The organism is Marinobacter sp. V032 (genome assembly GCF_052645435.1).
In genome coordinates this window covers 230,687-346,029 of record NZ_JBQXYE010000003.1, presented here as the reverse complement: position 1 = coordinate 346,029, position 115,343 = coordinate 230,687, and the positions used below count along the sequence as shown (strand labels likewise).

At 56.1% G+C, this 115,343-nt stretch carries 104 protein-coding genes (2 of these 104 running past the window's edge); 40 read left to right on the top strand and 64 right to left on the bottom strand.

The window, feature by feature from the left end; all coding sequences use genetic code 11:
* Both ACUN9X_RS15375 and ACUN9X_RS15370 read left to right on the top strand, forming a co-directional pair.
* A protein-coding gene (locus tag ACUN9X_RS15375) for an amino acid ABC transporter permease (RefSeq protein ID WP_260034558.1) crosses the window boundary here: on the top strand, positions 1-36 show its end. The gene continues 639 nt to the left of window position 1, outside the view; 36 of the gene's 675 nt are visible here — the last part of the coding sequence; its start codon lies off the left edge, out of view; the stop codon is at positions 34-36.
* On the top strand, positions 33-782 hold the full coding sequence (locus tag ACUN9X_RS15370; protein WP_445473664.1) for an amino acid ABC transporter ATP-binding protein: 750 nt from the start codon (positions 33-35) through the stop codon (positions 780-782). Before ACUN9X_RS15375 ends, ACUN9X_RS15370 begins: the two co-directional genes overlap by 4 nt.
* Before the next feature lie 56 nt (positions 783-838).
* Here the strand turns inward: ACUN9X_RS15370 and ACUN9X_RS15365 are convergent, their stop codons facing one another.
* Positions 839-1,603, bottom strand: a complete 765-nt coding sequence (locus tag ACUN9X_RS15365) for a pseudouridine synthase (RefSeq protein ID WP_445473663.1) — start codon at positions 1,601-1,603, stop codon at positions 839-841.
* 101 nt (positions 1,604-1,704) lie between these two features.
* Here ACUN9X_RS15365 and ACUN9X_RS15360 point away from each other — a divergent pair, with 101 nt between their 5' ends.
* Positions 1,705-3,645, top strand: a complete 1,941-nt coding sequence (locus ACUN9X_RS15360) for a DUF294 nucleotidyltransferase-like domain-containing protein (protein WP_445473662.1) — start codon at positions 1,705-1,707, stop codon at positions 3,643-3,645.
* Positions 3,646-3,653: 8 nt separating this feature from the next.
* Positions 3,654-4,382 (top strand): 3'-5' exonuclease, encoded by a 729-nt coding sequence (locus tag ACUN9X_RS15355; protein WP_445473661.1) that lies wholly within the window; start codon positions 3,654-3,656, stop codon positions 4,380-4,382.
* An 18-nt stretch (positions 4,383-4,400) separates the two neighbouring features.
* On the opposite strand, the gene ACUN9X_RS15350 is transcribed toward ACUN9X_RS15355, so the two are convergent.
* Positions 4,401-4,826 (bottom strand): thiol-disulfide oxidoreductase DCC family protein, encoded by a 426-nt coding sequence (locus ACUN9X_RS15350; protein ID WP_445473660.1) that lies wholly within the window; start codon positions 4,824-4,826, stop codon positions 4,401-4,403.
* Positions 4,827-4,955: 129 nt separating this feature from the next.
* Here ACUN9X_RS15350 and ACUN9X_RS15345 point away from each other — a divergent pair, with 129 nt between their 5' ends.
* From ACUN9X_RS15345 to ACUN9X_RS15320, 6 genes are all read left to right on the top strand, one after another.
* On the top strand, positions 4,956-5,897 hold the full coding sequence (locus tag ACUN9X_RS15345; RefSeq protein ID WP_445473659.1) for an alpha/beta fold hydrolase: 942 nt from the start codon (positions 4,956-4,958) through the stop codon (positions 5,895-5,897).
* Between the two features lie 200 nt (positions 5,898-6,097).
* Complete coding sequence (locus tag ACUN9X_RS15340; RefSeq protein ID WP_445473658.1) at positions 6,098-7,723, top strand: methyl-accepting chemotaxis protein; 1,626 nt, start codon at positions 6,098-6,100, stop codon at positions 7,721-7,723.
* A 276-nt stretch (positions 7,724-7,999) separates the two neighbouring features.
* On the top strand, positions 8,000-9,196 hold the full coding sequence (locus ACUN9X_RS15335) for a thiamine pyrophosphate-dependent dehydrogenase E1 component subunit alpha (protein ID WP_445473657.1): 1,197 nt from the start codon (positions 8,000-8,002) through the stop codon (positions 9,194-9,196).
* A 1-nt stretch (position 9,197) separates the two neighbouring features.
* Positions 9,198-10,175: an alpha-ketoacid dehydrogenase subunit beta gene (locus ACUN9X_RS15330; protein ID WP_445473656.1), complete on the top strand. Its 978-nt coding sequence runs from the start codon at positions 9,198-9,200 to the stop codon at positions 10,173-10,175.
* 26 nt (positions 10,176-10,201) lie between these two features.
* Positions 10,202-11,818 carry a dihydrolipoyllysine-residue acetyltransferase gene (locus ACUN9X_RS15325; protein ID WP_445473655.1) on the top strand — a complete coding sequence of 539 codons (1,617 nt, stop codon included), beginning with the start codon at positions 10,202-10,204 and terminating at the stop codon, positions 11,816-11,818.
* A 4-nt stretch (positions 11,819-11,822) separates the two neighbouring features.
* Positions 11,823-13,670, top strand: coding sequence for a protein kinase domain-containing protein (locus ACUN9X_RS15320; protein WP_445473654.1), 1,848 nt, complete (start codon positions 11,823-11,825; stop codon positions 13,668-13,670).
* Between the two features lie 2 nt (positions 13,671-13,672).
* Here the strand turns inward: ACUN9X_RS15320 and ACUN9X_RS15315 are convergent, their stop codons facing one another.
* Positions 13,673-14,563, bottom strand: a complete 891-nt coding sequence (locus tag ACUN9X_RS15315) for a LysR family transcriptional regulator (RefSeq protein WP_260034536.1) — start codon at positions 14,561-14,563, stop codon at positions 13,673-13,675.
* Between the two features lie 193 nt (positions 14,564-14,756).
* Here ACUN9X_RS15315 and ACUN9X_RS15310 point away from each other — a divergent pair, with 193 nt between their 5' ends.
* The 4 genes from ACUN9X_RS15310 to ACUN9X_RS15295 all read left to right on the top strand — a co-directional run bounded on the left by ACUN9X_RS15310 (position 14,757) and on the right by ACUN9X_RS15295 (position 20,040).
* The gene (locus ACUN9X_RS15310; RefSeq protein ID WP_260034534.1) at positions 14,757-15,944 is read left to right on the top strand and encodes an acyl-CoA dehydrogenase; all 1,188 of its coding nucleotides are present in this window, start codon (positions 14,757-14,759) and stop codon (positions 15,942-15,944) included.
* Between the two features lie 96 nt (positions 15,945-16,040).
* A complete protein-coding gene (locus ACUN9X_RS15305; RefSeq protein ID WP_445473653.1) occupies positions 16,041-17,300 on the top strand; it encodes a CaiB/BaiF CoA transferase family protein in 1,260 nt (419 codons plus the stop codon).
* A 104-nt stretch (positions 17,301-17,404) separates the two neighbouring features.
* Positions 17,405-19,444, top strand: coding sequence for a T6SS phospholipase effector Tle1-like catalytic domain-containing protein (locus ACUN9X_RS15300; protein ID WP_445473652.1), 2,040 nt, complete (start codon positions 17,405-17,407; stop codon positions 19,442-19,444).
* Positions 19,441-20,040 carry a DUF2931 family protein gene (locus ACUN9X_RS15295; RefSeq protein ID WP_445473651.1) on the top strand — a complete coding sequence of 200 codons (600 nt, stop codon included), beginning with the start codon at positions 19,441-19,443 and terminating at the stop codon, positions 20,038-20,040. The genes ACUN9X_RS15300 and ACUN9X_RS15295 overlap by 4 nt, the downstream gene beginning before the upstream one ends.
* Before the next feature lie 27 nt (positions 20,041-20,067).
* Here the strand turns inward: ACUN9X_RS15295 and ACUN9X_RS15290 are convergent, their stop codons facing one another.
* The 10 genes from ACUN9X_RS15290 to ACUN9X_RS15245 all read right to left on the bottom strand — a co-directional run bounded on the left by ACUN9X_RS15290 (position 20,068) and on the right by ACUN9X_RS15245 (position 30,332).
* On the bottom strand, positions 20,068-20,217 hold the full coding sequence (locus ACUN9X_RS15290) for a hypothetical protein (protein ID WP_260034529.1): 150 nt from the start codon (positions 20,215-20,217) through the stop codon (positions 20,068-20,070).
* A gap of 210 nt (positions 20,218-20,427) precedes the next feature.
* Entirely contained in the window at positions 20,428-20,868 is a 441-nt protein-coding gene (cynS, locus tag ACUN9X_RS15285; RefSeq protein WP_445473650.1) for a cyanase, read from the bottom strand.
* 238 nt (positions 20,869-21,106) lie between these two features.
* A complete protein-coding gene (locus ACUN9X_RS15280) occupies positions 21,107-22,159 on the bottom strand; it encodes a proline racemase family protein (protein ID WP_445473649.1) in 1,053 nt (350 codons plus the stop codon).
* Positions 22,149-23,255 carry an alcohol dehydrogenase family protein gene (locus ACUN9X_RS15275; RefSeq protein WP_260034525.1) on the bottom strand — a complete coding sequence of 369 codons (1,107 nt, stop codon included), beginning with the start codon at positions 23,253-23,255 and terminating at the stop codon, positions 22,149-22,151. The genes ACUN9X_RS15280 and ACUN9X_RS15275 overlap by 11 nt, the downstream gene beginning before the upstream one ends.
* Positions 23,256-23,573: 318 nt before the next feature.
* Positions 23,574-24,704 carry an AI-2E family transporter gene (locus tag ACUN9X_RS15270; RefSeq protein ID WP_445473648.1) on the bottom strand — a complete coding sequence of 377 codons (1,131 nt, stop codon included), beginning with the start codon at positions 24,702-24,704 and terminating at the stop codon, positions 23,574-23,576.
* Between the two features lie 92 nt (positions 24,705-24,796).
* Positions 24,797-25,693 (bottom strand): 3-hydroxyisobutyrate dehydrogenase, encoded by an 897-nt coding sequence (gene mmsB / locus ACUN9X_RS15265; protein WP_260034523.1) that lies wholly within the window; start codon positions 25,691-25,693, stop codon positions 24,797-24,799.
* 67 nt (positions 25,694-25,760) lie between these two features.
* On the bottom strand, positions 25,761-26,846 hold the full coding sequence (locus ACUN9X_RS15260; protein WP_445473647.1) for an enoyl-CoA hydratase/isomerase family protein: 1,086 nt from the start codon (positions 26,844-26,846) through the stop codon (positions 25,761-25,763).
* A 21-nt stretch (positions 26,847-26,867) separates the two neighbouring features.
* On the bottom strand, positions 26,868-27,647 hold the full coding sequence (locus tag ACUN9X_RS15255; RefSeq protein WP_445473646.1) for an enoyl-CoA hydratase: 780 nt from the start codon (positions 27,645-27,647) through the stop codon (positions 26,868-26,870).
* Positions 27,648-27,659: 12 nt separating this feature from the next.
* Entirely contained in the window at positions 27,660-28,826 is a 1,167-nt protein-coding gene (locus tag ACUN9X_RS15250; RefSeq protein ID WP_260034519.1) for an acyl-CoA dehydrogenase family protein, read from the bottom strand.
* A gap of 15 nt (positions 28,827-28,841) precedes the next feature.
* Positions 28,842-30,332 (bottom strand): CoA-acylating methylmalonate-semialdehyde dehydrogenase, encoded by a 1,491-nt coding sequence (locus ACUN9X_RS15245; RefSeq protein ID WP_260034517.1) that lies wholly within the window; start codon positions 30,330-30,332, stop codon positions 28,842-28,844.
* Between ACUN9X_RS15245 and ACUN9X_RS15240 the strand changes: the two genes are divergently transcribed.
* The 3 genes from ACUN9X_RS15240 to ACUN9X_RS15230 all read left to right on the top strand — a co-directional run bounded on the left by ACUN9X_RS15240 (position 30,331) and on the right by ACUN9X_RS15230 (position 31,920).
* On the top strand, positions 30,331-30,456 hold the full coding sequence (locus ACUN9X_RS15240) for a hypothetical protein (protein WP_445473645.1): 126 nt from the start codon (positions 30,331-30,333) through the stop codon (positions 30,454-30,456). The genes ACUN9X_RS15245 and ACUN9X_RS15240 overlap by 2 nt on opposite strands.
* 54 nt (positions 30,457-30,510) lie before the next feature.
* Positions 30,511-31,386: an AraC family transcriptional regulator gene (locus ACUN9X_RS15235; RefSeq protein WP_260034513.1), complete on the top strand. Its 876-nt coding sequence runs from the start codon at positions 30,511-30,513 to the stop codon at positions 31,384-31,386.
* Between the two features lie 108 nt (positions 31,387-31,494).
* A complete protein-coding gene (locus tag ACUN9X_RS15230) occupies positions 31,495-31,920 on the top strand; it encodes an SRPBCC family protein (protein WP_260034511.1) in 426 nt (141 codons plus the stop codon).
* Here the strand turns inward: ACUN9X_RS15230 and ACUN9X_RS15225 are convergent, their stop codons facing one another.
* Positions 31,921-32,595: a class I SAM-dependent methyltransferase gene (locus ACUN9X_RS15225; RefSeq protein ID WP_445473644.1), complete on the bottom strand. Its 675-nt coding sequence runs from the start codon at positions 32,593-32,595 to the stop codon at positions 31,921-31,923.
* A 211-nt stretch (positions 32,596-32,806) separates the two neighbouring features.
* On the opposite strand from ACUN9X_RS15225, the gene ACUN9X_RS15220 reads away from it, so the two are divergent.
* Positions 32,807-33,268: a YaiI/YqxD family protein gene (locus tag ACUN9X_RS15220; protein ID WP_445473643.1), complete on the top strand. Its 462-nt coding sequence runs from the start codon at positions 32,807-32,809 to the stop codon at positions 33,266-33,268.
* A 126-nt stretch (positions 33,269-33,394) separates the two neighbouring features.
* On the top strand, positions 33,395-35,197 hold the full coding sequence (locus tag ACUN9X_RS15215) for an ABC transporter ATP-binding protein (protein ID WP_445473642.1): 1,803 nt from the start codon (positions 33,395-33,397) through the stop codon (positions 35,195-35,197).
* A gap of 57 nt (positions 35,198-35,254) precedes the next feature.
* On the opposite strand, the gene ACUN9X_RS15210 is transcribed toward ACUN9X_RS15215, so the two are convergent.
* Positions 35,255-35,470: a dodecin gene (locus tag ACUN9X_RS15210; RefSeq protein WP_260034504.1), complete on the bottom strand. Its 216-nt coding sequence runs from the start codon at positions 35,468-35,470 to the stop codon at positions 35,255-35,257.
* A 182-nt stretch (positions 35,471-35,652) separates the two neighbouring features.
* Here ACUN9X_RS15210 and ACUN9X_RS15205 point away from each other — a divergent pair, with 182 nt between their 5' ends.
* Positions 35,653-36,795, top strand: a complete 1,143-nt coding sequence (locus ACUN9X_RS15205) for a PQQ-dependent sugar dehydrogenase (RefSeq protein ID WP_445473641.1) — start codon at positions 35,653-35,655, stop codon at positions 36,793-36,795.
* Here the strand turns inward: ACUN9X_RS15205 and ACUN9X_RS15200 are convergent.
* The 3 genes from ACUN9X_RS15200 to ACUN9X_RS15190 form a co-directional block, all read right to left on the bottom strand.
* Positions 36,782-37,921 (bottom strand): glycerate kinase, encoded by a 1,140-nt coding sequence (locus ACUN9X_RS15200; protein ID WP_445473640.1) that lies wholly within the window; start codon positions 37,919-37,921, stop codon positions 36,782-36,784. The two genes, ACUN9X_RS15205 and ACUN9X_RS15200, sit on opposite strands and share 14 nt — an antisense overlap.
* Before the next feature lie 87 nt (positions 37,922-38,008).
* On the bottom strand, positions 38,009-38,422 hold the full coding sequence (locus tag ACUN9X_RS15195; RefSeq protein WP_260034498.1) for a GFA family protein: 414 nt from the start codon (positions 38,420-38,422) through the stop codon (positions 38,009-38,011).
* 59 nt (positions 38,423-38,481) lie between these two features.
* Entirely contained in the window at positions 38,482-39,465 is a 984-nt protein-coding gene (locus ACUN9X_RS15190; protein ID WP_445473639.1) for a zinc-dependent alcohol dehydrogenase family protein, read from the bottom strand.
* 277 nt (positions 39,466-39,742) lie between these two features.
* Here ACUN9X_RS15190 and dkgB point away from each other — a divergent pair, with 277 nt between their 5' ends.
* Positions 39,743-40,552, top strand: a complete 810-nt coding sequence (gene dkgB / locus ACUN9X_RS15185) for a 2,5-didehydrogluconate reductase DkgB (RefSeq protein WP_260034495.1) — start codon at positions 39,743-39,745, stop codon at positions 40,550-40,552.
* A 148-nt stretch (positions 40,553-40,700) separates the two neighbouring features.
* Here dkgB and ACUN9X_RS15180 read toward each other — a convergent pair whose 3' ends face one another.
* Positions 40,701-41,471, bottom strand: a complete 771-nt coding sequence (locus ACUN9X_RS15180) for a glutathione S-transferase N-terminal domain-containing protein (protein WP_445473638.1) — start codon at positions 41,469-41,471, stop codon at positions 40,701-40,703.
* Between the two features lie 340 nt (positions 41,472-41,811).
* Between ACUN9X_RS15180 and dacB the strand changes: the two genes are divergently transcribed.
* Positions 41,812-43,359 (top strand): D-alanyl-D-alanine carboxypeptidase/D-alanyl-D-alanine endopeptidase, encoded by a 1,548-nt coding sequence (gene dacB / locus ACUN9X_RS15175; RefSeq protein ID WP_445473637.1) that lies wholly within the window; start codon positions 41,812-41,814, stop codon positions 43,357-43,359.
* Positions 43,360-43,418: 59 nt separating this feature from the next.
* On the opposite strand, the gene ACUN9X_RS15170 is transcribed toward dacB, so the two are convergent.
* The 5 genes from ACUN9X_RS15170 to ACUN9X_RS15150 all read right to left on the bottom strand — a co-directional run bounded on the left by ACUN9X_RS15170 (position 43,419) and on the right by ACUN9X_RS15150 (position 48,145).
* Positions 43,419-44,189 carry an SDR family oxidoreductase gene (locus tag ACUN9X_RS15170; RefSeq protein WP_445473636.1) on the bottom strand — a complete coding sequence of 257 codons (771 nt, stop codon included), beginning with the start codon at positions 44,187-44,189 and terminating at the stop codon, positions 43,419-43,421.
* 92 nt (positions 44,190-44,281) lie between these two features.
* Complete coding sequence (locus ACUN9X_RS15165) at positions 44,282-44,971, bottom strand: histidine phosphatase family protein (protein WP_445473635.1); 690 nt, start codon at positions 44,969-44,971, stop codon at positions 44,282-44,284.
* Positions 44,971-46,035, bottom strand: a complete 1,065-nt coding sequence (locus ACUN9X_RS15160) for a phosphotransferase family protein (protein WP_260034486.1) — start codon at positions 46,033-46,035, stop codon at positions 44,971-44,973. The genes ACUN9X_RS15165 and ACUN9X_RS15160 overlap by 1 nt, the downstream gene beginning before the upstream one ends.
* A 45-nt stretch (positions 46,036-46,080) precedes the next feature.
* Positions 46,081-46,896: an SDR family oxidoreductase gene (locus tag ACUN9X_RS15155; protein ID WP_445473634.1), complete on the bottom strand. Its 816-nt coding sequence runs from the start codon at positions 46,894-46,896 to the stop codon at positions 46,081-46,083.
* Between the two features lie 34 nt (positions 46,897-46,930).
* Positions 46,931-48,145: an acyl-CoA dehydrogenase family protein gene (locus ACUN9X_RS15150; protein WP_445473633.1), complete on the bottom strand. Its 1,215-nt coding sequence runs from the start codon at positions 48,143-48,145 to the stop codon at positions 46,931-46,933.
* A 177-nt stretch (positions 48,146-48,322) separates the two neighbouring features.
* On the opposite strand from ACUN9X_RS15150, the gene ACUN9X_RS15145 reads away from it, so the two are divergent.
* Positions 48,323-49,222 carry a LysR family transcriptional regulator gene (locus tag ACUN9X_RS15145; RefSeq protein ID WP_260034480.1) on the top strand — a complete coding sequence of 300 codons (900 nt, stop codon included), beginning with the start codon at positions 48,323-48,325 and terminating at the stop codon, positions 49,220-49,222.
* A gap of 8 nt (positions 49,223-49,230) precedes the next feature.
* Here ACUN9X_RS15145 and ACUN9X_RS15140 read toward each other — a convergent pair whose 3' ends face one another.
* Positions 49,231-49,587, bottom strand: a complete 357-nt coding sequence (locus tag ACUN9X_RS15140) for a hypothetical protein (protein WP_445473632.1) — start codon at positions 49,585-49,587, stop codon at positions 49,231-49,233.
* A 30-nt stretch (positions 49,588-49,617) separates the two neighbouring features.
* Entirely contained in the window at positions 49,618-50,382 is a 765-nt protein-coding gene (locus ACUN9X_RS15135; protein ID WP_445473631.1) for an EAL domain-containing protein, read from the bottom strand.
* Positions 50,383-50,537: 155 nt separating this feature from the next.
* Here ACUN9X_RS15135 and ACUN9X_RS15130 point away from each other — a divergent pair, with 155 nt between their 5' ends.
* Entirely contained in the window at positions 50,538-51,686 is a 1,149-nt protein-coding gene (locus ACUN9X_RS15130) for an isocitrate/isopropylmalate dehydrogenase family protein (protein WP_260034474.1), read from the top strand.
* Between the two features lie 84 nt (positions 51,687-51,770).
* Here ACUN9X_RS15130 and ACUN9X_RS15125 read toward each other — a convergent pair whose 3' ends face one another.
* Positions 51,771-52,754, bottom strand: coding sequence for a D-2-hydroxyacid dehydrogenase (locus ACUN9X_RS15125; RefSeq protein WP_445473630.1), 984 nt, complete (start codon positions 52,752-52,754; stop codon positions 51,771-51,773).
* A 290-nt stretch (positions 52,755-53,044) separates the two neighbouring features.
* Between ACUN9X_RS15125 and ACUN9X_RS15120 the strand changes: the two genes are divergently transcribed.
* Positions 53,045-54,274, top strand: coding sequence for a pyridoxal phosphate-dependent aminotransferase (locus ACUN9X_RS15120; RefSeq protein ID WP_260034471.1), 1,230 nt, complete (start codon positions 53,045-53,047; stop codon positions 54,272-54,274).
* 107 nt (positions 54,275-54,381) lie between these two features.
* The gene (locus ACUN9X_RS15115; protein ID WP_260034470.1) at positions 54,382-54,567 is read left to right on the top strand and encodes a CPXCG motif-containing cysteine-rich protein; all 186 of its coding nucleotides are present in this window, start codon (positions 54,382-54,384) and stop codon (positions 54,565-54,567) included.
* A 45-nt stretch (positions 54,568-54,612) separates the two neighbouring features.
* Here ACUN9X_RS15115 and ACUN9X_RS15110 read toward each other — a convergent pair whose 3' ends face one another.
* Entirely contained in the window at positions 54,613-55,215 is a 603-nt protein-coding gene (locus ACUN9X_RS15110) for an HAD family hydrolase (RefSeq protein ID WP_445473629.1), read from the bottom strand.
* Between the two features lie 240 nt (positions 55,216-55,455).
* On the opposite strand from ACUN9X_RS15110, the gene ACUN9X_RS15105 reads away from it, so the two are divergent.
* Together ACUN9X_RS15105 and ACUN9X_RS15100 are read left to right on the top strand one after the other, a co-directional pair.
* Complete coding sequence (locus ACUN9X_RS15105; RefSeq protein ID WP_260034466.1) at positions 55,456-56,031, top strand: DUF1439 domain-containing protein; 576 nt, start codon at positions 55,456-55,458, stop codon at positions 56,029-56,031.
* A gap of 2 nt (positions 56,032-56,033) precedes the next feature.
* Entirely contained in the window at positions 56,034-56,762 is a 729-nt protein-coding gene (locus ACUN9X_RS15100; protein ID WP_260034464.1) for a sulfite exporter TauE/SafE family protein, read from the top strand.
* On the opposite strand, the gene ACUN9X_RS15095 is transcribed toward ACUN9X_RS15100, so the two are convergent.
* From ACUN9X_RS15095 to ACUN9X_RS15075, 5 genes are all read right to left on the bottom strand, one after another.
* Entirely contained in the window at positions 56,759-57,865 is a 1,107-nt protein-coding gene (locus tag ACUN9X_RS15095) for a fatty acid desaturase family protein (protein WP_445473628.1), read from the bottom strand. The two genes, ACUN9X_RS15100 and ACUN9X_RS15095, sit on opposite strands and share 4 nt — an antisense overlap.
* Positions 57,866-58,168: 303 nt before the next feature.
* Entirely contained in the window at positions 58,169-58,834 is a 666-nt protein-coding gene (locus ACUN9X_RS15090; RefSeq protein ID WP_260034460.1) for a LuxR C-terminal-related transcriptional regulator, read from the bottom strand.
* A 218-nt stretch (positions 58,835-59,052) separates the two neighbouring features.
* Positions 59,053-60,999, bottom strand: coding sequence for an acetate--CoA ligase (gene acs / locus ACUN9X_RS15085; protein WP_260034459.1), 1,947 nt, complete (start codon positions 60,997-60,999; stop codon positions 59,053-59,055).
* Between the two features lie 419 nt (positions 61,000-61,418).
* Entirely contained in the window at positions 61,419-62,945 is a 1,527-nt protein-coding gene (locus ACUN9X_RS15080) for a fatty acyl-CoA reductase (RefSeq protein ID WP_445473627.1), read from the bottom strand.
* A gap of 376 nt (positions 62,946-63,321) precedes the next feature.
* Positions 63,322-64,620, bottom strand: coding sequence for an AAA family ATPase (locus ACUN9X_RS15075; protein WP_445473626.1), 1,299 nt, complete (start codon positions 64,618-64,620; stop codon positions 63,322-63,324).
* Between the two features lie 232 nt (positions 64,621-64,852).
* Here ACUN9X_RS15075 and ACUN9X_RS15070 point away from each other — a divergent pair, with 232 nt between their 5' ends.
* Entirely contained in the window at positions 64,853-66,904 is a 2,052-nt protein-coding gene (locus ACUN9X_RS15070; RefSeq protein WP_445473625.1) for an HDOD domain-containing protein, read from the top strand.
* A 41-nt stretch (positions 66,905-66,945) separates the two neighbouring features.
* The gene (locus tag ACUN9X_RS15065) at positions 66,946-69,114 is read left to right on the top strand and encodes an EAL domain-containing protein (RefSeq protein ID WP_445473624.1); all 2,169 of its coding nucleotides are present in this window, start codon (positions 66,946-66,948) and stop codon (positions 69,112-69,114) included.
* Here the strand turns inward: ACUN9X_RS15065 and ACUN9X_RS15060 are convergent.
* The gene (locus ACUN9X_RS15060) at positions 69,076-70,011 is read right to left on the bottom strand and encodes a hypothetical protein (RefSeq protein ID WP_445473623.1); all 936 of its coding nucleotides are present in this window, start codon (positions 70,009-70,011) and stop codon (positions 69,076-69,078) included. The genes ACUN9X_RS15065 and ACUN9X_RS15060 overlap by 39 nt on opposite strands.
* Before the next feature lie 332 nt (positions 70,012-70,343).
* Here ACUN9X_RS15060 and ACUN9X_RS15055 point away from each other — a divergent pair, with 332 nt between their 5' ends.
* A complete protein-coding gene (locus ACUN9X_RS15055; RefSeq protein WP_260034452.1) occupies positions 70,344-70,997 on the top strand; it encodes a class I SAM-dependent methyltransferase in 654 nt (217 codons plus the stop codon).
* A gap of 42 nt (positions 70,998-71,039) precedes the next feature.
* Positions 71,040-72,047, top strand: a complete 1,008-nt coding sequence (locus tag ACUN9X_RS15050) for a DUF2156 domain-containing protein (RefSeq protein ID WP_260034451.1) — start codon at positions 71,040-71,042, stop codon at positions 72,045-72,047.
* 75 nt (positions 72,048-72,122) lie between these two features.
* On the opposite strand, the gene murI is transcribed toward ACUN9X_RS15050, so the two are convergent.
* The gene (gene murI / locus ACUN9X_RS15045) at positions 72,123-72,929 is read right to left on the bottom strand and encodes a glutamate racemase (protein ID WP_445473622.1); all 807 of its coding nucleotides are present in this window, start codon (positions 72,927-72,929) and stop codon (positions 72,123-72,125) included.
* Positions 72,926-73,774: an NAD(+) diphosphatase gene (nudC, locus tag ACUN9X_RS15040; RefSeq protein ID WP_445473621.1), complete on the bottom strand. Its 849-nt coding sequence runs from the start codon at positions 73,772-73,774 to the stop codon at positions 72,926-72,928. The genes murI and nudC overlap by 4 nt, the downstream gene beginning before the upstream one ends.
* Positions 73,775-73,952: 178 nt before the next feature.
* Between nudC and plsB the strand changes: the two genes are divergently transcribed.
* Complete coding sequence (plsB, locus tag ACUN9X_RS15035; protein ID WP_445473620.1) at positions 73,953-76,418, top strand: glycerol-3-phosphate 1-O-acyltransferase PlsB; 2,466 nt, start codon at positions 73,953-73,955, stop codon at positions 76,416-76,418.
* Between the two features lie 22 nt (positions 76,419-76,440).
* Here plsB and ACUN9X_RS15030 read toward each other — a convergent pair whose 3' ends face one another.
* The 7 genes from ACUN9X_RS15030 to ppc all read right to left on the bottom strand — a co-directional run bounded on the left by ACUN9X_RS15030 (position 76,441) and on the right by ppc (position 84,328).
* Positions 76,441-77,220 carry a class I SAM-dependent methyltransferase gene (locus tag ACUN9X_RS15030; RefSeq protein ID WP_445473619.1) on the bottom strand — a complete coding sequence of 260 codons (780 nt, stop codon included), beginning with the start codon at positions 77,218-77,220 and terminating at the stop codon, positions 76,441-76,443.
* 50 nt (positions 77,221-77,270) lie between these two features.
* Entirely contained in the window at positions 77,271-77,597 is a 327-nt protein-coding gene (locus ACUN9X_RS15025; RefSeq protein ID WP_445473618.1) for a hypothetical protein, read from the bottom strand.
* 68 nt (positions 77,598-77,665) lie between these two features.
* Positions 77,666-78,463, bottom strand: a complete 798-nt coding sequence (locus ACUN9X_RS15020; protein ID WP_445473617.1) for an undecaprenyl-diphosphate phosphatase — start codon at positions 78,461-78,463, stop codon at positions 77,666-77,668.
* Positions 78,464-78,510: 47 nt separating this feature from the next.
* Complete coding sequence (tsaB, locus tag ACUN9X_RS15015; protein WP_445473616.1) at positions 78,511-79,212, bottom strand: tRNA (adenosine(37)-N6)-threonylcarbamoyltransferase complex dimerization subunit type 1 TsaB; 702 nt, start codon at positions 79,210-79,212, stop codon at positions 78,511-78,513.
* Between the two features lie 41 nt (positions 79,213-79,253).
* A complete protein-coding gene (adk, locus tag ACUN9X_RS15010) occupies positions 79,254-79,907 on the bottom strand; it encodes an adenylate kinase (RefSeq protein WP_445473615.1) in 654 nt (217 codons plus the stop codon).
* Positions 79,908-80,237: 330 nt separating this feature from the next.
* A complete protein-coding gene (locus ACUN9X_RS15005) occupies positions 80,238-81,614 on the bottom strand; it encodes an HDOD domain-containing protein (RefSeq protein ID WP_445473614.1) in 1,377 nt (458 codons plus the stop codon).
* A gap of 71 nt (positions 81,615-81,685) precedes the next feature.
* The gene (gene ppc / locus ACUN9X_RS15000; protein ID WP_445473613.1) at positions 81,686-84,328 is read right to left on the bottom strand and encodes a phosphoenolpyruvate carboxylase; all 2,643 of its coding nucleotides are present in this window, start codon (positions 84,326-84,328) and stop codon (positions 81,686-81,688) included.
* Positions 84,329-84,589: 261 nt separating this feature from the next.
* On the opposite strand from ppc, the gene ACUN9X_RS14995 reads away from it, so the two are divergent.
* Entirely contained in the window at positions 84,590-84,823 is a 234-nt protein-coding gene (locus tag ACUN9X_RS14995) for a hypothetical protein (RefSeq protein ID WP_260034440.1), read from the top strand.
* 264 nt (positions 84,824-85,087) lie between these two features.
* On the opposite strand, the gene ACUN9X_RS14990 is transcribed toward ACUN9X_RS14995, so the two are convergent.
* The 5 genes from ACUN9X_RS14990 to cysM form a co-directional block, all read right to left on the bottom strand.
* Positions 85,088-85,432, bottom strand: coding sequence for a pilin assembly protein (locus ACUN9X_RS14990; protein ID WP_260034439.1), 345 nt, complete (start codon positions 85,430-85,432; stop codon positions 85,088-85,090).
* A 258-nt stretch (positions 85,433-85,690) separates the two neighbouring features.
* Entirely contained in the window at positions 85,691-86,554 is an 864-nt protein-coding gene (gene mazG / locus ACUN9X_RS14985; RefSeq protein ID WP_445473612.1) for a nucleoside triphosphate pyrophosphohydrolase, read from the bottom strand.
* A gap of 32 nt (positions 86,555-86,586) precedes the next feature.
* Positions 86,587-88,827, bottom strand: coding sequence for a GTP diphosphokinase (relA, locus tag ACUN9X_RS14980; RefSeq protein ID WP_445473611.1), 2,241 nt, complete (start codon positions 88,825-88,827; stop codon positions 86,587-86,589).
* Between the two features lie 75 nt (positions 88,828-88,902).
* A complete protein-coding gene (gene rlmD / locus ACUN9X_RS14975; RefSeq protein ID WP_260034436.1) occupies positions 88,903-90,237 on the bottom strand; it encodes a 23S rRNA (uracil(1939)-C(5))-methyltransferase RlmD in 1,335 nt (444 codons plus the stop codon).
* A gap of 40 nt (positions 90,238-90,277) precedes the next feature.
* Positions 90,278-91,168 carry a cysteine synthase CysM gene (cysM, locus tag ACUN9X_RS14970; protein ID WP_445473610.1) on the bottom strand — a complete coding sequence of 297 codons (891 nt, stop codon included), beginning with the start codon at positions 91,166-91,168 and terminating at the stop codon, positions 90,278-90,280.
* Positions 91,169-91,554: 386 nt separating this feature from the next.
* On the opposite strand from cysM, the gene ACUN9X_RS14965 reads away from it, so the two are divergent.
* Positions 91,555-94,419, top strand: coding sequence for a response regulator (locus ACUN9X_RS14965; RefSeq protein ID WP_445473609.1), 2,865 nt, complete (start codon positions 91,555-91,557; stop codon positions 94,417-94,419).
* Between the two features lie 28 nt (positions 94,420-94,447).
* Here ACUN9X_RS14965 and pdxJ read toward each other — a convergent pair whose 3' ends face one another.
* From pdxJ to rpoE, 13 genes are all read right to left on the bottom strand, one after another.
* Positions 94,448-95,191 carry a pyridoxine 5'-phosphate synthase gene (gene pdxJ / locus ACUN9X_RS14960; RefSeq protein WP_260034981.1) on the bottom strand — a complete coding sequence of 248 codons (744 nt, stop codon included), beginning with the start codon at positions 95,189-95,191 and terminating at the stop codon, positions 94,448-94,450.
* Positions 95,192-95,210: 19 nt separating this feature from the next.
* Complete coding sequence (gene recO / locus ACUN9X_RS14955; RefSeq protein WP_445473608.1) at positions 95,211-95,939, bottom strand: DNA repair protein RecO; 729 nt, start codon at positions 95,937-95,939, stop codon at positions 95,211-95,213.
* Between the two features lie 70 nt (positions 95,940-96,009).
* Positions 96,010-96,927: a GTPase Era gene (era, locus tag ACUN9X_RS14950; protein ID WP_445473607.1), complete on the bottom strand. Its 918-nt coding sequence runs from the start codon at positions 96,925-96,927 to the stop codon at positions 96,010-96,012.
* Positions 96,927-97,619 (bottom strand): ribonuclease III, encoded by a 693-nt coding sequence (gene rnc, locus ACUN9X_RS14945; protein ID WP_260034428.1) that lies wholly within the window; start codon positions 97,617-97,619, stop codon positions 96,927-96,929. The genes era and rnc overlap by 1 nt, the downstream gene beginning before the upstream one ends.
* Positions 97,616-97,981 (bottom strand): DUF4845 domain-containing protein, encoded by a 366-nt coding sequence (locus ACUN9X_RS14940; RefSeq protein ID WP_260034427.1) that lies wholly within the window; start codon positions 97,979-97,981, stop codon positions 97,616-97,618. Before ACUN9X_RS14940 ends, rnc begins: the two co-directional genes overlap by 4 nt.
* Before the next feature lie 62 nt (positions 97,982-98,043).
* On the bottom strand, positions 98,044-98,850 hold the full coding sequence (gene lepB, locus ACUN9X_RS14935; protein WP_445473606.1) for a signal peptidase I: 807 nt from the start codon (positions 98,848-98,850) through the stop codon (positions 98,044-98,046).
* 11 nt (positions 98,851-98,861) lie between these two features.
* On the bottom strand, positions 98,862-100,661 hold the full coding sequence (gene lepA, locus ACUN9X_RS14930; protein ID WP_260034423.1) for a translation elongation factor 4: 1,800 nt from the start codon (positions 100,659-100,661) through the stop codon (positions 98,862-98,864).
* 124 nt (positions 100,662-100,785) lie between these two features.
* A complete protein-coding gene (locus tag ACUN9X_RS14925; RefSeq protein WP_445473605.1) occupies positions 100,786-103,500 on the bottom strand; it encodes a bifunctional diguanylate cyclase/phosphodiesterase in 2,715 nt (904 codons plus the stop codon).
* A 148-nt stretch (positions 103,501-103,648) separates the two neighbouring features.
* Positions 103,649-105,070 (bottom strand): DegQ family serine endoprotease, encoded by a 1,422-nt coding sequence (locus tag ACUN9X_RS14920; RefSeq protein ID WP_445473604.1) that lies wholly within the window; start codon positions 105,068-105,070, stop codon positions 103,649-103,651.
* Between the two features lie 73 nt (positions 105,071-105,143).
* The gene (locus tag ACUN9X_RS14915) at positions 105,144-105,620 is read right to left on the bottom strand and encodes a SoxR reducing system RseC family protein (RefSeq protein WP_445473603.1); all 477 of its coding nucleotides are present in this window, start codon (positions 105,618-105,620) and stop codon (positions 105,144-105,146) included.
* The gene (locus ACUN9X_RS14910; RefSeq protein ID WP_445473602.1) at positions 105,617-106,675 is read right to left on the bottom strand and encodes a MucB/RseB C-terminal domain-containing protein; all 1,059 of its coding nucleotides are present in this window, start codon (positions 106,673-106,675) and stop codon (positions 105,617-105,619) included. Before ACUN9X_RS14910 ends, ACUN9X_RS14915 begins: the two co-directional genes overlap by 4 nt.
* A gap of 22 nt (positions 106,676-106,697) precedes the next feature.
* Positions 106,698-107,306 (bottom strand): sigma-E factor negative regulatory protein, encoded by a 609-nt coding sequence (locus tag ACUN9X_RS14905; protein ID WP_445473601.1) that lies wholly within the window; start codon positions 107,304-107,306, stop codon positions 106,698-106,700.
* A 72-nt stretch (positions 107,307-107,378) separates the two neighbouring features.
* Entirely contained in the window at positions 107,379-107,990 is a 612-nt protein-coding gene (gene rpoE / locus ACUN9X_RS14900; RefSeq protein WP_260034979.1) for an RNA polymerase sigma factor RpoE, read from the bottom strand.
* Positions 107,991-108,220: 230 nt separating this feature from the next.
* On the opposite strand from rpoE, the gene nadB reads away from it, so the two are divergent.
* From nadB to ACUN9X_RS14875, 5 genes are all read left to right on the top strand, one after another.
* A complete protein-coding gene (gene nadB / locus ACUN9X_RS14895; protein WP_445473600.1) occupies positions 108,221-109,828 on the top strand; it encodes an L-aspartate oxidase in 1,608 nt (535 codons plus the stop codon).
* 18 nt (positions 109,829-109,846) lie between these two features.
* Positions 109,847-110,101, top strand: coding sequence for an FAD assembly factor SdhE (locus tag ACUN9X_RS14890; protein WP_260034411.1), 255 nt, complete (start codon positions 109,847-109,849; stop codon positions 110,099-110,101).
* On the top strand, positions 110,085-110,558 hold the full coding sequence (locus ACUN9X_RS14885) for a hypothetical protein (protein ID WP_445473599.1): 474 nt from the start codon (positions 110,085-110,087) through the stop codon (positions 110,556-110,558). The genes ACUN9X_RS14890 and ACUN9X_RS14885 overlap by 17 nt, the downstream gene beginning before the upstream one ends.
* Positions 110,559-110,571: 13 nt before the next feature.
* The gene (gene ygfZ / locus ACUN9X_RS14880) at positions 110,572-111,579 is read left to right on the top strand and encodes a CAF17-like 4Fe-4S cluster assembly/insertion protein YgfZ (RefSeq protein ID WP_445473598.1); all 1,008 of its coding nucleotides are present in this window, start codon (positions 110,572-110,574) and stop codon (positions 111,577-111,579) included.
* Between the two features lie 134 nt (positions 111,580-111,713).
* The gene (locus ACUN9X_RS14875) at positions 111,714-112,547 is read left to right on the top strand and encodes an HDOD domain-containing protein (RefSeq protein WP_260034406.1); all 834 of its coding nucleotides are present in this window, start codon (positions 111,714-111,716) and stop codon (positions 112,545-112,547) included.
* Between the two features lie 37 nt (positions 112,548-112,584).
* On the opposite strand, the gene ung is transcribed toward ACUN9X_RS14875, so the two are convergent.
* The 3 genes from ung to prfB all read right to left on the bottom strand — a co-directional run.
* A complete protein-coding gene (gene ung / locus ACUN9X_RS14870; protein WP_445473597.1) occupies positions 112,585-113,343 on the bottom strand; it encodes a uracil-DNA glycosylase in 759 nt (252 codons plus the stop codon).
* Positions 113,344-113,350: 7 nt separating this feature from the next.
* Positions 113,351-114,862: a lysine--tRNA ligase gene (lysS, locus tag ACUN9X_RS14865; protein ID WP_260034403.1), complete on the bottom strand. Its 1,512-nt coding sequence runs from the start codon at positions 114,860-114,862 to the stop codon at positions 113,351-113,353.
* Between the two features lie 84 nt (positions 114,863-114,946).
* Positions 114,947-115,343, bottom strand: a protein-coding gene (gene prfB, locus ACUN9X_RS14860; RefSeq protein WP_260034402.1) for a peptide chain release factor 2; it runs 699 nt beyond the window's last position. Within the gene, positions 114,947-115,343 belong to an annotated coding region that runs on past the window's edge; the region does not span the whole gene.

Here is a 115,343-nt window from a genome sequence, read left to right as displayed (position 1 = left end):
CTTGAACACCGTTTAAACAAGGCCTACAGCCGATGATTAAATTAGAAGGGCTGAGCAAGAAGTTCGGCAATACGTCTGTTCTGAACGGTATCGACATGACGATTGCGCAAGGCGAGATTGTAGTCATCATTGGTCCGTCCGGCACCGGCAAGTCAACACTGCTGCGTTGCATCAACTTTCTGGAGCAACCGTCGGGCGGCGAGATCACCGTCGGTAATCTGAAGGTTGATGTCTGCAAGGCAACCCGCAAGGACATTCTCGCACTGCGTCGCGCCACCGCTTTCGTTTTTCAGAACTACGCACTATTTGCCAACAAAACGGCACTCGACAACATTGCCGAGCGGCTGATTGTGGTCGATCGCTGGCCCAAAGAAAAAGCCAAAAAGCGGGCGATGGAGATTCTCCAACGTATCGGTATGGAAACGAAAGCTGACGCCTACCCCGCCTCACTCTCCGGCGGACAGCAACAACGGGTGGGCATTGGCCGTGCAATGGCAACCGGCGCAGAGGTCATTCTATTCGACGAACCCACTTCGTCACTGGATCCAGAGTGGGTCGACGAAGTGCTGTCACTGATGAAGCAACTGGCTCAGGAACGCCAGACCATGCTGGTCGTCACCCATGAAATGGCGTTTGCCCGCGACGTGGCCGACCGGGTGGTCTTTATTGACGAAGGCCGCATTGTTGAACAGGGACCGCCATCGGAACTGTTCTCCAATCCGCAAGACCCGCGTACACGGGACTTTCTGAAGAAAATCCTGGCTGACCAGCCGCCATCCTGACCGATCGGCTGCGGTGTGGGACAAGTGTAAAGTCCACCCATTTTACAGCGCTCGGGTCAGAACCGGCTGCGCAGTATAGCCCCCCAGCCCAGGTGATCGGCCACTGCGACAAAACCGGCCTCAGGCATCACCGATAACATCAGGCGCTCGCCGGTCACCGGATGATCCAGCGCCATATCGGTTGCAGCCAGCAACAACCGGGCCTCGCCAAAATGATGGGCAAAGAAACGATTATGCCGACCACGGCCGTGATTGGCGTCGCCGATGATGGGGTGACTGATGTGTTTCATGTGACGGCGCAGTTGATGTTTACGCCCGGTCTGCGGTGACAACGCCATCAGCGCATAGCGGCTGGTGGGATAACCTTCAATCTCAAACGGCAACTCGCCCGTGCCCAGGCACTGAAAATCAGTGACCGCATCCCGCGACACCTGAGGCTGATGTTTCTGCCGCCGGTCCTCCGGCTCATCCCGCAACGCGTAATCAATGCGCCCTTCGTCGGCCGGCCAGCCTCGCACGATGGCCAGATACGTCTTTTTGACCTGCCGTCCCATCATCTGTTCGCCCAGTTGGCGTGCGATATCCGGACTGCGGGCAAACAGCAACAGCCCAGAGGTTGGCCGATCAAGCCGATGCACGGGGTACACGTGGTCACCACCATTGAGTGCCCGGGCATATTGCAGTGCAAATTCGGTTTCATGGCGATCAATCGGACTGCGGTGCACCAGCAGGCCGGCCGGCTTATGCACCGCAAGCAAGGCATCGTCCTGATAGAGCAGTGTCAGGGGATTGGATGGCACTGCCGGTTCAGTTACGGTCACAAGTCGTTCCTGTTGTCATACGCTAAAGACCCCGGATTGAGCATAATCATCAAACTCTGCCAGAATGACATCACAACCCTGCGCAAGGACACCGAAGCACAATGGCCGTGAAAACTCCGGGTAATCCGACCGACAACCTGCAAGTTGAGCAAATGGAAGTGCGCGAGCATCTGTCGCGGTTTGCGCCGTTCGATCACCTTCCGGAAGAGACCCTCAGCCAACTCGCAATGAATGTTGAAGTCGCCTACTTCAGGGCAGGGTCGACCATTCTGACCTATGGCCAGGGGATCAAAGACCTTCACTTCATTCGCAGCGGCGCGGTGGAAGTCTACCTGCGCAACGGCGATCTCTACAATCGCCTGGCAGAGGGGGACATTTTCGGTCAGCTGGGCATGATGCACAAAAAGAAAGTGCGTTTCCCCGCCACAGCCATCGAAGACACCCTGATTTACCTGATTCCCGATGCCCTGTTTACCGAACTTTGGGCCAATGACGAAGACTTCGCCGACTTTGTAGAAACCGAAGACCAGTCCCGCCTGCGAGCGGCGGTATCAAAGCAGGAAGCAGACAACCCCCTGATGACCTCCCGGGTTGCCCGGCTCATACCGAGAGCGCCGGTCACCGCTTCCTCCTCCGTTTCAATCCGCGAGGCCGCCTCGCTGATGACTGAAGAGCATGTGTCTGCACTCGTGCTATTGCATCCCGGCGCTGATATCGAACAGAACTGGCAGCCGGGTGATCCGCCGTTGGTCGCCGGCATCATTACCGATCGCGACCTGCGCACCCGTGCACTGGCACCGGGGTTGCCTTACGACACCCCGGTGAGCGAGATCATGTCGTCGGATATCGTGTATATCCCGTCTGACGCTTTCGTGTTCGAGGCCATGCTCACCATGCTCCGACACAATGTCCACCACTTGCCGGTGCTGCAGAAACACAAGCCGGTCGGCGTTATCGGGCTATCTGACATTGTCCAGTATGAGTCCCAGAGCGGGCTGTATCTGGTCAGCAACATTCATCAGCAAACCAGCGTTTCAGGTTTGAAGAGCCTGTCCAAAGATGTGCGGGCAACTTTCGTTCGCATGGTCAACGAAGGGGCAAATTCACACATGGTGGGCAGCGCCATGGCGGGCATTGGTCGTGCCATCTCCCAGCGTTTGCTCGAACTGGGCGAAGAGAAGCTCGGGCCGCCACCTGTGCCCTACTGTTTTATGGCACTGGGGTCGATGGCCCGGGACGAACAACTGATCGTCACCGATCAGGACAATGCCCTGATTCTCGACGACAGTTTTGATCCCAATCAGCACGACGCCTATTTTCTCGAGCTGGCCACATTCGTCAGCGATGGTCTGGCCGCCTGCGGCTACACCTATTGCACCGGCGATATCATGGCGACCAACCCGAAATGGCGCCAGCCACTGAAAGTGTGGAAAGAATACTTCACTGAGTGGATCAGAAACCCCAGCGCCCAGGCGCTGCTGCACAGTGCCATCTTTTTTGATCTGGATGGTATTGCCGGCGAAATCGAGTTTGCTGAAACGCTGAAAACACTCGTGGCCGAGCGGGCGAAGCGCGACGCCGTCTTTCTCGCGTATCTTTCACGTGCGGCACTCAACCGCACGCCGCCACTCGGCTTCTTCCGCGATTTTGTAATGGAGAAAGACGGCAAGCACAATAACTCGATCAACCTGAAACGCCGGGGCACTGCACCGCTTTCAGACCTGATTCGAGTGCACGCGCTGGCCTGTGGATCCAGGGCCCAGAATACCTTCGATCGCCTGAATGCCATCGCTGAAACCAAACTGCTCGGGGATGGTGTTGCCAATAACCTGCGGGATGCGCTGGAGTTTCTAGCCATTGTGCGGATCCGTCACCAGGCGATGGACGTTGAAGCAGGCCGCGATCCTGATAACAACATTGAACCCGAGAATCTCAGTCCGTTTGAGCGACGCAACCTCAAGGATGCATTCCTGGTGCTGAGCAACGCCCAGAAATTCCTTCGCCATCGCTACCACGCCAGTAGCGGCGGCATTATCAACTGAACCCGTCTATGTCCCAGAACACGCCTGACAACGCCGCTTCGGGAACGCCTGAATGGCCAACCCGGTTTGCCGAACTGGCCCAGTCAGCCCAGGATACCCGGCTTATCCGTTACTACAGCGCAGGCTGTGTATCCGGCGATACGCCTATTGGGGACACCCCGATGGTGTCACTCGATTTCGAGACAACCGGCCTGGACCCGTCCTTCCACTCGATTGTCAGTATCGGCCTGGTGCCGTTTGATGCCCAAAGGATTCGCTGCCGGGAATCCCGGCACTGGATTGTGCGTCCTGTGTTGCCATTGCATCGTGAGTCCGTCACCTTTCACGGCATCACTCACTCGGAAATCAGCGCGGCACCCGATCTGCGAGAGATCCTGGATGAAGTGCTGGAAGCTTTAGCCGGCAAGATTGTGGTGGTGCACTATCGCAGTATTGAGCGTCAGTTTCTGGACCAGGCTCTGCGCTGGCGACTGAACGAAGGCATAGAGTTCCCAGTGATCGATACCATGGCACTTGAAGCCCGGTTGCATCGTAACAAACGGCCAGGCCTGCTGGACTGGGTGCGCAAACGCAAGCCTGTATCGATCAGGCTTGCTGACAGCCGAACCCGCTACGGCCTGCCCTACTACGCGCCTCACCATGCGCTCACTGATGCGCTGGCAACGGCCGAGTTACTCCAGGCCCAGCTGCAATATCACTACTCGCCGGAGACGCCACTGCGGGAGTTGTGGTACTGAGACCCGGGCTTTTAAGCGCTAGTCCAGAAACCGGCCCCGATCCTCTGCACGGGGAATCGAGCATTGGTCATACCGGCCAAACCATTGATACCGGCGCTTGCCAATCGCATCATAAACGGCGTCCCGCAGCCGGCGGGGTATCCATTTCAGTACGCCAAGCCAGCACCAGGGCGCAGGCAGCGCCGCCAGAATCCCCAATACAGCGTCACTGCGCCGGTAAGCGTGATCACCAGCGACCAGCACGACGCTGTCCAGTTCATCGGTGGACAAGCCAAAGTGCCGGAATATGCGCTCGCCCGTCGCCGACTGGATATGACACAGCACAAACCGATGCTGCCGGTCGTGACGCATGACAAAACGGCTCCAGAAATTGCAGAAGGCACAGACGCCGTCAAACAGAATCACCTGTTTGTCCGCCGGTATATCAGCTGATTTCGGGTTCATTCCCACTCCTGGCCTATCGCTATTGAGCTTTCAGGTAACCACAACGGTTCATCGCTGACCTTAACACGCCAAAGAAAGGCCCATCCTGCCCACGCTCAAAATCTCGAGGCACGGTAAGGTACAGGCTAAATGCGAGTAAAAGAGGCACCGAAAATGGCAAGGCAGCAGCAATGGGTAAACAGCGACGGCACACGACTTAACGTTGTCACCGAAGGTCATCCGGCGTCGCCTGTCATTGTGCTGGTGCACGGGTATCCCGATAACCTGACCGTATGGGACAAGGTCGCCGAGACGCTCTCAGCCCAGTGGTATGTTATCCGCTACGACGTGCGCGGCGCGGGCCGCTCCGATCGCCCGGCCCGCTCATCCGCATACCGGCTACCACAGCTTTCCCGGGATCTGGAAGCGGTTGTAGATGCGGTAATCCCCGATCAGACGTTTCACCTTGCCGGCCACGACTGGGGCTCCATTCAAAGCTGGGAATCTGTGACCTCGGGTCCACTACAAGAACGAATCCAGTCCTACACCACCATCTCCGGCCCCTGCCTGGACCATGTCGGTTACTGGATGCGCAAACGCTTCAGGCAACCATCGGTCAAACGTGCACGGCAACTAGCGAAACAAATGGCCAGCTCCTGGTATATCGCCGCATTCCATGTTCCGCTGCTGGCCCCGTTACTCTGGACAGGGTTTGTAGGCAAACGCTGGGATCAATATCTTGCCCGAACAGAACAGGTCACTGAGATATCCGACAACCCCTGGCAAACTGCCGATGGACGCGATGGTGTTCGCCTGTATCGCGCCAACATGCTGCCGCGCCTGACTCGCCCCAACCTGCGCTACGCCCGCTGTCCGGTGCAACTGATCGTGCCCGAAAACGATCGTTATGTCGGCACCCAGCTCGCTGAAGACCTCAACAAATGGGTACCTGAACTCTACCGCCGCGATATAGAAGCGGGTCATTGGGTGCTGCTGACACAGCCAGCCCGGATTGCCGGTTTCATTGACCAGTTTGCGCGGCGTTATGAGGGCGCTGTTGTTCAAACAGGGCTGGAAGAGATTCGGGTTTAACAGGACGGGACCGCTAAACATATTGAGAGCGCTCAAATGGGGCGCTCAACAACTTCCACCGATGCAAATCCCCCATTAACAGTTTCTACACCAAAAAAAACACGCAGTTGGCCGGCAATCGACCTAAACTGTCATCGAGCTTTATAAGCTCCTGCACCGCAGACATTACCTCTTCCCGCCCTAACTCTGGAGCACACTCGATGCAGTGGTATTCCCGTAGCATCCTCAACCGGATTCTTTCCGTTGTTCTCGCCATCAATTTACTGATTGCAGCCGTCGCCGGTTACTATTTTGTGTATACCATCGAGGTAAAGGATAGCTACTCTTCGTTAGCATCTGATGATCTTGGGCAGGCAATCACCTCGCTGGACGTGCTCACTGATTTCAAGACGCAGGTTCAGGAATGGAAGAACGTGCTGATCAGGGGCGGGGACACCAGCCAGCGAGAGAAATACTGGGCGCGTTTCAAAGATACTGAAGCCAACATCCAAGATGAGCTCAAGAGCTTGATTCCTGAGGTCACCAATGCCGAGGCGAAATCGCTTCTGCAACGTTTTCAGTCCGCGCACAAAAAAATGGGCGACAGCTACCGCGACGGATATCAATCGTTTATCAACTCCGGCTTTGACGCCTCTGCCGGCGATACGGCTGTGCAAGGCATCGATCGGGAGCCAGCCGAGCTGATTGAAAAGGCCACCGAATCGATTCGTAAAGCTGCCGATGCGCATCTCGAAAAGCTAAACGAAGAGGTCACTGACAGAACATTCTTCACCGGTTCACTACTCATGCTGGCGATTGTGACTGGAACCATCGTCTGCGTGCTCGTGTTGCTGCGCTCGATTATTACGCCTACGCGCACTCTGATCGCGAACATCCAGAAACTCGGTAATGGCGATACCACTGAGGCTGTGACGATCAAGCGATCTGACGAACTGGGGCGTCTGGCCGATGCAGCGCGCCAGCTGCATGAGTTTCTGGTCACCACCAGCGTTTTGCTATCGGACAATGCCGGCAAATTGAACACCACCCGCGAGACCATCAGAGACAGTGCCAGCCAGGTATCCGACCAATCGCAGGATGCCCATGAACGCATTGACCAGATCGCCACGGCGATGAATGAGATGTCAGCGACTGCGCAGGATGTTGCGCAACACGCCGCCACTGTGGCCAGCCAGGTACAGGAAACGTCCGCCCAGACTGACGACGCCGATCAACAGATACACAAAGCCGTCAACAGCATGGAAAGACTGATCGCGCAGATCAAATCATCCAGTGAAACCGTTGCGCGCCTTGCCGACAGCAGCCAGAAAGTCGGCAAGGTTATGGAAGTCATTCGCGAAATAGCGGATCAGACCAACCTGCTCGCACTGAACGCGGCCATTGAAGCCGCCCGGGCTGGCGAAGCCGGACGCGGCTTTGCGGTAGTCGCAGATGAAGTGCGAACACTGGCTTCCAAAACACAGGACGCCACAGTCGAAATCGACAAAATCATCGAATCGATCAGCTCCGGTTCGCGGGATGCGGTCGAGTTCATGCAGGCCAGTGAAATCGTCGGCCAGGAGAGCAGCGAAGCTGTGATCGCCGTTCGGCAAACGCTTGGCGGAATACACGAACGCATGACGCGAATCAACGAAGCGACGGTTCAGGTCGCGACTGCAGCCGAAGAACAAACCAGCGTGTGCGAAGAAATTAACCGTAACGTTTCAGATGTCGCGGAAATTTCGGTGACCATGAGTGAAGTGGCACAGAGCAATCTGGCAACAGTGCCTGAGCTTGAGCATATGGCGCAGGAAGCGAATCAGTTGGCGGCTCGTATCAAGCGCTAGTATCCATAGAAACATGGCCTCTCGCACACGGACCATCACCCGCGAGAGGCCTTTTAGCTCCGGCCACCGGAGTGTCACACTGATATAATTGCGCCTCTAAAAAAAATACAATACGTCGCCTTTTTGAGCCTACCCTTCTCTTCCACTTTACGTTAAGGTCAACCTTTACCATTTCTGCACAGGTTCACCCAACCGCCGCAGATTGGCTAAGATATAGACAATGGCGCCCCCACAAAGGGTGCTCGTTCCTCAAGCCATCACCCCAGGAAGAGGATTATGACAACAACAAAATCCAAAGTTGTTTACTCCCCGACATTCACTGACGGTGCGGAGTTTCAGATTCCCACCTTCAAGTTATTGAAGCAGGACGGTTCGCTCTATAAAGGCGGCAAAGCCCCTGCCCTCAAAAAAGACAAAGCCCTGCGCATCTACAAGGCCATGGTGACCACCCGGGTGCTGGATGAGCGTATGCTCGCCGCGCAGCGTCAGGGGCGCCTCAGCTTTTACATGCAGTGCACCGGTGAGGAAGCCTCTGTTGTAGGCAGCACCGCAGCGCTGGATGATGCTGACATGATCATGGCGCAGTACCGTGAGCAAGGGTCGCTGGCCTATCGTGGTTTCACCATCGACGAGTTCATGAACCAGCTGTTCGGCAACGAGATGGATTACGGCAAGGGCCGCCAGATGCCGGTGCATTACGGCTCAAGCAAGCTCAATTACATGACCATCTCGTCGCCCCTGGCCACCCAGATTCCCCAGGCGACCGGTTATGCCTATGGCCAGAAGCTGGCAGGCAAAGGTCACTGCACCATTACCTATTTCGGCGAAGGCGCCGCCTCGGAAGGCGATTTCCACGCCGCGCTGAACATGGCGACGGTGCACCGCGTGCCGGTTATTTTCCTGTGTCGTAACAATGGGTATGCGATCTCCACCCCGTCGGTTGAGCAGTTTGCCGCTGACGGTGTCGCTCCGCGTGCCTACGGCTACAAGATGGATGTGATCCGGGTTGACGGTAACGACATTCTGGCCGTTTACGAAGCCACCCAGGCAGCCCGTAAAATGGCGGTGGAAGAAAATCGCCCGGTGCTGATTGAAGCCATGACCTACCGGCTCGCGGCGCACTCGTCATCAGATGATCCATCCGGTTATCGCAGTAAAGATGAAGAAGCCGTGTGGCGTGAGAAGGACCCCATCCTGAGGATGCAGCGCTGGCTGCAAAAGAAGAAGTGGTGGAGCGAAGACGAAGAGAAGCAACTCCAGGAAGGCCTGCGCAAGGAAGTGCTGGAAACCATGAAGCGCGCCCAGAAGCGATCACCACCGCCTCTGGAGTCCCTCATCACTGACGTGTATGACCAGGTGCCTCCCGCTCTGAACGCACAGTTCGAGAAGCTGAAGACACATATCCGCAAGTATCCGGAGGCGTATCCGAAGAGCGCCAACGACGCGGCGATCACGTCGAAAGGAGGGGCATAACATGGCGAAGATGAACATGCTGCAGGCCATCAATGATGCGCTTGATATCGCGATGGCCGCGAATGACAAAGTTTTGTGTTTCGGTGAAGACGTGGGGGTTTTTGGCGGTGTTTTTCGCGCCACCAGTAACCTGCAACAGAAGTACGGTAAAGACCGCTGCTTCAATACACCGCTGGTTGAGCAAGGCATCATCGGTTTTGCTAATGGCCTGGCCGCTCAGGGCTCCGTGCCAGTCGCCGAGATCCAGTTTGCGGATTATATCTTTCCGGCGTTTGACCAGATCGTTAACGAATCGGCCAAGTTCCGCTATCGCTCCGGCGATCTGTTCAACGTGGGCGGGCTGACCATTCGTGCGCCCTACGGCGGCGGCATTGCCGGTGGTCTGTATCACTCCCAGTCACCGGAAGCCTATTTTGCCCACACGCCGGGTCTGAAAATCGTGGTGCCGCGTAATCCGCATCAGGCCAAAGGCCTGCTTTTAGGCTCGATTCATGACCCCAACCCTACCCTGTTTTTCGAGCCCAAGCGGCTGTATCGCGCCTCTGTCGGCGAAGTGCCGGAAGGCGAGTACCAGCTGCCAATAGGTGAAGCGGAAGTCCTCAAGGAAGGCTCTGACATCACGGTTCTGGGCTGGGGCGCACAGATGGAAGTCATCGAACAGGCTGTCGAGATGGCTGAAAAAGAAGGCATCTCCTGCGAAGTCATCGACCTGCGCACGATTCTGCCCTGGGATGTGGAAACGGTTGCCGAATCGGTACTCAAGACCGGGCGACTGGTCGTCACTCACGAAGCCCCGCTGACCGGCGGCTTTGCCGGTGAAATCGCGGCTACGATTCAGGAACGCTGCTTCCTCTATCTGGAATCTCCGATCGCACGGGTTACGGGGATGGATACTCCCTTCCCGCTGGTGCTGGAAAAAGAGCACTTCCCCAACCACCTGAAGGTCTATGAGGCCATCAGGGAAAGCGTCGAATTCTAGATTGATATCAGGACAGGAGAGTAACCATGAGTGATTTTATTCTGCCCGATATCGGCGAAGGTATCGTGGAGTGCGAGCTGGTCAAATGGCTGGTGAGCGAAGGTGACATGATCGAAGAAGATCAGCCTGTTGCCGAAGTGATGACCGACAAGGCGCTGGTCGAAATCCCCGCCCCCTACAAAGGCCGCGTGACGCGTCTTTATCATAAGGAAGGCGACATTGCGAAAGTCCACGCTCCTTTATTCGAGTTGGTGGAAGAAGGCGGCGAACAGAACAGTGCCAGCGAGACAAAACCTGAGGCCGCACCTGCAAAACAGGATGCCACGGCGGCTGACGACAAGCAGCCAGAAGCCGAACACCAGGGCGAGACAGTCGCACACGACGATGGCGAAACCGAAGATTTTATCCTGCCGGATATCGGCGAAGGTATCGTCGAGTGCGAAGTGGTGGAATGGCGTATTGCCGAAGGCGATGAAATCGAGGAAGACCAGCCGGTTGTGGATGTGATGACCGACAAGGCCATGGTCGAGATCACCGCGCCCAAAGCCGGCCGCGTGACCCAGCTCTATTACCAGAAAGAGACGCTGGCCAAGGTGCACTCGCCGCTGTTTGCGTTTATTCCCCGTGAACGGGACGATGCTCCCGCTCCCGCAGCAAAACAGACTGCACCTTCAAAAAGCGCAGAAACTGCTCCCGCGACGGCTTCAAAATCAACATCATCCAACGACCGACAGCGCATTCCGGCAAGCCCGGCAGTTCGTCGGCTGGTGCGGGAGCATGAACTGACGCTGGCCAATATCGACGGTTCAGGCAAAGACGGGCGGGTACTGAAAGCAGACGTACTGGCCCACCTCGAAAAGCCCGCCGATACCGCTAAAGCAGGCCAGAGCAGCGATGCCACAACCACGCGTTCTCGCCGCGCCCCACAGCAGGATCACGAAGTTCGGGTTGAACCGATCCGTGGCATGCAGGCGGCGATGGCCAAACGTATGGTGCAATCCGCTTCGACCATTCCTCACTTCAATTTCAGTGAAGATATCGATGTCACGGACCTGCTGGCACTGCGTCAGCAACTCAAGCCCGAAGCAGAAGCCCGTAATACGCGACTAACGCTGATGCCGTTCATCATGAAGGCGATGGCGCTGGCTGTTCAGGAATTCCCGATTCTCAACAGCCGCATCAATGATGACGTCACCGAGATTCACTACCAGCCCCAATGCAATATCGGCATGGCGGTGGACAGCAAGATCGGCCTGATCGTGCCCAATGTAAAAGGCGTTGAGCAGCTCACCCTGCTGGAAGTGGCCGATGAGGTCGCCCGCCTGACCGAAGCGGCCCGTGAAGGCCGTGTCAGCCAGGAAGATCTGAAAGGCGGCACCATCACCATATCCAACATCGGCGCGTTGGGTGGCACATATGCGGCGCCCATTATCAATCCGCCGGAGGTGGCGATCGTGGCGCTGGGCCGCACCCAGAAACTGCCGCGTTTCGATGCCAACGGACAGGTGGTTGAGCGTGCGATCATGTCAATCAGTTGGGCGGGCGACCATCGCATTATTGATGGCGGCACCATTGCCCGGTTCAACAATCTGTGGAAAAGCTATCTTGAGTCGCCACAGTCCATGCTGCTGCACTTGAGCTGATTGCATGGCGCCACCTTCTCAGCCTTCACAGCTACAGCAGTTCTACATCCCGGAAGAGCAGTCGATTTATCTGCTCAGCCACGACGATGCGAGAAAGCTGAAGGATTGGGTGGCGCTCTGCACGGACCAGCTCCGGCAACTGGGTTACCACGATATCGAAATGATCGGCAAAGGCGCCTACGGTTTTGTGTTTTCAGGCCGGCCGGCACTGGAGCGTGCAGGTGAGACCGAACACGTGTTCAAGTTCACCCGCATCAACCTGCCCCAACACCTGCAAGACCGGCTCGAAGACGAGGCCTATATTCTGGAACAGGTGGAGCATCCACGGGTGCCCCGCCTGATCGCCTTTCAGCGGGCCCGCAATCAGCCAATACTGGTAATGGAGCGCGCGGCCGGGCTTAACCTTGAAGAAGTCTCGCTGCTAGAAGGCCGCTTGAAGCCCAGGCTGGTCATTCGTATTGCAGACCAGATCGCCGATATCCTGCGCAACCTGCGCCGCGAAAACGGCCCTTCCGGGCGCCCGATCGTGCACGGCGATATCAAACCGTCCAACCTTGTATTTGATGCGGCGACTGAAAACGTCGCCCTGATCGATTGGGGCTCATCAGTATTTGCTCAACTGGACGCCAATCAGCAGTTCCTCTCCCCCAATGTAATGGAACTGATGTCCGACAACCTCCAGCAAACCAATGCCCGGTTGGGGGATGTCTACTTTATCGGTGACGAGCAGCTCTACGGCGGACTGTCTTCGCCTCGCTTTGACGAACAGGGCGCAGCCGGCACGCTTTACGCCCTCGCATCCGGGCAATCCTGCCGCTTTGGCCACCGGGCAATTCCCGCTTCCGCACTGGGTCTGCCAATGGAGTTTGCCCGCATGCTCGACGGCATGCTCGACCCGGACCCGGAAAAGCGGCGTGAAGCCGGCGATTACTATCTGCGGGAGATGCCCCGACTGGCGCGCACCGTCATGATCGATCTGCCAGAGCCCGCGCCGACACCGCTGGTACCGGTGTGGACCCGGCAATCGGATCGGGAGATCGATACTGTAGTCTACAGTTCGCGCAAATCATTCCTGCGACAGGAAGGCGCCCCAGAGACCCTTAACGACGTCAACGATGTCCAGCTTGATCGCTACTACAAGAACTTCATGCAGGGCATGGGCGAGACCGAGAAAGCGTTTCTCGCGGCGGTGAGCCGACTGGGGCGCTATCCCGTGGAGGGCGGACTTGCGGTGCGCTGGGAGGCCGATGGCATATACGTCGACACGTCGCTGAATCTTCATGACCCGTCACTGAAAACAGCCTTCACCACCGCTGTTAACAACATGGTGAATCTGGCGCAGGCGATCTACCGTCAGGGGATTTTCAAAAGCTGCCTGTTCAACGCCCGCGATACCCTCCACATCGACCGTGATGAGCCAGACCAGCCCTTTGTAGTAACCCCCGACATGCAACTGCCCTATCAGGTCAGCGCGGCGCCGGAAGTGGAAGACCGCTCCCGGGTGCATTCCTACTTCGAAGACGGGCCAGACCCGGAAGAATTCCTGGTCCTGCCCTACACCATTATCAAATCCCTCGAAGCCCTCAACAGCATCCATCACACCGGGATGATTATTTTCGAAGCACTCCCCCGCCACCTGAAAATCCACAGCCACTACCGATTGCTGGACCCGGATAAAGAAGCGGAATTCAGCCAGCGGTTGGACGAAATCCTGTCAGCGGTGAATCAGATTACCGGGCTTGGCGTTTCCGGCTTCATGAAAATGCCCTACAAAGACACCCGGTTCTTCCCGCATATTGAGCGACTGCCCGAGCGGTATTATCCAAGGAATCCAAGAGCCGAAGAGGCGTAGGATCACGCAAACTCCCCTTCACTCAATACCCACTCCCTGAAGCAATTCACTGTCTCGTCATCTTTCCGATGGTCGGGTAGTGCAAAGTAATAGCCGCCACGATTCTGAAAGCTGTGGGAAACCGGCACAATCAATTGCCCGGACTCGAGTTCCCGCTCGATCAGGAACGGTGGTATCAGCGCAATCCCCATCCCGTGAGTCGCCGCTTCTGCAAGCATTGTGAACAACTCATAACGCTGGCCGGACATGTCTCGTTCAACCCGCATATCCAGCGAACGAAACCATTCCCGCCAGGCATACGGACGCGTTGTTTGCTGCAATAGCGGGTAGTTCACGATCTCATCATAGGAAAGCGTGGCTCTGCCTTCGATCAGATCGGGACTGCAGACCGGTACCGGCCGCTCGTGCATGAATAATGTCGTTTCAGTACCCGACCAGGCGCCATCACCAAAATAGATCGCAGCATCAAACGGCGTATCCGAGAACAGGAACGGCCGCGTCTTGTTGGTCATATTAACGGTAATGTGCGGATGCAACGCCTTGAACCGGCGCAAACGGGGAATCAGCCAGCGCGTGCCGAACGTCGGCACAACGGCTAGCTCAAGTGCGTTTTCTGTACCATGATTTCCCATGACGGACAGCGTGTCGCGCTCTATCTCATTCAGCCGCTGAGCCACCTGGCGATGATAGTTGTAACCGGCATCCGTCAGACGCACGCCCTGGCGGCCACGCCGGAACAACTTGACGCCAAGGAACTCCTCCAGCGAAGCAATCTGACGACAGATCGCACTCTGGGTCAGGGACAGCTCCTGGGCAGCCTCGGTAAAGCTGACGTGTCGTGCAGCGGCCTCAAACCCCATCAACACGGTTGTGCTGGGCACCTTGCGACGCATGCCATTTCTCCCGTTATTAATCGATAGCGTTATTATGAAGTGAGTTTTATGCACAATGAAATGAAATATTATCGTTTGAGCCAACACGGGGTAATTCATTAGCATGTTCCAATGCTTAATTTACCAACGATCTCGCGCATTTAATCACCCAGCGAGACACCGCCAACAACATTAAATGTGAGGTTACCGAACAATGAGCCGCCATGAAGCCGAGTTTGACTGGTTAAGCCCCCTTCGCCTGGATGACCAACTGGAAGAAGATGAGCGCATGGTGCGGGATACCGCCCACAACTACGCTCAGGACAAGCTGGCCACCCGCGTACTGGAAGCCTTCCGCCACGAAAAAACCGACCCGGCCATCTTCCGCGAAATGGGCGAACTCGGCCTGCTGGGCGCCACTATTCCTGAAGAATACGGCGGAGCGGGCCTGAACTACGTGTCATATGGTCTGATCGCCCGGGAAGTCGAGCGGGTCGATTCCGGCTACCGCTCCATGATGAGCGTTCAGTCATCACTGGTTATGGTGCCAATTAACGAATTCGGCTCCGAAGAGCAGAAACAGAAGTACCTGCCAAAACTGGCCAGCGGTGAGTGGATCGGCTGTTTCGGCCTGACTGAGCCAAACCACGGCTCTGACCCCGGCAGCATGGAAACCCGCGCCAAGAAAGTCGACGGCGGTTACAAGCTGAGCGGCGCCAAGATCTGGATTACCAACAGCCCTATCGCTGATGTTTTTGTTGTCTGGGGCAAAACCGAAGACGGCAAGATCCGCGGCTTTATCCTCGACAAGGGCATGAAAGGTCTGAGCGCACCCGCGATTCACGGCAAAGTCAGCCTGCGCGCATCGATTACCGGCGAGATCGTGATGGATGAGGTTTTTGTACCTGAAGAAAACCTGCTGCCGGGCGTCACCGGTCTGCGCGGACCTTTCACCTGTCTGAACTCAGCCCGCTACGGTATCGCCTGGGGTGCCCTGGGCTCAGCGGAATTCTGCTGGACCGCGGCGCGCCAGTACGTTCTGGATCGCAAACAGTTCGGGCGCCCTCTTGCTGCTAACCAGCTGATCCAGAAGAAGCTGGCCGATATGCAGACCGAAATCACTCTGGGGCTTCAGGGTTGCCTGCGCCTGGGCCGCATGAAAGATGAACACGCAGCTGCAGTGGAAATCACCTCACTGATGAAGCGCAACTCGTGTGGTAAAGCACTGGATATCGCCCGTACCGCCCGCGACATGCTGGGTGGCAACGGTGTTTCTGACGAATACGGTGTTATTCGCCACATGGTCAACCTGGAAGCCGTCAACACCTACGAGGGCACACACGACGTGCACGCACTGATTCTCGGGCGGGCACAGACCGGTATTCAAGCCTTCACCGGCTGAATCCAGGTTAAGTGATACACCGACAGGCCCCGACCACAGCGCACCATGCTGGTCGGGGCCCGTTTGTGCACCCTCCCATTCGACAGAGGCAGCCCTATGCCCGACCACGCCCCCTCCGGAACCGACACCTCCCGAACCGGCCCTTTAAGCCACCTGACCGTTCTTGATCTCAGCCGCATACTGGCCGGCCCCTGGACCACCCAGATCCTTGCCGACCTCGGCGCCCGCGTTATCAAAATTGAAAGTATTTCCGGCGACGACACACGACGCTGGGGCCCGCCATTTCTCCACAATGAAGCAGAACAGCCTTCAGATGCCGCCTACTTCACCTGCTGCAACCGCAACAAGGAGTCTGTCTGCGTCGATTTTTCCAATCCGGAAGGCGCCGAGCTGATACGTACACTCGCCAAGTCAGCGGATATCCTGGTCGAGAACTTCAAAGTTGACGGCCTGAAAAAGTACGGGCTGGACTACGCCAGCTTGCACAAGATGAATCCGAGACTGGTGTACTGCTCAATTACCGGCTTTGGCCAGACCGGCCCCTACTCTGCCCGTGCAGGCTACGATTTCCTGATTCAGGGCATGGGTGGGTTGATGAGCATTACCGGACAGCCTGAAACTGCAGCGCAACCAGCCGAACCTCTGAAAACCGGCGTTGCGATCGCAGATGAGTTCACCGGCATGTACGCCGCCACTTCGATATTGGCCGCTATTGCCCACCGGGATCGCACCGGCGAAGGTCAGCATATCGACTGCGCCCTGTTCGACTGCCAGGTCGCCATGCTTGCCAATCAGGGTTCTAACTGGCTCGTGGGCAAACGCACCCCTCGTCCTATGGGAAACAACCATCCCAATCTGGTGCCGTATCGCGCATACCCAGTGCAAGACGGCCACGTGATTATCGCCTGCGGCAACGATCGTCAGTTTCAGTCGCTCTGCAATGTTCTGGAACTCAGCACGATTGGCACAGATCCGCAGTTCCAGACAAACGCCAATCGTGTAGCCAACCGCGATCAACTGGAATCCATACTGGAAGATCGCCTCTCTCACTACTCCCGAGAACAGATCATCAAAGCTCTGGAAGCCGCCAGCGTGCCCTGCGGCCCCATTAACACAATTCCGGACGTCTTCGATGATCCACAAGTGGCAGCCCGCGAGATGGTCGTCCCCATGACCCGGAGCGATGGTTCTGACATTCCGACCGTCGCCTACCCCGCCAAGTTCAGCGCGACACCTGCAACCTATCGCTCAGCGCCGCCCAAGCTCGGCGATCATACAAGGGCGTTGCTGGAGCATGACCTGAACCTGGACGCCCGCTCGATCGAGGCATTAGTGCAGGCAGGCGTCGTCGCGTAGCAGGTTGCTCTACCCTCGACAGTTTGCATCCCCAGGCCGGTATCGCTACATTCCCATAGCGCCAAGGATTGGCGTGACGATAACGACGCAAAGGAAATGCGCCCATGCAGATCAAAAAGCCCCGCGACTTGTCGCTTGGGGACCTCCCTCATATTGAGTCCCCTTTCAGCGCTGGCGCGATTGTCAGCCAGCAAACCAACGAACTTACCTCCTCTCTTCGATGGCAACCGACCGACGTGCCCGGCTATGAGCCCAATAGACCGTTGCCGAGGCACCTCGCGCTTCCGATTCTGGTCTCAGAGCTCAGAGCCGGCGAACTGTTCCTGGTGCTCGGCACCGCCGACGGCAAGCCATTCGATCCGGTTATCATCTGGCAAGAAGGCAACGCGCTTCCAGGCCGCTGGGCCCTCACCCGCAAAGTATTCGGCCAGAACCTGGAGCAGTTAGTCGCCCGACTCAATGACTGGCAAATCACACCAGAACAGATCCACACCCTCGGCCCTGGCGGCGTCGGCAGTCTGAGCGCCTCGTCATTCGACTCAGACCTCCGCGCCCGCCAGAATCGTGAACGGGAAAACGCAAAGCAGGCCAACGGCAACAACCTGAAACTCCCTCTTGGCGCAGCCGCAGCAATCGCACCTCTGGCAGCCCAAGCGACCGCCGCGTCCACCAAAGAGGAAAAGCCCAGGAAAGCACTTCACCTCGAAGTAGGCCTGTTTCTGGACGGTACCCTGAACAACGCCGGCAACATTGAGATGTTCAACCAAGAAGTTGAAAAAACCTGCCTTGCCCCGCGCCGTCGAGGCGAAATTGATGATGCTGAGTGTGAGAAACGGCTGGCGTTGATGATGGGTGGGAGTTATGGGAATGCCGAGACAAATATCGTCAAACTTTTTAGTCTTTATAAAGAGGAGAATAGTGGTAATGATCGAGTGCTCGTAAGACGTGCGAGCATTTATAGCCCTGGGGTCGGCACAACTACCGGGCAAAGCGACTCCCTGATTAGTTCCGCTACGGGCTTATGGGGTGCTGGCATACTGAAGCAAGTTCAAAATGCATTTAAAGAAACAACCAGACGCGCTCGATTGATCAACAATGGTGAACGGATACATAGGTTAACCATTGATTTGTTTGGTTTCAGTCGTGGAGCAGCAGCGGCCCGCCACGCTGCATCAGAAATTGGTTTAGGGGAAACTGGATTGCTTGCTCGAGAGTTCCGCGATGCAGGTATTTCATGGCCGAAAGAGGTCGTAATCCGCTTCGTTGGACTGTTCGATACCGTCGCCGGTATCGTCAATATCCTGGAGGGTGATTTTTCGGCATCTAATAACAAAACCACACCCATTGCTCTCTACCTGAATCCCCGCAAAGTGCAGACTGCCATACACCTCACAGCGTCCGACGAGTGCAGAGAAACGTTTTCTCTTAGTAGTTTGCGTAGCGCGGATGGCAGTTTACCGGACAATTTCCGTGAAATTGCCCTACCCGGAGCTCACTCAGATATTGGTGGAGGCTACCCAGAAGTTGATCTGGAACATGTTCAGCTCGCTCGGAAACTTTCTATCTCAGATGGGCGAACGGAGCACCCAAGAAGTACCCTCGAATGGGACAATTTAAAAATGCAGTTGGATAAAGTTATTTCAGAAGGCTGGGTAGGCGAACACTCGATTGAATCAGCAACTGGCGGAACGCCATACATCGGAATCAAAGAAGCCATCAGACACCATCCATCTCCCTATGGAAGGGTCGACCTGAGTCTCGAAATGCGCCGTCAGCTGCGCGGTGAGTACTCTCGTATTGGGTTGAGATTAATGCAGGCTTTAGCTATTCAATCAAAAGTACCGCTCGATGACCCAAGTGAGCTCGAACACCAATCTGCTCTTCCCGATGAACTCAGAGACATTCATCGGATCTTGTCAGAACAAATTGTTGACGAAGGCCTATCAAGCCCAAGTTTAGATACCACGCATATTGCGTTGCTCAAGCAGCGCTATATTCATCACTCAGACAACTTCAATTCAATTGAATTTCTTGCAGGAAAATCTGTATCAGGAATCGAGATGCCTTTCGAACCGCTCATGCCTTTTACTCCATCAGAAAACCGGGCGCGCATAGTGCACCCAAACACACCGGAGGCTTCGTGAAGCGAATTCTATCATTTGGTTGTATTGTTCTTTCAACGTTACTGCTATCTGGGTGCGCCGCCTCCAAGAGCCAAGAAGAAAGTTGGTCTTTTTCTATAGCCGCACCAAAACATTACGAGGTATGGGTTCAACACTTGGAGTTTGAGAAATCCGATGAGCGACACTGGCGAATGCCAATAGGCGGAGTCAGTTGCTGCTGGAAAGGCTCGGAAGGACCCAGAGGTCCTGGAGGGTTGATGACGCCTTGGCCAGACTACATTGGGGTCCAGTGGTACTCTTACGCAGAGCAAAAAATCTACCAGAGGATCTTCTCTGTTCCCAAAGAAATCCGAAAAAAAATGAAGCAACCCGTTGAATACAGAACAAGTAACGGAGCCTTTGAAGCACCAAGAGACATGTTGGTCATTGGCCTAGCTCCGGGGGGCACAATCGTTCTCTGGATCATGAATCAGATTGGGAACGAAGTAGAGGTCGCTCGCCTAAAAGCCAACGAAATCAATCGCGACAAAAGCGGGTTTGAAATTGGAACTGAAAGGTACTTGGAAGAAAACAGCGCCTACCTCGAAAAACACGGCATCCCAACTGAGGGCTGGTAGCAAACTTATCAATGCAGCCGCTGCTCGTTAAATCGATCCGGCTGCTGAAACCAGACCTATCACCAATGCGATCGCAAGGGCCATGCCGGCCAGCTTGGCGCCTTCCAGAATTTCGGCGTCTCGAGGCTCGACTTCCCTGTCTTCTTTAACTGAGGCATAACGGGCGGGCTGCGACATGGGTATCTCCTGATATAAAGCGCTAGCAAATCCTTCAATTGATAATAGTTATCATTTGCATAAACTGCAAGCTATGGAGATGCCGTTTTTAGGGCGAAAGACTTAACGTCGGAAGATGTGAGCAACCAGGTTGCTGAGCACCCTCTCACACAGCGAGAGAGGGGCGACAGGAAGGGTTCTTGCGCTGAAGCAGGGTATTTGCGCTCTCGTTTACCACTGCTTGTAGGGGAGGAATTTACCGTTCATGGTGACCACTACCCGGTCGCCTGCGGGATTCTCTTCCTTGTCGACGGACATAGTGAAGTCAATTGCACTCATGATACCGTCACCAAATTTTTCGTGGATCAGGGTTTTGAGGGTATCGCCATAGACGCCGGTCACTTCGTAGAACCGGTAGAGCAATGGATCCTGCGGCACGGCCCAGTCCCAGCTTTTGTAAGGGCATTCCTGCAGCATGTCCGACACATCCTGATCCAGCCCCAGGAACTCGCAAACGGCATTCGCTTTGTCTTCAGGCATGCCGTTGGCGCCGAGACAACAGGATGTTGTCCATACCGGTGATCTGCCTATTGCCTCTGCAATCGCCTCCCAGGAGGTTCCTTTAAGCGCTTTGGCTTCCAGTATGCGGGCAGTCATCAGTTCTTTATTCATCTCGCTCTCCCTCAATAAGAATAAGTTGTCCAGGGGCAGCACGACGCCATACCCCGGTGCAGTCAAAACCCGCACACGCACTCAATTGGTGCCAGTCCAATCTGCCAGTAGCAGATTGAAAGACGTGCGGAAAGGTTCTGAAGAGGTTGAGCAGGACTCATGCCAGCTTTCAGGCGGGTTTGAGGTTGAGCGAACGTTTCGGAGAGTACGGTCATGCTGACCGCACTCTCCGTTAGATTTAAGGCGACTTGTCGAGCACGCCTTCGAGATCGGTACTGTCAATCAACGGATCATCAAGGTCGACCACTACTTCAGAACGGGCCAGAGTCCAGGCTTTGCCGGTAATATTACTGTGCATCGCCCGATGCCCCGCCACATTGGCCTCTCCCAACACTGTGCCGATGAAGCTGCTGCCGCGGGGAGAAATGGTTTCAATCCACTGACCATCCTTGATCTCGCCACCGTCGTACATCAGCGCAAGGCGAGCGGAGGTGCCGGTGCCGGTCGGACTTCGACAGATGACACCCGGATGAACGTAGGTCGCGGAGCGCGAGCGATAGCCCTCATTGCCAACGGATTCCAGTGGCCCCATCAAGTGGGCGAACGGCAAAGGGCCCACTTCCCCCAATTCAGGATGCTCATGCGTCACGATGGGGCGCGCTGCCGTCACCAGCGCATGACCGAAAGCCGCCAGCGCCGGCATCTCGTCTGCTATCAGTTTGAAACCATGACGCCCCGCATCGACCATCGCAAAGTAGGCGCCACTCCACACCAGATCAAACGTCACCTTGCCGTAGTGCGGCACCTCCACCACTTGATCGCGGGCCGCCACATAGGCGGGTTCGCCCTGTGTGGTGATTGACTCGACCCGCCCGTTCCGGTTCGTAGCCTTGATGTGGGCAAGCCCGGCCGGTGATTCAAGAATCAACGACTGCTCGCCTTCCTCCATCGGCACGATGCCGGTCTGCAATACGGCCGTTGCGGTGCAGATGGTATTGGAGCCGGAGTAAAGCGGGTACCCCATGGCTTCCATGATGATATAGCCCGCCTGGGCCTTGGGGTTGTCCGGCGGCACGATCAGGTCCAGTGACATAAACGGATCGCCGTAGGGCTCCGACAACAGCAACCGGCGGAAACCATCACCGTGTTTCTGGATATAGCGCATTTGCTCCAGCACCGTTCCACCGGGCAAGTGCCCGACACCGCTGGTAATAATGCGGCTTACATCACCCCCGGATTGCATATCGACAAGGCCGATTGAGCGCATGCGCCCATGCTGGCTACTGGGCATAAGGCGCACCTACTTCATCCCACTTGTGATCAGGGACGACTACCAGCTTGCCAATATAGGCTTTCGACATGAACGCGGTCTGAGCGGCATGGAAATCCGACAGTTTGAAGGTGCGATCCAGCAACGGGCGAATCTTGCCGTCCTCGATATATTTCAGCAGCCGGCGAAAAGCCACACGAGTGCCCTGCGACGAACCGTGCAGCTCCAACTGTTTGAGATACATGGTGCGCAGATCCAGCTGGACAACCGGCCCGCCTATGGCGCCTGCCGTGGTGTACCGGCCTTCGGGTTTGAGGATGCGAAGCAGGTCGTTAAACATGGGGCCAGCTACCAGATCGGCCACGACATCAATCGGGTAGCCACCCGCAACGTCTTCCGCCTGCTCTACCAGATCGCCCTCGCCCCGCAAGATAACGCCTTCGGCGCCGATTTCTTTCATCGCGGCTGCTTTTTCCCGCGTGGTTACGGCATAGGGAATGGCCCCACGGGCGCGGGCCAGCTGGATGATGGCAGAGCCGACACCGCCTGAAGCACCGGTAACCAGAACACGCTCCCCGGCATCCAGCCGGGCACGATCGATCATCTGTTCACCGGTCAGGTAAGCGCAGCAGAAAGTTGCAAGCTCGGCGTCGCTCAAATCAGAGGTCGTGGCATAGGCGCTTTCAGAAGGCACAACCGTGTATTCTGCGTAACCACCGTCGCGGCCGTGGCCGATGTAATCAATGTCCGCCAGACTGTTGTCGCCTTCCGGGCGGTTATAGATACTGAAATCTACAATGACACGCTCGCCGATACGGCTGTCCGGTACACTTTCGCCCACCGCGACAATATGACCGACCGTGTCCGTGCCCTGAATGCGGGGAAACTCCAGCGTTGAGCGGCCGCGACGCCAGGTGGATACCGAGTCTGGATCTGTATCACTGCCATAGGCGCCCTCGCGCACCCACACGTCGGTGTTGTTCATGCCACAGGCGCTTACCTCAATCAGCACTTCTCCCTTGCCGGGTTGAGGAACAAACACATCTTCGCTGTACACCAGTTTATCAAGACCGCCATGCCCTACCAGCTGCACGGCCTTCATGGTTTGCGGAATCATTGCGCCCTCCTGTCCGGAACGGATCCGGGTTGCAGTGTGTAAATAACAATGCGTGTCCGAACAGGTTAGGTTATTTTTTGAGCAGAGTCAGTGCAGCCGGCCTGTCAATTAGTACAAGGCACGACACTTTTTGGATGAGGCCCGCAGAGGGCGAAAGTCACTCTACTGTCGCGAAGGCTTCAGCTTTCGCGCAGCACGCAAGGCTGCCGGTGCCGGACACCGGCATTGGCGGGAAATTCAGGCGCCTTTCGGCTCCACCAGAACTGAAGCTTCGGCTGCAGGAGCAGCCGAAGAACCGAGCAGGAATACATCGTCAGGCTATCGCGCGATGACTTTGTATATCGGCTTGAGGCGAGGAATCTGGCGCAGTACCACCTGAATCACTGTCATCAGGGGAACAGCCATCACAACGCCAACCGGGCCCCACAGCCACCCCCAGAAGAAGATCGAAATAAAGATAACGATCGGGTTGATCTGCATGCGGAAGCCATGAATATAGGGCTCCACGAAGAAACCCACCAGCGATGTCAGCGCGAGGTAGCCGATAGGCGCAATCGCCATCATCCATAAGGTATCCAGCGATGTGAGCGACACAACGCCCAGCATCAGCACCGTAAGGATGACGCCCAGGTAGGGAATAAACCGCGCCAGACCTGCAATCAGCCCCCATACAGCAGGCGAAGGCAATCCAAGCGCCCAACACCCGAGCCCTGTAATCAACCCGACCAGCGAGTTGCTGGCGGTGATCACGGCCAGGTACTGGGCAATCTGGTGCTGCGAATCGCCAACCACACTGAGCGCCATGCGCCGATGATGGCGTGGCAACTGACGCACAAAATTCTTGATCAACCGGTCACCACTGACCAGCAGGAAGTAGCTGAGTGCCAATGCCAGCGCCAGCCCACTCACGCCATTACGGGCCTTGGTAAACAGGGTTTGCTGCCAGGAGTTCGATTCCACCACAACCTGCGTCGGCTCATCTTCGGAGAATTCCATCATCTTCTCCTCAACTTTCTTGGCCGACTCCGTCACCTTTTCGATATTGGCGGTAATCTCACTACTACCGGACATCAGGCGTGTCATGCCGTCGGGTATTTTTTCAACCCAGTCCAACATCGGTGTCGCTACAGCCCAACCGACGCCGACCATCCCTGCCAGCATGGCCAAAATAAGCACGAGTGCCGAAACCGCTGGAGGAATACGCCAGTGACTGCGGGCATAGAAAACCGCAGGTGCAAGCAGCAGACTGGCCAGAATCGCTAGTACGATGGGTAATACAATCTGGTGTGCAAGGTAGAAGGTGTACAGAATGCCCAACGCAAACAAGCCGTAAACCGGTGTCTTGAGATTGGCGTAAGCAGAGGGTGCAGTCGATTCGGGGCGATCAGCTTCGGGTTGCTGTTCAGGGGCGGACGGCAATGTCATGTTGTGGTCTCGATTATCAGGCATCCGCACAGTCTATCGAAGCAAACCGCCACTCACCATGACACATGATAATAAATGGCTCCACCAGTCTCGCGATTGGTAGAGCCGGTTCACTTTTACTGGCTTTCGTCGCCCCGGTAAAACCGCTGGATACTTGAAAAATCCAAGCGACCATTGCCTTGCTGGCCATGGAGTGCGTACATGTTTCGGGCGAGCGACCCCATTGGAATCGGTGCGTGATTGCGCACAGCGTTATCAAACGCCAGCCCCAGATCCTTGCTCATCAGGTCAACGAGGAAGCCGCCCTGATAGTCATTCGATGCGGGCACGTTTTCCATAACCCCGGGCCAGGGGTTGTAGACGTTCAGCGCCCAGTTGCCGCCGGAACTCTGGCGCATGATTTCAGACAACACCGAAGGATCCAGGCCATTTTTCGCGCCCAGCGCCAGCGCTTCACATGTGCCGTTCATCAGGATCGCCAGCAGCATGTTATTGCATAGCTTGGCAACCTGCCCCGCACCGCTGGGACCCGCCAGGAAGATGTTTTTCCCCATGCATTCCAGCACCGGTTTGGCTTGCTCAAACACTGCGTCTTCGCCGCCGCAGATAAAGGTCAGGGTGCCGGCTTTTGCCCCGCCGACGCCGCCTGATACAGGCGCATCCATGAACCGGATACCCTTCTGTGCAGCAACTTCAGCCACACCTCGCGCAGTTTCTGGCGCGATAGTGGACGAATCGATCACCAGCGTATTTTCAGGCAGACGGGCCAGCAGCCCTTCGTCGCCAAGGTAAACCGCTTCCACATGCTTCCCGGCAGGCAGCATGGTGATGACGCACTCCGCGCCTTCGACTGCTTCGGCTGCCGAGCCGGCTGCACTGGCGCCGGCATCTGTTGCCACTTTGATCGCGGCTTCCGACAGATCAAATACGGTCACATCATGGCCGGACTTGATCAGGTTGAGTACCATCGGCCCGCCCATATTGCCGAGCCCGATAAAAGTAATTGCTGACATTTGGCTGTTCCTTTTGTTGTTGTGTATCGGCCGTTTTATATCGGCTACTGTCTATCGATGGATGCGTTCAGGCGTGATCGAAAAAACCGTCGATCCAGTTCTGATCCATGCCTTCCAGCGAGGAATAACGCCAACGTGGCTGTTTGTCTTTATCAATCAGCAGCGCACGTACACCTTCCGCAAATTCGCCTTTCTCGAGGCAGCGGATTGACAACTTCAGCTCCTTTTCAAATACCTGAGCCAAACTGTCATGACGGGTTTCCTGTAGCTGTCGCTCGAAAATCGCCATGGACGTCGGGGAGCCTGCACTCACGACCTTGGCCGCCTTCTGGAAGAGCGGTTCGTCGCCATCGTAAGCAGCAATCCGGGCCGCAATTTCGCTTAGTGTATTGGCATCCGTCAGTCGGTTGATGTCATCCAGCAGACGCCGCAGTTCAGATTCAGGTCGAACGCGCGCAGACTCCTGCTCAAATTCGCGCAACACATCACTGACGGCGAGATGGGCGCGATCAGCCAGCATCTCTGAGCGCTGCAAGCTATCCAGCACCTGTGCCTTGTGATCATGGGCAATCACCCGATCCGCAAACCCGGCAAAACAGGCGTCAGCCGCATTCATATGGGCACCGGTCAGGCCAAGGAACAAACCGGAACGCCCCGGCATCCGGTTCAGAAACCAGCTGGCGCCAACATCCGGATACAAGCCGATGGTAACTTCGGGCATCGCGACCCTGGAGTTTTCAGTTACGACGCGATAGGACGCGCCCGCCAGCAAACCGACACCGCCGCCCATCACAATACCGTTGCCCCAGACAATGATCGGCTTGGTATAGGTATGGATCTGGTAATCCAGTTCGTATTCCTCGGTGAAAAAAGCCACGCCCTCATCGGACTGGCGATGATCACTGTGTTCGGTCATGGAGCGGTAGAGCGCAACGATATCTCCACCGGCACAGAAAGCCTTCTCTCCCGCGCCTTCAAGCCAAACCGCAGCGATATCCGGGCGGTTTTCCCACTGGTTCAGCTTTTCATGCAGCGCCCGGATCATGGCCAGCGAGATGGAATTCAATGCTTTCGGCTGGTTCAGTCGTGCCAGACCGATGACCTTGCCACCGCTGGCCTGCAACTCTTCAAATTCAATCGACTGATCGTTCATGGTGTCTCCTGCCTGCGGCATTTATCGGTTCTTCCATTCCGGTGTGCGTTTGTCCAGAAACGCATTGACGCCTTCGCGCTGGTCTTCGGTGGAGAACAGCTCGATGAACAACTCGCGCTCCATGCGCCAACCGTCGGACTGGGACCGGCCTTCACGAGCGCTCATAATCAGTGTTTTGCTGCGCGCGATCGACGACGGACTCTGCTTACAAGCGCCTTCTGCCAGTTTCAGCGCACTCTCGAGCGACTGTCCGGTCGGCACGACTTCTTCCACCAGCCCGATTGCCAGGGCTTTGTTAGCCTTCACGCGCTCGCCGCACAGAATCATCCGTTTGGCCCAGCCTTCGCCAACCAGCAGGGGCAGGTTCTGGGTGCCGCCGGCACATGGCAGCAGGCCAACGCCGGCTTCCGGCAGCGCCATCTGCGCCTGCTCTTCAGCAATCCGGAGATCACAGGCCAGTGCGCACTCAAGCCCGCCGCCCATGGCATAGCCGTTGATAGCCGCAATTGAAACACCACGGAACCGGGTCAGGGTCGCGAACGCCTTGCCAAAGGCCTGCGCCATGCGGTTGGCCCGGTCAATGTCGCCATCGGCAAAGGATTTGAGATCGGCACCGGCCGAGAAGAATTTCTCCCCCTGCCCGGTGACGACCAGCGCGAACACATCGCGATCCGTGTTCAGGGATTCGATGGTTTCGGTCAGTGCCGCCAACGACTCCTCAGTCCAGGTGTTGGCCGGCGGATTGTTAATGGTCAGCACGGCGATGTGGCCGCGTTTTTCCAGCTGAATCATGTCACTCATTCAATGACTCCCTTATCGGATAGCTTCAACCACGCCCGTGTCCAATGCTCGACGGGCAATGATCAAACGCATAATTTCGTTGGTGCCTTCCAGAATCTGATGAACACGCAAATCCCGAACATAACGTTCAAGTGGGTATTCGCGGATATAGCCATAGCCCCCGTGCAACTGCAGGGCTTCGTTGCAGACATCAAAACAGGCATCGGTCGCGAAACGCTTGGCCATGGCGCAATGAAGCGTCGCTTCCGGATCGGCTTGATCCAGCTTCCAGGCCCCCAAACGGACCATCTGCCGCGCCGCAACGAGATGCGTCACCATATCCGCCAGCCGGAACTGCAACGCCTGGAAGGTGGCCAGCGGCGCCCCGAACTGGGAGCGCTCCTGCAGATAATCCCGGGACCGCTGCAATGCAGCCTGAGCGCCACCGAGCGAGCAGGTCGCGATATTCAGACGACCGCCGTCCAGGCCTTTCATGGCAATACGGAAGCCTTCGCCTTCGTCACCAAGACGATTCATCGCGGGCACTTCAACATTGTCGAAACTGATCTGGCGGGTGGGCTGGCTGTGCCATCCCATCTTGTCTTCTGATTTACCGTAGTGAATGCCATCGGAATCCGCAGGCACAACAAAGGCCGAGATACCTTTGGCTCCGCTGCCCTGCTCGCCCGTGCGTGCCATAACCACCAGCATCTGGGTGGCGCCACCGCCGGATATGAACACCTTGGAGCCGGTCAACCGGTAGACATCACCATCGCGAACCGCTTTGGTTTGCAGGTTGGCCGCGTCCGATCCCGCGCCGGGCTCCGTCAGGCAATAAGACGCGAGCCATTCGCCGCTGGCCATGCGCGGCGCAATGTCATTCTGCACGGTCTCGTTGCCGAACTTGGCCACCATCCAGGTGGCCATGTTGTGAATGGTGATGTACGCCGCTGTTGACGGGCAGGCCGCTGCCAGCTCTTCAACAATGACCGACGTATCCAGCCGTGACAGGCCCATGCCACCCTGGGCTTCAGGCGTGTAGATGCCACAAAACCCCAGCTGGCCCGCCTCGCGGATCACATCAACCGGAAAGGTATGGTCGATATCCCAGTCCGCAGCGTGGGGCGCCATTGCCTTCTCAGCGAAGGCTTTGGCGGCATCCCGGTAGGCGATCTGGTCTTCGTTAAGTTCGAAATCCATCGCTCTTACCTGCTGTTACTGCATTTTGATCGAAAAGTTGGGTCCGTCCACCGCTTCGCTCGAGAACCAGCGTGCGGTGATGGTTTTGGTTTCGGTGTAGAACTTCACCGCCTGTTTGCCGTAGGCATGCTGGTCGCCGTAGAACGATCCTTTCCAGCCGGTGAACGAGAAGAACGGCAGCGGCACAGGAATCGGAATATTGATCCCGACCTGCCCTACTTCGATTTCGTGCTGATAACGACGCGCCGCACCGCCGGAGCTGGTGAAGATTGAGGTGCCATTGCCGTATGGGCTGTCGTTGACCAGGCTGATCGCCTCTTCAAGGCTGCCAACTTCCATGCAGTTCAGCACCGGCCCGAAGATTTCTTCCTTGTAGATGCTCATTTCCGGCTTCACACCGGCAAACAGCGTTGGGCCAACCCAGTTGCCGTCTGGCAGGCCATCAACCTGACAGTTACGGCCATCCAGCAACAGACGGGCACCTTCCGCTTCACCCTGGCTGATCAACTGCTCCACACGCTCTTTCGCTTTCGGGCTGATGACCGGGCCGTAGCTGGCGCCCGCATCGTCCCAGGCTCCGGGGCGCACTTTGGCAAGGGCTTCCTTCACTTCAGGAATCCACTCTTGTGCAGCACCCACAAACACCGCCACCGAAATCGCCATGCAACGCTGGCCCGCAGCGCCGACAGACGCGCCGACCAAGGCATTGACCACTTGCTGCTTGTCAGCGTCCGGCATGATAACCATGTGGTTTTTGGCACCGGCAAAGCTCTGGACCCGTTTCATGTTGCGGGTACCGGTTTCGTAGATATAACGACCGACAGGTACGGAGCCGACAAATGACACGGCCTTGATCGCCGGGTCCGTCAGCAGTGTGTCTACCTGAGCCTTGGCGCCGTGCACCACCTGGAGTACGCCTTTAGGCGCGCCGGCTTGTTCAAACAGCTCCGCCAGTCGCGTCGGCGTCAGTGGATCCTGCTCGGACGGTTTCAGGATAAAGGTGTTACCGCTGGCGATGGCCATTGGGAACATCCACAGCGGAATCATTGCAGGGAAGTTGAAAGGCGTAATACCGGCGCACACACCCAGAGGCTGGGTAAACGAGTAGGTATCAATTTCGCGGGCAACATTCTCTACGGTTTCGCCCATCATCATGGATGGAATATTAGCCGCGTGCTCGACCACTTCGATACCGCGCCAGACGTCGCCTTTCGCGTCTTCGAAGGTTTTACCGGTTTCCTGGGATAGGATTTCGGCAATCTCGTCGTGATGTTCCTTGAGAAGTGCCTGGTAACGCATCATCAGACGGGCCCGCTCGGATACCGGAACCTCACGCCATGCCTTGAACGCTTCACCGGCATTCTTGATCGCCAGCTGCATCTCATCATCTGTGGCACAAGGCACCTGCGCGATCACCTCGTTGGTAGCCGGATTGGTAACGTCAATCCATTCCTGCGTGGTGCTCTGGCGGAATTCACCTTCAATAAAAAGTGGCACTTTCTTCATGATCCAACCCCTGATTGTTTTTGTCGATGGCAATGGTGGGCTGGCCCGGACAAGCCTGTGCAAGGCACCGGATCAGCCTGAACTTTCACTGATGCTAGCACAGGAATTCGCCACCAAAGATTGACTAAATTTCGCTCGTGATGGACTATTTTTAGATTACAGAGCAACCGGAGTTTCTATGGCCCAGATCTCACAATGGCCATTGCCACGGGATAGTATCCGCTACATTATTCCGCCCCGACTGGCGCAGATGCTGGCTATTCACCCGCTGACAAAAGATCTGTATCCACTCGCTTTCGGCCACTACCGGCAGGCGCTGGGGCACCATATGCACCGCCAGCACCACACCGATCACCTGATGATTTACTGCACTGAGGGGCGCGCGTTTGTCAGCGTAGAAGATCAACCCTACGTGATGCACGCCGGCGATCTTCTGTTGATTCCGGAGGGCGCCGCCCACCGTTATTCAGCTGATCCGGACGCGCCCTGGACGCTGCACTGGGTGCATTTTACCGGCGCACTGGCACCGGCCTTTCGCGAGCAGATGGGGTTTTCCGATCAGGTGCTGATCCGTCACGTTGGCCAGCAGCCGCGCCTGCTGGTGGATTTTAACGGGCTGCTCAGCGTGCAACAGACCGGCTTTCGCCCTAACGGCCTTATCCACGCTGCCAACAGGCTAAGGCAGCTACTCGCAGCTGTGCCGCTGTGCGCCGACGTGCAGGAGCAGCAACATACCCTGGATCTGGACAGCATCCACGGCTTCATGAAGGAGAGATTGGGCGAACGGATAAAACTGGAGCAACTGGCCGATCTGGCGGGCCTGTCCCCTGCCCATTTTGCAACCCGATACCGGGAAGTCACCGGTGTAGCGCCGATTCAGCATCTGATTCATTTGAAGGTCGAGCGCGCCTGCCAACTACTGGATACAACTGACCTGACTTTTCGCGCGGTCAGCGAATCGCTCGGCTATGACGACAGCTACTATTTTTCGCGCATGTTCAAGAAAGTCATGGGCGAGTCGCCCCGGGCTTACCGGCATACGCACCGGCATTGAGGGCCAAGTTAAGATGACCACTTTTGTTCAACTGCAGAACTGGGTAGGCTCAGACATGCTCTAACAACGTTGCGACACCGCAGCGTCATAACAACAATGGACACCACTATGGCGAAGTACAGCATCAGGATTCAGGAACAGACCAGCGTCCCGCGCGAGAAGGTTTTTGCACTATTCGCGGATCACCAGCGTTTCGGCAAATTGCTGGGCGCACCGGTTAAACGTATCAGGGACAGTGATCAGGCGGACCCCAACGGCGTCGGCTCGGTTCGCAAGATCGGCATTGGTCCAATCGGTTTGGAAGAAACCGTTACACTGTTCGAGCCAGACCAGCGGATCGAGTACACCATCACCAGCCTCAGCCCGATACGGCACCATATCGGCCGTATCCTGTTCTCGGACATCGACGGTCAGACCTTTGTGGACTACACCATTGAGTTTGAAGATATTGTGCCGTTCAGTGGCAAGGTCATCAGTGCAGCACTGGACCAGGCCATCCGTAACGGCATGAAGCGGATTCCAAAGCTGGCCTGATCAGGCCTTCTGCGGTTTCTGGAACAGGGCGACGTCTTTGGCCGGTATTTCCAGCGTCCAGCCCATGGCCTGGGCAATCCGCGCCAGCGTCGCCTCCCGGTAAAACACCACATGGGTCGGGTCGCGGCGATAATGCCAGTTGGCGAAACGGGCATCGTCAGTCTGAAAGCAGGTCATCACGCCCAGCCACCCGCCAGGCTTCAGTAACCCGTCCAGTTGCTCGAACGTCGCTTTCGGGTCGTGCAGATGCTCAGCCACTTCGGTACAGGTGATGAAATCGAACTGGCGCTCCAGCACGTCAGTTGCCGGCTGATACACCGGATCGTAAAGCGAGACTTCCATCCCCTCACTGCACAGCATCTGCGCCAGCGCAGGGCCGGGTCCGCAGCCAAAATCCAGTCCATGCACTTCATCCGGCAAACGGTCCACCAGAGGCACCATCAACTTCTCCAGAAACCGCTGGTATCCTGGATCGTCCAGCTTGTTGTCGTGTAGATCGTATACCGCTTTTTCTTCCGCTGCCGATAGCCAGTGACGGGCGTCCATCATCGTGGCTTCACAGACACTGCATCGCCAATAGGGCACCTCGGAAATAACGTCCAGCAGTGTCAACTGTTCAGCATGACAAACGGTGCAGCGTTCAGGTGTATTGGGTGTAGATGCGGAAGTTTGCATTCGGCTTTCGATAGCTCCTGGTTAAAAAGTGATCCGGGCAGCGACCCGGCGGCACAGTGTCATGATCACAGGCTCCGGTTACAAGTCCGCGAAACCCGTGAGGTTAAAATGCCCGCAACACTGGCCGGGAATATCCGGAAACACCCCCTGCGCTACAGGAATGGCGGCGAAAAGCGTATCCTGACGCTGTTTTCTATCAGGAGAGTTCATTATGCCAGTCTGGGTTGACGCCGATGCCTGTCCGGTGGTGATCAAGGAAATGCTGTGTCGCGCCGCGAACCGCTGGAAAATCGAAGTGACATTTGTCGCCAATCAGTCTGTAAGCGTGCCGCCCTCCGCTTATATCAAAACACGACAAGTCCCTCAGGGGTTCGACGTGGCCGACAATGAGATCGTGGCCTTGCTGGCGACTGGCGATCTGGTGGTCACCCAGGATATTCCGTTGGCCGCCGATGCTATCAAAAACGGAGCCGATGCCATCAGCCCAAGAGGCGAAATGTTCACGCCTGACAATATTCGCCAACGGCTGGCGATGCGCAATTTTATGGAAGAGATGCGTAACGCCGGCCAGATGACCGGCGGCCCGTCCAGCTTTTCACAGTCTGATCGCAAAGCCTTCGCAGACAAGCTTGACAGCTGGATGCAAAAACACGCAAACCAGCGCCAGGGCTGATTATCATTCGCTTTTAAGGCTGTCTGTTTTCCGCTAGGCTTACCGGCTTCCAACGTTTCCCCTATGCCTGTCTTTTTGCGGCCTCAGTTTGCTGGCGTCAGCGGCGGCTCATTTTCCGGAGATACCATGTCCAGTACCAACAGTTTTCAGGCGCTCGGTCGATTGCTGCGCTATGCCAGGGGCTACCGCCGCCATATTATCGCCGCAACCACCTGCTCCATCATTAACAAGCTGTTCGATATCGCGCCGGAAATCCTGATCGGGGTTGCGATTGATGTGGTGGTCAATAAGGAAGAGAGCTTTGTCGCCCATCTTGGCTTCACCTCCGCTGAAGAGCAGATCCTGGTTCTGGGCGGCCTGACCTTTATCATCTGGGCCGGGGAATCACTGTTTGAGTACCTGTTCCAGATTCTTTGGCGCAATCTGGCGCAACGTCTGCAATCTGATCTGCGCCAGGATGCCTATGAGCACGCCCAACGGCTCGACATGCACTTCTTCGAGTCACGCAGCTCCGGCCAGCTGGTCGCCACCATGAATGACGACGTCAATCAGCTTGAGCGCTTCCTGGATGGCGGTGCCAACGCAATGATTCAGGTACTGGTAACCGTCATTGCGGTCGGTGCCGTATTCTTCGTGATTTCGCCACTGGTTGCCGTACTGGCTTTTACACCGGTGCCGGTGATCATCTGGGGCGCCTATTATTTCCAACGCAAGGCCGGACCGGTTTACGCCGATGTGCGCGAAAAGGTGGGCGACCTGTCCAGCCGCCTCGCCAACAACCTGGGCGGCATCGCGACCATCAAAAGCTTCACCTCCGAACAGCGTGAAGCAGACCGGCTGCGCGCCAGCAGTGAGGCCTACGTGGAGGCCAACCGCAAGGCTATCCGCATCAGCTCCGCGTTTATCCCGGTTATCCGGATGGCGGTGCTGGCCGGCTTTCTGGCCACGTTTATCGTTGGCGGAATGATGGCGATCGAAGGCTCGCTGAATGTGGGCGCTTATGGTGTGCTCGTCTTTCTGACCCAGCGTCTGCTCTGGCCGATGACGGGGCTTGCCCAGGTGATTGATCTTTTCGAGCGCGCCATGGCCAGCACACGTCGTATTCTGGATCTGCTGGCCGAGCCGGTGCACGTGATCGATCAGGCAGACAAGCCACTGACTCAACCCGTAAAAGGCACTGTCAGCTTCGATAACGTTGCCTTCGAATATGCCAACAGCGGCGCCGGTGTCCGGGGTATCAGCCTTGACGTACCCGCCGGCCATACGCTTGCCCTGGTTGGCGCAACCGGCTCCGGCAAGTCGACGCTCATCAAGCTATTATTGCGTTTCTACGACGCCAAGAGCGGTCGCATCAGCATCGATGGACAGGATATCCACGATGTCAGCCTTCAATCGGTAAGGCAGTCCATCGGGCTGGTCAGTCAGGATGTCTACCTGTTCGAGGGATCGATTGGCGACAACATCGCCTACGGCAAGCCCGACGCAACGGAAGAAGAGATAATCGAAGCCGCTCGCACAGCCGAAGCCTGGGGATTTATCAGTGGCCTGCAGGACGGCCTCAATACAGCGGTCGGTGAACGCGGCGTGCGAATGTCCGGCGGGCAACGCCAGCGCTTGTCACTCGCCCGGGCACTGCTCAAAAACCCACCCATTCTGGTGCTCGACGAAGCCACCAGCGCCGTTGATAACGAAACCGAAGCTGCCATCCAGCGCTCGCTCCGCCGCATCGGTAACCACTGCACGGTGATCATGATCGCCCATCGCCTGTCGACAATTGTTCACGCAGATCAGATCGCGGTTATCGACGACGGCCAGGTGAAGGAACGGGGCACTCACAATGAACTCATCGCCCTGGGTGGCCGCTACGCCGCCCAATGGCAGGTACAAACCGGCGCTATGGACCCAATGAATCAGCCCGAAGCGCAATAACAAAGCTTTCAACCACACGCGCTCGGATGAGACGTGTGGTTGAAGCGCTTGACCGGATCAACTGCTCTGAATCCGGAACCCTACCTTCATGACCACCTGATAATGCCCGACCTTGCCACCTTCCACGTGGCCTCGGGTTTCGATCACTTCAAACCACTCGATGTTCTTGATGCTTTTGCTGCACTCCTCCAGCCCGTTGTTGATGGCCTCTTCAATGCTGGTGCGTGATGAGCCGACAATTTCCACTTTCTTGTAGACGTGATGATCTGACATAGACACCTCCATCCGAGAACAGGTTCAATAGGTGATGATGTGCACTTTCAGTATGGCACAGGGGTCACGAGACTCTTCAAGTGAGCACTTTTTAACCCAACGGCGTTTACAGCACGTACACTGAATGGACAAGAATGGTAGCGAACGTCTCTCTGGCGTCGAACACACAGGAGGCACCCGGCATGCTCAATTATCACCACCCGATTTTCTTTTCGTTTTTTTCACGGCTTCTTTCCGGATTATGTCTGGGGGCAGCGCTTCCTGTGGTCGCAGACACCCTGTCGTCTGATCATCAGCGGTATCAGGTTCAGACAATTGCTGATGGGCTCGACTATCCCTGGAGCATCACGTTTCTGCCGAACGGCGAGGCGCTGGTAACCGAGCGGGCCGGGCAACTCAGGCGACTGGTCGACAACCAGCTTCAAGAAGCGCCTGTGAGCGGTGTTCCAGAAGTTGCCGTTGGTGGTCAGGGTGGCTTGTTTGACGTGATCGCCGATCCGGATTTTGCAGACAACAGAAGAATCTATCTGAGCTATGCCCATGGCACAGACGAGGGCAAAACCACGCGTGTCGCAAGGGCTCAATACCGCGACGGAGCCCTCAGCAACTTGAAGGTAATTTTCGAGGCCCTGCCCCGCTCCGGCACCAGCCGGCACTTTGGCGGCAGAATGGCCTTCGATGATGGGGGGCACCTGTACATTTCAGTCGGTGATCGCGGACAGAAATCCCGGGCGCAGGATACCGCTAATGATGCCGGCGGCGTGCACCGCATTACCATTGATGGCGAGCCGGCCATGGGCAACCCGTTCCTGTTTGACGACGGCGCCAGGGATACGCTTTTCACCTACGGCAATCGCAACATACAGGGTATGACCCGTCATCCGCAGACCAATGACATCTGGACGCATGAACACGGTCCCCGGGGTGGTGACGAGGTCAACATCCTGCAATCCGGCACCAATTATGGGTGGCCTGCCATCACTTATGGCATTGATTACGGTGGCAAGCCCATTACTGACAAAACAGCCCTTCCCGGCATGGCTCAACCGCTACATTACTGGGACCCGTCTATCGCGCCTTCCGGCATGGCCTTTTACACCGGCGAGCAGCTGCCAGGCTGGCAAGGCGATCTGTTCGTCGGGGCGTTGAAGTTCCAGAAGATTGTGCGTTTGCGCATCAATGACAAACAGCAGGTCACTGAAGAGGAAGATTTGCTGGCAGATGCGGGACACCGGATCCGGGATATACGCCAGGGCCCGGACGGCGCGCTATGGGTATTAACTGATGCCAGCAATGGTAAGGTTCTGAAAATTACGGCGCCTTGACCCGAACCAGCGCAGCGATGTTTCTCGCTGTGCGGCGAATGTTACTCCCGGCTTGCTCCAGCGCCTCATCAAGCGCCATTGGAGAAGGCGTGATGCTGAAGACAGCGGTGATGCCACAAGCCAGAGCTTCCTTGTAGTCCTCGCCGACACTGCCTGCCAATGCAATAACCGGCACCCCGGCCTGCGCTGCTTCCCGCGCCACGCCCGCCAGCGTTTTTCCGTGGGCGGTCTGGGCATCAATCCGGCCCTCACCCGTTATCACCAGATCGACGCCCTTGATCTGTTCACGGAACCTCACCGCATCCATCACCACATCAATGCCGGGCTCAAGTCGAGCGCCCAGAAAACCACAGGCGGCAGCTCCCATACCACCGGCCGCCCCTGCTCCGGGCATCTCCATTAGCTTGACCGACGTGACCTGTTCCAACAGACGACCATAGCGCGCCATACCCTGATCCAGCGCAATCAGCATGTCCGGCGTTGCCCCTTTTTGGGGCCCGAACACATGCGTCGCCCCATGCGGACCGGTTAATGGATTCACAACATCACAGATCACGCGAAAGCGAGTGGCGGGAATGCGGGTATCCAGTTCGTGCAGATTCAACGACGCCAGATTCAGCAAGCCCTGACCACCAGGGCCGATGGGCTGGCCGCTGGCATCAAGCGCTTTGACTCCCAGCGCCTGCGCCATTCCCAGGCCACCATCGTTGGTTGCGCTGCCACCGAGCGTGAGAATCACCTGCTCCACGTCTGCGTCGAGAGCTTCCAGAATCAGTTCGCCGGTACCACGACTGGTGGTTTTCATCGGGTTGCGACGAGCAACTGGCAGGCGCTGCAGACCGCTGGCCTCCGCCATCTCGATCACAGCCGTGCGGTCGTCATGGATGAGGCCAAACCGCGCCTGCACCGGTGAACCGTCAGGGCCGGTCACTTGAACGGTGACGTAGCGCCCGCCAGCGGCGATCACCAGCGCTTCCATGGTGCCTTCACCACCGTCGGCCAGTGGCAACAACGTGTAGGCGGCATCGGTCAGCACCTCTGCCATACCATCACGTATGGCGTCAGCCACTTCGGCGGCGGACAGGCTTTCCTTGAAAGAATCGGGGGCAACCAGAATAGTGTGCACGGCATGTCCTCTGACGGTCGCATGATCAAAATGCAGTATGGTCAAAGTCAAAGCAACAAGCGTGCACGGTTTTGAAGGTTTTCAGAACTAATTGGGGTCGCCGGTCCTGACGCGCTTTTCGTATTGCGGCACATCATCGGTGATGGTGAACCAGTCGGACTTGGATCCGACAAATACATGAGCAACGGGCGATACATTGACCGGCTCATCCAGTGCGCCCATCGGCAGACGGATAATCCCGGGAATCGCATCCAGCCGACTGTATAACGGGCTGCCACAATTGCGGCAAAACGCCCGATACTTGCCGGGCCGGGATTCGTATTCGTTAACCAGCTCGTCACCCGCCGTCAGCTGGAAATGCACCTTCTGCACCGGCGAACTGGCCGCAAAGGCGCTCCCCTGTGCCTGCCGGCACTGGCTGCAATGGCACAACTCAACGGGGCCCAGGCGTCCGGCGTATTCAAACCGGACGCCTCCACACAAACACTGACCGGTAATCATGGCGATCCTCAATTAAAAGCGGAATATCACGAGGCATCAGTACCGGCACCATTTGCACTTCAGGCCGGTACGATCAGGATTTTTCCATCCCGCTCACCGAATGCCGCAGCGGCGACCGCCTCGCTTATTTGAGCCACATCATACTCTCCCGCAATCCGCGCCTGAAGCTCTCCGGTGGCAATCAGCTTGGTCAGTTGGCCAAACACCTTCATTTGCTGTTCCTGACTGGCATTCTCGAACCATTTTGCCAACCAGAAACCTTTCACGGTGACATTGCGGAAAACGATATTGCGAGGCGACACATGGCAGGGTTCGCCGCTCATCATGCCGTAGTTCACCACGGTTCCGCCCTCGGAAAGACAATCTGCGATGTGATCAGTCGCGGCGCCACCAACCGCGTCGATAGCCAGTTTCACCTGACCGTCACCCACGATCTCCCGCACCTGGCGGGCCAGATCCGGCCCGTCTACCAGCACCACATCGGCGCCCTGAGCCTTGACCCCGTCGATTGCTGACTCGCGACGCACCACGTTGATGGTGTTGATACCCTGTTTTTTGGCCAACTGAACCAGATAGCCTCCCACGCCGGAGTTCGCCGCGTTCTGGACTACCCAGTCCCCGGCCTTCAGATCGACAAATTCCGACAGCATCAGCAGCGCTGTCGGCGGATTGATCGTCATCATCGCCAGCTGTCGCGGGTCGGCTTCATTCGGCAGCGGTATCAGCTTGCGTGCATTAACCAGCGCGTGACTGACCCAAGTGCCTAATCCCACAGGCAACAGCACTGTCTGCCCCACTTCCGGCCCCTTGGTATCAGGCCCGAGCGCGACGACTTTACCAACTCCTTCGTTGCCGCCAATGGCCGGCAGCGAAGGCAACATGCCGTACTCCCCAGTCAAGGTCAGCACATCGGAAGGGTTGATTGGCGATGCGAGCACCTTGACCAGCGCCTGGCCGGGGCCGGGCTCCGGTGTCGCCACTTCCACGGCGCTGATGACATCCTGAGGCACTGGCCCGCGGGTTTCATATTTTGCCTGTAACATGACGATTTCCTTCTGCTGTGCGTTTGAATTCTGTGAGTTCGACTCATCAGCTTAGCCCTGTCCTGTCGATCCGGACAGAGCGAAATTAGCCAATCCACTGGTGACAAATGCCAGAGATTTAATTCACCCTTTGACTTGAAGATCCCTCCGACCTGCCCCAACGTAGTCTCATCAGATTCTTCGGTTATCAGGCCATTTTTCCTGATGCTGACATTTGAATGGCTGAGCAGGCCTGATGCCGATTCAGACATTCCCTACTGCAGACGAGGATGATGTTATGTCATTGGACACACTACCCGACATCGGGATGGGCACATTCAGACTCAAGGGTGATACCGCGCGGGATGCGGTCAGAAGCGCCCTTTCACTGGGTTATCGCCACATTGATACCGCCCAGATGTACGGCAACGAATCCGAGGTGGGTGACGGGATCACCTCAAGCGGCATTCCCCGTCGCGATATCTTTTTGACCACCAAAATCTGGCACGACAATCTCAAATCCAGCGATTTGATCAACAGCCTGAAAGACAGTCTTCAACGCCTTAAAACCGATCACGTCGACCTGGCGCTTATTCACTGGCCGTCACCTGACGATGCTGTGCCGATGGAAGAATATCTGGGCGCGCTACAAGCCGCTCACCGCGAAGGTCTGGCCCGTCATGTGGGGGTCTCCAACTTCACCAACGCCCAGCTCGACGATGCGAAAGTCATCCTGGGTGATACACCTATCCTGACCAATCAGGTTGAAGTGCACCCGTTCCTCAACAACCGCAAGGTGGTCGGTCATATTCAGGAACAGGGCATCAAGGTAACGGGCTATATGCCGCTCGCCGTTGGACGGGTAATGGACGATGAAGTGCTGAACCGCATTGCCCGCACCCACAACGTCAGCCCGGCGCAGGTTGCCATCGCCTGGGTAGCCAATCAGGGCATTGTGCCGATTCCATCATCCACCCGCCCGGATCATCAGAAGGCTAATCTGGAGGCGCTCGAAATCGAACTTTCGGTGGACGAAATGGACCAGATCGACCATCTCGATCGCAATGACCGAATCGCTGATCCGGATTTCGCCCCAGTCTGGGACTGAACCTTTCAGGCGGTCAGCGATCGCATTCGATCCGATACAAAAAAGCCGCGCACTGAGTCCAGTGGGCGGCTTTTTTTATGCTGCGCAGCGGAAGCATCCACTACACGTCATGATGGTTCTTCAATCAACGCTGCCCGAAGCCCATGCTTCAGAGCGCATACGTCTCGTCCAGATACCGCAGAATACGGGCGGATTCGAACAGTGATTCGCCGGTATTGGGATCTTCAAGGTAAGGCACCTGAACCCGTTGGTGTTGCTGATAGAACGCATCCCGCTTGCCGCCCGGCTCAGGCACGTACGGACCGGGCTTGATCCGCTGTCGGGCTGGACCGATTTCAGTCCAGTGTTCCTTGCCCAGATTATGCAGGCGATACGGAATTTCCAGTTCACACAATCGCTCACGTACCAGCCGGGCATAGGGGCTGCCCTCAAAGCTCCAGAGTTGCAGTGGCTGCGCCGGCGCTTTTGACGGGTGGGCACGCATTCCTTTCAGGCCGCGAACAGCAGAGGCCAGACTGCCCAGCACCGGCTGATAAGGCTTGGACCGATAGTAACCGGGTACTGATCGCTCACCGTAGGTATTGAACAGGTATTCCACGATATCTGTTGATTCGTAGAGCACATCGCCTGTGTTTTCATCCACCAGCATCGGAAACAGTTGTTTGCCGCCGGCTGCCTGCGCCTCATCACGGTAGCGTTTGCCCCCTTTCGGACAGGGCCGGATTTCCACATCCAGATGCAATGCCGTCAGGGCTTCGCGCACTCGCCGGCAATAGGGGCAGGCCTCCATATCGTACAGAATCAGCGGTTTCTCCGGCTGCAACGCCGGCTTGACGACCAGGCAGCCGCGCCAGGCCACCAGGCTTGAGGTTGCAACAGAGCCCAAAACGCCCAGATTAAACATCAGTGCATTGGTCATACGGATCCCTGGATACGGTTATTAAGAAAATTTGGGTTCGAGTCATTTCAACCGCTATGAAGCCCGACTTTAGAGCCTGATGCAGTGGCTGAAGTGCCGATAAGTGCACGTTATCAATGCATTGGCATCTTGTGTGTTTACAACGGCGTACAGCCCTGCCGCGTCAGGCGACATAAGACTGCTTACAATGTTACGCAAAACCCTGACAAAAGATGACCTTAGTACCACTATTTAACGTTATGTATAAAAATCAGTCATAGGCGAAGACGACCAATGTGAGCTATTTTAGGGAATATTGCCGATCGTTTATTTTCGCCCTGGTTTCAGAGGATGTTTGAGTATGCTGCCCGTTGCCCGTTTACTTCGGAACAGCGCGCCCGTGCGCCGTGTTTGCCTGACGTTCCTGTTGCTGGGCAGCACCGGGATACAGCCGGTATTTGCTGACGGCTCCACTGCCAAAGGGGAGCTATCTTCAGCCTGGTCAGAAAATATCGTGGCGGCCACCGTCAAGGCGATGGAAACCGAGGATGCGGTCAGCGTGGTCGCGGTGCCGCTCAACGGCCCCGGCCTGCCCCAATACATCAATGCCGATTCCCAGATGAGCCCCGGCTCGATCATGAAACTGGTCACCACCTACGCTGCGCTGGAAATTCTCGGGCCGACGTACCAGTGGCAAACCCGCTTTTCGACCGATGGTCAGATGATCGGTAAAACCCTTAAGGGCAATCTGTATGTCACCATGTCCGGCGATCCCCGTCTGACGTTGGAGCGCCTGTGGTCGGTGATGCAGGAACTGCGCGGCATGGGTATCGATACGATCGAGGGCGATCTGGTGCTGGACGGACACGCCTTCAATCTGCCCGATGGCCTTCCGCGGTTCGTGGATAACGGCAACAACCCCTACGCGCCGTTTCTGGTTGAGCCCTCTCCCTATCTGACCAACTTCAACCTGGTTCATTTTCAGGTACGGGCTGATGAGCGTGGCACCACAGCCTGGGCCACGCCGGCGCTCAACCCGATTGTGATCGACAACCGGGTTACTGCCCTTCCTGAAGGCCGCTGCCCCTCGCGTCGCGGCTTTGACTGGACACCGAACTTTCATGACGATGGCACCATAACCATCAGCGTTACCGGTAAGTTGCCTCGCGGCTGCCGCACGACAGCCTATCTGTCCCTGCTTTCGCCCGACAAATACACACTGGCCACAATCCGCTCGACCTGGGCCGAAATGGGTGGGCTGATCACTGGCGCCAGCCGGGTCGGTGAAACACCGGACGACACACGTCTGATAATGACCACCGAATCACCGGATCTGGTTTCTACCATCCGCGATATCAACAAATGGAGCAACAACGTGATGGCGCGTCAGTTGCTGCTGGCCATTGGCGCTGAAAAGCGCACAGCCGAAGATGCGGATGACCGGCAAGCGGGAGTAAGGGCTATCAGCGAATGGCTGGCAACGAAAGGCGTTGATACAGAGGGGCTGGTGATCGAGAACGGTTCAGGACTGTCACGAGACAGCCGCATCACCGCGCGCCAGGGCGCCCAGATACTGCAGGTTGCATGGAAAAGCCCCTACGCCTCCGACCTTCTTGCGTCACTGCCACTGATCGCAATGGATGGCACAATGTACAGACGGCTGCGCAATACCGGTATGGCTGGGCTGGGACGTATCAAAACCGGTTATCTGGAGGGTGTCCGTTCAATTGCCGGGTTCTCCCGTGACATCAATGACACAACCTGGGCCGTTGTCGCCATGGTCAACCATGATCCTGCGTGGAATGGTCAGGCCCTGCTTGATCGGGTGCTCTACTCGCTCTACCACCAGCCCCCGGTGGGCACAGCATTCTCGAAAGCCACGCTAAATGAAAAAACGGGGATTCGCTAGAACCCCCGTTTCACAGACGAATGTGGTGCCAGGCTTGGCGCCCGGCATCACATCTTCCATTACATTGTCAGATAACCACCATCAACATTAATGCAGGTACCGGTAGTGTAACTGGACGCACCAGAGGCCAGATACAGTACTGTGCCGGCCATTTCGTCGGGCTCGGCCATCCGGTTCATCGGGATATGCATCAGCGCCTGCTTCTTGATCGCATCGTTTGTTGTCAGTGCACTGGCGAATTTGGTATCCGTCAGGCCCGGCAGCAATGCGTTCACCCGGATATTCTGCTGCCCCAACTCCTTCGCAAATGCCTTGGTCATCGAAATAACCGACGCCTTGGTGATCGAGTAAATGCCCTGGAAGTGGCCCGGGGAGACACCGTTTACTGATGCCACGTTGATGATGGAGCCACCACCGGATTTCTTCATCAGCTGCGCCGCTTTAGAGCACATAAAGAAATAACCGCGAATGTTCACGTCCACCGTTTTCTGGAACGCCGACACATCGGTCGTCTCAATCGGCCCGAAATGAGGATTGGTGGCGGCATTGTTCACCAGAATATCCAGCTTGCCATGGGTCGATTCGATGTATTCCCAGGCATTGTCGATCTGATCCATCTCGCCGATATGGCAAGCAAAGGCCTCTGCCTTGCCACCGTGTTCGCGAATGCTGCTGGCAACCGCCTCGCAACCTTCAATCTTGCGACTGCTGACAATCACATGCGCACCATAGGCCGCCAGCGTACGGGCCACACTTTCGCCAATACCCCGGCTCGCGCCCGTCACCAGCGCCACCTTACCAGTCAGATCAAACAGATCCTTATGGTTCATTTCGTTCTCCCTTGTCGACAGGCAACGCCTAAAACCCCGATGCCTGAATTATTTGGTTGCTGCACACGCACAGCGGCGTGCTGAGGTATTGATTATCGAAAGGTCACCAATGCCGGTGACTCATTCTCAAGATGCTCGTAACTGTTGAACACTGACAGGCTCATGCGTTCACCGGAAAACAGCAAACGGGTTACGCTGGTGTTGGCGATGACTTCATTCAGCGCCAACGCGCGATCATCAGTCAGGCCCAGCACCGCTTGCATGACCACTGCGATCGGCCCGCCCGAGCTGACAACGAGAATATCGCCGCCGTTGGCCGCGGCAGTTGCCTGACGTAATGCAGTCAGCACGCGCTCGCGGAATGCGGACCAGCTTTCCGGATAATCCGCCGCGTTCTCGTCGCTGACCCAGCGTCGCACCGCCTCGGCAAACATCAACTGAAAGGCTTTGGCGGGATGGTCATGGCCGGCCAGCTCTTGCGCCATAGCCTCACGATCAGCCCAGGCCGGCTTGAGTGCTTCAATCACGCGGGTGTGGTCAAATTCATTCAGTCCCGGCAACTGACTCAACTCTGGCAATTCGGCCCCAAAGCCCTCGGCGATGGCGTCAAATGTCTGCTGATGCCGCTTGAGGTCGCCCGCAAACACGGCCGAGGGCTTGACCTTCCCTGCCAGCCAGCGGCCCAATACCCGGCCCTGTTCCCAGCCACGATCTGAGAGCTGGTCATAATCAGCCTTGCCGAAACTGGCCTGGCCGTGACGAATCAGATAAAGGGTCGCCATTACAGTGCGCTTGCCTTGATCAGTTTCAGGCAGCGTTGCTCGAGGTAATTGATCGCCTGGCCAAACATCGCGAACCGTTTGTCCTTCGTCTGACCGTGGTAAAAACGATAGTAAATCTGCTGCATAATCACCGCCAGGCGGAACAGTCCGTAGATTTCGTAGTAATCAAACTGCTCCGCCCGGTAGCCGGATTTTTCCATGTAGTAGTCCACAACTTCCTTGCGAGTGAGCATGCCGGGGCGGTGCGTCGGCTGACGTCGCATGGTACGGAAGACATCATCGTCGCCCGCTTCAATCCAGTACGCCAGGCTGTTGCCCAGGTCCATCAGCGGGTCGCCGATGGTGGCCATTTCCCAGTCCAGCACACCGATCACTTCAAACGGGTTGTCAGGGTTGAGCACCACATTATCGAAACGGAAATCATTGTGGATCAGGCACTGAGCCACATCCGCCGGCATCTTGTCATCCAGCCAGGTCATCACCGTCTCGAAGTCGCCCACATCGTCGGTTTTGGCTTTGCGGAAGCGGTTGCTCCAGCCACCAATCTGGCGTTCGACGTAACCGGCACCTTTGCCAAGCTGATCAAGCCCGGCCGCTGCCGTATCGACCTTATGAAGATCCACCAGCTTGTCGATCACGTTCAGGCAGAGCTTGCGGGTGTCGGCTTCGTTCAGGTCGAGATCTTCAGGGAAATCCTGACGCAGGATGATGCCTTTCAGCCGTTCCATCACATAAAAATCGCAACCGAGTACGGCATGATCGTCGCAGATCGCGATAATATCTGGCACGTAGGGATATACGGGCTTCAGCGCCTTCATGACCCGCGCTTCCCGCATCATGTCGTGAGCTGATTTGGCGATCTGGCCAAATGGAGGGCGGCGCAGCACAAATGAACGGTCATCGTAATCAACCTGATAGGTCAGGTTGGACGCGCCTCCCGGATACTGGAGGATAACCGGCTGCCCGGTAAGACCGGGGATTGCCTGCTTCATGAACTGATCGACGACAGCTGCATCCAGCTCTTCGCCTTCGCGGATACTGATCGCCTGGTCAATCTGTGTCATCAATTGCTCCTGTCTGTTCCTGCAATAAAAATCCGGGTCCGGCTATCAGGCGGCTCCGCCGAACTTCTTCATCCAGCGCTTGCTTTCCTGCTGCATCAACCAGTCAAACGCCCAGGGCGCATGGCGCTTGAGCATCCACATCCGGCGTTCTTTGACATGCGGCAACACCCAGAAATCGCCGTTGGTCTGGGCGCGGTAGATATCGTCTGCTACATCATCCGCGGTCACGCCGGATCGCTTCATCAGCTTGTTGACGTTCATTCCCATATTCGGGTTTTCAGAACGCATGGTTGCCGTCAGATTGGTCGGGAAAAATGCCGGACACACGCAGCTTGTGGTGATACCGGATCCGCGCAGTTCCTGGCTCAGGGTTTCTGACAATGCGATAACACCGGCTTTCGATACGTTGTAGCTACTCATCAGCGGCGCCAGCATCAGACCTGCCATGGAAGCAACGTTCACAAAGGAGCCGAAACCCTGCTGCTTGAACATAGGGGTAAAGACTTTGCACCCACGGACCACGCCCATGACGTTGATGTCGAGAATCCACTCCCAGTCGGCAATCGTCGAACCTTCAATGCTGCCGCTCGTCGCAACGCCGGCATTGTTGACGACAACATCGACACCACCCCACTTGCTCTTGAGGTCATCCCGAACCTTCTCCAGATCGCTAAGACGGCGCACGTCGCAATCCACGTAATAGCTTTCGCCTCCGGCAGCAGCAATTTCCTTTTCGACAACCGCACCCTGATCGGGATTGATATCGCCGATGCAGACACGGGCACCTTCCCGGGCATAACGCAACGCGATTGCTCGCCCCAAACCACTGGCACCACCGGTAATAAAGACTCGATTGCTCATGTTTTATTCCACTGTTTCAGATGCGTTAAATGCATTACTTGTTCATGTACTTTTTAGCTTCAAGCTTCGCCACTGTCGCACGATGCACTTCATCAGGGCCGTCAGCCAGGCGCAATACCCTGGCGTACGCGAACAGCCCCGTGAGCGCAAAATCATCGTCGCTAACCCCAGCGCCACCGTGGATCTGGATCGTCTGATCGACAATGGTCTGCAACATCTGGGGAATGACGGCCTTGATCATCGAGACCTCACTCATCGCGCCTTTGACGCCCTGGGTATCCAGAAGCCACGCGCACTTCAATGTCAGTAGCCGGGCCTGCTCGATCGACATACGGGCATTGGCAATAATATCCGGATTGCCACCGAGTTTAGCCAATGGGCGCCCAAATGCCTCACGGGACAGGGCGCGCTTCATCATCAGCTCAAGCGTACGTTCTGCAGCACCGATCGCCCGCATGCAATGGTGAACCCGGCCAGGCCCCAAGCGCCCCTGAGCAATTTCAAAACCGCGACCTGCGCCGGCAATGATCGCCGTCTTGGGCAGGCGTACATCGGTAAAACTGACCTCGCCGTGACCATAAGGCTCATCATACTCGCCAAATACAGGCAGCATGCGTTCGACCTTAACACCCGGCGTATCTTTCGGCACCAGGACCATCGAATGCTGCTGGTGTTTGGGCGCATCGGGGTGACTGAGTCCCATAAAGACAAGCACTTTGCAGTCGGGATGACCAATACCGGTGCTCCACCATTTGACGCCGTTGAGGACGACTTCATCACCCTCGACAATTGCCGTCGCTTCCATGTTGGTGGCATCAGATGACGCAACACCGGGCTCCGTCATACAAAACGCAGAACGCACCTCACCGGCCAGCAAACGACCCAGCCAGGCGTCTTTCTGCTCGTCAGAACCGTACTTGATCAGCACTTCCATATTGCCGGTGTCGGGCGCATTGCAGTTGAAAATTTCCGGCGCAATAAAGCTGCGGCCCGTCTCTTCAGCAATCAGGGCATAGTCGGAATTGAGTAGACCGCAGCCATGCTCATCATCTGGCAGAAACATATTCCAGAGGCCCTGGGCTTTGGCCTTTTCCTTGAGTTCGCGAATAACCGGGAGCACGACCCAGCGGTTGTCCAGTGACGAAAGCTCGCTGAAATAGGCTTGCTCGATCGGAAAGATCTCGTCACGCATAAAGGCTTTAACGCGGGCAAGATAGTCCTGACCTTTCGCTGAAATAGTAAAGTCCATAGCTGGATCTCCGAAGCCGTTGGTATAAAGACGGGGGGCAGACAAGCCCTGTTCATGCAGTCTACGTTCAGGCCTCAGTATTACGCGACTGAATTATTCTAATCGTTTACTATAAGCCTCACTTATTAAGCTGTGCACACGCATTCTCTGAAAACGTCCTCACAGGCAGACCACTCCATGGCAATGAACCGGCTCGATCTGAACCTGCTACACGTCTTCGAAACCATCTATCGTGAGGGCAGTCTGACCCGCGCGGCAAGGGCTCTTCATCTGACGCAGCCGGCGGTCAGCCATTCACTGGCGCGCCTGCGGGCCCATTTCGACGACCCGCTGTTTATAAGGCAAGGGAATGAGATGGTCGCCACACCGCTAGCCCGCCGCTTTGCCGACACCATGAGACCCGGGCTTACCCAGATCCAGAGCGCGGTCAACCAGTTTCATTCATTTGATCCGGTCAGTCAGCACAAGGTGTTCGCGTTGGGATTGCGGGACATTCTCGAGTCCACCTTTCTCCCCCACCTGATGCAGAGTCTGGATCAGTACCCCGAGATTGAGGTTGTCAGCCAGCGCATTCCAAGGCGGGATATGGAAACGCATCTGGCGGCCGGAAAACTCGATTTTGCGGTTGATGTTCTGCTGCCCGTCAGCAGCCAGACATCGCATGAATTGCTTCGGCGGGACACGTTGGTTGTGGTCGCCGGCCCGAAGTTTGATGGTATCGAAAACGGGTTGAGCCTGGAGACCTACCTTGCGGCCCGGCATGTGCTGGTGTCATCACGAACAGAAGGGCCCGGCATCGAGGATTTCGAATTGTCCCGCCTTGGCGTGCACCGGCGCATTGCCCTCCGGTGCCAGCACTACTACGCCGCCTGTCGGGTTGCCGAGGCAACGGACTTACTGGTCACCATGCCAGAAACCTACGCCCGGATGATTATCCAACAGACCAGCCTACGGGTACTGCCGTTACCAACGAACATGCCACCACTGAATGTTCACCTGTACTGGCACACCCCCTATGAAAAAGAGCCTGCGCTAAAATGGTTCCGCGAATTGCTGCACCAGGTCGCGGCTCATTGAGCGCCTGGTCAGAACACACCGAACAAGGACAGCAGCGCGGCCAGACCGCCACCGGCGATCAGCAAACTGACCAGCACAATCAGAAAGCCCCAGCCAATAGCCGCCGCATCTGATACCGCCACCTGATGAGCGCGAGCCGTGCGATAGAAAGCCCAGGGGCCCAACACAAACGCCCCCATGACAACGAACACCAATCCCACCGCTACCCCGGCAAATGTCCAGGTCGCCAGAGCAGAAGCGCGATCGGATAGCGCCTCTGTAACACCATGACGCTGCAAAAACTGGCGGCAGCATAGCCAGATCACACCATAGAGGGCGGCCACAAGAATGATTCCGGCCAATACAACGACTGCGCGATACGCCATAAATAACTTACTTCTCAGTGGTTAAAATGATCAGTCAGGATAATAGGGCTCGGGCAAACACTCAAAACCGGGTTTCGCAAAAAGGTACCCCTGATACAGCGAGATCCCCTGCTCCTTCAGCCAATCATACTCACCCTGAGTTTCAACACCCTCGGCAATGACCCGCACATTTAAATGGCGCATGGTTTCAAGAATCCCCCTGATCACGGCCTGTTTATTGGGTTGCTGATCAATATCCCGGATCAATGACATATCCAGCTTGAGGAAATGGGGTGGGCTGGCAATCAAAAGGCTAAAACGGGAGTAACCAGCACCGAAATCATCCAGCGCCGTCTGAAACCCCATCCCGTTATAGGCGTCCATAATGGAAATCAGGTGTTCCGCCGACGTCAGCGCCTCGTCCTCTATCATCTCAAAGATGATTTTTCGGGTATCAAACTTATATTTCTTCGCCGCAGCGAGTGTAGTGCGAATGCAGTATTCTGCCTTGTAGACAGCGTTGGGCATGAAGTTAATGCTCAGGTAAGTTTGCATATTGAGCCTTGCAGCCAATGCCACTGCTCTTACCCTGCAAACCTGGTCGAACGCATAGCGGTTTTTCTTGTCAACTTTCTGCAGTATCTCCCACGCTCCCTGACCCTCAGGTCCACGAACCAGCGCTTCGTAGGCAAATACACTGCGGGTCGCCATATCAACAATCGGCTGAAACGCGAATGTCAGGCGAAAGTCGAGTCCTTCTCCGCATGCGCATTGCTCGCAGTGGGACTCGTCAAATAGAACTGCAGGGCGATTCATGGGATCTCCAGCTTCGGAATATTCATTGAATCTATATCAAATAAGCCTAACACAGTGAGTATCGTGAATAATTTGAGGATGAACTGAGTTATGACTGATCCGGTGCTACCCTGTGGAGGAATGCTACCCACACAATTCAGACTCAGGAGTTGCTCATGACGACGACCAAGCGCATCGCGATTACTCCAGGCGATGGCATCGGACCCGAAGTGATTGACCAGGCCGTTGCGTGCCTGACCGCTCTGAAAACAAAATTCAATCTTGATCTGGAGTGGGACAGCTTCGAATGGCCATCACACCGCTGGCACCAGCAGCACGGCGAAGTGATGCCCGAGGATGCGCTGAACCGGCTGCGCCCTTACAACGCGATTTTGTTGGGCGCGCTCGGTGACCCGGGACCGGTCAGCGATCCTGATCGCTACCTGCTGCCAGACAGCATCTCACTCGCCCCGCTGCTGCAAATGCGCAAAGGCTTCGATCAATGGGTCTGCGAAAGACCTGCCCGCCTGCTACCCGGCGCACGACAATTCCTGGCTGATGATCGCGCCCGCGATATCGACATGCTGGTGATACGGGAAAACAGCGAAGGTGAATATGTGGCACAGGGCGGTCGCCTGCGACCGGGCCAGCCTGATGAAGTCGCCACCCAGATGGAAGTGTTCACCCGCAAGGCGACTGACCGCATCATTCGCTACGGATTTGAGCAGGCGCGCCAGCGGGCAGCGCTGCGTCAGGCAGAAGGCAAAAGCCGGGAGTTCAAAACCCTTGATGGACGCACTTGCGCCAGCCAGGTCTGCATTATTACCAAGCGCAATGCCTTGCGCTATTGGGGCGACATGTACACCGAGGCATTTGACGCCATCGCCGCGGAGTACCCGGATGTCGCCACCCACCATGAGCTTGTAGATGCCGCTTGCATGAAGTTTGTCCAGTGCCCCTGGCTGTTTGACGTCGTCGTAGCGAGCAACCTGCAGGGCGACATCCTGACGGACCTGGCGGCGGTGCTATCAGGCGGCATGGGCGTGGCGCCTTCGTGCAACCTGAACCCGGATGATCGTAGCGTACCGTCCATGTTTGAGCCTACCCACGGCAGCGCACCGGATATTGCCGGTCAGGGGCTGGCTGATCCAACTGCCATGTTATTTACCACTGCCAGAATGCTGCAATGGCTGGCGCAGGACGACGACAGCATGCAGGCAGCGGGCGATGCTCTGTTTGAGGCTGTAGCGGCTGATCTTGCTGACAACGGCAGCGTGCGACGTAAAACGCGAGACATTACGGACGCGGTCCTCAGTCGGATTTAAACCACGGCGGGATATCCCCATAAAAAAAACCGGCATGATCGCCGGTTTTTTTGTTTTAACTTTGGTTTCGCCAGCCATCCCCTGCTATTTGGCAGCGTAGCCCAGCTTTTTATCGACACTGTTAAACAGACTCTCTCCGCGTTGCCAGCGATCAAAATTATCCAGAAACTGATCGGTAAGCGCCTGCCGCCAGCCAATAAAGTCGCCAGACATATGGGCGGTGATCAGTACGTTCTCCATATCCCACAAAGGGTGATCAGGACGCAGTGGTTCTTCCTCGAAAACATCGAGCCCGGCACCGGCAATATCACCGGCCTTCAAAGCGGCGACCAGGTCATCGGTTTTAACAATAGGGCCACGTCCGATGTTGATGAACCGGGCCTCCGGCTTCATGTTTTGGAATGCCGCACGGTCAAACATACCTTCTGTCTGGGCCGTCAGCGGCGCAGCAACCACAACAAAGTCCGCCAGCCCAAGTTGCTCTGTCAGGCTATCGTTGCCATGTACTGCCTCAAAATCAGGGTCGTGCTCCCGGGCGGCTCGGGCAATACCGTGCGGCTTCAGGCCTATGGCAGCCGTCAGGCGGGCTATCTGCCTGCCAATTGAACCTGCACCTACAATCAGAACCCGCTTGCCCTGGGCACGCTCGGTGTCCCGATGCTTCCACTGATGGTTCTGCTGCAGACGAATGGAATTGGGGAAATCCTTGCTGAACATCAGGATCGTACACACGACATATTCAGCAATCGTACGGTCAAAAACACCCTGGGCATTGGTGACCTTTACCGGCCCATCGGTCAGTGCCGGAAACATCAGCGCATCAACACCGGCGCTGGTGGCATGGATCCATTCCAGCCGGTCCGCTTTGGGCCATGCAGCTGCAAGGGCCTCCGTGCGAAAATCCGTCACCATCATCACCCGGGTTCCTGGCAGCGCCTCATTCAAGGTCGCTTCATCGGAAGCAAAACGCACCTCTGCCTGAGCACGCAATGCGTCGAGTCCGGGCGGCTCGGCATCACCGGGGGCAGTTAACACAGTTACTATCGGCTTTCCTGAATCACGGGTCATTATCAGCCTCACCAGTCGGTCGTCTGTCGTTCCGTTCTGCCACGGGCAATAACGGCTGGAAACCACCTGAGTGTGTAATCTCAGAGGGCATCGGTCAACCCGCCCCAAAAACATCACATTTTCAACTAAAAACGATCCATTTTCACAAGGCTTGCTCAAGCCCCGTATAAAAACTAATCTCCCAAGGTGTGCTGAAAAAGTGTGCCCGCTCTGCGTTCCCCCGCGAGCCCTTCGCAAAGGTGACGTGCGAATACACAACCCGTGTCAACGTATTCAGTCAGGAGATGCTTATGGCCGATGGCGCAAAGCTCAACCAAGCTAGCGACACCGCTCCCCGCAAGGTGAAGTACCGCAAGACAAAAGCACGCTGGCACCCGGCGATGCAGGCGATCCCGGTACCCGGTATTCGTCGTATGGTGAACATGGCAGCGACCATGAAAGATGTGATTCACCTGTCCATTGGCCAGCCGGATCTGCCTACTCCCAAACACGTCATTGACGCCTATATTGACGCGCTCAATGCCGGTCAGACCGGTTACACGATGGACGCAGGGCTGCCCGAACTTCTGGTGGCTCTCAGGGACTATTACGGCAAGCGCTATGACCGCAAGCTGACGCGGGACAATATCCTGATCACCTCAGGGGCGACCGAAGCCATGTACCTTGCCCTGTCCGCGACATCCGCTCCGGGCCGGCAGTTTATTGTAACCGACCCGTCGTTCCTGCTTTACGCGCCGCTGATACGAATGAACGGCGGCGAAGTGAAATTTGTGTCTACCCGTCGTGAAAATGATCATCAGCTCGACCCGGACGAAGTGATCGCCGCTATGGGGCCTCGCACCTTTGCTGTGGTTCTGAACTCCCCCAACAACCCGACCGGTGCAGTCTATCCCCGCAGTACCATCGAAACGATTGTTGAGGAATGCGCCTATCGCGGCATTCAGGTCTTCAGCGACGAGGTCTACGACCACCTTATTCTGGATGATCAGGAATATGCCAGCGTGCTGCGCTGCAGCGTCGATCTCGATAACATCATGTGCATCAGCAGCTTTTCCAAAACCTTCAGCATGGCGGGGCTTCGCGTTGGCTGGGTTATTTCCAGTCAGGCGACAATCAAGTCGCTGAGGCGATACCACATGTTCACCACCTCTGTGGCCAATACCCCGTCACAGTATGCAGGTGTTGCAGCACTCACAGGTGACCAGCAGTGCATTCGGGATATGGTCTCGATCTACCGGGAACGCAGGGACAGGATCGTTGATCTGGTGGCACAAACGCCTCATCTGTCCGGCTATCATCCTGGCGGCGCATTCTATATTTTCCCGGATCTGCCCAAGCATGTGGACGGCTCGGATCTGGCGCTGCGAATGCTCAAGGAAACCGGTGTCTGCGTTGTGCCCGGCGACGCCTTCGGCGAGCACACGGCAAATGCGTTGCGGTTCAGTTTCTCGGCTTCGGTGGAAACGATTGAAGAAGCCTTCGACCGGATTATTCCGTGGATGGCCAAACAGCCGTTCTGAAAAGGATAATCCGAAAATTCAGGAATACGGAATCACGCGTGATAGTAAAAGGGGTGCGGGCAAGTTCGGCCGCGCACCCCGCCACCGACCCGGGCGGAGAAGCCATAATGCTCGAGCCTGCCAACATCCAGTGCCCCTATTGCTGGGAGATGCTGGGTATCAGTGTTGACCCGTCAGTACGGGAACAGAGCTACGTGGAAGACTGCCAGGTCTGCTGCCAGCCCATTCTCATTCACGTCGTTTTCGAAGATTCGGGCGAACTTAGCGTCAGCGCTCATGCAGAGAATGAGTAACCGCTAAACACCTGTCCTGAGTAAAAGCTCACCCTTGAGCCCATTCTAGTCCCAAAGCAGACGCAGCTCGTCAAAGTGATGAATCACATAATCTGCCTGATCCGCGTAGCGCTCGTTTTTGGCATTCCGGTAAAGACCCGCCAGCATGCCCGCTCCCTTGGCAGCCGTCAGATCATCAATAAAATCCCCCACGTAGGTCATTTTGTCCGGCGCCACATCCAGCTTGCTCGCGATACTCAGGAGACCGGCGGGATCCGGTTTCGGTGGTCCGTCTTCCCGGGTCACCACCAAATCGATCCCCAACCCCAGCACCCTGTCTGTTTCCTCTACCGCATGACGGCTGTTGCGCGTCAAAATCGCAACTGGCACCGAACGCTCTCTCAGGATCTGCAGCAACTCCCTTGCCCCCGGCATCCAGCGGGCAGACGCAGCACCGACCATCTCAAACCGGTGAACGATCGCATGTGCCTCCGCTTCGGCCTCCGCGTCCTGCAACGACGCAATGAACTCGAGCAACCCGAGACCGGAAGGGCAGCCGATTTCACGCCGAATGGCAGCAAAATCCAGAGCGGAGTCCACCAGGGTTCCATCCAGATCAAACGCTACCGCTTCAAAACGCCGGGCAATTCCGGGAACCGCATTGAGCATACAACACCCTCAAAACACTGAATTTCATCCGCCTTGCGCGACCTCTGCGCATCGGGCAGGATAAGTTACGGTGGCGCAGCATGCGGAATAACATGAGCTTATCATGCATGTCTGTATGGATTTTCGACACCCCGCCTGCACTGACGTGTTGTCAGTGGCTATTCATTTTACGCTCGCACCCAGTCACCAGACCTGCAGGTGGCGCGAATATCGCCCGATAGTTTTTCAGGAGTTCATTGAATGTCATACCGATCAACGGTTATCCGGCTCAAAGCAGTGCTGCTTGGTGCTGCACTACTGGCACTTTCAGGTTGTGCCGCGCTGTCTCCCTATTCTGTTAGCGAAAGCACCCTTGAGGGCTATCTCCAGAATGCCGTTGCTGACTTTGATCGCTCGCAACTCAAAGCCGGATCCCCGATCAGCGTGTCACTCTCGGAGGCCGATATCACACTAGGCCCGGACGGTCGCGAAGTCGCCGTGCTAGACATTCAGGGACAAGTCGCTGTCAACGCGTTCATGGCCAAGCTGCCGGTTGATCTTGCCCTCAAGGTAGAGGGTGTGCCGATCTACGACCGCGAGCAAAAGGCCGTCTTCATTCGGCGGCTGAAACTGCTCGATAGCCGTATCGACTCTCCATATTTCAGCGGTGATCTCAAACCCGTCACCGACAACGTGATGCGACTGGTTGCCCAGTGGCTTGAAACCGTCCCTGTCTACCGACTGGACGAGAATGACCTCGGCCAGCGTCTGTTTGGCATGGCGCCAGTCGATGTGAAGGTGGGTTCCGGCAAGCTGATTCTGGTACCGGCAAAATAGGCGTGGACACCCTCACCCTTACCGACATATTACTCGCCAATTTTTTTCTGCTACTGGGCGCCAGCCTGCAGGGCGTGGCAGGGTATGGCATCGGCACGCTGTCAGCGCCCCTGCTGTTCCTGATCAGCCCGCTGTTTATACCGGGCACTCTCGTGCTGAATGCCATCGTGCTGACCGTAATGATGCTCGCCCGCAACCGCGCGGGCATCAGCTTCCGGGAAGTCAAATTCGCTATCGGCGGCAATGTTGTCGGCACTACGCTTGCCGGCGCCACGTTTCTGGTGATCACCAGCGGGGCCTTTGACATCGTTTTTGGCGCCCTTATCATTTTCGGCGTCATATTGAGTGTTGCCGGAATCCGGCCAAAACTGACACCCCGCAACAGCGTGATAGCCGGCGCCGCAAGCGGCTACATGGGCACTCTTGTCGCCGTCGGCGGCCCGCCAATCGCCCTGATTTACCAGAACGAAAAAGGCCCGCTGGTGCGGGCCAATATGTCAGCATTCTTCCTGTTTTCCAGCTGCGCGAGTATCGTGGCGCTCATATTTGCCGGCCAGATCGGCATGCTGGAACTTACATTGTTTGCCGTCACCTTTCCCGGCGTGCTGATCGGCTTTCTGCTCTCGGCGCTGCTGGTTCGGCGTCTGCCATTTGAGGCCATGCGCCCCCTAATCCTGGTGATTGCGGCCTTGGCAGGCGCAGGCGCTCTGGCCCGGGGCTTTCTGGGCTAGATCGGGCGTAGCCCAGCCTTTCGCCCTGTCACGTTCATTTTCCCCTGCAACGGCAGCAAATCGAAGGTCCGGTCAGGATGGTTAGGATCACCCAGCTCCGTGGCCGAGGCGTATACCCGCGGAGTGGAATAAAGCAACCGGATCGCCTCCCAGTGAGTCGGGCAAACATAGCGCTCGGGGTAGTGAGTCTCCAACCATTCCCGCAACCGCGGCGCCTTGTTTGACGCCAGCTTCGGGAAGAAATGATGCTCCACATGATGACTGAACCGAAAGTGCAAACGATCCAGAACCGGTAACGTACGCACACTCATGGAATTATCCAGCGGATTGTTGGTTGCGGTCTGGGGCCGCAGGAAGTGATTGGTCAGGATGTACCCCTGCCCCAGCGCATTCGCCACCATAAACGGTATCACCACGGTAAACACCGCCAGAGGGCCGGACACAACGGCAAGCGTTAGCCATCCCGCAATACAAAGCAACGACTGGACAATAGCCTTGCGGCGATTGAAACCACGGAATTGCTTGCGACGCTTCGCCTGCTTCCAAAGCACCAATTGCGCATGGAAGGTGAAGGAATACGTCAGGAACAGGTAGCTGTACCAGGTGCGTGACCCCGGAGCGAGCTTGGTGAACCGCTTTTGTTTGGGATCGACACGATAGCGACGCATGGTGCCAAAGCTGTCCGGATCGGCATCCCCCATATTGGTATGGGCGTGATGCACCGAGTTATGCCATTTGCGCCAGAACTCCGGCGGCGCAACCATCGGACCGAAACCCAACCAACCGAAGAAATTCTGCCAGCGACGACTCATACCCATCGCACCGTGCAACACCTCGTGAGCGAGCAGTGCCTGAGATCCAACGGTATGGCCCACCAACAGACCCAATGCGAGATTGGCATACCAGGGCAGGCCCGCAAGCAAAATGGTCGCGATGCCGCCCCAGATTACCAGTTGCAACGGCAGGAACCAGATTACTCGCCAGCGCTGGGTTTGAAACGTATCCGCCGGCAAATCCTTGCGCATCTGATCGCGCAGCGCACGCTCATCCTGTTCGCCAAACATCGGTTGGCGTATTGATTCGGGTTGTACAGCCGCGTTCATCAAACACTCCTGAATTTAAGCTTACATTTGTACGCTGAATCTACAGAATGAACTAAAGCAGATCAATGACATTTTCTTTAAATTAATAAGAAATGTTCACGCAATGCCTTTATATCCCGTATTGGCGCAGGTTTCGGAAGGTCATAAGAGACTTCACCTATTGGTGTACAGGCGTGCCTTTATTCGAATATCCAAGCAAGATGAGCGTTTAGCTGGCGCCAGGCTCTAACGCAAAACGCCGCCCACAAGGGACGGCGCATAAAAGAGTGGCTTCACTGGAACCTGCCCGTTACCGGGCCAGAATCAAGAGCCTGAAAGGGAGGTATCAGAGGGGTCGATTTCCATCTGCTGTATCGCGATCACGGCCTGGGTGCGATTACGCACTCCCAGCTTACGGAATACCGCAGTTATATGGGCTTTCACCGTGGCTTCGGAGACATCAAGGTCGTAGGCAATCTGCTTGTTGAGCAAACCTTCCGCCAGCATACCCAGCACCCGGAACTGTTGTGGCGTAAGGGATGCCAGCTTGTCCGAGAAATCCGTAACATCGGCATGCATGCGATCAATCTTGTCAGCGACACCGGGCGGCAGCCATACCTCGCCATCAAGCACATCCTGTATCGCCGCGGTGATAGTGGGCAACGGTGCTGATTTTGGAATGAAACCGGAAGCACCATAGTCGATAGAACGACGCATCACCTGCAGTTCTTCAGAACCGGACACCACCACTACCGGTAACCCCGGATATTGCCCGCGCATAAACACCAGCCCTGAAAACCCATGCGCGCCCGGCATGTTGAGATCCAGCAAAACCAGATCGGCATCAGGATGCTCCACGATAGAGGCCTGCAGGGTTTTAATGCTGTCGACTTCGATCATCTGGGCATCGGGAACCGCTTCTGAAACTGCCTGGCGCAAGGCAGCCCTGAAGAGCGGGTGATCATCGGCAATGATAATTTGCTGAACCATCTGGCGCAGTGTCCTCCATAAAGTGTAATCATCGACAGCGGCCAGTCACTGACATACCACCGATGATCTGCAGAATCCTGTTACAAGGATAGCATGCACAATAGAAAAGCCAGCGAACCGCGTTTTACGCAGCCGCTGGCTCGGTTTAATCCTGTCGCCAGTTAGCTCTTTAACAGCAGCCCTGCATCACGCAGACTGCCGTGCTTTTACCTGGCGATCTACTTGAACTCGCGCTGGGAGATCAAATCGTCCACTACGCCCGGGTCGGCAAGAGTGGAGGTATCGCCCAACTGGTCGTGTTCGTTGGCGGCAATCTTGCGCAAAATGCGGCGCATGATTTTACCTGAGCGGGTTTTCGGCAGTCCCGGCGCCCACTGGATCACATCCGGCGAAGCAATCGGGCCAATTTCCTTTCGCACCCACTGGACCAGCTCTTTCTTGAGCTCATCCGATGGCGATTCGCCCTGCATCAGGGTGACGTAGACATAAATGCCCTGCCCCTTGATGTCGTGGGGATAGCCCACCACAGCAGCCTCGGCAACCTTGTCATGGGCAACCAGCGCGCTTTCCACTTCAGCCGTACCCAACCGGTGTCCGGACACGTTCAGCACATCGTCCACACGTCCGGTTATCCAGTAGTAACCGTCTTCATCCCGACGCACACCATCGCCGGTAAAATAGCGTCCGGGATAAGTGCTGAAGTAGGTCTGGCGGAATCTTTCGTGGTCGCCAAAGATAGTGCGCATCTGGCCTGGCCAGCTATCCAGAATCACCAGATTACCCTCGGTTGCGCCTTCGAGAATATTGCCGTCGTTGTCCACCACAGCAGGTTGGACACCGAAGAACGGCAGGGTTGCCGAGCCGGGCTTGAGATCCGTTGCACCCGGTAGCGGCGAAATCAGAATGCCGCCGGTTTCAGTTTGCCACCAGGTATCCACGACCGGGCATTTTGAATTACCAACAACCCGGTAGTACCACTCCCAGGCTTCAGGGTTGATAGGCTCACCCACCGACCCCAGCAAGTGCAGACTGCTGCGCTGGGTGCTCGCCATGCAGGATTCGCCCTCGGCCATAAGTGCCCGAATCGCGGTAGGCGCGGTGTAAAGCACGTTCACTTTGTGCTTATCGACAACCTGCCCCATCCGCGAGGAATCCGGATAATTCGGCACCCCTTCAAACAACACAGTAACGGCTCCGTTTGCCAGCGGCCCATAAAGGATATAGCTGTGACCGGTGATCCAGCCAAAGTCGGCCGTACACCAGTAAACATCGCCATCCTGATAGTCGAACACATACTCGTGCGTCATGGCCACGTAAGTCAGATAACCACCGGAGGTATGCAGAACGCCCTTGGGCGCACCTGTCGAACCCGAGGTATACAGCATGAACAGCGGATCTTCCGCATTCATAGGTTCCGGCGGGCATTCAGCCGATGCAGATGCCATCAGATCTTCGTAGCGCGCGTCCCGGCTTTCGTCCCAGGGCACATCGCCCCCTGTGCGGGTAACCACGATAACACGCTCAACGTCAGCGCCCTTTTCCCTGGTCAACGCCTGATCCACGTTCTTTTTCAATGGAATCGTGCGCCCTCCACGAACCCCCTCATCCGCGGTTACAACAAATCGTGATTTGCCGTTTTCGATCCGGGCACCCAACGCTTCGGGCGAAAAGCCACCGAATACGACCGAATGGATAGCACCGATCCGGGCACACGCCAGCATCGCGACCGCTGTCTCGACAATCATTGGCATGTAAATAGTCACGACGTCGCCTTTGCTCACACCCAGTGTCTTGAGCACATTGGCAAACTTGGAGGTTTCGGCGTGCAATTCGCGGTAGGAAACATGGCGGGAATTGCCCGGCTCATCGCCTTCAAAAATGATGGCCGTCTGGTCACCCCGGGTTTCGAGATGACGGTCAAGGCAGTTGGCGGCAACGTTCAGTTCGCCGTCCTCGAACCACTTGATCGAGAGGTTATCGTAGTCGTACGTGGTGTTTTTCACCTTGGTGTACGGCTTGATCCAGTCGAGGCGTTTGCCATGCTCACCCCAGAAGGCTTCTGGATCGTCGACTGATTGCTTGTACATGGCCTCGTATTTGGCCTTATCTACAAGTGTCCGTTTTTTAAAGGATTCCGTCACCGGATACACATGTGGTTGTGTCATAGTGCTCCCCTCGATTTCGTGGATTTATTTTCGTTATTGGAATCAGTGAACCCACTGCTAAACCTGTGCGAGGTCGTATGTCAGAACTGATTTCTGGCGTTCAGAGGTTCGAATTCGGGGCGACCCTAACTGCCTCTCTTATTCTGGACAGCCGGCATCATCAATATGCTGACAGTTCACCACGGCACAACCGCCCTGTTGAATTAGACTAATGTCCTATTATTGTCCCGGGTCAGCACAAAACGGATGAACACGCCCTGTTCTGCACTACCTCAACACATAAAACGTGCTTTAAAAAGCTTAGCGGATCCAGAAGGAAGCTCAACCAGAGGGAATGACTTGAAGGAAATGGAGAATAGAGGGGCAGAAAACCAAAAAAGCACTGCCCGGCCGTTGAAAACCGGGCAGTCCCTGGAACATCAGGCAGCCTGACGCTCTTTGCGGGTTTTGAGCCGGTAGAGCTTTCGCTCACTCAGCGCATACTTGTTCAGACCCGCCATGTGGATTTTTCTGAGATAGATCGGCCAGTCAATCTGTCGTGCATCGACCGGAAACAGAAGCTTGTCCTCCGGCCCCATGCGCTCTGCCAGATCGAGCAACTTGTCATTGTGGAAGATGTAATCCGGCGCTGTGTAAAAACCGAAAATCGTAGCCAGCGACATTGTGGTATCGATGTTGCGCAGCACTTTGAGTTCGCGATCGCTACCGGCAATTTTCATTGCCCGATCCAGCACGCTCAGGGGTAGCCTTACGCCTCCCATCACTGTATCGAACAGCCGGCGACCCACTGCGATAAAGGGCTTGCGTGGCCGACGATAGAACAACCGGTCATAGGCAGCGTGATTTTCTTTCGCCTCAGTCATCAAATGATCAATAAACTCGCCCAACGTAATCGGATTACCCGAGCCGCTGCAGCACTGGTAAATTCTGTGGCGGATGGGCTCAACAAAAAGCTCGGCCAGCGACATGATAATGCTGTTTGCGACCAGATCCGCGGGAATCACGTCGATAACACCACTGCGTTTGCCGGGGAAGACCGCTACTTTTTCGCGAGCATAAGCAAGAATAATGGCATCTGCCACCTTCACCCCTTCGATCCAGCCCGGCGCCGGCTCTTCAAGTGCACTTTCGATAATGGAAGGTCGCAGAATCGTCAGCGGCGCGCCTTTAAGGCCTTTGTTGAGAAGCTGCTCCCCCATCCATTTGGTAAAGGTATAGGTATCACTCCAGCCGTACCGGTTTGCTTCACAAATACCGAGTTCAACCAGCTTTTTCTCCAGCTTCGCGCCGGAGTACCGCGATTTAACATCGGCAATTTTGTCCTGCAGTACGGGTATCAGTTCATCAACGTCATAATAGCCATCTTCGTGACGGGTCACGCCGCCCTTGGCGGGGCGCGCGACATCTTCATGAGCCTGCCCTGCATTCATCCCGTTGACGTAGCAGGTCGACACCTGCACCACCGGAAGATTCCCCCCCGCTTCAGACAGCGCGACGATGTTTCGCAGGCACAAGGCGTTAATCTCCAGCGCCTTATCCAGCTCCTCGCGGAAATTCACACTGGCAGCAGAGTTAATGATGGCATCAATCTGGCCGGACAGCTGCTCAAACCGCGCCTGGGTCAAACCAAACTGCGGGGCAGTGACTTCGCCCGTAACGCAATGCACTTTATTTTCAATAAAAGCATCAAATGCATCCGCGTCATCAAGCTTGAGACGCTCGAATACTGACGAGCAGGCAATCTCATTGATAAACCGGTCATGCGCCTTGGGATGACGACGGTTACCACGAATCATGAGATGAATGCCGCCAATATCCGGCACCGTGCGAATCAGTTTTTCCAGAACGACCTTCCCCAGAAACCCGGTAGTGCCGGTAATGAGGACATGTTTGCCTCTGAGGGACGTGAGTATCTTTGAACTTTCGGGCTCAACGGCTTGTGGCATGATGAAACTCCTTCTCAACAATGACGATTCAGCAGTAGTAAAAGTGGAATGCATCAAGCACGCCAACTGCAGCGTAGCGACACATCAATGCAATGATCGGTTATTAAGTCGTTGAATTTTTTAAGAGAAGAAAAACCCTGACCGGTCTGACCCATACATCACGACTCAAACTCAGCGACCGTCAATATCCTTTGACGCCATTTTAGAGTGCACTGCATGACAAATGGGTGATCTGAAGCAAGAAAACAACACAAAGGTACAGCAAACCCATCGTCGTGTACGTGAGCATTTTTCAATGTGCTACCCCCCGGGCGGGGCGCCGATCAAATCAAAGCAGACTCTATAGTCACAAGACGGGCCAGACAATCAACAGAACTTACTTTCGGGAACGGCCGCCCGTCAGGGTGTCCAGCAGCGTATCCAGTGACACGTTGTCCGGTTGTTCCCGCAAAGCCCGTAACAGCGAATCCTGATGTCCGAACCGCACCTCATCATAACGTGGTTCTGGCACCTGACGTCTTCGCTTTGCTGGTGCAGCCGGCCGGGCGGGTTCACGCCGTGGTGGCGAGATCTGATCGGCGAGGTGACGCAGATGTGCCGCGAAGTGCTCGCGCTGCGCGCCGGGCAATCGCTCCCAGGGCATGGAAGCCAGCCCGGTCTGGATAATCTCGATCGTGTCTTCGTTAATGGTTTCACCCAACTGAACGAAGCAACTGGTCAGCGCGTTGTATTGCTGTATAGACGTGCTATCCGGATGATTGATCAGGGCTTGAAGCTGATTTGACCAGTCGAGCCATCGTTGCTCGATCGCAACAGGCGCGACCTTCACTTGCGGCGCCGAACCCTGACGTTCGGCGACCCGATTCCAGTAAGCGGCAAATCCCGAGCGCCGGGGCTCCAATTGGTTGAAGCGGACCTTGAGCATATCGGCCAGGACCCGGAACTGTCGGTAACAGGGGTCAGATGGCGCCGATAGCGACACCGGCCGCTGCAGTCGCACTGATTCGCGCAGAGTGTCGTCACGCCAGATCGCGCCCAGATAATGAGGCGTCACATCCAGATGCTTCTGAAGCGCGGTGTAGAAGCGCTGGAAGATGCCCTGGGCCTGCCCCGCATTCTTCGCCATGTTGATCAGCACGCTCGGGGTGCGCCGGTAGCCTCGCCTGCGAAGTACCTTTATCAATGAAAAGGCATCCGTCAGCGAAGTCGGATCCGGCGTCACCACCACGCACGCCAGCGCCGCACTGGCAATCATGTGGATCACATTGTCCTGCAGCCCTGCTGCAGTATCGATCAGAATATAGTCATAGTGCTTTTCGAAGGACGCCAACCCGCGCATGACGGCCAGACGATCTGATGGAGCAATCCCCATGCAGCGCTCAACACCCGAAGCACCGGGCAGAATATGCAGCCCGTATGGCGCTTCGAAGATCGCCTGCTCCAGTGTGCAAGTGCCTGCCAGCACGTCTGCAAGACTCAATCGGGGGTATTGGCCCAGCATAATCGTGACGTTGGCCAGATCTGTGTCACCATCAAGCAATAACACCCGGTTACCCTGACGGCTGAGGGCCAACGCCAGATTAAGGGAAACGGAGGTTTTACCGATACCACCCTTGCCACCGGTAACAGCAAGGATGCGGGGGTGGCGGGGCGCTTGCGCACTTGATTCGCTCATGAATGACAACATGCCCGTTTGACGGAGATCGAAAACACGATTGTACCGTCGCCAAGGAGGTGGTTGACAGACGAAAAACGCGCCTGATGACGCAACAACCCGAAGATTTACCGTATTTTACATGCAAAATTGAGAGAAACAGGCCAATAATTGGCCAGATACTGGTTGCTTATATCTTTTATTTGTCTAAGCTCCTCTGAAAAGAACTATAAATGACTAAAGCGTCATAAATATGACCCGGGCTCCAATGGCACTACCGGCAAACAGCGATTTGCCCAGTTTGCCGCAAGTCGTCTTGCGCGCAATGGAAGCATGTCGTAATGATTGTGACTATCGTGAGATAGGCCGCATCATCAGCGCTGACACAGCACTTTGTGGCCGTGTGCTCGCGCTCGCCAATTCGGCGCTCTACGGACGCCCCGGAGAAGTCACTGCGATCGAGCACGCATTGCTCCGGCTGGGTACTCACCGCTTACAGACGCTTATCATCACGGCCTCACTGCAACATTTGCTGCTGGATCTCGGCGCCGAACGATGGCAGCAGATTCGGGATTTCTGGCGGCATTCCCTGACCACAGCCCTCACCGCCCGCGCACTCGCCAAACTCACCGGATACCCGGATACCGAAGAAGCCTTCATGGTGGGCATGCTGCATAATGCCGGTGAGCTGATCGCCCTGCGCGCAACAGACAGCGAAAACTACCAGGCGATCCTCGATCAGCAGATCGATATTGCAGCAAGGCTCGCAGGACATTGGGGGCTGGGACAGATGGCGACTGATGCCATTCGCTATCAGCAAGCCCCTGCGCGGGACATTCGCGACGCCGCTCACCTGGTCAAGTTGATCAACCTTTCTACACGTTTGGCACTCTCGGATTCGGGTGGCTTCGATGCCGCGCATACCATCTTCGGACTCACCGGCGCTCTCGCCAAAGAGATCAGCACCCGCATTGATCGCGAAGTGGCATCCATTGCCAGTGATTTCGGTATCCCACTGGATGGCACATTCGATGCGCTTGCAGTCCAGCGCCAACTGTTTCATGAAGTGATTCGCTCAGCGGTCATTGAGCAGGCCATCGGCAGCCTTCCCGATGTCGCAACGGAAGCAGAGCTGCTTAGCGGTGCACTTGGCAATCTCAGCGCGGTTACCGACCGGCCCGGACTCGCGTTTATTCGCCGGGATGACGAACTGTCGCTGCTGGCCGCAACACGGGTATCACCTCCGGCGATCCATGTGCCACTGGATGATCCGGCCAGTCTGATCACCTATATTGCGACAGACAATAACGCTCAGGTGCTTCAGAGCGACGCCGTTTCCATACTCGACCAGCAGCTACTGGGTCTGTTGAACACGCCGAGCATGATGGGCGTGCCGGTCTGTCATCAGGGCCACTGCTTCGGGCTATACGTTATCGGACTGGAATCGGCTGGCGAATTTGCTGACTTTGAAAGCCTCGTGACGTTGTTTGCTCACCGGGTTGCCGTGCTGGGGGGTCATCTGGATCCCTACCAGCAGCACCACGTCCAGCAAGGCGAATCGCTCGAGCAACTGACACATCGAATTGAGCTCCGCAAGCGCGTTCACGAGGTCAGCAATCCGCTGACAATTGTCAGCCAATACATTCATCAGCTGCAGAAAAAACTGAAAACCCTTGAAGGCAGTGATTTGGTGGATGCCGATCTTCAGGTGGTCCGGGAGGAGCTTGAGCGTGCAGCAGGACTGCTTGAAAGAATCAGCTCGGCTGGACTGCCTGAAAATGAGTCAGCTCAAGACAGCAACAGCGAAGGCCTCAGCCTCAACGACGAACTGAATCTACTCAGTGACCTGTTTGACGAGGCGCTGTTCCTGCCCAACGAAATTTCGAGTGAATTGCGACTGACATCGGCCCCGACATTCATCAAGGCAACACGGGGACCGGTTCGCCAACTCATTATGAACCTGGTCCGAAATGCCGTTGAATCCATGCCGAAAGGTGGACGTGTGCAGTTTCAAACCGCAGCGCCGGTCTGGCAGGATGGTCGCCAATGGGTAGAATTAACAATTGAAGACTCCGGGAACGGAATACCCGAGTCGATCCGGAATGCCCTGTTCAAACCGGTGCATTCCACTAAAGGCCCGGGCCACAGTGGCCTTGGACTGAGCATAGTAAAACAACTTACTGATGACATGGAGGGCATCATCAGCTGCAGGACAGGACCGGAAGGCACCAGTTTTCGCCTCCTGCTGCCAGCAACCACATACACCAGAAGCGATAACCGGGAAGAACCCGCTGCCACGATCTGAGAAACTGGCAACGGAGCCCCCAATGAGGATGGGCAAACACAATGATGCTGGACCGACAAAACGAGCCACTGGCTGCTGACGCACGCATTCTGGTCGTCGATGATGAGCCTCGTCTGCTTGAAAGCCTTGTCGATCTGCTCGAGGAGCATGGCTTTAACGCCTGCCCTGCCCTGGGCGGTCGGGCTGCCTGCGAAAGCCTCAAGAAGGAGTCATTCAATCTGGTGATGCTGGATCTACGCATGCCGGATGTGGATGGCCATGCCGTCATGCAGTTCATCCAGGACGAAAAAATAAACGTTCCGGTGGTCGTGGTTAGCGGAGAATCATCGTTTTCAGCGGTTAGCCGGGCGTTGCGGCGCGGCGCAGAAGATTACATTCGCAAACCGTTTGATCCGGATGCACTGCTCGCCACGGTAGGAAATGTTCTGCGCAAGCAGGCTCTGGAATATGCACACGAGAACGTGCAGCAGCGCCTTAAAAAGTCGGAAGAACTGCACCGCTACATCGTCAACTCCTCCCCCGACATCGTCTTCATGCTGGATCAGGAAGGCCGCATCTGTTTTGTAAACCATAAGGTCGAAGCGCTGCTCGGGTATCAGTCAACAGAGTTAATCGGTCGACACTTTCGCCATCTGATTGAAGAGCAGGACATCAGTCGTGGCACCTATGCGCTTCAAGATCCTGCAATCAGCGCAGAAAATCCGCGAACTTTCGAAATACGCCTGAAAACCCGTGGCAGCCGTCAGGCCAATCGTTTCTTCGAAATCACCGCCTTTCCGATTGGTGATGAAGGGGCTCAGTTTCTACCTCAGGGCAGTGTCCGGCGCCGCATCGGGGAAGCCCGCATCTACGGCTCGGCCCGCGATATTACCGAGCGCAAGGAAGCCGAAGCCTTTATCAACTTCCAGGCCTACCACGACCTTCTGACCCGTCTGCCCAACAGGGCCCTGTTCAAGGATCGCCTGATGCTGGCGATTACCCAGGCCCAGCGCACCGATCAGAAACTCGCCGTCATGTTCCTTGATCTTGACCGCTTCAAGGTCGTCAACGACACCCTGGGTCACGCCATGGGAGACCGCCTGCTTCAGGCAGTTACCCAGCGTCTGGAAAGCTGCCTGCGCAAGGGAGATACCCTGTCCCGCTTTGGTGGTGATGAATTTACCCTGTTGCTACCTGCCATCTCGGGCAATGAAGACGCCCGCAAGATCGCCCGTAAACTGATACACGTGCTAAAGGCTCCCTTTCAGCTGGGTGAGCACGAGGTGTTTGTGGGTGTCAGTGTCGGTATCGCCATTTTCCCCGAGGGCGGTGAATCGATGGATCAGCTCATTCAGTGCGCTGACATCGCGATGTACCACGTCAAGGCAAGCGGCAAGGACGGTTATCGCTTCTACAGCGACACCATGAGCATCGACACAGCCAACCGCCTCAGTCTCGAACGCGACTTGCGACAGGCGCTGGTCAATGGCGAACTCTGCGTGCACTACCAACCGCAGGTTGCAGCTGATACCGGTCAGATACTCGGGCTTGAAGCGCTGGTGAGATGGCATCATCCCGAGCGGGGATTACTCTACCCCCGGGACTTCCTGCCGCTGGCAGAGGAAACCAAACTGATTACCGAATTGAGCGATCAGGTTCTCGAAACCGCATGCCGGCAGACCAAGAACTGGATCAAACAGGGCAACAAGAACCTTCGACTAGCGGTGAATCTTTCGCCACTTCAGGTCGAACAACCGCGATTTGTGCCCAACCTGATTGCCAAACTGAAAGCTGCCGATTTCCCGCCCGAGAATCTTGAAATCGAAATCACCGAAAATGTGATCATGAATGACCTCGAACAGATCAGTCGCAAGTTGAAGGCGCTGGCTGCTCACGGCATCCGGATCGCGATTGATGACTTCGGCACAGGTTACTCGTCCCTGAACTACCTCCATCGCCTCCCTATCCACACGCTGAAGGTCGATCAGTCTTTTGTTAAGACGATTCGCAGCGACGACGACGGGGCATGCATCGTTAACGCCATAGTGGCCATGGCGCATGGCTTGCAGCTGGATATTGTTGCTGAAGGGGTTGAGAACGACGTTCAACTGGCCTACCTGAAAAACCTGGGCTGCCAGCAGATGCAGGGCTTCTTCTACGGTCCCGCCGTGCCGGCTGCCGAGATAGACGCTTTACTGTGTCGAAAACTCCGTGCCCGGGCTGCGGTTTAATTCGGTTCCTTGCAGATAACGGCGTTGTATCGCGGCAAGCTCGCCGCTCTGACGCAATTCGCGTATGCGCTGCGCCACAAAGTCCCTGAAGCCCCTGGACCAACGCATATCAACACTCAGATAGATCGGGTAGTCTGGAATAATCCGGCTGAAGTCGACCATTCGCAGGCATGACGCATTGCTCTCGCCGGCGAGAGCCTCCGCCACGTGATAGCTTAGCCGGCTCTGCATTTCCACAAAGCCATCGGCCCGGCCCATTCTCACCAGATCGATACCGGCATCATAGCGATCAATCGAAAGCTCCTTTATGCCCTCATCCGAGGCAGCTTTGCCAAGTTCAGGATAGGAAAAGTTGCGCAAGGTAAGTATTTTCATTCCCTTGAGGTCCGCCAGACTGGTGAGCGGATCAGGAATATCCTGGCGGCAGGTGAGCATGACGTGGTGCGTCTCAAATAGCGGCTCCTCAATCATCAACCCCCGATTGCCGAAGGTATGCCACTGAACAGCCTCATAGGCAATCCAGCCCGCTACCTTGTCGTCAGCGACAACCTGGCGCAAACGATTCACCGGGTACACCTGATGCTTGACGCTGTATCGGGAACCTTGAAATATCGCATCCACCATTTCAGATACGATGCCCCCGGCACTCTTCCCGTTGACCACAATCTGAAACGGCCGCGATTTGTCTTCCACTATCAGGTAAGTCACCGTTTCACCGGCAATTGAAACGGCGTCACTATCGGCCTGATCGCCGTCTGCAGCAAGCGCCGGAAACGCCAAAACAATGGCGACCAACCAGCTTGCCGATTGTCTCCCGAATGCCGTCAGAGCCACTTCTTGCACTTTTTGAAATACCACCTTACAGACATGCCAGCCATCCTCTGTATCCAGATTCATCGCCATCAATCATTGGCATTTGCCCAGTGTACTGAATCAGTTTTGCACCAATCCTTCAAATACGCGAACAAACAAGAGAAATCACAACAGTGCCACAAAACTGATTGTCAGACAGTCTGATCTTGTTTTTTGATTTGGTTTGCAAAGCGTAGCAATAAGTAACCGTATGTAGCCCGAAATGAGGGTTGCACCACAAAACCGGCTGCCGGACTTCACTAAGCTTTTCCCAGAACAATAAACACCCGCACTCCGGCACAAAGTTCCACAAGAGCTGCTACAAAGCAGCCTGCCTCAGCGGGAACTCTCTGACTTGGACAGGCACGGAACAGACCATGCGCGACAAATATAAATATATCGGCCCCGTCTACGATTTTCTGAGCAACCTTTATAGCGGCAAAAACATCCATCACTGCAAAACGGCAATGCTGGATGTCGAGACCATCAAACCCGGCACCCGGGTTCTGTTCGCTGGTGTAGGTCATGGCCGTGACGCCATCCGCGCCGCAGAACTTGGCGCGGACGTGACGGTCGTCGACCTGTCGGAAACCATGTTGCGCAAGTTCGGAGAAGCACTTGAGAGCGAAGCGCCCGGCCTCGAGATCCGCCGAATCCACAGTGACATCATGAAAGTGGACACCACGAATCATTACGACATGGTGGTTGCCAACTTTTTCCTCAATGTGTTCGAGGAAAACATGATGGTGAACGTACTCGAACACCTGATCAGCCTGGCAAAAGATGATGGCAAAGTGGTCGTCGGCGACTTCTGCTACCCCACCGGCAACATTTTCGCGCGGATGTTCAAGAAGCTGTATTGGTACGGCGCTGTGTTTGTCTTCTGGCTGTTCGCCAACAATGCCTTCCACAAAATTTACAACTATCCGGAACACATGCAACGCCTGGGTCTTCAGGTAACTGAGAAGAAACACTTCAAGCTGCTCAACATGAATTGTTACTGGTCCATTCTGGGACAAAAGCAGGCGTAAGTCAGACCAGGGACAGCAATCTGTATTTCGGGAGGCAACACAATGACAGATCAACTGATTACGCTGGAACGCTTTGCCGGTACTGAGTCAGCCGCGTTCACATTCTCGCAGCGAGTCGACTACCTGAAGCGCTTCGGAACTCATTCGCAATCATTCTCGACCCTGCAGCCGAACATGGATTACTTCGATCTGCCCGGGGTTGGCTACATCGGGTTCATGCGCAAATGGGGCATGGCCTTTGTACTGTCAGACCCGGTCTGTGCACCCGAAAACTTCGAACTGATGATTGAGCGCTTTCACGCGCGCCATCCCAATGCCAACTATGTCCAGGTGTCCAAGCCGGTCGTCGACATTCTGCACCGTCGCTATGGTCTCTATGGCACCCAGTTTGGCAGCGAGGCCCGCATCGACCTCCAGAAATGGTCCCTGAAAGGCAAAAAGAAGCAGATTATCCGCACAGCGCTGAACCAGGCAGAACGCAATGGCATTGAAGTGATGGAGCGTTTCAGCGATGACCACACCCGTGAGATATCCGAAGCATGGATCCGCACACGCAAGGTCAAAAGCAACGAAATCCGCTTTCTGATCCGCCCCATGGAAATGGATTACCGGGAGAACGAACGGCACTTTTACGCCTACGAGGATGGCAAAGCCGTCGGCTTTATCTATTTCGACCCTATTTACCAAAACAACAAGATCATCAGTTACGTGCCGAACATTTCCCGTGCAAATGCTGATTTCAAGCAGGGTATTTTTTATACGCTGATGGCCCATGCCATGGAAGTATTCCAGTCAGAAGGCGTGCCCTTCCTGGATCTTGGTCTGATTCCGCTGTCGCTGGATCGCGAAACCGAATCCCAGGAAAGCAGCATTCTCAAGAAGACATTTCATTGGCTGTACGCGAAGTGCAACTTTATATACAACTTCAAGGGACTGGAGTTCACCAAATCACGGTTCCGCGGTGACACAATCAAAACCTACTGTTGCCATCGTCGTACGATTCCCGCACTCGAGTTTGCCGCCATGCTGAAGCTCACTCGCGTTATCTGAGAATCGATCAACTAACGCCAAATCGCTATCGATGACCGGCGAAACCGACAACAAACCCGCCAATGGCGGGTTTTTTTATGGCCAGGGCGAGTAAACCCGTCCTACTTCAAGCCCCAGTTCCTGCATGAATGCAGCCAGACCGTCAGGCGCAGCGCCTGACAAATAGGCGGTCACCGGATTGCTACCAGCACTCTCAAGCGATGCCTGGGTAAAGCCCGCTTCTACAAGCAAATGGCGAACGCGTCGGGCGATTGCCTCCCCCGAGTCCACCCAGAATCTGACGTCAGGCATCAGATTCTGCAGTTCCGCTTTTATCAATGGATAATGCGTACAACCGAGCACGACGGTATCGACATCGACCTCCAGCAATGGCGTCAGAACCTCTTCCAGCAGGTCCATCGGAACCGCTTTGCCGGAGACTTTTTCTTCAGCCCAACGCACCAGGTCAGGGTGTCCGACGCGGGTAACCTGACAGTCCGCTGCAAACTGTTGAATCAGTTCGTCGGTATAACGGCGCTGAACCGTTGCAGGGGTGGCCAGAATGCCAATACGGCGGCTAACAGACATTTCCGCTGCCGGCTTGATAGCGGGCACGACACCCACCACCGGTATCTGAACCTCTTGCCTCAGCTCCGGTAACACCACCGTGCTGGCTGTGTTGCACGCCACAACAATCAGATCGGCATTGACCAAAGCCTGGGCACGAGCGATAAGCGACGTGCAGCGCTCATTTACCTGCATTTCCGAGAGCGCACCGTACGGAAAGCATGCGGTATCGGCCAGGTAGATCTGCTCCGCACCTGGCATCGTCTGGCGCAGGATACCCGCGATACTGAGACCACCGACACCCGAGTCAAATATCAGAATCCTGGGAGTGTTCACTTGCCTGAATCACCTCTGTCAGATTGCTCAATAATGGCACAGGCTGATTCTATCAACCGGCCCGCGATCGTTGTATCCGGTGGAACCGGCGGCATATCGGCCGGGTGGTACCAGCCCGCCTCAGCCAGCTCGTCTTCCTGCAGACAAATATCACCGCCATCATAATCCGCCAGAAAGCCCAACATAAGCTGATGTGGGAACGGCCAGTGCTGGGAACACTGGTAGCGGATGTTACGCAACCTCAGGCCGGTTTCTTCCAGGGTTTCCCGGGCTACCGCCTGCTCGGCTGTTTCGCCGGGCTCAATGAAGCCTGCGATCAGACTGAAGTAATGCATGCGATGACGGCTGGAGCGTGCTAGGAAAAGAGTGTCACCATCCATGATCTGAACAATCACGCAGGGTGCAATCCGGGGGTAAAAGGGAATCTCGCAGTTTTCACACCATTTGGCGCGCTCCAGCGCGTGATCCCGTGTTGGCGAGCCGCAGCGCCCGCAAAACCGATGATCCTGTTGCCAGTGCAGCACCTGACACGCGGTACTGGCGAGAGTAGCCCGCACCGGGTCATCCCCCAACATCGCACCTCGCAATCCCAGCAGCTCTTCTTCGGGCAGTGCTTGGTTCTGTGGTCGCGCGACGAAAATACGCCTTCCATCAAGCTCACCGAGAAACACCGGCTTACTGGTTTCCGATAGCGGCACACCTGGCGCCATTGCGTCATGTAACCAGCCAGACCCCGAACGCACCAGCGCCTGTCCGGTGGCGATAACCAGACCGTCGCCCTGCCGTGGTGGTTGATCGGAATAGCTGGAAACCCAGCCCGGTATCGCGTCGTTGGCTTCAGTCATAAAACGTGTCCGTCCAGTCTGTCAGTCAGAGAGCCTCCGGATAGGTCAGAGATTCCTTGGCAAAAGGTATCATAGCAGCAGTCCGACAGGGACATTTTGCAGCTAACGCCGCTTGGCGCTTTGCGCAGGATGGGTGACCAAGTAAACTTAGCGCACCAAAAGTGATACTGGAGATGGCATGCGCATTTTTCCGGGGCTGAGTTCCCTGTTCTTTAACCTGTTGCGGAAGATTCTTTTCCTGTGGGTACGTACCGATGTAATGGGTGCTGAGAAGGACCAACTCGAACTCGATCCCGATAAACCTGTGTGTTATGTCCTGCAATACAGCTCATTATCTTCGCGACTGGTGCTGGAGCAGGAAGTAAAACGGGCGGGCCTACCCTCGTCCCAGGCACCACTACCGGTGCCGAACGGCCCCCGCCGTTCGTTTTTCTTTCTTTATCAGCGTGCCGGTGGTCTGTTTAATCGGCGCCACACGCCCGCTCTGACGCCACGCATAAAGCAAGTCACGTCACTTGCACTGCACGACCCATCGAGCGACATCCAGATAGTACCCGTGACACTGTTCTGGGGGCGCTCGCCAGACAAAGAGAAGTCCCTGTTCAAACTGCTACTATCCGATACCTGGTCGGTCGCCGGCAGGCTTCAGAAACTCCTGATCATTCTGGTTCATGGCCGTAACACCTACGTGCAGTTTAACAAGCCGATTTCCCTTCAGCATGTGGTCAACGAATTCCGCGACAACGAGGAACGCGCCACCCGTAAACTGGCTCGCATTCTGAGAACGCATTTCCGGCGCGTCCGTCAGGCGGTGTTGGGACCTGACCTTTCACACCGTCGCACTCTGGTGGCCTCGCTGGTCCGGACCACGGCGGTAAAGGATGCTATACGGGAAACCGCCCGCGAGAAGGATATCCCGCCGGAGAAAGTGCGCGCCAAGGCCTTGAAGTACGGTGACGAGATTGCCGCCAGCATGTCGGTGGTGACGATTCGGATTCTTGAGGTTGCCCTGTCCTGGCTGTGGAACCGTATTTACAACGGTGTCGCCGTCAATAACATTCAGGTGGCTCAGGATGCAGCGAAAGATAACGCGGTAATTTATGTGCCCTGTCACCGGTCACATATCGACTATCTGCTTCTCTCCTACGTGCTCTACCGCAACGGCCTGATGCCACCCCACATTGCCGCCGGCATCAATCTCAACATGCCAGTGGTGGGCCCTATCCTGCGCCGTGGCGGTGCTTTCTTCATGCGCCGCAGCTTCAGGGATAATCCGCTTTACGCTGCTGTTTTTAATGAGTACATGCACGTCATGTTTTCCCGTGGGTACTCGGTTGAATACTTCGTGGAAGGCGGGCGCAGTCGCACCGGGCGAATGCTTCAGCCACGCCCTGGGATGCTGTCGATGACTGTCCGCAGCTACCTGCGCGATCACCGCAAGCCCATTGTCTTCATACCTGTTTACATCGGGTACGAGAAGGTCATGGAGGGCCGCAGTTATCTGGGTGAGCTACGCGGCAAGAAAAAGCAGAAGGAAAGTATTTTCTCGCTGGCCAAGAGCGCCAAAAATCTGCGCAGTTCATTTGGGCGCGTCGCCGTTAACTTCGGCGAGCCGATTCAGCTCAGCAACGTACTCAACGACGTCCGCCCACAATGGCGGGAAGAAGCTTACGGTGGAGACTATCGGCCGGAGTGGCTGAACACGGCGGTTGAGAGCCTCTCTGATCAGGTTGCGGTCAATATCAATGCCGCGGTCAGCGTCAATCCTATCGGCATGCTGGCGACCGTGCTGCTGTCGACACAGAAGCTGACAATGGACGAGCGCCTCCTGATCCGTTTGATGAATGAATTCTGCGACCTGATCCGGAGCGCCCCCTACTCCGAGCACGTCACCTACCCTGAGGGCGATGGCGCGGATTGGGTCGCCTACGGCGAGAGCATGGGACTGATCTCCCGGGTGCATCAGGATCTCGGCGATATCATCTCGCTGGAAGGCAACAATGCGATTCTGATGACCTATTATCGCAACAACATTCAACACCTGTTTGCCTTGCCAGCACTGATCGCCAGCCTGTTCGAGAACTTCTCGTCATTGGAACGTGAAAAGGTCGTCTTTCTCGCCAGCGCCGTTTACCCCTATATCAAGTCCGAGCTTTTCCTGCGTTACCCCGATGAAGATGTCGATCCGGTCATCGAGCAGTGGATTGATGTGCTGATAGAGCGGGACCTGCTGCGACTGGATGGAGACAGGATTTGCCGACCGGCCGATGGCTCTGAAGCGGCGCTGCGGTTGCGGGCACTTTCCAAGTTCGTAATCCAGACACTCGAGCGCTACCACATCTCGATCGCGATCCTGCGGAAGTATGGCTCAGGCCGTATCGGTGCGAAGGAACTGGAAGAGCAGAGCACTTTGATGGCCCAGCGCATGTCGATTCTGTTTGGCGTCAACGCGCCCGAGTTTTTCGACAAGATGCTGTTCAGAAACTTCATTGAGAATCTCCAGAAAACAGAGATTCTGACCCAGGACGAGGAAGGCATGCTCTGCTACACCGAGGGTCTGGATGAAGTGGCAGAAGATGCCCGACTGGTGTTGAACATGGAAATGCGCCAGGCCATCCAGCAAGTCACAATGTTGGGCGCCTGAGCGCGACCAGGGATACCTGAGCCTAAGGAAGGGCCTTCAGGGCATAGATATCGTAGCGACTGCTTTTACCCTCAAGTTGTGTCGTCGGCTTAGGCCCGCTCACCGGCGGCGCCTTTCGGGGGCGCTTGACCACAACCCGGTATTCCGCTTTCTCCAACGCCGCTGACAACAGATCCGCGGCGTCCTCATCTGCGCCAACTACAGGCCGGAACAACTCCATTTCCTTTTTAACCCGTGCACTTTTGTCTCGATGGGGAAACATGGGGTCGAGATAGATAACATCGGCAACAGGCCCCGGTTGTTCGCGAAGCCAGAGAATACTGTCGCCTGCCAGCAAGGTCATTTTCGACGTCAGCGCCACCGCCTCCGGACTTGCAGCCGCGCGGGCCAACCCATCCTCCAGCAAAGCATGGATCACCGGCGAGCGCTCCAGCAACTGCAATTCGCAGCCCAGACCTGCCAGTACATACGCATCCTGACCGAGGCCTGCTGTGGCATCCAGTACACGCAGTGTCTGCCGTGTGCGCTGCAAACCGACGGCCCGGGCAATCATCTGCCCGGAGCCGCCACCATGGTCACGGCGATAACCGGCCTTGCCAGTGACAAATTCCGCCCTCACCGGGCCGGGCGCCTTCTTGCCGGTCGCCCGCAACGACAAGCCGTCTTTTCCACGCCAAAGCAGCAAGTCGAAATCAGAGACAAAACGGGGATCCACCACACCCAGAGACGGCAGAGTGAGCCGCTCGGCAAGATCGTCAGAAAGCTGGGAGTAAACCCGATCTTCGCAGGCACAGGCTAGCACGTGAAAAAATACCTTGAGGTTGATGCTGAGACTGTCAGTTCAGGCTCATATCAGATGCGGATGTCGATACCGGCAAGTTCAACGTCGTCGTCAGGCTGGCTGGCGATACCGGTAAACACTTCAAGTGCTTTGGCATTGGCAAACGGGACATCATCAACCCGGAACTGCTCCAGGCGCACATCCTCCGCAGCCTTGCGGGCTTGTACCCGACGCTCCAGCAGCTGGGGATCAACAATGTCAGCACTCGACCCGGCCTCCACCACTCGGGTTGCACGGGTATTGCTGTCGTCAGTGCGACCCTGATCGGCACGCTCACGCTGAACCGAGCGATCCGGAACCAGAGGGCCATAGCCATTAGAGGAAATACCACCAATCATGTTTTGCTATATCTCGGACAGATATCGGAAAACCTGTAAGAAACGGTCAAATTTCGAACAGACTGAACCTACAATAACACCACTAACAGCACCGCGCCCAGTAACAAACGGTAAATGACATACGGCATCAGGCCCAGGCGATCCAGAAAACGCAGAAACAGATGGATACAGATCACAGCACTGACAAACGAAACCGCCGTGCCGATCAGAATATCGGACCAGTGAGCATCACTTCCTGCCTGTATTAGCTCAATGGTTTTCAGCAGACCGGCGGCTGTGATCAGAGGAATAGACAAAAGAAACGAAAACTTGGCCGCCGCTTCACGCTGATACCCCAGAAACAGCGCCGCTGTCATTGTAATCCCCGAACGCGAAGTGCCGGGGATCAACGCAAGAGCCTGTGCCAGGCCGATTATTAAAGCATCCCGCCAGCCAATTGCTGCGATGCCCTTTTGTTGTCGGCCTACCGCATCTGACCACCAGAGTACCAGACCAAAAATGATGGTTGATGCGGCGATCACCAGTCCAGAACGAAGCTCCGATTCAATAATATCGTTAAACACAATGCCGGCCAGCCCCGCCGGAATTGTCGCCAGAATAATGGCCCAGGCCAGACGACTGTCGGGGCCGGTCCGACGATTGACAGAATCCGTGACCCAGGCGGCCGTCAGGCGCCCCACATCGCGACGGAAATACCAGACAACAGCTGCGAGCGTCCCCACGTGCACTGCAACATCAAATGCCAACCCCTGATCGACCCACCCCAACAACTGGGACGGCAGAATAAGATGGGCAGAACTACTGATGGGGAGGAATTCGGTGAGGCCCTGAATAATCGACAGGACAATGGTTTGCCACAGCTCCATGCATGACTCCGTGCGATACGACTCAAGCTTTCGGGGGTATCAGACCGTTAACGGCCTGGCAGTTTCTTCCAGGTTATTTCGTTTCTGACATACACAGGTGCAGCATCGGCTGCACTCACCTGCTCGCCCCGCTGCCAGGCTGCAGCGCCGAGAATGGCGACGTCAGAGGCAAGAGGATACAGCTCGGGGAAGGAAGATTTGATGACAGATGAGACAGATTCAGGCATTTGGGCGCCAAAGTGCCAGCCGGAACCGGCGCCAATCCAGTGATCTGCAGCCGATGCGGGCAAAACCACTGATCCAGGTGCTGTCACGCATTCGTCACCAAGAGCCACCACTGTGCCCTCTTGCGAAACGAAACAGCCCCAATAGACTTCACCCATCCGCGCATCAAAAGCCACCGCAATACCCTGGGCCTCTGCATCAGCATAGCCCAGGCGAACAGCCTGCATGGCAACAGCCGCCAGAGAAGACACCGGCACCACAGGAATAGCCAGCCCGTAAGCCAGCCCCTGCACAACACCGGTGGCAATACGCAGTCCGGTAAAGGATCCCGGCCCACGACCAAAAGCCACTGCGTCCAGATCCGAAAGCGGAATGCCACTTTCAGCCACCAGCTCCTTCACCATCGGCAATAGATAGCGAGTGTGTCCACGAGGAGCCAAGGTGCTTTGCTCGTACAAAGTACCGTCGTGCCAGAGCGCTGCAGAGCAGCCCTCGGCAGTGGTATCCAGAGCAAGTAATTTCATTGGTCAGGCAGCCTGGTCAGCGACGTGTTTAAGCGCTTCTGTTACTGAAGCTGTGACAATATCTGGTCGCGAATATTGTCCATCGAGCCTACGCCTTCAACACGCACATACTTCGGTGCAGCAGCGGCGTCATGAGCAGCCCAGTCCTGGTAGTAGCCGATCAGCGGTGCTGTTTGGTTGTGGTAGATCTTGAGCCGGTTGCGCACGGTGCTCTCGGAATCATCGGTACGCTGGATCAGCGCATCACCGGTTTCGTCGTCTTTGCCTTCAACCTTAGGTGGATCGTATTTAACGTGGTAGATGCGGCCACTGGCCTCATGCACACGACGACCTGACAGGCGGGTCACGATCTCTTCATCGTCGACCGCAATCTCAACTACGTAATCAATGACCACGCCCTCTTCCTTCAGCGATTCAGCCTGGGGAATGGTGCGAGGAAAACCGTCAAGCAGGAATCCATTCTTGCAGTCTTCAGCCTGAATGCGATCCTTGATCAGTGCGATGATAATCTCATCGGATACCAGCCCACCGGTGGACATGATTTCTTTCACTTCAAGACCGAGCGGTGATTCTGCTTTTACAGCTGCACGCAGCATGTCGCCGGTAGAAATCTGGGGAATCCCGAACTTACCGGTAATGAACTGTGCCTGGGTGCCTTTACCCGCGCCCGGCGCGCCCAACAGAATGATTCTCATAATGGAAATGCTCCGTTTATCGATGAAATCGTTGTGCAGCGGAGACGCGGCCTGGGCGTTCATCCTGCTGGCACTTGCCGGGACCGCTCGTTTGTAAGCGAGCCAGCTTTATTATTTGTTGGTCATCTAAACGAACGGTGGAGGCCTGAAAAACACCGTTTATGACTCTGCAGATTGTGTGTCGCGTCGCCTGAGGGATCTGTTCTGCGCGCTGCGCGCCGCTCACGCGGCAAAATGATCGGGCATTATACGAAGTCGTGACGCCCTAAGAAAGGGCGGGTTGACCTAAGGAATCTCTGATCACGCCCGTTGATGGCTTCTGCCGGCCTGTCAGGCAGACAATGAACGCGCCAAGGCGTCCAGATCATCCGCCACCGCATCCACCGATGCAATAAAGGAATCCGCGTCAGACTGGGAGTACCCCAGGGTTTCCAGCAGCGGCGCTGAATCCGCCGGATTGAATTCGTCTCCAATCCCTTTTTCCTTCAACAATTCGTTTGCCAGCTGCACCATATGAACATAAGTGGCTTCATCGCCCTCGTACTGGGCACTCTGATGCACGCCTGCCGCCTTCACCACGGCGTCCGGTAGTTGCCATAACCGGTGCAGAATTCCCCCAATCGCGCCATGGCCGACGGAGAGGTATTCCTGCCCAGCGCCAAACACCTGCAACTCCAGCGTTCGCATACTCTGCTCCGGGTTAGCTTCCCGTAACCGGTTGAGCTGCTCAAATTCCGACGGAAACAGATGGCCGATCAAGAGTAAGCCAAAGTTGTGCAGCAAACCGCACAGGTAGGCGAGCCCTTTGTCAGCTTTCGATTTTATCGCCATCTGCTGACAAAGAAATGCGCAATATAGCGAATGCCGCCAGAACGCATCCATACCCAATGCACCTTGCCTGGGCACATCAAACGCCCGGACAGAGGCAATCCCCATGGCAACGTGTGCAACCCGGTCAAATCCCAGTACACGGCTCACAGCCTCCTGAACCGAGTTGATTTGACCGGGATAGTTAAACAGCGCCGATCGGGCATAGCGCATGACCTGTGCGGTCAGGCTCGGATCATACTCAATGAGGTCTGCCAACTCTTTGGCGGTGGCCTCAGGATGAGCAGTGAGGCGCAATATGCGCAATGCCAGGGCTGGCATTGGCGGCAAACGATTCAGTTTCTGCAGGCGTTGAGCGACTTCTTCGAGGGTAATGCCCTCGGCGTTGACCGGGCTGATATCCTGAGCCTGATCGATAATGCCAATCTTGCCTGACTTGGCTCCGGCCAGCGCCAGTCGCAATGCGCGATCATCCATCCGGATCAGACAGTTGCTGGCACCTGACGCCATATAGGCCTGGCTGAACTTTAACACCGGTGTATCGACAATCACCGGTACGTCATAGGCCCCGCCAATCGGTGGATGAAAGCCGGCTTCGCAATCAGCAAACAGGCGGTCGGCCTGACGGGCTGTCAGCAACTGCATTCTTCGACCGGTCAGGTCCGCAACGGCATCAACATCAATCGCGGTATGAAAGCCGTGAACCGCCATCACAACGCCCTGCAAATCAATCAACAGGGTCGCGCGAACCACTTCATCCTGCGATACGCCCGCGCCGGACACCGCAACATCAAAGGTTTGCACTTCGTCGTGGGGCAAGGTGTCGTACACAATACCCTTGCGATTCAGAAACACTTCCAGCCTGGCTGACACCGCCACTCACGCTACCTCAATCAAACATTATTCGTTCAGCTGACGGCCGCCTTTCGCAACCGTCATGCCCCAGCAAATCAACCGGTATTGCGCATGCCTGCGGCGATGCCTGCCATGCTGACCTTAAGCGCACGCTCGACCTGTTCTGGCACCTCGCCGCGCTGCTCACCTTCGCGATCACGCCGGAGCAGCTCCGCCTGCAGGTAATGCAATGGATCGGTATAGGGGTTGCGCACTCTCAGCGAATGCGCAAACACCGGCTCGTCAATCAGCAGTTCATCCTGCTGTTTTAGCAGTTTCACCTGTTCAATACAGGTGCCAAGGCGTTGACGCAACTCCTCGCCCAACCCTCTCAATTCAGGCTCAACCAATGTCTGCTCGTAGTAGTTAGCAATCCGAAGGTCGGACTTGGCCAACACCATTTCCAGCATATCGACGTAAGTTTTAAAGAATGGCCAGCGCGCCATCATATCGCGAAGTAGTGGTTCGTGGCCCGCTTTTGCTGCTTCACTAAGGGCAACATCGCTTCCCAGCCAGCTGGGCAGCATCAATCGCATCTGGGTCCAGGCGAAGATCCATGGAATCGCTCGCAGACTTTCAACGCCTCCGGACGCTTTGCGCCGAGCCGGGCGACTGCCCAGCGCCAGCTTGCCAAGCGCCTGCTCTGGCGTTGCCTGCCTGAAATAAGGCACGAAATCCGGGTTCTCGCGTACCACTTCACGATAGGCTTTCAAGGACCGCTCAGTCAGCCAGTCCATCATCTCCCGCCACTGTTTTTCCGGCCCCGGTGGCGGCGCCAGCGTGGCTTCTATTACGGCCGTGGCATAGAGCGTCAGGCTTTGTTCCGCCAGACGTGGCAAGCCGAACTTGAAGCGGATCATCTCCCCTTGCTCGGTGATCCGGAAACTGCCGTTTACCGATCCCGGCGGCTGCGACAAAATCGCTCTGTTAGCCGGACCACCGCCGCGTCCAACCGTACCGCCCCGACCGTGAAACAGGGTTAGATGAACACCATATTCGCCAGCAACATCGGTGAGCTTTTCCTGCGCCTGGTACTGTGCCCAGGCCGCCATCATCTGACCGGCATCCTTGGCAGAATCGGAGTAACCTATCATCACTTCCTGACGGTCCTTGCAATAGCTGCGATACCAATCGATCTGAAACAGTGCGGACATGGTCGCAGGCGCCAAGCGAAGGTCATCCAGCGTTTCAAACAACGGCACTATCCGCAACGGATTGGTCATCCCCGCTTCCTGCAGCAGCAGGATCACGCTCAACACGTCCGATGGCTGACTGGCCATGGAAATAACGTAGGAGCCCAATGATTCGGGCGTTTGCTCCGCCACTACAGCGCAGGTATCCAATACTTCCCGGACGGGGTCCGATGCCTGCCAATTACGGGGGATCAGTGGTCGACGGCTTTGGAGCTCCTTCACCAGGAATGCCTGGCGCTCGCTCTCTGTCCAGTTGCTGTAGTCGCCCAATCCCAGGAAATCAACGATTTCGCCAACGGCATCAGCATGTCGTGTAGCTTCCTGACGAATATCCAGCCGCACAAGCGGAAGACCAAAGGTATGGACCCGGCGCAAGGTATCAAGCAGTAAACCATCAGCGATGGTCTCGAGACCTGAGGCAACAAGCGAGTCATAACATAGCTGCAAGGGGCGAACCAGATCCGCATTCTCAAACAGAATCCCGGCGCTGTCTGCGGGTTCTCCATTAATGCAGGCCTCAGCCCAGTCCCGGGTTTTCAGTAATTTTTCGCGTAATCTCGCCAGCACCGTACGGTAAGGTTCCCGTGAATGGCCGGCCTCTTCAAGCAACTCATCGCTGGCCTCCCACATGGAAAGCTCGGCGCGCAATGTCTGGACATCACGCAGGTACAAATCGGCAGCCATCCAGCGTCCCAGCCAGAATACCTCTCTCGTTACTTCGTGGGTCACATTGGGGTTACCGTCCCGGTCGCCCCCCATCCACGAGGCGATCTTCATCGGCGTGGCATCAATCGGCAAGCCTTTTCCTGTTGCCTCTATCAAGGACTGATCAAGGCTACGAAGAAAGCGGGGAAGCGCCTGCCACAGACTGTTTTCAATAACAGCAAAGCCCCACTTTGCTTCGTCAACTGCGGTGGGACGCTGGTGACGAATTTCATCGGTGTGCCAGGCCTCAGTCACTAACTGACGCAAACGGCTGATGATTTCGTTGCGTTCGGCTAGCAACAAATCCGAGTGGTCCAATTGACCAAGCGCATTGGATATTTCATCGTACTTGAGTATCAACGTTCGACGGGTGACCTCAGTCGGGTGTGCCGTCAACACGAACTCTACGCTTAATTCCGTAACGCGTTTGTGCAGTTCTTCCGCCGAAATCCCCTGATCCTTGAGTCGCTTGAAAACATCACCCAGTGATTCGACCATTACGTCAGCGTGGTGGCCCTGTTTACGCCGAATACCATGGTACTGCTCTGCAAGGTTGGCGAGATTGAGGAACTGACTGAACGCCCGGGTAACGGGAAGCAGCTGATCTTCCGTCAACTGCGACAGCAGATTGACCAACCGCTGGTCGGATCCACTCTCCTGGCGCCGGTCGGCCTTGGCCGCTGCCCGGATTTCCTCTATCAGATCAAAACAATCCTGGCCTGGATGCTTTCTGATGCTTTCGCCCAGCAACTCGCCGAGCATTCTGACATTGTCCCGAAGTTCAGGGTGCAGCTCTGTCATCGACTCTTCCCGTCCTTGTCCCGCTAATGGGTGTGTAGTGAAACAGATCTTAATATAACAGCAGGTTAGCCGATATAAACCCGACCTTCATCGGTAAAGCTCATTAGACTTGATCGCAGGCGCCCTGCAGCCTCCATTGCTATGATTTAAACAGGGTTACTCTGAATAAGGATTGAAATTGCATAACCAAAGGTGTTTATTGATATTCAGAATCCGTTCACTGATGCCTGTTGCCACTGGCGGCGATTTTAAGGAGTGTTTATGAAAGTAACTGATTTGCCCAAATACTGGGAAGACAAAAAGCAGGAGACCGACCGTCCCGAGAGCTATTCGCTCAAGCTTCCGCTGGAAGACGCTGCCCGCATCGCCGCGCTGGCTGAGCTTTACCCTGATCGCAGCGAAACTGACATTCTCAATGACATGATCGGAGCCGCTCTGGACGACCTGACTCGCCAGACACCCCTTAAAGGCAAACTCGAAGCCGTAAAGAAATAATTCCGGAAGGCCCGCCCAATGGATGGCATGGTGGGCCTTTCCAGTGTATCCCGCACGCTACTCACCCGCCCAACGCAGGCTGCCGCGAAAAGAATCGGGAATGAAAGGCCGTCGACGGTGTCGAAATAAATCGGGGAGTCAGGGGGTCTTTGGCCGGCAAAACCTGGCGGGTCGCCAACCAGCTCATTCAGAATAGTCGTCTACGCCGCGCGCTTGTTAACCTGTTCTACCGAACACGCGCACGACGTTACCATGACCGGATCGTCAGGCCGCTGTCTCGAGCTGGCGCAGTTTCAGATCCTGCATATGCTTCTGGCTCAGACTGACAAAACGAGGGGTCAAGCCGGCATCTTCATAAATCTCGAAGCCATCCTCGTCAAACGCTACAACCCGTGAACCCTGAACATAGGGAAAGCTTGTTTCCAAATCGTCCAGTGCGGCCGATATCAGGTCACGAATCAGATCTTGCGGCGACTTAAGGGGATATAGCTCGGCGAGTTTTTCCATCCGTGCCATGTGTTGCTCAGACAACGCAGCGACGTAATCGTCACGAGTCAGACGACCGCGTGCGTGTTTATCCCAATATCTCACCAGATCCTTGATCTTCATGGTCAACGCTCCCGCTTTTTGCTTTGTCGCATTTTATTCGCTGCGCTCCATGCCTTTTGAGCATGCTGGCAGCCACTGCCAAAACCGAGCGTTGCGCCAACAGTTACTGTGCTGGCGTAACGTAAGAAAGAATCTGCAATCCTGACGGATCTTATTCCTTCCATTGAAAGTGTAGCTTAACGTATATCGCCTTACTGCGTGAAATCGTTACGGATTGTACCTACCGTAACCAACTGTTCTCGCGCTGTTTCACTGCTGTCAGTCCGTTTTTTCAACGCCTTTAACCGACTGCCAGATTGCATCCAGGTCCGACAGGCTTTGCGCATCAAAATCGCGACCTTGTGCCGCAAGAACCCGCTCGATGGCCCGAAATCGTGCATCAAACTTTCTATTGGTACGCCTTAAAGCCTGGTCAGGATTAACCTTCAGGAAACGTGCCAGGTTGACGCAGACAAACATCAGGTCGCCCAATTCATCTTCCAGCGCATCGCGGTCGTCCGGTTGAGATTGGGTGTGTTCCCAGGCTTCTTTAAGTTCTTCGATTTCTTCATGCAGCTTATCGAATACCGGCGTGATATCGGGCCAGTCAAAACCATGACTGGCTGCCCGGCGCTGCAGTTTTTCAGCACGCACCATTGCCGGTAACGAGGCGGCGATCCCATCCAACCGGCTCTCGTCTTGTGATGTTGCGCCGCTCCCTATGCCCGTCTCTGAGGCTCTTTCTTCAGCTTTTATCCGCTCCCAGTTGGCCTTGATCTCGGCATCATCAGGTCGATTGGCCGGATCGACGATGCTTGCCAATGTCCCGTCAGGGAAAACATGGGGGTGTCGACGGATAAGCTTGCGCACCTGCTGATCAACAATACCGTCGAAGTCGAAATGCGCAACCTCATTACCCAATTGGGCATAGAAAATAACCTGAAACAGCAGATCGCCCAGTTCATCTTTCAGGTTCACGTAGTCGGCCCGCTCAATGGCGTCGGCAACTTCGTGGGCCTCTTCGAGGGTATGCGGCACGATGCTGCGGTAGTCCTGCTTACAATCCCAGGGGCAACCGGTTTCAGGATCCCGCAGCCGGGACATCAGTGTTTTCAGGTCTTCAATGGTGTAGCGGTCTGACATAGCGGCTCCATAAAACCTGACGCGGCAACCTCTCAGTTGCCACGTTTACGGCGTACTTCAAGGATGTTGGGTAGATTGCGAATCTGTGCCAGCAGTTTGGCCAACTGTTCAAGGCTGGAAATCTCCACGGTAACCCGCATGGTGGCAGTGTTATCGTCCTGATTGGAGATCGTATTCAGCGACAGCACGTTGCATCGTGATGAAGCCAGCACAGTGGTGATATCCCGCAACAGGCCCGACCGGTCATAGGCTTCAATCTCGATATCAACCGGATAGACAGACTCCTGCCGACCACCCCAGTTTACTTCGATGATACGGTTGGGCTCGTACTCCCGCAGATGCAGGAAGGTGATGCAGTCCTGCCGGTGCACGGTTACTCCCCGGCCAACAGTGATATAGCCGCCGATAGGATCGCCGGGTAGCGGTTTGCAGCACTTGGCCACCTGGGTTTTGAGCTTGCCGACACCCTGAATCTGAATATCCGATTCAGTGTCATATTCTTTTGCCCTGGGCGCAGCCAGCTTCAGGTCAAGTTGTTCCGTTTTTGGTTCAAGCAGGTGCTGGGCAACATTGGCCACGTGAGTAGGCCGAAGATCACCCGCGCCAATAGCGGCAAACATATCGTCCGCCATTGGATAATTAACCTTTCGCGCCAATTCGTTCAGATCGATGTCATAGATCGACAACCGCTTGAACTCGTCTTCAAGAATCGCCCGGCCGTCAATCACATTGCGGTCGCGGTTCTGCTCCTTGAACCAGTGGGTCACTTTGGCCCGGGCCCGGGAAGTCTGGATATACCCCAGGCTGGGGTTCATCCAGTCACGGCTGGGAGCCGGATTGTTGGAGGTGAGGATAAACACCTGATCCCCGGTTTTCAGCGGATAAGTGAGCGGCACAATACGGCCATTCACCTTGGCACCGCGGCAGGCGTGCCCGACCTCGGTATGGACACGATAGGCAAAATCCACCGGCGTTGCGCCCTGGGGCATGTCCACCACGTGACCTTCAGGGGTGAATACGTACACGCGATCCGGCGTGACATCCGCCTTTAGCTGATCAACCAGACCGGAAAGATCGCCCAGATCTTCCTGCCACTCCAGCACCTGGCGCAGCCAGTTTATCTTCGCTTCGTACCCGGTAGATTTGTTGCCTGTGTCCGTACCTTTGTACAACCAGTGCGCACAGACGCCGAGCTCTGCGTCTTCATGCATGGCGTGGGTGCGGATCTGCACTTCCATTACCTTTCCTTCCGGGCCGATAACCGCCGTATGCAACGACTGGTATCCGTTCTCCTTGGGGCTGGCAATATAATCGTCAAATTCATTGGGAATATGGCGCCAGAGGCTGTGCACGATCCCGAGCGCGGAGTAGCAGTCTCGCAATTCAGGCACCAATATCCGAAATGCTCGCACGTCATAAACCTGCGAGAAATCGATGCCTTTGCGGCGCATTTTCCGCCAGATGCTGTAGATGTGCTTGGCGCGGCCAGAGATATCCCCCTTGATGCCTGCCTTGTCGAGCTCGGTTTTCATCGCTGTGACTACGCGTTTCACGTAGTCGTCCCGATCCAGCCGCTTTTCATCCAGCAACTTGGCAATTTTCTTGTACGCTGACTCGTGCAGGTACCGGAAAGACAGGTCTTCCAGTTCCCACTTGATGTGGCCGATACCCAGCCGGTGAGCCAGCGGTGCGTAGATATCGAAGACTTCCCGGGCGACCCGCATCCGCTTCTCCGGAGGCGCACTCTTGACCGCCCGAATCGCACAGGTTCGCTCCGCCAGCTTAATGAGCGCGACGCGGACGTCATCAATCATCGTCACCAGCATTTTGCGGACGTTATCTAGTTGGCCCTGGCTTTGGCCCAGCACATTGCCTTTAAGGGGATGGTGAATTGACGAGATGGCAGCCATGTTCTGCACGCCGTCGATCAGCTTGGCGACTTCTGCACCAAATTCCTGCTCGACATCCGTCAATGCAATGCGCTCCTCGCGCACCGCGCGATAGAGTATGGCCGCGACCAGGCAGGTCTGATCCAGATGGAGCTCTGCCAGCACCTGAGCCATTTCGATGCCGGTTTGAAAACTGCTAGAACCAGGCGCCCACAGCCGGTCTTCACGCACAGCCTTGAGGTCGATAACGGCGCTTAATTCACAGGCACGGCGAAACTGATCAACATCGGCAAGCGTCGTCTGCGCCTGAATCTGGCGAACCCAACCCTCGATATCGACCTGACCATCCATGGTCAACGCATAATCTTCACGAACCTTTACCATAGCGGCAGCCGCTCTCCCTCGTGCCTGTCCAGCCGGCGCATCTAGCCGGTATATCTAGCCGAATACCCTACAGGGTCAGATGCGCTCAAACAGCGCCATTGACTCAACGTGCGTGGTATGTGGAAACATGTCCATCACGCCGGCTTTCACCAGGCGATACCCCTTGCTAACCAATACGCCGGCGTCCCGTGCCAAAGTCGCGGGATTGCAGGACACATACACAATGCGGTGTGCGCCAAATGCCGCCAGATACTCACAGACTTCCTGCGCACCGGAGCGAGGTGGATCGATCAGGATACGATCAAAGCCCTCGGCCGCCCAGGATTCAGAAGTGAAATCCCCCTGCAGGTTGGCACCGTAGAAACGGACACTGTCGATCCCGTTAAGTTCCGCATTTTCGCGCCCCCTGACAACCATCGACTCGTCCCCCTCAACACCAACGACGGATGATGACCGACGCGCCAGCGGCAAGGTGAAATTGCCCAGTCCGCAGAACAGATCCAGTACCCGGTCATCCGGCTGGGGATCAAGCCATTCGATGGCACGATGCACCATGGCCTGATTCATCTGGGCGTTGACCTGCGTGAAATCCATCGGGTGGAACTTCATCGTGAGGTCAAACTCTTCAAGCCGGTAACTCAGCCGCTCTTCACCTTCGGCCGGCCAAATGCGATGCACGGTATCCGGGCCCTTCGGTTGCAGATAGATATGCAAATCGTGCGCCTGACCAAAGGCCAGGAGTTTTTCAGTATCGCTATCGGACAGCGTCACCATGTTCCGGAACACCATGGCAGCCACATCGTCACCACATGCGACTTCGATCTGGGCAATGTTGCTATGCGCTTCCAGGGTGTACAGAAACGACCGGAGCGCGGTAATCCGTTCACCTATACGTGGGTCAAGGACGGCACAGCTGTCGATGTCTGCCAGGAAGCTATTGCGCTTTTCACGGAAGCCGACCAGCACCGAATCACGCTTGGATACAAACCGCACCCCCATACGTGCTTTGCGGCGATAGCCCAGCTCTTGCGAACGCATCGGCGCGACCCATTCCTCGGGCTCGATGCCCCCAAAATGGGCAAAATGTTCCCGCAGGGTGTTTTCCTTGAACGCGATCTGGGCGTCCGGCGACATGTGCTGGAGACTGCAGCCGCCGCATAAGTCGGCATATTCGCAAGGTGGCTCTACCCGGTCTGGTGCGCCTGTGACAACGTCTGTTGTTCTGAGCTCGTCAAAACTCTTGCGGCTACCGACATACTTGGCCATCACGGTTTCGCCCGGCAGTGCACCATCCACAAACTGGATCTTGCCGTCCAGGTGCGCTATGCCACGACCATCGTGGCTCAGCTTTTCAACCTCGCAACTGATCGGTTCAGCTGGGAGTACTTTTCTTCTGTTACGTCTGCTCATCAGAACTTCCGGTCTTTATCGTTTGCAATAGGCTTTGCTGTCAGCTGGGAAATACGCCGGTAGACAGGTAACGGTCACCCCGGTCACAGATAATGGCGACGATAATCGCATTCTCAACATGCTGGGAAAGTCGCAGCGCGGCAGCAATCGCCCCACCTGAAGATACCCCGCAGAAGATACCTTCCTCGCGAGCCAGTGCCTGCATGGTCTCCTCGGCTTCCTGCTGACCAACATCCAGTACCTGATCGACCCGGGTGGCATCAAAAATTTTCGGCAGATAGGCTTCCGGCCAGCGACGGATACCCGGGATAGACGAGCCGTCCGCAGGCTGCAATCCGATGATCCGGATATCGGGATTGCGCTCCTTCAGGTAACGCGACACCCCCATAATGGTGCCGGTCGTCCCCATCGAGCTGACAAAGTGCGTCACCTTGCCTTCGGTTTGCTCCCAGATCTCCGGCCCGGTTGTGCGGTAGTGCGCCAGCGGGTTATCCATGTTGCCGAACTGGTCCAGCACCACACCCTTGCCTTCGCGATGCATTTTCTCGGCGAGATCCCGGGCATACTCCATGCCCTCTTCCTTGCTAACAGTAATCAGCTCTGCTCCGTAGGCGCGCATGGATGCCCGGCGCTCTTCACTCATGTTCGCAGGCATAATCAGGACCATGCGATAGCCCTTGATCGCCGCTGCCATCGCCAGTGCAATACCGGTATTGCCACTGGTGGCTTCAATCAGCGTGTCACCCGGCTTTATATCGCCGCGTCTCTCGGCTTCCTGAATCATGCTGATCGCCGGACGGTCCTTTACAGAACCTGCGGGATTATTACCTTCCAGTTTGGCTAGTACGACGTTGCTGGTATTGCCCGGCAATCGCTGCAGGCGCACCAACGGTGTATGACCAACATAGTCTTCAATCGTAGGAAAATTCATGGATCCACAGGCTCCTGAAAGCAAGCTAAAAATCGAATTCATTACTTTGGATTCTACTGATCAATTCACCGGAATTGATTCGTAGCTTCCGTCGCCCGAAGGCGGTCAACAAAGCTGTGATACACTCTGGATCGCATCATACGCGCTTCGCGCAGACGATCCCAATACGGCTGGTTATAACGCTATTCCAATGCCGTCGATCGCGACTAGAATGGTGCTATAAAGGATCATATTCCCGATTCTGTCGGGTTCACGATTGTGAGGTTTGGCGGCAATTCGGCTTGCGGCCAATATTGATCAGGGACGGTGTCTTTGGTGCCGCTACAGAGCCCGTAAGGGAACTAGCAAGGCGCCGGACGATTGACGGAATCAGGAAGCGCACCATCATGCGACGCTGGGGTATTCGCAAAAAAGTACTGTTTGTCACACTGGTACCGACCATTCTGACAACCTTGCTGCTCGGTCTGTTTTTTACCCAGAGCTGGGTGGGCAACATCAACCAGCTGCTGCGCGACCGGGGAGAATCACTTTCCCGACAGCTGGCGTCCGCCTCCGAGTACGGCATGTTCACGGCCAACCGCAGCCTGCTGAACAGCCTGTCCAACGCCCTGCTTGAAGAACAGGATGTGCGCTCGATAACCTTCTTTAACGCGCACGGCCATCGCCTGCTTCATACCGGCCCCAGTCTTACCCAGGAAATTACCAGGGAACAGCTGACGGCCGAGCGAACGCTCACCCTTCACACCGAAAATAACACGCTGTTTATTACGCCGGTGTTCCTGCAGGACCTGATGCTCGACAGCCTGCTACAGATCGAATCCAGGCAAACCGCACCCAGCGCAGTTGAACCGATCGGCTGGTCCGCCGTTGAAATGTCACACGTGCGTACTGACAAAGAGCGCTACAAGGCCCTCCTGATCAGCCTGCTGCTGATTCTCGCCGGTGTGATCTTCAATATTCTGATTGCCCTGCGAATGAGCCGCACCGTCACCGACCCTATTTTTGAGCTCAACAACGCCGTCGCACGACTGAAGCAAGGCAAGCTGGAAACCCGGGTTTATACCGAAGCAGGTCCTGAGTTTGAACAGCTGGAATCCGGTCTGAACGCAATGGCTCAGGAACTGAGCGAAGCCCAGGCCGAGATGCAGCAGAATATTGATCAGGCCACCGAAGACCTGCGTGAGACGCTGGAAACCATCGAGATACAGAACATTGAACTCGATCTGGCCCGCAAAGAAGCACTGGAAGCCAGCCGGATCAAATCGGAATTTCTGGCGAACATGTCCCACGAAATCCGCACGCCACTGAACGGCATTATCGGCTTTACCGAATTACTGCTGAAAACCCCCTTGCCACGCCAGCAGCGGGACCACCTGAACACCATACGCAAGTCGTCTGAAATCCTGCTCACCATTATCAATGACATTCTCGACTTCTCGAAAATCGAGGCCGGCAAGCTGGTACTCGACCGTATTCCGTTCGGGCTGCGCGACACGATTGAAGAAGTCATGGTGATGCTCGCGCCCTCCGCCCATAGCAAGAATCTCGATCTGGTGCCGCTGATCTACAGTGACGTGCCGGATGCGATTCTCGGCGACCCATTGCGGGTCAAACAGGTCATCACCAATCTGGTCAACAACGCCATCAAGTTCACCCAGACCGGCGAAGTGGTGATGCGCGCAAGCCTGGAAGAAGAAGACGCCGAAGGGTCACGCGTTGTACTTCGCTTCAGCGTCAGCGACTCGGGTGTCGGCCTGTCCCGTGCTCAACAGCAATCACTGTTCAATGCATTCAGTCAGGCCGATGCATCTACCGCCCGGCAATACGGTGGTACCGGTCTTGGTCTGGTCATATCAAAACGCCTTGTAGAGGAAATGGGGGGCGAAATAGGCCTTGAAAGCGAACTGGGCAAGGGCTCGACCTTCTGGTTTACCCTATCGACAGAAATCGCCCACAATGCCGAGCTTCCGGCTCCAAGGGATGGACTCAAGCAGGAACGGGTCATCTACCTGGAGCAACAGAAAACAACCGCCCTCTCCGTTACCCACTTGCTGCGGGACTGGGGGATGAACATTGATAGCGCCAGTTCCCCCAGCGACATGCTGGAAAAAGTCGAGCAGGCCCAGTATGAAAACCGCGGCTACGCGGTGGCCATGATCGGCGTCACCCGCCACCTGGTGCACTCCAGCCAATACCGGGAACTGTTCCGGAAGCTGGAATTGGAACGGGATTGTCGCACGCTACTGCTGACCCCAACGCTGGAAAATCAGGAAGGCGGCCTGGCAGCCATTACCAGCGGCCACATCGCCAAACCGGTCTGTCGCGATCGTCTCTACGACGAGTTGTTTATGCTGATTCACGGCGCCCATGCTCCAGACCAGACCACAACTGACCTGCCAGATGATGCGCTACCTGCGCGCAGCCCGGGCTCAGCACCACGGGTGCTGGCTGTAGACGACAACGATGCGAATCTTAAACTTGTCATGACTCTGCTGGCCGACTGCAGGGTTCAGGCAGAAGGTGCTTCGAGTGGATTTGAAGCGCTCAGCAAGGCACGGCAAAGACGGTTTGATCTGGTTTTCATGGATCTGCAGATGCCCGGCATGGATGGCGTGGAAACGACCGAAAGGCTGCGCGCACTTGATGAGCCTGACCAGCCGACCCCCATCATCGCACTGACAGCTCACGCCCTGTCCGAAGAAAAAGATCGCCTGTTGCGCCAAGGTTTCGACGGCTACCTGGCAAAACCCGTCAGCAGCCAACAGTTGATGGACACCGTGTTCAAGCACACCGGTTATCGGTTTGCCGTACCTTCCGGCCAGACCGCAACCATCGAAAACGAAAACCGGCAACGCGGCTTTCGCCCTTCTACCCGTGAAAAGCAGTTGCCTTGCGTTGATGTCGATGAAGGTATTTCATTGGCTGCGGGCAAGCAGGATCTGGCGGAAGAACTCTTCAGCATGTTGCTGGAACAGGTTGTCTCTGACCGGGAGGCCATCGCCGAGTTGCTTGAACGTAACGACCAGACTGACGCCTTACTGGAGAAAGTACATAAACTTCATGGCGCCACTCGCTACTGCGGTGTACCTGAATTACGCAGCCTGTCAGAAAAACTCGAAACAGCTATCAAACGCAAAACAGAAGACGAGCTTCCGCTCACCCGTTCTCTTTTGTCTGCGATTGATCGCCTGCTGATCTGGGCAGAAGAAACCGAATGGCAGGCGATGTTCAGGAAAGGTCCACTCGGCTAAAGCCGCACCTTGAGCCGAGTGCTGGCATTCAGTTGGAGTGGGCAATCGCCCGATCAAGAATGGCGCGCATGTCCCGCACTGCTTCTTTCATTCCGGTAAACAGCGCACGGGCGATAATGCTATGCCCGATATTCAACTCGTTGATGCCCGCAATGGCCGCGACACGTTCGGTATTGTGATAATGCAGGCCGTGTCCGGCGTTGACAATCAATCCCTTGTCGCGGGCATACGCCACGCCGTCCACAAGCAGACGAAAAGCGGATTCAAGTTCTGCCGGGGTTTTCGCGTCGGCATAGTGGCCGGTGTGAATCTCGATGACCGGCGCGCCGCAGCGCACGGCCGCATCAATCTGGGCAAAATCCGCATCGATAAACAGTGACACATCCGCATCGATTTTTGCCATCCGCTCACACGCTCGTGCAATACGGGTTTCCTGGGCAACGACGTCCAGTCCGCCCTCTGTTGTCAGCTCTTCGCGCTTTTCCGGTACAAGGCAGATGCATTCGGGCTTTATTGTCTCGGCAAAAGCCAGCATGGCATCCGTCACCGCCATTTCGAGGTTCATGCGAGTGTTCATCATATCCCGAAGCAGTAGCACGTCCCGATCCTGAATGTGGCGGCGATCCTCACGAGGGTGGATCGTAATACCATCAGCGCCCGCTTCTTCAGCAACCAGGGCTGCCTGTACCGGATCAGGGTAGCGGGTACCCCGCGCCTGACGAAGTGTCGCGACGTGATCGACATTCACGCCGAGCAATACTCTGGGTTTCAGGGAGTCTGGGTTATGGACGTCAGGTTTCATGGTGATCTCCTCGAGAAGGGGTAAACAGGCTTCGACTGTGCAGCGGTCGGCCTTGCAGAAGATGATCGATCAACACCCGCATGACGCGCTTGGCCATTCGCCGGGCGGGGAGGCTGTCGAGATTGTCATCGCCGAGCTGCAACAGTACCTCGCCGCTCAGCCCCTGTAACAGGCTACCGGCAGTCGGTGACGCCAGCACACCTTGCTCAGGATCGTAATAATAGTGCATCCCGGCTACCGGCGCGTTGCCGGCATCCATCACTTCGTCCCAGGCGAAGCCGTAGCCCAATACCGTAACAAACGCACGCTCGAAGCGGCGCAGTATCGGTTCGAAATCGTCCTCCACGGACAGTCGGTCGAGCGTTTCAATATAGTGGGCAAACAGGGGCTGATTCGGCTCGGCGGGTGGCAACAGGCGTTGCAGAAGTTCGTTCAGATAAAGCCCGCAATAAAGGCGCTGGGTGCGCTTCAGTTCAGGCCCAAGCCGGCTCTCGGCAGCGGTCAGGGTTTTCAGATCGGAGCGCCCCTGCCAGCTCAGCAGCATTGGCTGAAATGGCTGAAGCTGGGCTTTCAGGGGGCTTTTGGCACTGTTCGCCCCCTTTGCCACCACCGAGATTCGACCAAAGTTGAGCGTGAACAGATCAACCAGAAGGCTGGTTTCGCGATAGGTTCTGCGATGCAAAACGTAACCCGGCTCCTGCGATATCCGATCTGTCATCGCAACTCACCCAGGCCAGCGCGGCCCGCAACCAATCGATACTCACAGACTCGATCAGAAACAGCGCACATCAAAAGTCATTCATGCCCAGACTTTTCAGTGCCCGGTCACTATCGGCCCAGCCCTTCTTGACCTTGACCCAAAGGCGCAGCATGACTTTGCTGTCAAACAGCTTTTCCATATCGATCCGGGCGTCATGGCCTATCTGGCGAATACGGTCGCCCTTGTCGCCAATAATAATTTTCTTCTGACCGCTGCGCTCCACCAGTATTACCGCCGAGATATGCAAGCTTTTACCGGAGTGTTTGAACTCTTCAATCTCGACAGCCACAGAGTATGGCAACTCCGCACCCAGCTGACGCGTGATCTTTTCACGCACTATCTCGGATGCCAGAAAACGCTGGGTACGATCAGTGATCTGGTCATCAGGATAAAAATGGATACTCACGGGCAAGAGCCGGTTAACAGCATTTTCCAGTGGCTCCAGATTTTGTTCCTTGAGCGCGGAAAGCGGGATGATTTCCTCAAAGTTGCGTTTACGGGCAACGGACTCAAGGTGCGGCAAAAGCGCGTCGCGGCGCTCCAGTTTATCCACCTTGTTGATCACCAGAATAACCGGCGCTGTTACATGCTCAAGCTTGCTCAGCACCATCTCATCTGCGGTCGTCCAGTGACCCTGATCGACCACAAAGACCACAACATCCACGCCTTTCAGGGCGGACGATGCTGCGCGGTTCATGTAACGGTTCAACGCACGGGGCTCTTCCTCATGCATGCCCGGCGTGTCCACATAAATCGCTTGGACGTCGCCTTCGGTCTTGATCCCCAATACCTGGTGCCGGGTCGTTTGCGGTTTACGTGATGTAATACTGAGCTTTTGCCCAAGAATATGATTGAGCAGTGTCGATTTGCCGACATTCGGCCGACCGATAATGGCCACAAAACCACAGCGGCTGTCGGGGTTATCGGGCTTGGTAAGATCGGTCATCAGGAATTCTCCACGCCCAGTGATTTCAAGGCGTCGCGCGCCGCTTCTTGCTCGGCAATACGACGACTGCCGCCAACACCTTTCGTTTTTCGGTCCAGCGAGGGCAATGCGCATTCAACGTGAAAGGTCTGGGCGTGGGCTTCGCCTTCCACCAGTATGACGTCATAGCGTGGCAGAGGGTACTGACGCGATTGCAGGTATTCCTGAAGACGGGTTTTCGGGTCCTTCTGGGTGTCCTGAAGATTAAGCGCTTCAAGTCGACCTTCAAACCACGCCAGAACCCGGGTCCGACAGGTATTGAAATCGCTGTCGAGATAAATGGCGCCGATAACAGACTCCACGCCGTCAGCGAGAATAGAGTCTCGGCGATACCCTCCGCTTTTGAGCTCACCCGAGCCCATTCGCAGATAGTCGCCGAGATGGAACTCCCGGCCGATCTCTGCCAGAGTCACGCCCTTGACCATGCGGGCTCGCAGACGGCTGAGCTGCCCTTCCCGTGCTTTGTCGAAATGTAAATAGAGGTGTTCGGCGATCACCATATTAACAATCGAGTCACCCAGGAATTCAAGGCGTTCGTTGTTCTGGTTGCCATGACTCCGGTGCGTCAACGCCAGATTCAACAACTCCTGATCACGAAACTGATACCCCAGGCGTCGTTGTAACCGCCCCAGATCAATGTCACTTACTCTCACTTGCCTCTCATCTCGTACGCATGCTCAAAGTGAACAATCGCATCAATATTCTGGAACAGATTGGTACGACGGTCATAGGCCAGAGAAAGCTTGACCACACCGTCCTCGGTTTCGATTTCAATCAGCTTCGGATCGAATTCACGAACATTATTGACGCTCATCCGCTTTTGAATCAGCTTGCGGATATCCGCCTTGCGCATCTGACCCAGGTTCTCGGTATCATCGAGGCCTTCCAGCGCTTCCTGGACGGTGATGTCATCCAGATAAATCGGCCCCAACTTGATGGCCAGGGTGACCAGGCTGCCGAAAAAGAGGACTGCGATAAGAATTCCCAGGGTGGAAGCGCCACGTTGAGTCTTCATGTTAAAACTCTCTTTTTTTATCGTTGATATGATGTTTGTTTTTATTGCCGGGTAGCACAACATTAGTCGATCGACCCGACACGGCTAAAGCTTGGCAGGCTGGTCCAGGACTCTACGTGCATCCAGATCGCGAACGCCTTGCCAACAATCAGATGCTCCGGAACAGTGCCCCAGAAACGGCTGTCGTTACTGTTGTCACGATTATCACCCATCGCAAAGTACTCGCCTTCAGGAATCGGCCATTCACCCTCGCCGCGACGGCCATCCTGAGTCTTCACTAGCTGAATACTGTGATCAACATCACCCAGGTGCTCCCGGCGCAGCTCTTCGGCGCCCAACGTCGCGACATAGTCAGTCGCAATCAACTTATCATTGATATACAGCTTTTTGTCGTGATAACGCACCACGTCACCAGGCAGCCCGACAACACGCTTAATATAGTTGGTTTCACCATCCTTCGGGTATTTGAAGACCATCACGTCGCCTCGCTCGGGCTCACCGATATCGACAACTTTGGTACCGATAACCGGTAACCGGATGCCATAGGCAAACTTGTTCACCAGAATAAAATCCCCGACTTCCAGCGTTGGCAGCATTGACCCGGACGGAATCTGAAAGGGCTCTACCAGAAACGAGCGCAACACCAGCACAATCGCCAGTACCGGAAAGAACGAACGGCTCAACTCGACCAGATAGGGTTCGTCAGAGTCTTCCTCTGCTTCGGCTTCTGATTGCGCCACACTGGCGGCCTGAGGCGCTGCCGCCTGTTTTTCGAGCCTGCGAGAACGCAGAAACAGTATATCGGCCAGCCAAATAACCCCCGTCACGAAGGTCAGGATGACGAGGATAAGAGGAAAATCAATGTCCATTCAGCAAAGTCCTAGTTGTCGACGCGCAGTACAGCAAGAAACGCTTCCTGTGGCACCTCAACGTTGCCAAGTTGCTTCATGCGTTTTTTACCTTCTTTCTGTTTCTGCAACAGTTTCTTTTTACGGCTGACGTCACCGCCATAACATTTTGCCGTCACGTTCTTGCGCAGTGCTTTCACCGTCTGACGCGAAACCACCTGATTGCCGATCGCTGCCTGTATCGCAATATCGAACATCTGACGCGGAATCAGTTCTTTCATCTTCTCGATGACAGAGCGACCGCGGCGATGCGCGATCGCACGATGAACAATCAGCGCCAGCGCATCTACTCGCTCGCCGTTAATCAGGATGTCGAGACGCACCAGATCCGCCGCCTGAAAGCGATTGAAATGATAGTCGAGTGAAGCAAAACCGCGACTGGCAGATTTAACCCGATCAAAGAAATCGAGAACCACTTCCGCCATTGGCAACTCATAGGTCAACTGCACCTGACTTGACAGGAACAGCATATTTTTCTGGACGCCGCGCTTTTCTTCGCAAAGCGCAATCACGTTGCCCAGATGTTCCTGCGGTACAAGAATGTTGGCCTCAACGATCGGCTCCCGCATCTCTTCAATGCTGCCGATATCCGGCAGACGCGAAGGGTTATCCACATGCAGGATTTCATTCTGTTTATTGAGAACTTCGTAGACAACAGTCGGGGCTGTGGTGATCAGATCCAGATCGTATTCGCGCTCAAGGCGCTCCTGGACGATCTCCATGTGCAGCATGCCGAGGAAGCCACAACGGAACCCAAGCCCCAGCGCATCGGAATTTTCCGGCTCGAAGAACAGCGACGCGTCGTTCAGCGTCAGCTTTTCAAGAGCATCACGGAAGTCGTCGTAATCATCAGACGTTACCGGGAACAGACCGGCATAAACCTGAGGTTTTACTTTCTTGAAACCGGGAACGGGCGCTGTATCCGGTGTTTTTTGATGGGTGATGGTGTCACCAACCGGCGCGCCATGAATATCCTTGATACCGGCGACTACAAACCCAACCTCGCCGGTACCCAATATGCCGGTATCAGTGGGCTTGGGCGTAAAAATACCCACTCGATCGGCGCTCCAGGCCTTACCGGTCGATTTGATCAGGATCTTGTCACCCTTGCGCAGCGTGCCCTGACGGACTCGGACAAGCGACACAACACCAAGATAGTTATCAAACCAGGAATCAATAATCAGCGCCTGCAACGGACCGTCAATATCGCCCTCAGGCGGCGGCACCAGACGAATCAATTCCTCCAGCACCTCTTCGACACCCATACCGGATTTCGCACTGCAACGCACCGCGTCTGCAGCCCCGATACCGATAATGTCTTCGATCTCCTGCGCCACACGCTCCGGTTCTGCCTGCGGCAGATCCATCTTGTTCAGAACAGGCACAACTTCCAGCCCCTGCTCAATTGCGGTGTAGCAGTTCGCTACAGACTGAGCTTCAACGCCCTGCCCGGCATCCACCACCAGCAGCGCGCCTTCACAGGCAAAGAGTGAACGAGACACTTCATAGGAGAAATCGACATGGCCCGGCGTGTCGATCATGTTCAGCTTGTATTCGATACCGTCGCGAGCCTTGTATCTCAGCGTAACGCTCTGAGCCTTGATGGTGATGCCGCGCTCACGCTCCAGATCCATGGAATCCAGCACCTGGGCTGCCATTTCCCGGTCAGTCAGGCCTCCGCAGACCTGAATAAAGCGGTCAGCCAGAGTGGATTTTCCGTGATCGATATGGGCGATAATGGAAAAGTTACGGATGTGGCTTAGCTCAGTCACAGAATCAGGATACTCACGTCAGAAAAAGTGTCCGGTGCGCAGAAAAATACTGCAGCGGCGTTGGGAGCGCTGATTTTACCGGTTAAGCCTGACTAATGCCATGACCCTGCCGAATCAAAGCACCTTAGTTGCAGCGTTCTTGCTGGCGCACCAGAAACCCTATCAGGGCATCCTCGTCCAGCGGATAACTGAACAGATTGCCCTGCGCCTGGGCACAGCCCGCCGAGCGCAGGAAGCTCAGCTGCTGCGGCGTCTCAACGCCTTCAGCGACCACTGTCAGGTGCAGCTTGTGCGCCAGCGCGATAACCGCAGAGGTTACATCAGTGGAACTGGCGTTATAGGGAATGTCCCGGATAAACACCTGATCGATCTTGACCGCATCAAGCGGCAGCTGCTGCATAGCCGCCAGCGAACAGCTACCCGCTCCGAAATTATCCAGAATCAGATAGACGCCAATATCATGCAGCGCACCCAGCAAATGCTGGAGCACCTCGATATCCTCGTTGAGCAGCGCTGACGGCAAATCCAGCTCCAGCCGTTTCGGCTCAACGCCCGTTTCAGTAATCACCTGGCGGAACATTTCGATAAACCGGGGATCCGTCACCTGCCGGGTCGACATGTTCACGGATATTCGCAGGTCTTCAAAACCGGCACGTTCCAGGGCCTGAATCTGGATACAGGCCTGTCGCAGCGCCATCTCGCCCAGACGGATAATCAGCCCTGACTCTTCAGCAAGCTGGATAAACTGGCTCGCCGACACCATTCCGCGCTCAGGATGCTGCCAGCGAAGGAACGCCTCAACGCCGAGAACCTTGTCCTGAACGAGGTCAAATTTGGGCTGGTAGTGCAGCACAAAACAATCGGCATCCAGTGCGTTGCTGAGCTCTTCCTGCTGCAGCATGCGCCGGGCCGCCTGGATGTTCATTGACGGCGTAAAGAACTGCACGTTATTGCGACCGCACTCTTTCGCACGGTACATCGCGAGATCGGCATACTTCATCAGCACGCCCGGGTCTTCGCTGTCATAGGGAATCATCGCCAGCCCGATGCTGACCGTAATCCCGACTTCGTGCTCGCCAAGCCGGACACGCTGACACAACCGGCGCAAAATAGCATCGGCGACCGTGCGCGCGGCGTCCGGCCCGGCAACCGTCGACAGCAATACCACAAACTCATCACCACCAAGGCGCGCTACCGAGTCTTCTTCGCGCACACAGCCCGTGAGCCAACCCGCAACCGTTTCCAGCAACTGATCGCCAACATCGTGACCAAGGGTATCGTTTATGCGCTTGAAGCCATCCAGATCAAGAAACATCAACGCCGCGGCCTCACCGCTGCGCTTGCTGCGACGCACGACGTGAGCGAGCCGGTCTTTAAACAGCTGACGGTTGGCCAGCCCGGTTAGCGGATCGTAAAATGCAAGACGGTGAAGCTCTGCCTGCGCCGCCTTCAGTTCGGTCAAGTCACGCAAACTGACCACCACGCCATTAACGCCTGGCACATCCATCATCGCGGTGTATGCGCCCTCCATATCCCGCCACACGCCGTGCTGGTCGCGAATCCGCGCATGCACCACCGGCAAGGCCTTGCCCGGCTCTGATAGCGCCTGGTCAAAACACTGCTGCAATTGCGGCCAGTCGTCCGGATGGACCTGAGCTTCAAGCTCCGGCATCGGCATTTTGGCAGGCTCGATTCCAAGAATGGTTTCACAGGAGGGGCTGATGTACTTGACGCTTCCCTGACGATTCAGGATCAGCGTGATGTTACTGGCACCTTCGGTGATCGCGCGATAGCGACCCGCATTCACCTGGGCCAACATCCGGGACCGGATCATCGCCAGCGAGAATGCAAACAGGAGCAAGCTGATCAAAACACCGGAGATCACGACAATCAGCGGTCGTGGATCCGACGCAAGAAAATCAAATGCCGGAGTCGTTCGGGTCTGCAAAAGCCAGGTACGGCCGCCGTGGGACACCTTCTGGCTCATTTCGAAAGTGTAGTCATCATCCAGTGAACCAAGGTTTGAGCCATACATCAGTGCGTCTTTGATCGCCACGTCACTGTCATAGATGCGGACATCAAGGAAGGGGGAAATCAGACCAACAATGCCGTCCATCAGGTTATTCACGCGAAAGGCACTGAACACGAATCCGCGCAGACGACTGCGCCGTTCAGCCATGATCTGGGGAACAGAGTCGCCCTCATAAACAGGAAAATACATCAGGAAGCCCGCTTGTTCGTCGTCCACTTCTTCCTGCACCAGGACGACTTTTCCGGTCATGGTTGCCTCGCCGGTATCCCGTGCGGCTTCCATTGCAATGCGGTGGGCCGGATCACCAAAGGCGTCGTAGCCGTATGCCCGCCGGTTGCGCTGGGTACTGGGTTCGAGAAAAACAATGGGATGATATTCGGCGCGAATGCCGGCAGGATTGACAAGATAATCGGGCAGGCCCTGTTCCCGTATACGTTTGACGAAGCTGACGACGTCGTCACCTTCCACCCTGGCGGTATAACCAATACCTTGTATACCCGGGTAGTAGCGGTTGATATCGAGTTTGTTTACGTACAGTCGCCAGTCATCGCGCCCCACCAGATCCGCAACAGCGAACAGACCAGCACTGCCGGCCAGAACCTGCTCGTAATTGAGCAACCTTTCCTCAATGGCGGTTTTTAATTGCAGAGACTGGGTTTTGAAATGGGCTTCGGTGCGGTCTGCAACCAGAATGATCGAGAATCGCCAGGCTATCACCGTCAGCACCAGCGCAATCAACAAGACTAGCCAGGCAATACGGGACTGGCGCGGCCGCAACAGCTGACCCAGAGTCACATCCTTTGTCATTATTACTATCCATAGCTTCAACCGGGGCAGGACATCATCGTTTGTCCCGTAAGAACCATGGATTATAGCAAAAACCCGTAGCGTACACAGGCGCTACGGGTTTTTACTGATGAGACATCAATACTCTCATCACGGACGCGAGCAGGACTTATTGGCCCGTCTTGATCACCAGGAAGGTGGACTGACCTCCCCTGACAACCAGCACCGGCACCGCTTTACCTTTAGGCAAGTCACCGGCGATCCGATTGAAATCTTTCACCGATGTGACCGGTTCATTATTGAGTTTACGGATAATATCGTTGGGGCGAATGCCCGCGTCCAGCGCAGGACCCGGCCCTACATTTTTTACTACAACGCCTTCCTGAATGCTGAGCTGCTCGCGTTGCTCGTCAGTCAGTGCCGACACGGAAAGGCCGAGCGGCCCGCTGGCCGGGCTCGGAGACGGTGTATTCTCAGATGCCATCTGGCGATCCTCCGGCAACTCGCCAATCGTCACTTCCAGCGTTTTTTCATCGCCGTCGCGAAGCACCAACAGTTCAACCGTATCGTTCAGGCGCGTGCGCCCCACCATCGGTGGCAAATCAGAGGACAAGTTAATATCGTGATCCTGGTACTCAAGAATGATGTCACCAGGCTGCAGACCAGCGGCTTCGGCGGGAGAATCCGGCAGAACCTCAGCTACCAGCGCACCGCGCGGACGACTCAGACCGAAGGATTCCGCGAGATCCCGATTCACTTCCTGAATCAGCACACCCAGCCAGCCGCGGGATACAAAGCCATGATCGCGAATCTGGTCGAAAACGTTCATTGCCACATCAATTGGAATCGCAAACGAGACGCCCATAAAACCGCCAGAGCGGGTATAAATCTGCGAGTTAATGCCGATAACCTCGCCGTCAAGATTGAACAGCGGACCGCCAGAATTGCCCGGGTTGATCGCAACATCCGTCTGGATAAACGGTACGTAGTTTTCTGATGGGAGGGAGCGACCAATGGCGCTGACAATTCCCGCCGTCACGGTGTAATCGAAACCGAACGGAGAACCGATGGCGAAAACCCATTCGCCTTGTTCCAATTCGCTGGAGTGCCCCATCTGAACAACCGGCAGATCCTCGCCTTTGATCTTGAGGACAGCGATGTCGGATCGTGGATCAACCCCTACAACTTCGGCGCTGAGTTCACGACGGTCACTCAGACGAACCAGAATCTCATCAGCCCCATCAATCACGTGGTTATTGGTCAGGACATATCCGTCCTTGGAGACGATAAAGCCTGACCCCATTGAACTGAGTTGCTGCTGTCCGCCCGGCTGACCGCCGCCACCCGGACCATTGGGGCCTTCAAAAAAGTGCCTGAAAAAATCGGGCATCTGATCAAGCTGACGCTGATCAAACGGCAAACCACCGCGACGGCCTTCAGTCTTCTGGGTCGTGCTGATATTCACCACCGCAGCGGAGTTATCTTTAACCAACCCGGTAAAGTCCGGCAGTTCCGCCCTTGCACCAGTTGCCACCAGCATCATGAGCGCGACAAAAGGTGCAAACCACAGTTTCAGGTTCTTTTTAGGCATGCTTTACTCCATTTGGCGAATAAAAACGAAATATCTGATATCAACAAAAATTGATCCCCGCAGGTGCAGCCGGTCAGCCTGACAACGGGGTGTCGATCACTGAGCCGGTGACCGCCTCAGCGGCTGCCTTCAACATCACAGGCTGAAAGCGGTCGTCATGCCGGTCGCGCCTGGATAACACAAACAACAATCCAAGCCCCGCTCCCAGCCCCAGCAAACCGCCACCGATAGTCGCAGGCTCCGAGCCGGGCCAGATCGCTGCCGCCAGCAATGCAAAAACCACCAGACCGACCAATGGAATCGCATATACCCGCAATGAGGCTTTGAGTAACTGGGATTCTTCGATGCCAATCACCACTGACTGGCCCACCGCGGCATTCAGTGTGTTGCGCACCCGCACCTGATTGGCCTTACCGTCAGAGATACTGGCTAATGCTTTCTGGCCGCAGCCCTTACGGGCGCTGCAGCTACCGCATGTGCTTTGGCGGATGGTCTGGACCCAGACTTGATCGCCGTCTACCGCGACAACCGTGCCGGTTTCTTCAATCATGGCGCCATCCCGGTTGCCAGATGACTACTGTTTTCGGGTTCCAGCGACACCGAATTGGCAACCTCGACGGCAGTCTTCGGCGGAATTTCACCAACGACAGTCACCAGCACCTGACGCTGTCCATCTTTGAGATTGCGCATAAAGACCGTCGTCGCACCGATGCGCGAAATGCCGGTCGGCATCCGCATATCGCCAACGGGTGTCACAAATACAGAGAAGGATGCCAGGCCATCAGAGAATGACACCGCCTGCCCCCGGGGTTCCTCAGACGAAGCTGACGCTTCAAAGCCCTGCGGGTGCCACCCCAGTTTCCAGCCAATCGTAACCTGCTGGGCGGCGTCCGGTGCCGGTTTGGCTTTGGTTTCAATATTAAAGGTACGCGCAGGCGCCGCAGACTGAATCTCGAACTCTTTGTCCGGGATATCCGGTGCAAGATCGAGCACTGTAAACTGGAAGCGCTCCAGAATATCGTTCTGAGCCGTGCGCACCTGACTCTTCACCAACAGGCCGGTATTTTTTTCAAGCCACAGGCGATATTGATAGCGGTGCATATCACGCGGACTTAACGCCACCACAACCGCTTCATGACCTGCTACACGATCATCGTCCAGCATGCGGGCGACATACCAGCGTTTGAAAGGCATCAGTTTGTCGGTGAAAGCCCCGGAGAAAGGACCGGAAGGAAGAATAGCGTCCAACTGGATATTGGCATGCGACGGCAGCACACAGTACACCCGGCCACCACGGCGCACAATTTCACCCTGAGCGCCATCCTGGATCACCAGGCGCTCCTGCACCTGCCCATCTCGAAACCGATGCGCGATGCGCATGGAGCTGACCTGCTCACCCCGACTGTAAACAAACACTCCGCGATAACTGGTGGTATTCAGCGCCGGCCCCAACTTCTCGAGCCAGGCCTCGGCTTGGTCCTGTGAATCTGCGGCACTGACATGGGGTACCAGGCATAACGTCAGCAACGCCATACAGGCTGCCACCCATCTCACTCCGGGCCGCTTGGCCGGCGTGCTTGTGGCATAACGCGGTGCTGCAACCATGTGCACAACTCTCCGAACCTGATCAGTATCCAACGGTTGACGCACTCGCCACCCGGGCATACCCCATTGAACCGTACCCCATACCCACGCTGTTATGTTGTGCGTGCTCCAGCAAATAACGACTCATCCGCTCGCGTTGCCGCGCATCGAGGCCCTGCAGCGCAATTTCAGGCACTCCAGCCTTGTTTGTCGCCACCTTGCCGAGACCGAGGCTGTCGGCACCCGAACCGTTCGACGCATCCGGTTCAGCACTCAAAGCGAGTTCCGCCGATGCTTCCGGGCTGGAGAAGCCCCACTGGGAACCTGCGCCGAATCCCACCAGCAACGCAAACGAAACGGCAGCGACCGCAGACCAACGCGCTGACCGGGATTGCACCTGCCGTGCCTGCGGAGTCGCAACAGCAACAGATGTCGCTGTTTTTTCGCTCAATGCATCCTGTACCGCCGCACTGACATCCAGGGTCGCAAATGCGCGCCGGTCATCGTGCATCAGGCTTTGCATACTCTGCCAGCGCTGCCATTGCTGACGCACCTCAGGTAATTCCGCCCGGGACAGCAGTCTGCGAATGGCAAGCTCATCGGCCTGATCATCCATCATGGCTGACAGCGTCTCTTTTAGACGATCATCCATTGCTACACCTCAAATCAGTCCACTCTGTCTGTACTGTCGAAAACGGGGCGTTTTCCCCGCATCGCATGTGCATCATTCATTACTCATCAGCGGTGCCAGTTCCCGGTCAACTGCATCGCGGGCCCTGAAAATCCGCGATCGTACCGTGCCAATCGGGCACTCCAGAATGCGGGCGATGTCCTCATAGCTCAGGCCATCGTATTCCCGCAACAGCAAGGCCGAACGTAACTCTTCGGGCAGAGCGCCGATCGCTTTCTGCATCACCTGATACATTTGCTCCCGCTGAAGCAGTTTTTCTGGCGTTGCGCCATCCCGTAGCCAATCACCAGCATCGAGCCGTTCCGCATCATCAGCCTCCACACTACCCCGGGGGCGACGACTGCGTGACTCCAGAAAATTCTTGGAGGTGTTCACCGCAATGCGATAGAGCCAAGTATAAAAGGCGCTGTCGCCACGGAACCGCTCAATCGCCCGAAAAGCTTTGACGAAGGTTTCCTGCGTCAAATCGAGCACATCCTGCGGATCACTGGAATAGCGGCTGACAATCGACGCAACCCGGGATTGGTACTTGAGCACCAGCACATCGAAGGCTGACTTGTCGCCGCGCTTGACCCGCTGAACCAGTTGCTGGTCGGTCTCGCCATCAGCCGGCGTCTGTGCTGGATTTTCAGTTACCGGGGTCATGACGGTGTGCGTGCCTGTATCGGATTGCGTCGCTAATCGGGGTCGCTCCCGGCCTTCGCCTGCCAGCTCTTGATTCTGCACCGGCGCGGCCGGAAATGGCAATCTGGATAACGTCATGCTGCAGTCCTGTTCGCACGTTCTTGTGGAGCCTACACCCTTATGGCCAAATAGACAGCAGCTCTAAAGTTTAGTTCAATAGCCCCCACATTATGGCCCGCGATACGGAACAGATGCCACAGTCCCACAAATACGATGTGCTCATTATTGGTAGCGGTGCCGCTGGTCTTTCAGTCGCTCTTAACCTGCCACGCCACCTGAAAACAGCCGTCATCAGCAAGGGCGAGCTCGCCAGCGGTTCAACACTGTGGGCTCAGGGGGGCATCGCGGCAGTGCTCGATGACGAAGACAGCATCGAGGAACATATTCAGGATACGCTGGCAGCCGGCGCTGACCTGTGTCATGAAGATGCCGTGCGTTTCACCGTCGAGCACGGGCGGGAAAGCATCGAATGGCTTATCGAGCAGGGCGTTGCCTTTACTCGCGACGACACTGAAGACAAGTACCACCTCACACGTGAAGGCGGACACAGCAGGCGGCGTATCATCCACGCCGCCGACGCCACCGGCCATGCGGTATCCCAGACACTGAGTGACCGCGTTCGCAGCCTGCCCAATGTGGAGATACTTGAGCAACGGGTGGCTGTGGATCTCATCACCCACCGCAAGCTGTCACTTCCCGGCAACCGATGTGTCGGTGCCTATGTGCTCAATATCGAAGACAGCCATGTCGAACTTTTCTCAGCCCGCTTTGTGGTAATCGCCACCGGCGGATCAAGCAAAGCCTATCGCTATACCAGCAATCCGGATGGCGCTTCCGGCGATGGCATCGCGATAGCCTGGCGTGCAGGCTGCCGCGTTGCCAACATGGAGTTCAACCAGTTCCATCCGACCTGCCTCTATCACCCTCATGCCAAATCGTTTCTGATCACCGAAGCGGTGCGCGGAGAAGGCGGACGCCTGCTACTGCCTGACGGCTCTACATTCATGGAACGCTTTGATCCCCGCGGCGAACTTGCACCCCGTGATATTGTGGCTCGCGCCATAGACCATGAGATGAAGCGACTGGGCGCAGACCACCTGTATCTGGACATCAGCCACAAACCCGCAGACTTCATCAAATCCCACTTCCCGACAATTTACGAGAAGTGCATCGAATTTGGCGTGGATATCACCCGCTCTGCGATTCCAGTCGTACCGGCGGCACACTACACCTGCGGTGGTGTCATGACCGACGTCAAAGCGCGCAGCGACGTCAATCAGCTCTACGTTGTTGGCGAGGCGGCGTTTACCGGCCTGCACGGCGCCAATCGCATGGCCAGCAATTCACTGCTCGAATGCCTGGTCTATGGCAAAGCTGCAGCAGACGACATAGCCCGCACTGACGCCGACATTCCGGAACCCCCAACGGCACCGGCATGGGATGAAAGTCAGGTCAGGGACTCCGACGAGGATGTGGTCATCTCCCACAATTGGGATGAGCTGCGTCACTTTATGTGGGACTATGTCGGCATTGTCCGCACCACCAAGCGCCTGCAGCGCGCCAAGCACCGCGTGGATCTTCTGGGCAGGGAGATCGGCGAGTTCTACAGCAACTACCGTGTTTCAAACGACTTGCTGGAACTGCGAAATCTGGTTACCGTGGCCGACCTGATTATCTGCTCGGCGCTGCAACGGCGTGAAAGCCGCGGGCTGCACTATACGCTGGACTACCCCGGCCTGCTCCACGAAGCAAAAGATACCATCCTGACGCCTACAACGTTTCGCACCCGGGCGCCCTGATTTTTCCGAGGTTTATCCATGGCACATGACACCGACTACAAGCGCCTATACTGGCACAGCCGACGCGGCATGCTGGAACTGGACGTTCTGCTGATCCCGTTTCTCGAGGAAGTTTTCCCTGGACTTCCCGAGGAAGACAAAGCCCGCTATCGCAAGCTTCTCGAATGCGAAGACACGGACATATTTGAATGGTTCATGCAGCGCGGCGAGCCAGACGACCCTGAACTCAGGATTATCGTCAAAAAGATCCTCAACCGTGTACAACCGGATTGATCTGACGCTCAGGCCCTGCCGTGGCATCGCGATTGCGGCACTCGGTTTCTGGGCCTTACTGTTTGCAACTTTTGCCACCATTGGAATGGTGTACACCATTTACGGCGCCGCCGGCGCACTCCTGCTGATCCCCTCTTTCGTCAGGGCGACACAGACGGGGCTTCTGGGCCGCGGCTCCCAACCCGTTGCCTCACTGCAGGTGCGTCACGGCACCCTGTCTGTTGTCTTACATAATGGAGAGTCGCGGGCGGTGACTGTCGATGGCGCTAGCCGGCTATATGCGTCACTGGCGCTCTTGAAATTGAACGACGCCACCACCACTCATACCGAATACACCGTCATGCTGAGTCAGCTGCCTGGCCTGAGGAATGTCGATCCGGAAACGTTTCGATGCATGAGAGTCTGGCTGCGCTTCGCCAGCCAGTCCCCTCAACGCAACCTCGAACCCGCTGCCTGACAGGAGAGTTTTTATGCCTGAAGCGACTACACCGGCCATATCCGACTTATCACCGCCTGCGCATCACAACTGCCCTGAGAGCGGTATTGTGGAATTGCCGGGCACCGCCCTGTTCCGGGTTAGCGGAAAAGACCCACGGAAATTCCTTCACGGGCAGCTCACCCAGAGCCTGGACGAGGTGACGGAGAGCCAATCCCGCCGTGCCGCCGCCTGCAACCCAAAAGGCCGGGCCTACGCCCTGATGCTGCTGGCAGACGTCGACGGTGACATTGTGCTATCGCTGCCACGCTCGATTGCCGGGGACGTGACCACGCACCTGCAGAAATTCCTGATGCTGTTCCGCGGTACCTCAATGGAAGAACTCAGCGATGCGCGCGTATTCGGTATCCGGGGCGATGAGCTTGTAGCCCAACTGTCAGACAAGGCGGCCACACTGGCGGCACCTGGGGACTCTCTATCGGTGCCGTCCGGTAAGCTGATTCGGGTCATGCCCACCGCAGAAGGCTGCCCCCGTTATGAATACTGGCAGCTTGCACCCAATGACGCGCTACAGGACGATATTGCTCAGGACAAACTCACGATTAACGAGTCGGATTGGCGTGCCGGAAATATTGCCGCCGGCATCCCCGAACTTGAACCCGCGATCGCATCGCAATACGTGCCACAGATGCTCAACTGGCAACACCTGGACGGCATTCACTTCAAAAAGGGCTGCTATACCGGTCAGGAGGTGATTGCTCGCATGCATTATCTGGGGCAACTCAAGAAAAGCATGTTTCGCCTGAAGCTCGAGAGTATCGACAGCGCTCCGGTTGCCGGCGCCGGTATTCTTGCTGGCGACAAAAACGTTGGCGAAGTGGTTAACAGCGTGATGTTCGACAATGGTGACTGCGAGGTACTGGCTGTTATCAAGCATGCGGCGCTGGCATCACAACCCTGGACGCTGGAAGGCAGCAGCCATTCATTTACACCCATGCCACTGCCCTACACCGTGCCGGAGCAGAGCAACAGCGACGACTAAAGTTGCTTTGCGACAAGATTCAGATACGTTTTGTGACGGGCTAAACGGCAAAAATTTGCTATAACTGAAGATCAATAACTCTTACGGGGTAACAAACATAACCCCAACGACGTTTAGGATGGAATGATCCCGATATGGCAACTATCTCTGAAACCCTGAAGCAAGACATTATTGCAGCTCTTGAGGCGGATAAACTGGTCTTGCCCACCCTGCCTGAAGCTGCACTGCAGGTGCGGGAGATTGCCGAATCTGAGGACTCCTCTATCCAGGATCTGGTCAAGGTCATCAGCACCGACACGGCTCTTTCGGCGCGCCTGATACGTGTCTGTAACAGCCCGCTGTTCCGCGGGGCGCGTCAAATTGAAAACCTGACAATGGCCGTCAGCCGCTTGGGCATGGCCTACACCAGTAACCTGGCGATGGGGCTGGCAATGGAGCAGATGTTCCAGGCCACCTCCGAAATGATCGACAAGCGTCTGCGGGCAACCTGGCAAACCAGCACTGAAGTGGCCGGTATCTGTCACGTGTTGGCACAGCACTACACGCGGCTGAAGCCCGACCAGGCAACCCTCGCCGGGCTTGTCCATCTGATCGGTGTTCTGCCGATTCTTCGCCATGTGGAAGACCATGACATTCAGATCAGTAGCGACATGCTAGACAACGTCATTGACGAACTGCATGCCGACATTGGGGTGCGGATTCTTAAAAAATGGGACTTCCCCGAGGAACTTCAGGCTGTGCCCCGGGAATTTACCCACTTCACCCGCGAAGTTCCCAAAGCGGACTATGCCGATCTGGTTATGGTCGCAAACCTTCAACTTGTGGTGGGCTCGGAGCATCCTTTCTGTGAGATGGACTGGACGACTATCAGTGCATTTGATCGCCTTGGACTTGACCCGAATATCGACATGAGTGAAGAAGAGGACCTCAACGCTGAGATGGAAGCTGCCATGGCGCTGCTGCAATAAACAATGCCAACTGATGGTAGTAATAAAAAAGGACCGCTCAGCGGTCCTTTTTAGTATCTGTCCTTGCCTCATAGCGAGAGACAAGTGTTGCCTCATCGGGCAACCGCCAATCTATCGGCGCTCGTCCTTTTGCCACGAGCCAGTCGTTCGCCTGCCGAAAATGACCACAGCCGAAAAAGCCCCGGTAGGCGCTCAGTGGAGACGGGTGTGGCCCCTGCAGCACCAGATGCTTTTCGCGATCGATAATGCGGCCTTTCTTTTGCGCGTAGCTCCCCCACAAAATGAAGACAACATTTTCCGCTCCGGCATTAAGTTGCTCAATAACCCGATCGGTAAACACTTCCCAACCTTTACCCTGATGCGCGCCTGCCCGTCCCTGTACAACGGTCAACACGCTGTTCAGGAGCAACACGCCCTGTTCTGCCCAGGGTTGCAGGCAGCCGTGGTCAGGTGTGGTGAAATCGGCTTCTGATTCCAGCTCTTTGAAAATATTGACCAGTGAAGGCGGTGTCCGCACGCCCGGCCGCACACTGAAACAAAGACCGTGAGCCTGACCCGGGCCGTGATAGGGATCCTGACCGAGAATCACGACCGACACCTTATCGAAAGGCGTGGAATTCAGCGCATTGAAACAGTGCTGACTGGCCGGAAACAGTGTCTTACCGGCCTCTTCTTCCGCCGCCAGAAAATCAGCCAGCGACTGCATATAAGGCTGGTCAAACTCCGGATCGAGCCGCTCTCGCCAGCCGCGACCCGGTTTGAGCTGCTGACGCAATCCGTCTGCTGCAGCACTCATCCTTCGATCAACCTTTTTCCGGGCGCATAGCCGGGAACAGGATCACGTCGCGGATTGACGGGGAATCCGTCAGCAGCATTGCCAGGCGATCGATACCGATGCCTTCACCTGCGGTCGGCGGCAAGCCAAATTCCAGCGCCGTGACATAATCTTCGTCATAGAACATCGCTTCGTCATCACCGGCTTCTTTTTCGGCAACCTGCTCGCGGAAACGCTCAGCCTGATCTTCGGCATCGTTAAGCTCCGAAAATCCGTTGGCAATCTCACGGCCACCGACAAAGAACTCGAACCGCTCGGTCACGAATGGATTGGCGTCCTTGCGGCGCGCCAGTGGCGAGACTTCCGTCGGGTATTCGGTAATGAACGTCGGCTGCATCAGGCGGTGCTCGACAGTTTTCTCGAAAATTTCGATCTGCACCTTGCCCAGGCCCCAGCCTTTTTTCAGCGGGATCCCCATATCCGAGGCAATTTTACGTGCAGACTCGTCGTCATTGATCTGCTCTGCGCTGATGTCCGGGTTGAACTTGAGAATCGACTCAACAACGGTCAGACGCGCAAACGGCGTGCCGAAGTCGTATTCAATGGTTTCGGTTTCCCCATCCGCCAACACCTTGGTGTTCACGACGATCGGCGTGCCCAGCACCGTTTGTGCGGTCTCACGCAGCATGGCTTCAGTCAGATCCATCAGATCGTTGAAATCAGCATAGGCCTGATAAAACTCCAGCATGGTGAACTCGGGGTTGTGGCGCGTCGACAGCCCCTCGTTGCGGAAGTTGCGGTTGATTTCGAATACCCGCTCAAAGCCGCCGACAACCAGGCGCTTGAGATACAGTTCCGGCGCGATACGCAGGTACATATCGATATCCAGCGCATTGTGATGCGTCATAAAAGGACGCGCCGTTGCGCCACCCGGGATCACCTGCAGCATCGGGGTTTCCACCTCGATAAAATCACGCTGGGTGAAGAAGTTGCGGATGCAGCTGATAATTTTCGACCGCGCCTGAAATACCCGACGGGTATCTTCATTTACCATCAGATCCACATAACGCTGACGATAGCGCGCTTCGGTATCGGTCAGGCCCTTGTGCTTCTCGGGCAATGGACGCAATGACTTGGTCAGCAAAACGTAATGATCCATGGCGACATACAGGTCACCCTTGCCTGACTTGCACAGCGTACCGCGCACACCGATAACATCACCAAGATCCCAGTGGCGGGTGTCTTTCTGGACATCCTTGGTGGCATAGACCTGAATCCGCCCGGTCATGTCCTGCAGCACCTTGAACGCCTTGCGATCCAGCATCAAACGACCGGCAACCGCCACTTCCAGACCCAGTTCTTCCAGCTCTTCCTTGGTTTTGTCGCCGTGTGCTGCAAGCAATGCCGCTGCGGTACTGTCGCGACGGAAATCGTTCGGAAAGGGATTCCCCTGCTCGCGCAGCTCGGCCAGTTTGGCGCGGCGCTCGGCGATCAGTTTGTTCTCATCCTGCGGCACTGAATTCTGGGTCTGGTCTGTCATGATCTCTCGCTAGCGTAGTCTGCCGTGAACGGTATCCGGAAGCATCCGTCCACGGAGGGTGATGGTTTGGCAATAGCCGTCGGCTTACAACGCCATTTTCAGGCTGGCTTCAATAAACTTGTCGATGTCACCATCGAGCACGGCCTGGGTGTTGCTGGTTTCAACCTTGGTCCGCAGGTCTTTAACCCGACTGTCATCCAGCACGTAGGAACGTATCTGGCTACCCCAGCCGATGTCGGACTTGGAATCTTCCTGTTTCTGTTTCTCGGCGTTGCGCTTCTGCATCTCCAGTTCAAACAACTTGGCTTTGAGCTGCTTCATCGCCTGATCTTTGTTCTGATGCTGACTACGCCCGGCCTGACAAGCCGCGACCAGCCCTGTCGGGTTGTGCGTCAGACGCACCGCAGATTCAGTCCGGTTGACGTGCTGACCACCGGCACCCGAGGCGCGATAGACATCAACTCGCAAATCCGCAGGATTA

Excerpts from the sequence above, each read along its gene's own strand:
- ACUN9X_RS15370 (WP_445473664.1), top strand. The coding sequence starts at position 33 with ATGATTAAATTAGAAGGGCTGAGCAAGAAGTTCGGCAATACGTCTGTT.
- ACUN9X_RS15360 (WP_445473662.1), top strand. The coding sequence starts at position 1,705 with ATGGCCGTGAAAACTCCGGGTAATCCGACCGACAACCTGCAAGTTGAG.
- ACUN9X_RS15355 (WP_445473661.1), top strand. The coding sequence starts at position 3,654 with ATGTCCCAGAACACGCCTGACAACGCCGCTTCGGGAACGCCTGAATGG.
- ACUN9X_RS15350 (WP_445473660.1), bottom strand. The coding sequence starts at position 4,826 with ATGAACCCGAAATCAGCTGATATACCGGCGGACAAACAGGTGATTCTG.
- ACUN9X_RS15345 (WP_445473659.1), top strand. The coding sequence starts at position 4,956 with ATGCGAGTAAAAGAGGCACCGAAAATGGCAAGGCAGCAGCAATGGGTA.
- ACUN9X_RS15340 (WP_445473658.1), top strand. The coding sequence starts at position 6,098 with ATGCAGTGGTATTCCCGTAGCATCCTCAACCGGATTCTTTCCGTTGTT.
- ACUN9X_RS15335 (WP_445473657.1), top strand. The coding sequence starts at position 8,000 with ATGACAACAACAAAATCCAAAGTTGTTTACTCCCCGACATTCACTGAC.
- ACUN9X_RS15330 (WP_445473656.1), top strand. The coding sequence starts at position 9,198 with ATGGCGAAGATGAACATGCTGCAGGCCATCAATGATGCGCTTGATATC.
- ACUN9X_RS15325 (WP_445473655.1), top strand. The coding sequence starts at position 10,202 with ATGAGTGATTTTATTCTGCCCGATATCGGCGAAGGTATCGTGGAGTGC.
- ACUN9X_RS15320 (WP_445473654.1), top strand. The coding sequence starts at position 11,823 with ATGGCGCCACCTTCTCAGCCTTCACAGCTACAGCAGTTCTACATCCCG.
- ACUN9X_RS15315 (WP_260034536.1), bottom strand. The coding sequence starts at position 14,563 with ATGCGTCGCAAGGTGCCCAGCACAACCGTGTTGATGGGGTTTGAGGCC.
- ACUN9X_RS15310 (WP_260034534.1), top strand. The coding sequence starts at position 14,757 with ATGAGCCGCCATGAAGCCGAGTTTGACTGGTTAAGCCCCCTTCGCCTG.
- ACUN9X_RS15305 (WP_445473653.1), top strand. The coding sequence starts at position 16,041 with ATGCCCGACCACGCCCCCTCCGGAACCGACACCTCCCGAACCGGCCCT.
- ACUN9X_RS15300 (WP_445473652.1), top strand. The coding sequence starts at position 17,405 with ATGCAGATCAAAAAGCCCCGCGACTTGTCGCTTGGGGACCTCCCTCAT.
- ACUN9X_RS15290 (WP_260034529.1), bottom strand. The coding sequence starts at position 20,217 with ATGTCGCAGCCCGCCCGTTATGCCTCAGTTAAAGAAGACAGGGAAGTC.
- cynS (WP_445473650.1), bottom strand. The coding sequence starts at position 20,868 with ATGAATAAAGAACTGATGACTGCCCGCATACTGGAAGCCAAAGCGCTT.
- ACUN9X_RS15280 (WP_445473649.1), bottom strand. The coding sequence starts at position 22,159 with ATGCCCAGTAGCCAGCATGGGCGCATGCGCTCAATCGGCCTTGTCGAT.
- ACUN9X_RS15275 (WP_260034525.1), bottom strand. The coding sequence starts at position 23,255 with ATGATTCCGCAAACCATGAAGGCCGTGCAGCTGGTAGGGCATGGCGGT.
- ACUN9X_RS15270 (WP_445473648.1), bottom strand. The coding sequence starts at position 24,704 with ATGCCTGATAATCGAGACCACAACATGACATTGCCGTCCGCCCCTGAA.
- mmsB (WP_260034523.1), bottom strand. The coding sequence starts at position 25,693 with ATGTCAGCAATTACTTTTATCGGGCTCGGCAATATGGGCGGGCCGATG.
- ACUN9X_RS15260 (WP_445473647.1), bottom strand. The coding sequence starts at position 26,846 with ATGAACGATCAGTCGATTGAATTTGAAGAGTTGCAGGCCAGCGGTGGC.
- ACUN9X_RS15255 (WP_445473646.1), bottom strand. The coding sequence starts at position 27,647 with ATGAGTGACATGATTCAGCTGGAAAAACGCGGCCACATCGCCGTGCTG.
- ACUN9X_RS15250 (WP_260034519.1), bottom strand. The coding sequence starts at position 28,826 with ATGGATTTCGAACTTAACGAAGACCAGATCGCCTACCGGGATGCCGCC.
- ACUN9X_RS15240 (WP_445473645.1), top strand. The coding sequence starts at position 30,331 with ATGATCCAACCCCTGATTGTTTTTGTCGATGGCAATGGTGGGCTGGCC.
- ACUN9X_RS15245 (WP_260034517.1), bottom strand. The coding sequence starts at position 30,332 with ATGAAGAAAGTGCCACTTTTTATTGAAGGTGAATTCCGCCAGAGCACC.
- ACUN9X_RS15235 (WP_260034513.1), top strand. The coding sequence starts at position 30,511 with ATGGCCCAGATCTCACAATGGCCATTGCCACGGGATAGTATCCGCTAC.
- ACUN9X_RS15230 (WP_260034511.1), top strand. The coding sequence starts at position 31,495 with ATGGCGAAGTACAGCATCAGGATTCAGGAACAGACCAGCGTCCCGCGC.
- ACUN9X_RS15225 (WP_445473644.1), bottom strand. The coding sequence starts at position 32,595 with ATGCAAACTTCCGCATCTACACCCAATACACCTGAACGCTGCACCGTT.
- ACUN9X_RS15220 (WP_445473643.1), top strand. The coding sequence starts at position 32,807 with ATGCCAGTCTGGGTTGACGCCGATGCCTGTCCGGTGGTGATCAAGGAA.
- ACUN9X_RS15215 (WP_445473642.1), top strand. The coding sequence starts at position 33,395 with ATGTCCAGTACCAACAGTTTTCAGGCGCTCGGTCGATTGCTGCGCTAT.
- ACUN9X_RS15210 (WP_260034504.1), bottom strand. The coding sequence starts at position 35,470 with ATGTCAGATCATCACGTCTACAAGAAAGTGGAAATTGTCGGCTCATCA.
- ACUN9X_RS15205 (WP_445473641.1), top strand. The coding sequence starts at position 35,653 with ATGCTCAATTATCACCACCCGATTTTCTTTTCGTTTTTTTCACGGCTT.
- ACUN9X_RS15195 (WP_260034498.1), bottom strand. The coding sequence starts at position 38,422 with ATGATTACCGGTCAGTGTTTGTGTGGAGGCGTCCGGTTTGAATACGCC.
- ACUN9X_RS15190 (WP_445473639.1), bottom strand. The coding sequence starts at position 39,465 with ATGTTACAGGCAAAATATGAAACCCGCGGGCCAGTGCCTCAGGATGTC.
- dkgB (WP_260034495.1), top strand. The coding sequence starts at position 39,743 with ATGTCATTGGACACACTACCCGACATCGGGATGGGCACATTCAGACTC.
- ACUN9X_RS15180 (WP_445473638.1), bottom strand. The coding sequence starts at position 41,471 with ATGACCAATGCACTGATGTTTAATCTGGGCGTTTTGGGCTCTGTTGCA.
- dacB (WP_445473637.1), top strand. The coding sequence starts at position 41,812 with ATGCTGCCCGTTGCCCGTTTACTTCGGAACAGCGCGCCCGTGCGCCGT.
- ACUN9X_RS15170 (WP_445473636.1), bottom strand. The coding sequence starts at position 44,189 with ATGAACCATAAGGATCTGTTTGATCTGACTGGTAAGGTGGCGCTGGTG.
- ACUN9X_RS15165 (WP_445473635.1), bottom strand. The coding sequence starts at position 44,971 with ATGGCGACCCTTTATCTGATTCGTCACGGCCAGGCCAGTTTCGGCAAG.
- ACUN9X_RS15160 (WP_260034486.1), bottom strand. The coding sequence starts at position 46,035 with ATGACACAGATTGACCAGGCGATCAGTATCCGCGAAGGCGAAGAGCTG.
- ACUN9X_RS15155 (WP_445473634.1), bottom strand. The coding sequence starts at position 46,896 with ATGAGCAATCGAGTCTTTATTACCGGTGGTGCCAGTGGTTTGGGGCGA.
- ACUN9X_RS15150 (WP_445473633.1), bottom strand. The coding sequence starts at position 48,145 with ATGGACTTTACTATTTCAGCGAAAGGTCAGGACTATCTTGCCCGCGTT.
- ACUN9X_RS15145 (WP_260034480.1), top strand. The coding sequence starts at position 48,323 with ATGGCAATGAACCGGCTCGATCTGAACCTGCTACACGTCTTCGAAACC.
- ACUN9X_RS15140 (WP_445473632.1), bottom strand. The coding sequence starts at position 49,587 with ATGGCGTATCGCGCAGTCGTTGTATTGGCCGGAATCATTCTTGTGGCC.
- ACUN9X_RS15135 (WP_445473631.1), bottom strand. The coding sequence starts at position 50,382 with ATGAATCGCCCTGCAGTTCTATTTGACGAGTCCCACTGCGAGCAATGC.
- ACUN9X_RS15130 (WP_260034474.1), top strand. The coding sequence starts at position 50,538 with ATGACGACGACCAAGCGCATCGCGATTACTCCAGGCGATGGCATCGGA.
- ACUN9X_RS15125 (WP_445473630.1), bottom strand. The coding sequence starts at position 52,754 with ATGACCCGTGATTCAGGAAAGCCGATAGTAACTGTGTTAACTGCCCCC.
- ACUN9X_RS15120 (WP_260034471.1), top strand. The coding sequence starts at position 53,045 with ATGGCCGATGGCGCAAAGCTCAACCAAGCTAGCGACACCGCTCCCCGC.
- ACUN9X_RS15115 (WP_260034470.1), top strand. The coding sequence starts at position 54,382 with ATGCTCGAGCCTGCCAACATCCAGTGCCCCTATTGCTGGGAGATGCTG.
- ACUN9X_RS15110 (WP_445473629.1), bottom strand. The coding sequence starts at position 55,215 with ATGCTCAATGCGGTTCCCGGAATTGCCCGGCGTTTTGAAGCGGTAGCG.
- ACUN9X_RS15105 (WP_260034466.1), top strand. The coding sequence starts at position 55,456 with ATGTCATACCGATCAACGGTTATCCGGCTCAAAGCAGTGCTGCTTGGT.
- ACUN9X_RS15095 (WP_445473628.1), bottom strand. The coding sequence starts at position 57,865 with ATGAACGCGGCTGTACAACCCGAATCAATACGCCAACCGATGTTTGGC.
- ACUN9X_RS15090 (WP_260034460.1), bottom strand. The coding sequence starts at position 58,834 with ATGGTTCAGCAAATTATCATTGCCGATGATCACCCGCTCTTCAGGGCT.
- acs (WP_260034459.1), bottom strand. The coding sequence starts at position 60,999 with ATGACACAACCACATGTGTATCCGGTGACGGAATCCTTTAAAAAACGG.
- ACUN9X_RS15080 (WP_445473627.1), bottom strand. The coding sequence starts at position 62,945 with ATGCCACAAGCCGTTGAGCCCGAAAGTTCAAAGATACTCACGTCCCTC.
- ACUN9X_RS15075 (WP_445473626.1), bottom strand. The coding sequence starts at position 64,620 with ATGAGCGAATCAAGTGCGCAAGCGCCCCGCCACCCCCGCATCCTTGCT.
- ACUN9X_RS15070 (WP_445473625.1), top strand. The coding sequence starts at position 64,853 with ATGACCCGGGCTCCAATGGCACTACCGGCAAACAGCGATTTGCCCAGT.
- ACUN9X_RS15065 (WP_445473624.1), top strand. The coding sequence starts at position 66,946 with ATGATGCTGGACCGACAAAACGAGCCACTGGCTGCTGACGCACGCATT.
- ACUN9X_RS15060 (WP_445473623.1), bottom strand. The coding sequence starts at position 70,011 with ATGAATCTGGATACAGAGGATGGCTGGCATGTCTGTAAGGTGGTATTT.
- ACUN9X_RS15055 (WP_260034452.1), top strand. The coding sequence starts at position 70,344 with ATGCGCGACAAATATAAATATATCGGCCCCGTCTACGATTTTCTGAGC.
- ACUN9X_RS15050 (WP_260034451.1), top strand. The coding sequence starts at position 71,040 with ATGACAGATCAACTGATTACGCTGGAACGCTTTGCCGGTACTGAGTCA.
- nudC (WP_445473621.1), bottom strand. The coding sequence starts at position 73,774 with ATGACTGAAGCCAACGACGCGATACCGGGCTGGGTTTCCAGCTATTCC.
- plsB (WP_445473620.1), top strand. The coding sequence starts at position 73,953 with ATGCGCATTTTTCCGGGGCTGAGTTCCCTGTTCTTTAACCTGTTGCGG.
- ACUN9X_RS15025 (WP_445473618.1), bottom strand. The coding sequence starts at position 77,597 with ATGATTGGTGGTATTTCCTCTAATGGCTATGGCCCTCTGGTTCCGGAT.
- ACUN9X_RS15020 (WP_445473617.1), bottom strand. The coding sequence starts at position 78,463 with ATGGAGCTGTGGCAAACCATTGTCCTGTCGATTATTCAGGGCCTCACC.
- tsaB (WP_445473616.1), bottom strand. The coding sequence starts at position 79,212 with ATGAAATTACTTGCTCTGGATACCACTGCCGAGGGCTGCTCTGCAGCG.
- adk (WP_445473615.1), bottom strand. The coding sequence starts at position 79,907 with ATGAGAATCATTCTGTTGGGCGCGCCGGGCGCGGGTAAAGGCACCCAG.
- ppc (WP_445473613.1), bottom strand. The coding sequence starts at position 84,328 with ATGACAGAGCTGCACCCTGAACTTCGGGACAATGTCAGAATGCTCGGC.
- ACUN9X_RS14995 (WP_260034440.1), top strand. The coding sequence starts at position 84,590 with ATGAAAGTAACTGATTTGCCCAAATACTGGGAAGACAAAAAGCAGGAG.
- ACUN9X_RS14990 (WP_260034439.1), bottom strand. The coding sequence starts at position 85,432 with ATGAAGATCAAGGATCTGGTGAGATATTGGGATAAACACGCACGCGGT.
- mazG (WP_445473612.1), bottom strand. The coding sequence starts at position 86,554 with ATGTCAGACCGCTACACCATTGAAGACCTGAAAACACTGATGTCCCGG.
- relA (WP_445473611.1), bottom strand. The coding sequence starts at position 88,827 with ATGGTAAAGGTTCGTGAAGATTATGCGTTGACCATGGATGGTCAGGTC.
- rlmD (WP_260034436.1), bottom strand. The coding sequence starts at position 90,237 with ATGAGCAGACGTAACAGAAGAAAAGTACTCCCAGCTGAACCGATCAGT.
- cysM (WP_445473610.1), bottom strand. The coding sequence starts at position 91,168 with ATGAATTTTCCTACGATTGAAGACTATGTTGGTCATACACCGTTGGTG.
- ACUN9X_RS14965 (WP_445473609.1), top strand. The coding sequence starts at position 91,555 with ATGCGACGCTGGGGTATTCGCAAAAAAGTACTGTTTGTCACACTGGTA.
- recO (WP_445473608.1), bottom strand. The coding sequence starts at position 95,939 with ATGACAGATCGGATATCGCAGGAGCCGGGTTACGTTTTGCATCGCAGA.
- era (WP_445473607.1), bottom strand. The coding sequence starts at position 96,927 with ATGACCGATCTTACCAAGCCCGATAACCCCGACAGCCGCTGTGGTTTT.
- ACUN9X_RS14940 (WP_260034427.1), bottom strand. The coding sequence starts at position 97,981 with ATGAAGACTCAACGTGGCGCTTCCACCCTGGGAATTCTTATCGCAGTC.
- lepB (WP_445473606.1), bottom strand. The coding sequence starts at position 98,850 with ATGGACATTGATTTTCCTCTTATCCTCGTCATCCTGACCTTCGTGACG.
- ACUN9X_RS14925 (WP_445473605.1), bottom strand. The coding sequence starts at position 103,500 with ATGACAAAGGATGTGACTCTGGGTCAGCTGTTGCGGCCGCGCCAGTCC.
- ACUN9X_RS14920 (WP_445473604.1), bottom strand. The coding sequence starts at position 105,070 with ATGCCTAAAAAGAACCTGAAACTGTGGTTTGCACCTTTTGTCGCGCTC.
- ACUN9X_RS14915 (WP_445473603.1), bottom strand. The coding sequence starts at position 105,620 with ATGATTGAAGAAACCGGCACGGTTGTCGCGGTAGACGGCGATCAAGTC.
- ACUN9X_RS14910 (WP_445473602.1), bottom strand. The coding sequence starts at position 106,675 with ATGGTTGCAGCACCGCGTTATGCCACAAGCACGCCGGCCAAGCGGCCC.
- ACUN9X_RS14905 (WP_445473601.1), bottom strand. The coding sequence starts at position 107,306 with ATGGATGATCGTCTAAAAGAGACGCTGTCAGCCATGATGGATGATCAG.
- rpoE (WP_260034979.1), bottom strand. The coding sequence starts at position 107,990 with ATGACCCCGGTAACTGAAAATCCAGCACAGACGCCGGCTGATGGCGAG.
- nadB (WP_445473600.1), top strand. The coding sequence starts at position 108,221 with ATGCCACAGTCCCACAAATACGATGTGCTCATTATTGGTAGCGGTGCC.
- ACUN9X_RS14890 (WP_260034411.1), top strand. The coding sequence starts at position 109,847 with ATGGCACATGACACCGACTACAAGCGCCTATACTGGCACAGCCGACGC.
- ygfZ (WP_445473598.1), top strand. The coding sequence starts at position 110,572 with ATGCCTGAAGCGACTACACCGGCCATATCCGACTTATCACCGCCTGCG.
- ACUN9X_RS14875 (WP_260034406.1), top strand. The coding sequence starts at position 111,714 with ATGGCAACTATCTCTGAAACCCTGAAGCAAGACATTATTGCAGCTCTT.
- ung (WP_445473597.1), bottom strand. The coding sequence starts at position 113,343 with ATGAGTGCTGCAGCAGACGGATTGCGTCAGCAGCTCAAACCGGGTCGC.
- lysS (WP_260034403.1), bottom strand. The coding sequence starts at position 114,862 with ATGACAGACCAGACCCAGAATTCAGTGCCGCAGGATGAGAACAAACTG.